The organism is Pseudomonas sp. Marseille-Q0931, from assembly GCF_940789645.1.
GTDB lineage: Bacteria > Pseudomonadota > Gammaproteobacteria > Pseudomonadales > Pseudomonadaceae > Aquipseudomonas.
On the sequence record NZ_CALNWT010000016.1, the window covers coordinates 1 to 115343 of the forward strand.

Annotated in this window: 99 protein-coding genes, 1 tRNA gene and 1 pseudogene (1 of these 101 running past the window's edge); 51 read left to right on the plus strand and 50 right to left on the minus strand. The window is 63.1% G+C overall.

The features are described from left to right. Nucleotides 1–414: 414 nt before the first annotated feature. The 4 genes from gabD to P3C50_RS20745 all read right to left on the minus strand — a co-directional run bounded on the left by gabD (nucleotide 415) and on the right by P3C50_RS20745 (nucleotide 6076). Nucleotides 415–1866, minus strand: a complete 1452-nt coding sequence (gabD, locus tag P3C50_RS20730; RefSeq protein ID WP_275547408.1) for an NADP-dependent succinate-semialdehyde dehydrogenase — start codon at nucleotides 1864–1866, stop codon at nucleotides 415–417. A gap of 53 nt (nucleotides 1867–1919) precedes the next feature. Further along, the gene (locus tag P3C50_RS20735) at nucleotides 1920–3299 is read right to left on the minus strand and encodes a hypothetical protein (protein WP_275547409.1); all 1380 of its coding nucleotides are present in this window, start codon (nucleotides 3297–3299) and stop codon (nucleotides 1920–1922) included. A gap of 78 nt (nucleotides 3300–3377) precedes the next feature. Then, the gene (locus P3C50_RS20740) at nucleotides 3378–4526 is read right to left on the minus strand and encodes an iron-containing alcohol dehydrogenase (protein WP_275547410.1); all 1149 of its coding nucleotides are present in this window, start codon (nucleotides 4524–4526) and stop codon (nucleotides 3378–3380) included. 179 nt (nucleotides 4527–4705) lie between these two features. Further along, complete coding sequence (locus P3C50_RS20745) at nucleotides 4706–6076, minus strand: sigma-54 interaction domain-containing protein (protein ID WP_275547411.1); 1371 nt, start codon at nucleotides 6074–6076, stop codon at nucleotides 4706–4708. A gap of 226 nt (nucleotides 6077–6302) precedes the next feature. On the opposite strand from P3C50_RS20745, the gene P3C50_RS20750 reads away from it, so the two are divergent. Beyond that, complete coding sequence (locus tag P3C50_RS20750) at nucleotides 6303–7292, plus strand: alpha/beta hydrolase family protein (protein ID WP_275547413.1); 990 nt, start codon at nucleotides 6303–6305, stop codon at nucleotides 7290–7292. Here the strand turns inward: P3C50_RS20750 and P3C50_RS20755 are convergent. The 3 genes from P3C50_RS20755 to P3C50_RS20765 are packed head-to-tail and all read right to left on the minus strand — an operon-like array spanning nucleotide 7289 to nucleotide 9741. Further along, nucleotides 7289–8050, minus strand: coding sequence for a DnaJ domain-containing protein (locus P3C50_RS20755; RefSeq protein ID WP_275547414.1), 762 nt, complete (start codon nucleotides 8048–8050; stop codon nucleotides 7289–7291). The genes P3C50_RS20750 and P3C50_RS20755 overlap by 4 nt on opposite strands. Continuing rightward, the gene (gene murU / locus P3C50_RS20760; protein ID WP_275547415.1) at nucleotides 8051–8722 is read right to left on the minus strand and encodes an N-acetylmuramate alpha-1-phosphate uridylyltransferase MurU; all 672 of its coding nucleotides are present in this window, start codon (nucleotides 8720–8722) and stop codon (nucleotides 8051–8053) included. After that, nucleotides 8719–9741 (minus strand): aminoglycoside phosphotransferase family protein, encoded by a 1023-nt coding sequence (locus tag P3C50_RS20765; protein WP_275547416.1) that lies wholly within the window; start codon nucleotides 9739–9741, stop codon nucleotides 8719–8721. The genes murU and P3C50_RS20765 overlap by 4 nt, the downstream gene beginning before the upstream one ends. Nucleotides 9742–9865: 124 nt before the next feature. Here P3C50_RS20765 and P3C50_RS20770 point away from each other — a divergent pair, with 124 nt between their 5' ends. From P3C50_RS20770 to P3C50_RS20820, 11 genes are all read left to right on the plus strand, one after another. Continuing rightward, nucleotides 9866–12628, plus strand: a complete 2763-nt coding sequence (locus tag P3C50_RS20770) for an LPS-assembly protein LptD (RefSeq protein ID WP_275547417.1) — start codon at nucleotides 9866–9868, stop codon at nucleotides 12626–12628. Next, nucleotides 12609–13901, plus strand: a complete 1293-nt coding sequence (locus P3C50_RS20775) for a peptidylprolyl isomerase (RefSeq protein WP_197856919.1) — start codon at nucleotides 12609–12611, stop codon at nucleotides 13899–13901. Before P3C50_RS20770 ends, P3C50_RS20775 begins: the two co-directional genes overlap by 20 nt. A gap of 97 nt (nucleotides 13902–13998) precedes the next feature. After that, entirely contained in the window at nucleotides 13999–15012 is a 1014-nt protein-coding gene (gene pdxA, locus P3C50_RS20780; RefSeq protein WP_275547418.1) for a 4-hydroxythreonine-4-phosphate dehydrogenase PdxA, read from the plus strand. A 145-nt stretch (nucleotides 15013–15157) separates the two neighbouring features. Next, entirely contained in the window at nucleotides 15158–15967 is an 810-nt protein-coding gene (gene rsmA / locus P3C50_RS20785; RefSeq protein WP_275547419.1) for a 16S rRNA (adenine(1518)-N(6)/adenine(1519)-N(6))-dimethyltransferase RsmA, read from the plus strand. A 29-nt stretch (nucleotides 15968–15996) separates the two neighbouring features. Further along, nucleotides 15997–16377 carry a Co2+/Mg2+ efflux protein ApaG gene (apaG, locus tag P3C50_RS20790; RefSeq protein WP_275547420.1) on the plus strand — a complete coding sequence of 127 codons (381 nt, stop codon included), beginning with the start codon at nucleotides 15997–15999 and terminating at the stop codon, nucleotides 16375–16377. Then, entirely contained in the window at nucleotides 16377–17195 is an 819-nt protein-coding gene (locus P3C50_RS20795) for a symmetrical bis(5'-nucleosyl)-tetraphosphatase (RefSeq protein ID WP_275547421.1), read from the plus strand. Before apaG ends, P3C50_RS20795 begins: the two co-directional genes overlap by 1 nt. Nucleotides 17196–17235: 40 nt before the next feature. After that, nucleotides 17236–17565 (plus strand): thiosulfate sulfurtransferase GlpE, encoded by a 330-nt coding sequence (glpE, locus tag P3C50_RS20800; RefSeq protein WP_275547422.1) that lies wholly within the window; start codon nucleotides 17236–17238, stop codon nucleotides 17563–17565. A gap of 283 nt (nucleotides 17566–17848) precedes the next feature. After that, nucleotides 17849–19771: a PrkA family serine protein kinase gene (locus P3C50_RS20805; RefSeq protein ID WP_197856913.1), complete on the plus strand. Its 1923-nt coding sequence runs from the start codon at nucleotides 17849–17851 to the stop codon at nucleotides 19769–19771. Between the two features lie 100 nt (nucleotides 19772–19871). Beyond that, complete coding sequence (locus P3C50_RS20810; protein ID WP_275547423.1) at nucleotides 19872–21143, plus strand: YeaH/YhbH family protein; 1272 nt, start codon at nucleotides 19872–19874, stop codon at nucleotides 21141–21143. Between the two features lie 10 nt (nucleotides 21144–21153). Continuing rightward, on the plus strand, nucleotides 21154–22719 hold the full coding sequence (locus P3C50_RS20815; RefSeq protein WP_275547424.1) for a SpoVR family protein: 1566 nt from the start codon (nucleotides 21154–21156) through the stop codon (nucleotides 22717–22719). Nucleotides 22720–22780: 61 nt separating this feature from the next. Continuing rightward, complete coding sequence (locus P3C50_RS20820; RefSeq protein WP_275547425.1) at nucleotides 22781–24010, plus strand: multifunctional CCA addition/repair protein; 1230 nt, start codon at nucleotides 22781–22783, stop codon at nucleotides 24008–24010. A gap of 155 nt (nucleotides 24011–24165) precedes the next feature. Here the strand turns inward: P3C50_RS20820 and folK are convergent, their stop codons facing one another. Continuing rightward, nucleotides 24166–24699, minus strand: a complete 534-nt coding sequence (gene folK, locus P3C50_RS20825; protein ID WP_275547426.1) for a 2-amino-4-hydroxy-6-hydroxymethyldihydropteridine diphosphokinase — start codon at nucleotides 24697–24699, stop codon at nucleotides 24166–24168. Then, nucleotides 24690–25046, minus strand: a complete 357-nt coding sequence (gene folB, locus P3C50_RS20830) for a dihydroneopterin aldolase (protein ID WP_275547427.1) — start codon at nucleotides 25044–25046, stop codon at nucleotides 24690–24692. The genes folK and folB overlap by 10 nt, the downstream gene beginning before the upstream one ends. 74 nt (nucleotides 25047–25120) lie before the next feature. Between folB and plsY the strand changes: the two genes are divergently transcribed. Next, nucleotides 25121–25690: a glycerol-3-phosphate 1-O-acyltransferase PlsY gene (gene plsY, locus P3C50_RS20835; protein ID WP_275547428.1), complete on the plus strand. Its 570-nt coding sequence runs from the start codon at nucleotides 25121–25123 to the stop codon at nucleotides 25688–25690. 91 nt (nucleotides 25691–25781) lie between these two features. On the opposite strand, the gene tsaD is transcribed toward plsY, so the two are convergent. Next, the gene (tsaD, locus tag P3C50_RS20840; protein WP_275547429.1) at nucleotides 25782–26807 is read right to left on the minus strand and encodes a tRNA (adenosine(37)-N6)-threonylcarbamoyltransferase complex transferase subunit TsaD; all 1026 of its coding nucleotides are present in this window, start codon (nucleotides 26805–26807) and stop codon (nucleotides 25782–25784) included. A gap of 203 nt (nucleotides 26808–27010) precedes the next feature. Here tsaD and rpsU point away from each other — a divergent pair, with 203 nt between their 5' ends. The 10 genes and pseudogenes from rpsU (at nucleotide 27011) to P3C50_RS20885 (ending at nucleotide 36328) form a co-directional block, all read left to right on the plus strand. After that, the gene (gene rpsU / locus P3C50_RS20845) at nucleotides 27011–27226 is read left to right on the plus strand and encodes a 30S ribosomal protein S21 (RefSeq protein WP_003290642.1); all 216 of its coding nucleotides are present in this window, start codon (nucleotides 27011–27013) and stop codon (nucleotides 27224–27226) included. 145 nt (nucleotides 27227–27371) lie between these two features. Further along, nucleotides 27372–29375, plus strand: coding sequence for a DNA primase (gene dnaG / locus P3C50_RS20850; protein WP_275547434.1), 2004 nt, complete (start codon nucleotides 27372–27374; stop codon nucleotides 29373–29375). A 67-nt stretch (nucleotides 29376–29442) separates the two neighbouring features. After that, nucleotides 29443–31290 carry an RNA polymerase sigma factor RpoD gene (rpoD, locus tag P3C50_RS20855; RefSeq protein WP_197856904.1) on the plus strand — a complete coding sequence of 616 codons (1848 nt, stop codon included), beginning with the start codon at nucleotides 29443–29445 and terminating at the stop codon, nucleotides 31288–31290. 127 nt (nucleotides 31291–31417) lie between these two features. Further along, nucleotides 31418–31494: transfer RNA gene (locus P3C50_RS20860), tRNA-Ile, on the plus strand. A 239-nt stretch (nucleotides 31495–31733) separates the two neighbouring features. Then, nucleotides 31734–32855, plus strand: coding sequence for a Fic family protein (locus tag P3C50_RS20865; RefSeq protein WP_275547435.1), 1122 nt, complete (start codon nucleotides 31734–31736; stop codon nucleotides 32853–32855). 161 nt (nucleotides 32856–33016) lie between these two features. Further along, a pseudogene (locus tag P3C50_RS20870) lies at nucleotides 33017–33787 on the plus strand (NERD domain-containing protein). Nucleotides 33788–34263: 476 nt separating this feature from the next. After that, a complete protein-coding gene (locus tag P3C50_RS20875) occupies nucleotides 34264–34845 on the plus strand; it encodes a hypothetical protein (RefSeq protein ID WP_275547436.1) in 582 nt (193 codons plus the stop codon). Then, nucleotides 34842–35078 (plus strand): ABC-three component system middle component 6, encoded by a 237-nt coding sequence (locus tag P3C50_RS24190; RefSeq protein ID WP_343252591.1) that lies wholly within the window; start codon nucleotides 34842–34844, stop codon nucleotides 35076–35078. The genes P3C50_RS20875 and P3C50_RS24190 overlap by 4 nt, the downstream gene beginning before the upstream one ends. Beyond that, nucleotides 35069–35404, plus strand: coding sequence for a hypothetical protein (locus tag P3C50_RS20880; RefSeq protein WP_275547437.1), 336 nt, complete (start codon nucleotides 35069–35071; stop codon nucleotides 35402–35404). Before P3C50_RS24190 ends, P3C50_RS20880 begins: the two co-directional genes overlap by 10 nt. Nucleotides 35405–35560: 156 nt before the next feature. Next, a complete protein-coding gene (locus P3C50_RS20885) occupies nucleotides 35561–36328 on the plus strand; it encodes a hypothetical protein (RefSeq protein ID WP_275547438.1) in 768 nt (255 codons plus the stop codon). 607 nt (nucleotides 36329–36935) lie between these two features. On the opposite strand, the gene P3C50_RS20890 is transcribed toward P3C50_RS20885, so the two are convergent. Together P3C50_RS20890 and P3C50_RS20895 are read right to left on the minus strand one after the other, a co-directional pair. After that, nucleotides 36936–38132: a type II toxin-antitoxin system HipA family toxin gene (locus tag P3C50_RS20890; RefSeq protein WP_275547439.1), complete on the minus strand. Its 1197-nt coding sequence runs from the start codon at nucleotides 38130–38132 to the stop codon at nucleotides 36936–36938. Then, nucleotides 38132–38383 (minus strand): helix-turn-helix transcriptional regulator, encoded by a 252-nt coding sequence (locus tag P3C50_RS20895; RefSeq protein ID WP_275547440.1) that lies wholly within the window; start codon nucleotides 38381–38383, stop codon nucleotides 38132–38134. The genes P3C50_RS20890 and P3C50_RS20895 overlap by 1 nt, the downstream gene beginning before the upstream one ends. 291 nt (nucleotides 38384–38674) lie before the next feature. Between P3C50_RS20895 and egtB the strand changes: the two genes are divergently transcribed. Beyond that, nucleotides 38675–39958 carry an ergothioneine biosynthesis protein EgtB gene (gene egtB / locus P3C50_RS20900; protein WP_275547441.1) on the plus strand — a complete coding sequence of 428 codons (1284 nt, stop codon included), beginning with the start codon at nucleotides 38675–38677 and terminating at the stop codon, nucleotides 39956–39958. A 2-nt stretch (nucleotides 39959–39960) separates the two neighbouring features. Then, nucleotides 39961–40923, plus strand: a complete 963-nt coding sequence (gene egtD / locus P3C50_RS20905; RefSeq protein ID WP_275547442.1) for an L-histidine N(alpha)-methyltransferase — start codon at nucleotides 39961–39963, stop codon at nucleotides 40921–40923. Between the two features lie 351 nt (nucleotides 40924–41274). On the opposite strand, the gene P3C50_RS20910 is transcribed toward egtD, so the two are convergent. Continuing rightward, complete coding sequence (locus P3C50_RS20910) at nucleotides 41275–41433, minus strand: YqaE/Pmp3 family membrane protein (protein WP_003084988.1); 159 nt, start codon at nucleotides 41431–41433, stop codon at nucleotides 41275–41277. 158 nt (nucleotides 41434–41591) lie between these two features. Here P3C50_RS20910 and P3C50_RS20915 point away from each other — a divergent pair, with 158 nt between their 5' ends. Then, the gene (locus tag P3C50_RS20915) at nucleotides 41592–42227 is read left to right on the plus strand and encodes a response regulator transcription factor (protein ID WP_275547443.1); all 636 of its coding nucleotides are present in this window, start codon (nucleotides 41592–41594) and stop codon (nucleotides 42225–42227) included. 3 nt (nucleotides 42228–42230) lie between these two features. Here the strand turns inward: P3C50_RS20915 and P3C50_RS20920 are convergent, their stop codons facing one another. Next, nucleotides 42231–43859, minus strand: a complete 1629-nt coding sequence (locus P3C50_RS20920; protein ID WP_275547444.1) for a hybrid sensor histidine kinase/response regulator — start codon at nucleotides 43857–43859, stop codon at nucleotides 42231–42233. A 195-nt stretch (nucleotides 43860–44054) separates the two neighbouring features. On the opposite strand from P3C50_RS20920, the gene P3C50_RS20925 reads away from it, so the two are divergent. Beyond that, nucleotides 44055–44429, plus strand: a complete 375-nt coding sequence (locus P3C50_RS20925; protein WP_275547445.1) for a hypothetical protein — start codon at nucleotides 44055–44057, stop codon at nucleotides 44427–44429. A 10-nt stretch (nucleotides 44430–44439) separates the two neighbouring features. Here the strand turns inward: P3C50_RS20925 and P3C50_RS20930 are convergent, their stop codons facing one another. From P3C50_RS20930 to P3C50_RS20945, 4 genes are all read right to left on the minus strand, one after another. Continuing rightward, nucleotides 44440–45540, minus strand: coding sequence for a GGDEF domain-containing protein (locus tag P3C50_RS20930; RefSeq protein WP_275547516.1), 1101 nt, complete (start codon nucleotides 45538–45540; stop codon nucleotides 44440–44442). Nucleotides 45541–45621: 81 nt separating this feature from the next. Continuing rightward, complete coding sequence (locus P3C50_RS20935) at nucleotides 45622–46917, minus strand: TRAP transporter large permease (protein ID WP_275547446.1); 1296 nt, start codon at nucleotides 46915–46917, stop codon at nucleotides 45622–45624. Further along, entirely contained in the window at nucleotides 46907–47383 is a 477-nt protein-coding gene (locus tag P3C50_RS20940; RefSeq protein ID WP_275547447.1) for a TRAP transporter small permease, read from the minus strand. The genes P3C50_RS20935 and P3C50_RS20940 overlap by 11 nt, the downstream gene beginning before the upstream one ends. A gap of 153 nt (nucleotides 47384–47536) precedes the next feature. Further along, nucleotides 47537–48538: a DctP family TRAP transporter solute-binding subunit gene (locus P3C50_RS20945; protein ID WP_275547448.1), complete on the minus strand. Its 1002-nt coding sequence runs from the start codon at nucleotides 48536–48538 to the stop codon at nucleotides 47537–47539. Nucleotides 48539–48831: 293 nt separating this feature from the next. On the opposite strand from P3C50_RS20945, the gene P3C50_RS20950 reads away from it, so the two are divergent. The 8 genes from P3C50_RS20950 (at nucleotide 48832) to P3C50_RS20985 (ending at nucleotide 60047) form a co-directional block, all read left to right on the plus strand. Further along, nucleotides 48832–50292, plus strand: coding sequence for a sigma-54 interaction domain-containing protein (locus tag P3C50_RS20950; RefSeq protein ID WP_275547449.1), 1461 nt, complete (start codon nucleotides 48832–48834; stop codon nucleotides 50290–50292). Between the two features lie 876 nt (nucleotides 50293–51168). Continuing rightward, nucleotides 51169–52554: a GntP family permease gene (locus P3C50_RS20955; protein WP_275547450.1), complete on the plus strand. Its 1386-nt coding sequence runs from the start codon at nucleotides 51169–51171 to the stop codon at nucleotides 52552–52554. Between the two features lie 99 nt (nucleotides 52555–52653). Further along, on the plus strand, nucleotides 52654–54213 hold the full coding sequence (locus P3C50_RS20960) for an acyl CoA:acetate/3-ketoacid CoA transferase (protein ID WP_275547451.1): 1560 nt from the start codon (nucleotides 52654–52656) through the stop codon (nucleotides 54211–54213). Nucleotides 54214–54354: 141 nt separating this feature from the next. After that, nucleotides 54355–56670 carry an FdhF/YdeP family oxidoreductase gene (locus tag P3C50_RS20965; protein ID WP_275547452.1) on the plus strand — a complete coding sequence of 772 codons (2316 nt, stop codon included), beginning with the start codon at nucleotides 54355–54357 and terminating at the stop codon, nucleotides 56668–56670. Nucleotides 56671–56743: 73 nt separating this feature from the next. After that, nucleotides 56744–57301, plus strand: a complete 558-nt coding sequence (locus P3C50_RS20970) for an NADPH-dependent FMN reductase (protein WP_275547453.1) — start codon at nucleotides 56744–56746, stop codon at nucleotides 57299–57301. 241 nt (nucleotides 57302–57542) lie between these two features. Beyond that, nucleotides 57543–58124, plus strand: coding sequence for a TetR/AcrR family transcriptional regulator (locus tag P3C50_RS20975; RefSeq protein ID WP_197856885.1), 582 nt, complete (start codon nucleotides 57543–57545; stop codon nucleotides 58122–58124). Further along, the gene (locus P3C50_RS20980; RefSeq protein ID WP_275547454.1) at nucleotides 58121–58999 is read left to right on the plus strand and encodes an alpha/beta fold hydrolase; all 879 of its coding nucleotides are present in this window, start codon (nucleotides 58121–58123) and stop codon (nucleotides 58997–58999) included. Before P3C50_RS20975 ends, P3C50_RS20980 begins: the two co-directional genes overlap by 4 nt. 388 nt (nucleotides 59000–59387) lie before the next feature. Beyond that, complete coding sequence (locus P3C50_RS20985) at nucleotides 59388–60047, plus strand: endonuclease (protein WP_275547455.1); 660 nt, start codon at nucleotides 59388–59390, stop codon at nucleotides 60045–60047. Between the two features lie 83 nt (nucleotides 60048–60130). On the opposite strand, the gene hutC is transcribed toward P3C50_RS20985, so the two are convergent. From hutC to hutI, 6 genes are all read right to left on the minus strand, one after another. After that, nucleotides 60131–60844, minus strand: coding sequence for a histidine utilization repressor (gene hutC, locus P3C50_RS20990; protein ID WP_275547456.1), 714 nt, complete (start codon nucleotides 60842–60844; stop codon nucleotides 60131–60133). Between the two features lie 226 nt (nucleotides 60845–61070). Beyond that, nucleotides 61071–62606 carry a histidine ammonia-lyase gene (gene hutH / locus P3C50_RS20995; protein ID WP_275547457.1) on the minus strand — a complete coding sequence of 512 codons (1536 nt, stop codon included), beginning with the start codon at nucleotides 62604–62606 and terminating at the stop codon, nucleotides 61071–61073. Between the two features lie 117 nt (nucleotides 62607–62723). Further along, the gene (hutU, locus tag P3C50_RS21000) at nucleotides 62724–64385 is read right to left on the minus strand and encodes a urocanate hydratase (RefSeq protein WP_275547458.1); all 1662 of its coding nucleotides are present in this window, start codon (nucleotides 64383–64385) and stop codon (nucleotides 62724–62726) included. 38 nt (nucleotides 64386–64423) lie between these two features. Further along, nucleotides 64424–65749 (minus strand): YjiH family protein, encoded by a 1326-nt coding sequence (locus tag P3C50_RS21005; protein ID WP_275547459.1) that lies wholly within the window; start codon nucleotides 65747–65749, stop codon nucleotides 64424–64426. 80 nt (nucleotides 65750–65829) lie between these two features. Then, a complete protein-coding gene (gene hutG, locus P3C50_RS21010) occupies nucleotides 65830–66765 on the minus strand; it encodes a formimidoylglutamase (protein ID WP_275547460.1) in 936 nt (311 codons plus the stop codon). Beyond that, on the minus strand, nucleotides 66755–67972 hold the full coding sequence (gene hutI, locus P3C50_RS21015) for an imidazolonepropionase (RefSeq protein WP_275547461.1): 1218 nt from the start codon (nucleotides 67970–67972) through the stop codon (nucleotides 66755–66757). The genes hutG and hutI overlap by 11 nt, the downstream gene beginning before the upstream one ends. 226 nt (nucleotides 67973–68198) lie before the next feature. Between hutI and P3C50_RS21020 the strand changes: the two genes are divergently transcribed. From P3C50_RS21020 to P3C50_RS21035, 4 genes are all read left to right on the plus strand, one after another. Further along, the gene (locus tag P3C50_RS21020; RefSeq protein WP_275547462.1) at nucleotides 68199–68801 is read left to right on the plus strand and encodes a HutD family protein; all 603 of its coding nucleotides are present in this window, start codon (nucleotides 68199–68201) and stop codon (nucleotides 68799–68801) included. A 69-nt stretch (nucleotides 68802–68870) separates the two neighbouring features. After that, a complete protein-coding gene (locus P3C50_RS21025) occupies nucleotides 68871–70031 on the plus strand; it encodes a Na/Pi symporter (RefSeq protein WP_275547463.1) in 1161 nt (386 codons plus the stop codon). Between the two features lie 19 nt (nucleotides 70032–70050). Beyond that, nucleotides 70051–70278 carry a hypothetical protein gene (locus P3C50_RS21030; RefSeq protein ID WP_197856875.1) on the plus strand — a complete coding sequence of 76 codons (228 nt, stop codon included), beginning with the start codon at nucleotides 70051–70053 and terminating at the stop codon, nucleotides 70276–70278. Between the two features lie 61 nt (nucleotides 70279–70339). Then, the gene (locus P3C50_RS21035; RefSeq protein WP_343252615.1) at nucleotides 70340–71227 is read left to right on the plus strand and encodes a PstS family phosphate ABC transporter substrate-binding protein; all 888 of its coding nucleotides are present in this window, start codon (nucleotides 70340–70342) and stop codon (nucleotides 71225–71227) included. A gap of 76 nt (nucleotides 71228–71303) precedes the next feature. Here the strand turns inward: P3C50_RS21035 and ppk2 are convergent, their stop codons facing one another. The 11 genes from ppk2 to bioB all read right to left on the minus strand — a co-directional run bounded on the left by ppk2 (nucleotide 71304) and on the right by bioB (nucleotide 83948). Then, complete coding sequence (gene ppk2 / locus P3C50_RS21040; protein WP_275547465.1) at nucleotides 71304–72233, minus strand: polyphosphate kinase 2; 930 nt, start codon at nucleotides 72231–72233, stop codon at nucleotides 71304–71306. Nucleotides 72234–72635: 402 nt separating this feature from the next. Then, the gene (locus P3C50_RS21045) at nucleotides 72636–74414 is read right to left on the minus strand and encodes an acyl-CoA dehydrogenase C-terminal domain-containing protein (RefSeq protein ID WP_275547466.1); all 1779 of its coding nucleotides are present in this window, start codon (nucleotides 74412–74414) and stop codon (nucleotides 72636–72638) included. 172 nt (nucleotides 74415–74586) lie between these two features. Beyond that, nucleotides 74587–75876 carry a sensor domain-containing diguanylate cyclase gene (locus tag P3C50_RS21050; RefSeq protein WP_275547517.1) on the minus strand — a complete coding sequence of 430 codons (1290 nt, stop codon included), beginning with the start codon at nucleotides 75874–75876 and terminating at the stop codon, nucleotides 74587–74589. Nucleotides 75877–76166: 290 nt separating this feature from the next. Continuing rightward, nucleotides 76167–77972 carry a phenylacyl-CoA dehydrogenase gene (locus P3C50_RS21055; RefSeq protein WP_275547467.1) on the minus strand — a complete coding sequence of 602 codons (1806 nt, stop codon included), beginning with the start codon at nucleotides 77970–77972 and terminating at the stop codon, nucleotides 76167–76169. Between the two features lie 169 nt (nucleotides 77973–78141). Continuing rightward, on the minus strand, nucleotides 78142–78876 hold the full coding sequence (locus tag P3C50_RS21060; protein ID WP_275547468.1) for a putative metalloprotease CJM1_0395 family protein: 735 nt from the start codon (nucleotides 78874–78876) through the stop codon (nucleotides 78142–78144). A 52-nt stretch (nucleotides 78877–78928) separates the two neighbouring features. Then, the gene (locus P3C50_RS21065) at nucleotides 78929–79228 is read right to left on the minus strand and encodes a hypothetical protein (RefSeq protein ID WP_275547469.1); all 300 of its coding nucleotides are present in this window, start codon (nucleotides 79226–79228) and stop codon (nucleotides 78929–78931) included. Between the two features lie 98 nt (nucleotides 79229–79326). Continuing rightward, nucleotides 79327–80013 (minus strand): dethiobiotin synthase, encoded by a 687-nt coding sequence (gene bioD, locus P3C50_RS21070; protein ID WP_275547470.1) that lies wholly within the window; start codon nucleotides 80011–80013, stop codon nucleotides 79327–79329. A gap of 71 nt (nucleotides 80014–80084) precedes the next feature. After that, nucleotides 80085–80924 carry a malonyl-ACP O-methyltransferase BioC gene (bioC, locus tag P3C50_RS21075; RefSeq protein WP_275547471.1) on the minus strand — a complete coding sequence of 280 codons (840 nt, stop codon included), beginning with the start codon at nucleotides 80922–80924 and terminating at the stop codon, nucleotides 80085–80087. Beyond that, nucleotides 80917–81639: an alpha/beta fold hydrolase gene (locus P3C50_RS21080; RefSeq protein WP_275547472.1), complete on the minus strand. Its 723-nt coding sequence runs from the start codon at nucleotides 81637–81639 to the stop codon at nucleotides 80917–80919. The genes bioC and P3C50_RS21080 overlap by 8 nt, the downstream gene beginning before the upstream one ends. Further along, on the minus strand, nucleotides 81632–82801 hold the full coding sequence (gene bioF, locus P3C50_RS21085) for an 8-amino-7-oxononanoate synthase (protein ID WP_275547473.1): 1170 nt from the start codon (nucleotides 82799–82801) through the stop codon (nucleotides 81632–81634). Before bioF ends, P3C50_RS21080 begins: the two co-directional genes overlap by 8 nt. Before the next feature lie 88 nt (nucleotides 82802–82889). Further along, nucleotides 82890–83948: a biotin synthase BioB gene (gene bioB, locus P3C50_RS21090; RefSeq protein ID WP_275547474.1), complete on the minus strand. Its 1059-nt coding sequence runs from the start codon at nucleotides 83946–83948 to the stop codon at nucleotides 82890–82892. A gap of 197 nt (nucleotides 83949–84145) precedes the next feature. Here bioB and P3C50_RS21095 point away from each other — a divergent pair, with 197 nt between their 5' ends. The 5 genes from P3C50_RS21095 to rarD all read left to right on the plus strand — a co-directional run bounded on the left by P3C50_RS21095 (nucleotide 84146) and on the right by rarD (nucleotide 88553). Beyond that, nucleotides 84146–84439 (plus strand): hypothetical protein, encoded by a 294-nt coding sequence (locus P3C50_RS21095; protein WP_275547476.1) that lies wholly within the window; start codon nucleotides 84146–84148, stop codon nucleotides 84437–84439. Between the two features lie 43 nt (nucleotides 84440–84482). After that, nucleotides 84483–85223, plus strand: coding sequence for a ComF family protein (locus tag P3C50_RS21100; protein ID WP_275547477.1), 741 nt, complete (start codon nucleotides 84483–84485; stop codon nucleotides 85221–85223). Nucleotides 85224–85281: 58 nt separating this feature from the next. Then, nucleotides 85282–86046, plus strand: a complete 765-nt coding sequence (locus P3C50_RS21105; RefSeq protein WP_275547478.1) for a TOBE domain-containing protein — start codon at nucleotides 85282–85284, stop codon at nucleotides 86044–86046. A gap of 194 nt (nucleotides 86047–86240) precedes the next feature. Continuing rightward, nucleotides 86241–87215: a serine/threonine protein kinase gene (locus P3C50_RS21110; RefSeq protein WP_275547479.1), complete on the plus strand. Its 975-nt coding sequence runs from the start codon at nucleotides 86241–86243 to the stop codon at nucleotides 87213–87215. Nucleotides 87216–87653: 438 nt separating this feature from the next. Beyond that, a complete protein-coding gene (rarD, locus tag P3C50_RS21115; RefSeq protein WP_275547480.1) occupies nucleotides 87654–88553 on the plus strand; it encodes an EamA family transporter RarD in 900 nt (299 codons plus the stop codon). Between the two features lie 270 nt (nucleotides 88554–88823). Here rarD and P3C50_RS21120 read toward each other — a convergent pair whose 3' ends face one another. Together P3C50_RS21120 and P3C50_RS21125 are read right to left on the minus strand one after the other, a co-directional pair. Further along, complete coding sequence (locus tag P3C50_RS21120) at nucleotides 88824–89342, minus strand: glycine cleavage system protein R (protein ID WP_275547481.1); 519 nt, start codon at nucleotides 89340–89342, stop codon at nucleotides 88824–88826. A gap of 33 nt (nucleotides 89343–89375) precedes the next feature. Further along, a complete protein-coding gene (locus P3C50_RS21125) occupies nucleotides 89376–89825 on the minus strand; it encodes a GNAT family N-acetyltransferase (RefSeq protein ID WP_275547482.1) in 450 nt (149 codons plus the stop codon). 360 nt (nucleotides 89826–90185) lie between these two features. On the opposite strand from P3C50_RS21125, the gene P3C50_RS21130 reads away from it, so the two are divergent. The 3 genes from P3C50_RS21130 (at nucleotide 90186) to P3C50_RS21140 (ending at nucleotide 95231) form a co-directional block, all read left to right on the plus strand. Continuing rightward, the gene (locus P3C50_RS21130; RefSeq protein WP_275547483.1) at nucleotides 90186–92363 is read left to right on the plus strand and encodes a malate synthase G; all 2178 of its coding nucleotides are present in this window, start codon (nucleotides 90186–90188) and stop codon (nucleotides 92361–92363) included. A gap of 238 nt (nucleotides 92364–92601) precedes the next feature. After that, nucleotides 92602–94533: a putative nucleotidyltransferase substrate binding domain-containing protein gene (locus P3C50_RS21135; RefSeq protein WP_275547484.1), complete on the plus strand. Its 1932-nt coding sequence runs from the start codon at nucleotides 92602–92604 to the stop codon at nucleotides 94531–94533. After that, nucleotides 94530–95231, plus strand: coding sequence for a PolC-type DNA polymerase III (locus tag P3C50_RS21140; protein ID WP_275547485.1), 702 nt, complete (start codon nucleotides 94530–94532; stop codon nucleotides 95229–95231). The genes P3C50_RS21135 and P3C50_RS21140 overlap by 4 nt, the downstream gene beginning before the upstream one ends. A gap of 93 nt (nucleotides 95232–95324) precedes the next feature. Here P3C50_RS21140 and yegQ read toward each other — a convergent pair whose 3' ends face one another. The 4 genes from yegQ to P3C50_RS21160 all read right to left on the minus strand — a co-directional run bounded on the left by yegQ (nucleotide 95325) and on the right by P3C50_RS21160 (nucleotide 99440). Next, complete coding sequence (yegQ, locus tag P3C50_RS21145; RefSeq protein WP_275547486.1) at nucleotides 95325–96632, minus strand: tRNA 5-hydroxyuridine modification protein YegQ; 1308 nt, start codon at nucleotides 96630–96632, stop codon at nucleotides 95325–95327. A gap of 173 nt (nucleotides 96633–96805) precedes the next feature. Beyond that, complete coding sequence (locus P3C50_RS21150) at nucleotides 96806–97312, minus strand: hypothetical protein (protein ID WP_275547487.1); 507 nt, start codon at nucleotides 97310–97312, stop codon at nucleotides 96806–96808. Between the two features lie 91 nt (nucleotides 97313–97403). Continuing rightward, nucleotides 97404–99173, minus strand: a complete 1770-nt coding sequence (locus tag P3C50_RS21155) for a sodium:solute symporter family protein (RefSeq protein WP_197856852.1) — start codon at nucleotides 99171–99173, stop codon at nucleotides 97404–97406. Between the two features lie 6 nt (nucleotides 99174–99179). Then, the gene (locus P3C50_RS21160; RefSeq protein ID WP_275547488.1) at nucleotides 99180–99440 is read right to left on the minus strand and encodes a DUF4212 domain-containing protein; all 261 of its coding nucleotides are present in this window, start codon (nucleotides 99438–99440) and stop codon (nucleotides 99180–99182) included. Nucleotides 99441–99686: 246 nt separating this feature from the next. Here P3C50_RS21160 and P3C50_RS21165 point away from each other — a divergent pair, with 246 nt between their 5' ends. Continuing rightward, nucleotides 99687–101816 carry a TonB-dependent siderophore receptor gene (locus P3C50_RS21165; protein ID WP_275547489.1) on the plus strand — a complete coding sequence of 710 codons (2130 nt, stop codon included), beginning with the start codon at nucleotides 99687–99689 and terminating at the stop codon, nucleotides 101814–101816. A gap of 257 nt (nucleotides 101817–102073) precedes the next feature. Here the strand turns inward: P3C50_RS21165 and P3C50_RS21170 are convergent, their stop codons facing one another. The 4 genes from P3C50_RS21170 to P3C50_RS21185 form a co-directional block, all read right to left on the minus strand. After that, nucleotides 102074–102850 carry a hypothetical protein gene (locus tag P3C50_RS21170; RefSeq protein ID WP_275547490.1) on the minus strand — a complete coding sequence of 259 codons (777 nt, stop codon included), beginning with the start codon at nucleotides 102848–102850 and terminating at the stop codon, nucleotides 102074–102076. 144 nt (nucleotides 102851–102994) lie between these two features. After that, a complete protein-coding gene (locus P3C50_RS21175; RefSeq protein WP_275547491.1) occupies nucleotides 102995–103297 on the minus strand; it encodes a hypothetical protein in 303 nt (100 codons plus the stop codon). Nucleotides 103298–103349: 52 nt separating this feature from the next. After that, on the minus strand, nucleotides 103350–104693 hold the full coding sequence (gene creD, locus P3C50_RS21180; protein WP_275547492.1) for a cell envelope integrity protein CreD: 1344 nt from the start codon (nucleotides 104691–104693) through the stop codon (nucleotides 103350–103352). 179 nt (nucleotides 104694–104872) lie between these two features. Beyond that, nucleotides 104873–105295, minus strand: coding sequence for a phage infection protein (locus P3C50_RS21185; protein ID WP_275547493.1), 423 nt, complete (start codon nucleotides 105293–105295; stop codon nucleotides 104873–104875). A 248-nt stretch (nucleotides 105296–105543) separates the two neighbouring features. Between P3C50_RS21185 and P3C50_RS21190 the strand changes: the two genes are divergently transcribed. Both P3C50_RS21190 and P3C50_RS21195 read left to right on the plus strand, forming a co-directional pair. Then, nucleotides 105544–107175, plus strand: a complete 1632-nt coding sequence (locus tag P3C50_RS21190) for a VRR-NUC domain-containing protein (protein ID WP_275547494.1) — start codon at nucleotides 105544–105546, stop codon at nucleotides 107173–107175. Beyond that, nucleotides 107172–109472, plus strand: a complete 2301-nt coding sequence (locus P3C50_RS21195) for an ATP-dependent DNA helicase (RefSeq protein ID WP_275547495.1) — start codon at nucleotides 107172–107174, stop codon at nucleotides 109470–109472. The genes P3C50_RS21190 and P3C50_RS21195 overlap by 4 nt, the downstream gene beginning before the upstream one ends. Before the next feature lie 52 nt (nucleotides 109473–109524). On the opposite strand, the gene P3C50_RS21200 is transcribed toward P3C50_RS21195, so the two are convergent. Next, nucleotides 109525–109827 (minus strand): YciI family protein, encoded by a 303-nt coding sequence (locus P3C50_RS21200; protein WP_275547496.1) that lies wholly within the window; start codon nucleotides 109825–109827, stop codon nucleotides 109525–109527. A gap of 112 nt (nucleotides 109828–109939) precedes the next feature. Between P3C50_RS21200 and P3C50_RS21205 the strand changes: the two genes are divergently transcribed. Beyond that, nucleotides 109940–110428: a DUF2569 domain-containing protein gene (locus tag P3C50_RS21205; RefSeq protein WP_197856845.1), complete on the plus strand. Its 489-nt coding sequence runs from the start codon at nucleotides 109940–109942 to the stop codon at nucleotides 110426–110428. Nucleotides 110429–110660: 232 nt separating this feature from the next. Here the strand turns inward: P3C50_RS21205 and creC are convergent, their stop codons facing one another. The 4 genes from creC to P3C50_RS21225 all read right to left on the minus strand — a co-directional run. Further along, the gene (creC, locus tag P3C50_RS21210; RefSeq protein ID WP_275547497.1) at nucleotides 110661–112082 is read right to left on the minus strand and encodes a two-component system sensor histidine kinase CreC; all 1422 of its coding nucleotides are present in this window, start codon (nucleotides 112080–112082) and stop codon (nucleotides 110661–110663) included. Between the two features lie 3 nt (nucleotides 112083–112085). Continuing rightward, nucleotides 112086–112766, minus strand: a complete 681-nt coding sequence (creB, locus tag P3C50_RS21215; RefSeq protein ID WP_275547498.1) for a two-component system response regulator CreB — start codon at nucleotides 112764–112766, stop codon at nucleotides 112086–112088. Nucleotides 112767–112989: 223 nt separating this feature from the next. Continuing rightward, nucleotides 112990–113430, minus strand: a complete 441-nt coding sequence (locus P3C50_RS21220) for a CBS domain-containing protein (RefSeq protein ID WP_275547499.1) — start codon at nucleotides 113428–113430, stop codon at nucleotides 112990–112992. Nucleotides 113431–113488: 58 nt separating this feature from the next. After that, nucleotides 113489–115343, minus strand: the 3' portion of a protein-coding gene (locus P3C50_RS21225; protein ID WP_275547500.1) for a methyl-accepting chemotaxis protein. It continues 176 nt past the right edge of the window; the window shows 1855 of its 2031 coding nt (coding positions 177–2031); its start codon lies beyond the right edge, outside the window — the gene reads right to left on this strand; the stop codon is at nucleotides 113489–113491.

Genomic DNA, 115343 nt, shown 5'->3' on the forward strand with positions numbered 1-115343 from the left:
GACAAGTCGCTCCCACGAATCGTGCTTTTGTGGGAGCGGACTTGTCCGCGAGCTTTCCTGCTGAGAGGAGTCGCTCAGCGAACGTGACTGTCGCGGCTAAAGCCCCTCCCACGGCATTCACCCGTACATCAGATACCACGGCAGCGCCGCCTGACGGTGGCGCGCGCAAATGCCTCAGCCTGGCAGGCTCATCGCAGCCTGAGTCAACACAGGCAGGAGCAAGACAGAGCGCAGGGTGAGAGATGCCAAAGGCCGTCCATTCCTGCGGGGCTGAGGATCATTCGCGGACAAGTCGCTCCCACGAATCGTGCTTTTGTGGGAGCGGACTTGTCCGCGAGCTTTCCTGCTGAGAGGAGTCGCTCAGCGAACGTGACTGTCGCGGCTAAAGCCCCTCCCACGGCATTCACCCGTACTTCAGATACCCAGGCAGAGGTATTTGATCTCCAGGTACTCGTCCAGCCCGTACTTGGAGCCTTCACGACCCAGGCCGGAAGCCTTGATGCCGCCGAACGGCGCCACTTCGTTGGAGATCAGCCCGGTGTTGATGCCGACCATACCGTACTCCAGCGCCTCGCCGACACGGAAGGCGCGGCCCAGGTCGCGGGTGTAGAAGTAGCCGGCCAAACCGAACTCGGTGTCATTGGCCTGGCGGATCACTTCGGCTTCGTCGCTGAAGCGGAACAGCGGCGCCAGCGGGCCGAAGGTTTCCTCGCGGGCTATGCGCATGTCCGGCGTCACGTCGGCCAGCACGGTGGGCGCGAAAAAATTGCCGCCCAGCGCCTGACCACCCTGCAGTACCCTGGCGCCCTTCTCCAGCGCATCGGCCAGATGCGCCTGCACCTTGGCCACGGCATTGGCGTCGATCAGCGGGCCGGTGGTCACACCCGCTTCAGTGCCCTGGCCAACCTTGAGCCCCGCCACCGCCGCCGCCAGCTTCTCGGCGAAGGCGTCGTACACGCCGTCCTGCACGTAGATGCGGTTGGCGCATACGCAGGTCTGCCCGGCGTTGCGGTACTTGGCAACCATGGCGCCCTCGACCGCCGCGTCCAGATCGGCATCGTCGAAGACGATGAACGGCGCATTGCCGCCCAGCTCCAGCGACAGTTTCTTCAGGGTTGGCGCGCATTGCTCCATCAGCTTGATGCCGACGCCGGTGGAGCCGGTAAACGACAGCTTGCGCACGATGGGGTTGGAGCACAACTCACCGCCCACCTCACGAGACCGATCGGCGTCCGCCGGCAGCACGCTGAACAGTCCGGCCGGGATGCCGGCGCGTTCGGCCAGCACAGCCAGGGCCAGGGCGCTGAAAGGCGTCTGCGGCGCAGGCTTGAGCACCATGGCGCAGCCGGCGGCCAGGGCCGGGCCGGCCTTGCGAGTTATCATCGCCGCGGGGAAATTCCACGGGGTGATCGCCGCGGCCACACCGATCGGCTCCTTGGTAACGATCAGGCGCTTGTCGGCCTGGTGGCCGGGAATGGTGTCGCCGTAGACGCGCTTGGCCTCCTCGGCGAACCACTCAATGAACGAGGCGGCGTAGAGCACTTCGCCGCGGGCTTCGGCCAGCGGCTTGCCCTGCTCGGCGGTCATGATCTGCGCCAGGTCTTCCTGGTTGGCGAGCATCAGCTCGTACCAGGTGCGCAGGCGCGCCGCGCGCTCCTTGGCAGTCAGCGCACGCCAAGCCGGTTGCGCGGCCTGGGCGGCCTCGATAGCGCGGCGGGTTTCGGCTGCGCCCAGGTTCGGCACATGGCCCAGGGACTCACCGTTGGCCGGGTTGAAGATTTCCGTGACGGCGCCGTCGGGCGCATCGCACCACTGGCCGTCGATATAGGCCTGGTGGCGCAGCAGATCGGGATCGTTGAGTTTCATGCACTACTCCTGCAGCCGGAGACACAAGGCTCCGGCTGGTCAATTCGAAAAGCTCACTCGCTTGGCGGCAGATCCTTGGTGAAGGTCTGGTCGTTTTCGCCACGGAACATCTGCGCCCCGTAGATCAGCGCGCACAGGCCGACGCCGATGGCGAAGGCCCAGGCGGCACCCTTGATCGCCAGCACCGCGCCGATTACCCCGGCGATGCCCAGATCACGCTGGCTGCGCGCTTCCATGATCCCCAGGCGCACGCTGACGTAGCCCTGGATCAGCAGGGTCAGCGCCAGTGCCACGCCGAGAATCGGCTGCAGCAGGGTGACCACCGGCAGCAGCAACAGGCCGGTGTTGGTGCCCCAGCGGAACGAGCCGACGCCACCGTAGATGGACTTCATCGCCTGGGCGCCGCCCTTGAAACGCTCGGTGATGACCACCTGCATGGCCGACCACTGCGGGCCGCACATGGCCACGTCCGGGCCAAAAATGCTCATAAAGGCGTTGCGCCCGCCAAAGATCATGTGCGAGCGGTTGGGGTTGAAGTCGACCTTCTCGTCACTGCGGATATGGTCGGCCTCGGAGAGGATCGCCCTGGCGCCCAGCACGTCACCGAACACCACGAGGTAGGCAGCGAATACGGTAGGAATGGCGGTGACGAACATCATCAGCGGCGGCATACCGAGACCGAACACAGTGTATTCGTTCCACAGGGTGACGAAGTCAGGCTTGCTGATGCCCCACTCGATGCTTGGCCACGGTGCCTCGCCGAAGATCGGCGCGACGAACACGGCCAGCAGGATGATCGGGAAGATGCCCAGCTTGGCGAAATTCCACCACAAGCGGCTGCGTTTTTTCAATTGCTGGAAGTGCAGGGAAAAAACCAGGTAGAAGGCGATGCCGACGGCGATGGAAATGGTCCAGGGGAAGCTGTCGAAGCGCCCGCCCTCCTTGAACACGGTGACCACCGCACTGAGGCCGGCGCCCATGATGATGCCGGCCTTGAGCGCCGAGGGCACCAGCGACACCACCTTGCGCGCCATGCCCGTCATCCCCAGTCCTATGGAGAACGCCCCCAGCATCAACTGGAAGGCAATCAGCGCATGCACCCGCTCCGGGCCCTCCGGGAACTGGCTGCAGTAGGCCATCAGCAGGGGGATCGCCGGGGTGATCCAGCCCGGCACCACCGGGTCGCCGAGCAGGTGGTGGGTCAGGTACAGCAGGCCGTTGAGCATGACCACCGCCAGTGCCACCTCGAAGGGCATGCCGAGGAATTCGGTCATCAGCGGAATGGCCGCCAGGTCCACCGCGCACATGAGCAGGCCCTGCATGTAGTCGGAGAGCTCAAAGCGGTAGTGAATGAAAGGCAGACGTACCTTGAATGGCCCCAGCGGCCAGTACGGGGCTTCGACGCCCAGGTCTTGTTGATGCAGTTCGGACATTTGAATCACCCAGCTTTATTAGAGTTGTAAGCAGCAAGCCCCGGCATGACCGGGGCTATCGTTCATCGATTGTTGAAATCAGTAGGCGGCGCGGTAGATCTGCTCGATGTCGCCAGCGGTTAGACGCCGCGGGTTGTTGCGCATCAGGCGGTCGATCTTGCTGGCCTCCTCGGCCATCGCTGGGATGGCGTCCTCGGGCACATTGAAGCTGCGCATGCCCTTGGGAATGTCGACACTGGCGCACAGCTCGGCCATGGCCTCGACAGCCAGGTCGGCAGCAGCCTTGTCGCTCAGGCCGTGAGTCTGCACGCCCAAGGCGGCGGCGATCTCGGCCATGCGCTCGACGCAGGCCAGCTTGTTCCAGGCCATCACGTAGGGCAGCAGCAAGGCGTTGCTGACGCCATGGGCGATATTGAAGCGCCCGCCCAGCGGATAGGCCAGGGCGTGCACGGCGCCAACTCCGGCGTTGCCGAAGGCCATGCCCGCCATCAGGCTGGCGGTGGCCATGTCTTCACGCGCCTTCAGGTCGGCCGGATTGGCGTAGGCCTTGGGCAGCGCCTTGGCGATCAGCTTGATGGCGCCGATGGCCAGGGCATCGGTGATCGGCGAGGCATTGACCGACAGGTAGGACTCCACCGCGTGCACCAGGGCATCGACGCCGCTGGCGGCGGTCACGCTGCGCGGGCAGGTCAGGGTCATCACCGGGCTGACCAGGGCCACGTCGGGCAGCAGGTAGTCGCTGACGATGCCCTTTTTCAGTTGCGCCTTCTTGTCCGAGAGGATCGATACGTTGGTCACTTCCGAGCCGGTGCCGGCGGTGGTCGGGATGGCGATCAGCGGCGGGCCCTTGCGCTTGATCTGGTCGACACCGAACAACTCCTCCAGTGCGCCGTCGTGACCGACATAGCCGGCGACTGCCTTGGCGATGTCGATGGCGCTGCCGCCGCCGACGCCGATCAGGCCATCGTGACCGCCGTCGCGGTAAACCTTGGCGCAGGCCTCGACGATGGCGATTTCCGGCTCAGGCTCCACGCCGTCGAAAATGCCGTAGGCACGCTCGCCAAGCTGCTTGAGCACGTGGTCCACGGTGCCGGATTTGATCAGGATGGCGTCGGTGACGATCAGCGGGTTGGCGATGTTCAGGCGGGGCAGTTCGTGCGCCAGTTGCTCAACGGCGCCCTGGCCGGTCAGCAGCTTATTGGCGATCTTGAAGGCAGCAGTACTCATCATCAGGCCCTTTTGTGCATTGTGAAAACTGGACGGGTTCGGGCCCTGCCATAGCGATTCCTGTGCCAGATCGCGCAAACCTGCGTGATAGAAGGCTTGCGTCGTTTTGTCACAGCTCAAACCAGCGCCGTATCGATCAGAAAATCAATCAAAAGACGTCTATCCGATCCATTTTCCAATCAACCCTGTTCCCAGCGTTTCATCTTCTGCACCAGCGTCGCCTGGCTTAGACCAAGGGCCTTGGCCGCCTCGCGGGTGGTCTTGTGTTGCACCAGTGCCTTGCGGATCAAGCGCCGCTCCAGATTCTCCACTTGCTTACGCAGCGGCAGCAGAACGTCGCCAGCACCGTCGTGGCGAACCATGCGCACCTCATCAGGCAGATCGAACAACTCGATGGTCTCACCGATGCAGGTGACCACGAGGCGCTCGACCAGGTTGATCAGCTCACGGATATTGCCCGGCCAGGCGTAGTCGGTGAGCGCATCCAGGGCTTCCAGCTCCCAGGTCAGCGATCGTCCATAGCGCTGGTTGAACTCGGCAAGATAGAACTGAAGCAGCGGCTGTACCTCATCGGCCCGCTCGCGTAATGCGGGTATATGGATGGGCACCACATTGAGCCGATAGTAGAGATCAGCGCGAAAGCGACCATCGGCGACCATCTGGCGCAGGTCGTGGTGGGTGGCGGTGATGATGCGCACGTCTACCTCTTTCAGCTCCAGTCCACCGACTGGGATGAAGCGGCTCTCCTCGATCACCTTGAGCAGCTTGACCTGCAACGCCAGCGGCAGGTCGCCGATCTCGTCGAGAAACACCGTGCCCTGGTTGGCCAGCTCCAGCAGACCGCGCTTGCCCTTGCTGCCGGCGCCGGTGAAGGCGCCCGGCACATAGCCGAACAGCTCGGCCTCGATCAGGTTTTCCGGCAGCGCGCCGCAGTTGAGCGCCAGGAACGGCTGCGCCGCGCGTGGGCTGCTCTTGTGAATGTACTGGGCGATCAGCGTCTTGCCGACACCGGTTTCCCCCTGCAGCAACACCTTCACATCACTGGCCGCGACCTGCCGGGCCTGGGCAAAAACCCGCCCCGAAACCGGACGATCGGCCACCGGCGAGGCATGCAGCAGATCGTCACGCTGACCGGCATGCAGCTTCGCCGTGCTGTTGCGCAGCTGCTTGAGCTGCTGCAGTTCGTCGCGCTCGTGCTTGATACGCAGCAGTTCGGTCATGTCGCGCACGGTGCTGACCACGTAACGCACCTTGCCATCGGCAGCGAAGATCGGCGTGCCACTGACCAGCAGGCGCTTGCCCTGACTGACGCTCTGCATCAGCGACAGCGCCTTGCCCTCCTTGAGCACCCGCAGTGACACCGACTGGGAGATGACGCCCTGCTCCACCAGCGCCTGCATGTGCTGGCCGACCACATCCTCGCTACGCAGCCCGGTCAGACGTTCGTAGGCGCTATTGACCTTGAGGGTGATGCCGTCGGCATCGGTGATGTAGAGGCCATCGTGCAGCGCATCGATCAGCTCGCGAAATCCGGGATCATCGAAGTCCATCTGGCCGCCTTGTTACACGGAATAAAGTTAAGACAGGGTGGCATTCTAAGCCTAGAAACCAAGACCACCTGTTCTGCATCTGCTGCCAACCACCTCGCCAGGCAATAGAAATCGCCAGCGTCAGGGAGCGATATCAACATCGCTGCGTCCAGCCTCTAGCCAATATCGCCTGACAAATACGGAGCTCGACATTAGGCTCTTTAGCAGCCCCCAAGGAGCCTCACCGATGCGCCCTCACTCACTCGCACTGCTCGGTTTCTGCCTGTTCTGCGCCGCCACCAGTTGGGCGCAGGAATCACCCGAGGATGTACAGAACGCGGCGCCCGGCGAAACAGAAACGCCCGCAGCGAACGAACGTCCGCTATTGCCCGAGCGCAGCGTCAGCGACGCGCAGACTCTGGAACGACGCCTGGACAAGCGTGAACAGCAATTGCTGCAGGCCGGCGCCGAGAGCTTCCTCGCCCTGTGGTTGCCCGCCAACGTTGGCGAGCCCAGTGGCGCAGTAATCCTGGTGCCCGACGATGTGGAGAATGCCGATGGTGCGGCAGCGGTCGGTCCGCTGAGGCGCAAACTGCCCGATGCTGGCTGGCACAGCTTGAGCCTGACGCTGCCGGACCCGGACGGCGACCCGCTGCCGCTGCGGAGCACAACCGCTGCGCCCGCAGAAAGCGAAACGCCTAGCACCGAGAGCGCTCCTGCTACCGAGCCGCCGCCCGAAACGCCCGAGGCCGGCGCACAGCACGTAGGCGACAGCGCGATCAGCCCCGAGCAACGGCGCCTGGCGCACGTCGAGCGCGTGATGGCGCGCCTCGATGCCGCCATCGCCTTCGCCGAACAGCAGCAGGCCAGGGAAATCGTGCTGCTGGGCCATGGCAGCGGCGCTTACTGGGCCGCGCGGTACCTGAGCGAACGCAAGCCGGCCAATGTACACAATCTGCTAATGGTGGCGGCCGAGCTGCCTGCCGGCTTCGCTCCGCCGCTGGACGAGCTGGTTGCACAGCTGCCGGTAGCCAGCGGCGACTTCTATTACAAGGATCAAGCCACCGACCGCAGCGCAGCCCTGAAACGCCTGCAGGCGAGCAAACGGGCCAAATTACCTACCTACATCCAGGTGTCGATGAAAGCTCTGCCGGGGAATCTGGACGTGCAGCAGGAGCAGCTCTACCGCCGCCTGCGCGGCTGGCTGCAGCTGCATATTCGCGCCTCGGGCGGCTAGCGAATCGCCCGGCGCTGACGGATCAGCGCATAGGCCTGATGCAACTGGCGAGTGGTTTCGGTCGCTTCACGAATGCGCTCAGGCGAAGCGCCGGAGCCGGCCAGTTTGTCCGGGTGATGACGACTGAGCAGGCGCCGATAGGCGCGCTTTATCTGCTCGGGCTCGCTGCCCTCGTTGACGCCCAGCAGGCGCAGCGCTTCCTGATAACTGCCACCCGTCGGAGCCGGTTGCTGGCTGCGGCGCGGCGCGCATTCCTCGCCCAGGCTATCGAGCCGCGCACTGTCCCAGCCAAGCCACTTGCCCCACAGCAGGATCAACTCGCGTTCACTGGACGATACCCGGCCGTCGACCCAGGCCATGCGCCAGCAGGCCCGGAGCATCGCCTCGGCGCGCTGACGCTGGCGCTGCAGCGGCCTGCGCAGGTTGTCTCGCCCGGTCTTGCCGCGGGCGAAAGCCTCGATGGCGCGGCGCTGTCCGGCCGGGTCCAGTCCCAGTCGCTGCATTTCCGCGCGCGCCTGCTGAATATGGCTTTGCACCACGCGGCCCTCGCTCTTGGCCAGGCGCCCCAACATCAGAAACAGCAGGTCGTCATCCGCCGGCGCCGCCCGACCACCCAGACGTTCGCGCAGGTTATCCCAGTCATGCAGACGCAGGCGGCGATCGAGCACCTGCCCCAGCAGGCCGCCAAGCAAGGCGCCCGGAATGCTGGCCAGGGCCAGCCCGGCCGCTGCTCCTAGCAGAGTCGCTGGCCAGAGCACCTAGCGTGCCTCCTGCAGCAGTCGTTCGACTTCGGCCAGGCGCTCGTGCGTGCCGACATCGATCCAGCAGCCGCCGTAATGCTCACCACTGACCTGCCCTGCCACCATTGCCTCACGCAGCAACGGCGCCAGCTTGAAGGCGCCAGGCGCAGACGCGTCGAACAAACGCGGATGCAGCACGGCGAGACCGCTGTAGGTCAACCGCTCGCCTGCCGCCTCGCCGTCATGAACCAGGCCAGTCGACAAGGTAAAGTCGCCCTGCGGGTGATGCGCCGGGTTATCCACGAGAACCAGATGCGCCAGACCGGTGAGCGGCTGGCGCAACGCGGCAAAGGCGTAGTCGGTGAAGATATCGCCATTGACCACCACGAAGGGCTCGTTGCCCAGCAAGGGCAATGCCTTGAAGATGCCGCCGCCGGTCTCCAGCGGCTCACCTTCGGCTGAATAGGCGATACGTACGCCAAAGCGCGAGCCATCGCCGAGGTAATCCTCGATCTGCTGGCCCAGCCAGGCGTGATTGATCACGAGCTCGGTGAAACCGGCAGCGGCCAGGGCGCGGACGTGATATTCGATCAACGGCACCCCAGCCGCTTTCACCAACGGTTTCGGCGTGTGCAGAGTCAGCGGACGCAGGCGTTCGCCCTTGCCGGCGGCGAGGATCATCGCCTTCATGCACGCGCCCCTTCTATCGCCAGGCTGGCGAACAGTTCTCCCAGCTCGGCCAGCTCCGGCCGACGCGCCAGCACCGCCTGGATATAGGCGAAGAAACGCGGTACGTCGCCCAGATACTTGGGCTTGCCGTCGCGGTGACAGATGCGCGCGAAGATGCCAATGACCTTGAGATGACGCTGCACGCCCATTAGGTCGCTGGCCCGCAGAAAGTCTTCGAAAGAGGCCTGTACCGGGATACCCGCCGCCCTGGCGCGCTGCCAGTAGTCCTGCAGCCAGCCTTGTACACGCGCCTCGGGCCAGCTGAGGAAGGCATCCTTGAACAGGCAGGTGATGTCGTAGGTGACCGGGCCGTTGACTGCATCCTGAAAATCCAGCACGCCGGGATTGGGCGTGCTCTGCATCAGATTGCGCGGCATGAAATCGCGGTGCACCACGACCTTGGGCTGCGCCAGGGCGCTGTCGATCAACAGTTGGCTGACGCGTTGCCAGGCGACTTCCTGCTCGACGGTGAAGGCGCGCCCCAGGTGGCGTTGTACGTACCACTCGGGGAAAAGTTGCACTTCACGACGCAGCAAGGCGTCGTCGTAATGCGGCAGCTTGTCATCGAGCGGCAAACGCTGCTGCTTCAGCAGGGCTTCGATGGCTGCGTCGAACAGCTCATCGGCGTTGTGCTCGTCGATCACGTCCAGGTAGGTCTTGCGCCCCAGATCATCGAGAAGCAGAAAGCCCTGATCCAGATCGGCGGCCAGTACCTGCGGTACATGCACGCCAGCACTGGCCAGCAGGGCAGCGATACGGACGAACGGCTCGCAGTTTTCCTGGGGGGGCGGTGCGTCCATCAGGATCAGGCTGCGTTCACCCGCCTGCCAGCGGAAATAGCGGCGAAAACTGGCGTCGCTGCTGGCGGGAGTGAGTTCGGCGGCAGGCACCGCACCCCAGCCGCGAGCGGCGAACAGAGAGGGCAGTTGCCCGGCGAGCCAGGCTTGCAGCTGTTGCAGACGTACATCGTGTTCAGACATCAAGGGGTCTCCGACGGCGCTAGCCGTTGCGCGGGTCATGCTTTATTATCCAGCATCTTTTTCAGCCCATCGAGAGGCGTGCGGCCCCTGGGCCGGTAGCGCGCAGGAAGCCCGGACTAACAAGATGGCAGTAAAACACCCCGCGTTCCGCAAGAAATTCCCACTGCTGGTTACCGGCAGTTTTCTGGCCTTACAGCCCGTGTTCAGCCTACAGTCCTTTGCCGCCGAGCAATACGATTGCCAGGCGTCGCCAACGGGCGGCTGGGCATGCGCGCCGAAATCAGCCGCCAGCGCCCTGCCACCACGTCCGGTGCACAGCCGCGACGCCGTCAGCAGCGGCGGCACGACCAGCGAGGCCGTAGCCAAGCAGGACGCCGCACCGGTGCTGGTGACCGAGAGCAAGGGCCGCGCCCTCGCTTCGCGCAGCCCTGACTACAGTCACTTGGACTGGGTCCCGCGCGATAAGTTGACCGCAGCGCAACTGGCCGAAGCCGGCCCCTACTGCGCGGGTGCCTACATCGAGCCGCTACGTCCGGGCATGGACGACACCACGCCACTGGACGAGTCGCCGATGTACGTTTCCGCCAAGGCCTCGCGCTTCGAGCAGGAAAAGCAGATCGCCACCCTCGCCGGTGACGTCGTCCTGCGCCAGTCCGGTATGCAGGTCGAAGCCGACGAAGCTAGCCTGCACCAGACGGAAAACCGTGGTGAGCTGGTTGGCAACGTGCGTCTGCGTGACAAGGGCACCCTGGTGGTCGGCGACCGCGCCGAACTGCAGCTGGATAACGGCGAAGCCCGTATCGACAATGCCGAATACGTGATGCATCAGGCCCACGTGCGTGGCAGCGCGCTCTACGCCAAGCGTGAAGAGACCGCGATCATCCGTCTCAAGGACGGCACCTACACGCGTTGCGAGCCGGGCGACAATGCCTGGCACCTGAAGGGCAACAACGTCACGCTGAACCCGGCGACCGGCTTCGGCACCGCGACCAACGTGACGCTGCGGGTCAAGGACATTCCGGTGTTCTACACCCCGTACATCTACTTCCCGATCGACGACCGCCGTCAGTCCGGCTTCCTGCCGCCTAGCTTCGGCACCTCGAGCGATACCGGTTTCTCGCTGCAAACGCCCTACTACTTCAACCTGGCGCCGAATTACGACGCCACCTTGTATCCAACCTACATGGCCAAGCGCGGCCTGTTGATGGAAGGCGAGTTCCGTTACCTGACCGAAAGCAGCGAAGGTCAGGTCGGTGGCGCCTGGCTGAACGACAAGGAAGACGAGCGTGAACTGCAGTCCGAGTACGAAGACCAGCGCTGGATGTACAGCTGGCAGCACAGACAGGGGCTGAACTCGCGCCTGCTGGCTGAAGTCGACTACACCGATATCAGCGATCCTTACTACTTCCAGGATCTCAACACGGATCTGGGCATCGACCGACAAACCTACGTCGATCAGCGCGGTACATTGACCTATCGCGGTGACAGCTATACAGCTCGCCTTAATGCGCATGCCTATGAGCTGGCCAATATCACTGATGTGACGCCTTATGACCGCCTGCCGCAGATCACCCTGGACGGCAAACTGCCTTTCAACCCGGGCGGCCTGGACTTCACCTACGGCACCGAGTACGTACGCTTCGACCGCAACCTGCGCTCGGGCAACTTTATCAATAAAGAGGGTATAGAGGAGCAGAGCTGGTACGACACCCGCATCCAGGGCCTGGAGCGCGCCACCGGTGAGCGCCTGCATCTGGAGCCGGGCGTCAGCCTGCCTCTCGACTGGACGTGGGGCTACATAAAACCGCAGGTCAAGTACCTGCAGACCAACTATGACCTCAGCCTGGATCAACAAGGCAAGAACACCCTGCTCGCCGAGCAGAACTACAAAGGCACTCAAAGCCGTGGCATAGGCTTGTTCAGCCTCGACAGTGGCTTGTACTTCGACCGCAACACCCAACTGTTCGGCAAAGATTTCCGGCAAACCCTGGAACCGCGCGCTTTCTATCTGTACGTACCGGAAGAGGATCAGACGGACATTCCGATCTTCGACACCGGCGAGCCGACCTTCAGCTATGCCTCGTTGTGGCGTGAAAATCGCTTCAGCGGCAAGGACCGTATCGGCGACGAAAACAAATTGTCGCTGGGCGTGACCAGCCGCTGGATCGAGCCGAACGGGTTCGAGCGCCAGCGTTTCAGCATAGGCCAGGCCTTCTACTTCGAAGATCGCCAGGTGCAGTTGCCGGGTATCGATTACCGTAACCGTAAAGAATCCACCTCTGACGTGTCACCGTACGCACTGGAGTACCTGTATCGCTTCAACCGCGACTGGCGCTTCTCCTCGACCTTCAACTGGGACCCGGATCAGCATGCCACCCGTTCGGGCAGCGCGATGTTCCACTACCAACCGGAAGCCAATCCGAACAAGGTCGTCAACCTGGGCTATCGCTATCGTAATGACACCGTTCGTTATGACCGCGATACCGGGCGCTGGAGCACCAGTCCGGACTACGGCGAGCCGGGCAGCCCAAACTACATCAAGGACTACTACAAGATCGACCAGCATGACTTCTCCGTCATCTGGCCGCTGGCTCCGCAGTGGAGCCTGATCTCGCGCTGGCAGTACGACTACGGTCGCAACCGTACCCTCGAAGCCTTCGGTGGCTTCGAGTACGACAGCTGCTGCTGGAAGCTGCGCCTGATCAACCGCTACTGGATCGATTACGACGAGGTCAGCCTCGACCCAGCGCGCAACGACGAGCCGGACCGTGGCATCTTCCTGCAGATCGTCCTCAAGGGCCTCGGCGGCGTTACCGGCAGCAAGGTAGAAACTTTCCTCGACCAAGGCATTCAAGGTTACCGTGAACGTGAAGACCAAGCTTTCTGATCGCCTGCGCCCCCTGCTATTGGGCGCAGCGCTGCTGGCGGCAACGGCTCAGGCCCAAGTCCGCCCCCTGGACCGCGTCGTGGCTATTGTCGATAACGACGTAGTCATGCAGAGCCAGCTCGATGCTCGCCTGCGCGAGGTACAACAGACCATAGACAAGCGCGGCGGCGCCCTGCCACCGGAAGGTGTTCTGGGTCAGCAGGTACTTGAGCGTCTGATCATCGAGAACATTCAGCTGCAGATCGGCGAACGTTCCGGCATTCGCATCACCGACGAAGAGCTGAACCAGGCCATGGGCACCATCGCCCAGCGCAATGGCATGAGCCTGGAGCAATTCCGCGATGCCCTGGCGCGTGATGGCCTTTCCTATGCCGACGCCCGCGACCAGGTGCGCCGCGAGATGATCATCAGCCGCGTGCGTCAGCGCCGCGTGGCCGAGCGTATCCAGGTCACCGACCAGGAAGTGCAGAACTTCCTCGCTTCCGATCTGGGCAAGATGCAGTTGTCGGAAGAATTCCGCCTGGCCAACATCCTGATTCCAGTGTCCGAAGGCGCGTCTTCCAGCGAAATCCAGGCCGCTGACCGTCAGGCACAGGAGCTGTATCAGCAGTTGCAGCAGGGTGCAGATTTTGGCCAGCTGGCCGTCTCTCGTTCGGCCAGCGAGAACGCCCTGGAAGGCGGCGAGATGGGCTGGCGCAAGGCCGGTCAGTTGCCTCCACCGTTCGACAGCATGATCAGTCAGCTGAACCCCGGCGAAGTCACCGAGCCGGTGCGTACGCCGGGCGGTTTCATCATCCTCAAGCTGATCGAGAAGCGTGGTGGCGACACCCAGGTGCGTGACGAGGTGCATGTTCGCCATATCCTGATCAAGCCCAGCGAAATCCGCAGCGAAGAAGAAACCCGCCGCCTGGTCGAGCGCCTCTATCAGCGCATCGTCGATGGTGAGGATTTCGCCGAACTGGCGAAGAGCTTCTCCGAAGATCCGGGCTCGGCACTCAATGGCGGCGATCTGAGCTGGATCGACCCCAATGCGCTGGTGCCCGAGTTCCGCGAGGTGATGAACAACACCGCCAGCGGCGAATTGTCCAAGCCGTTCAAGAGCCCTTACGGCTGGCACGTGCTGCAGGTCATGGGCCGCCGCGCCACTGACAGCAGCGCGCAGTTCCGCGAGCAGCAAGCTGCCAACCTGCTGCGCAACCGCAAGTACGACGAGGAACTGCAGGCCTGGCTGCGCCAGATCCGCGACGAAGCCTACGTCGAGACCAAGCTGTAGCAGCCGTTCCGAACGCAAGAGCCCGGCCCAGTGCCGGGCTTTTTCGTTTCTGGCCCGGCAGCGTAAACTGGCGCCCCACGTCATAGCGAGAGCGACCATGACTGCGCAGCAATGCTTTGCCCTCACCCCAGGCGAGCCCGCCGGCATCGGCCCCGATCTCTGCCTGCTATTGGCCCAACAGGCCCAGCCTGCGCCGCTGGTTGCCATCGCCAGCCGCGAACTGCTGGCCGAGCGCGCCGCGCATCTGGGGCTGGATATCCTGCTACTGGAAGTCGGACCGAAGCACTGGCCACACCGCCCGGCGGCAGCCGGCGCCCTGTATGTCTGGGATACGCCACTGGCAGCCCCCGCCACACCGGGCAAACTGACCTCCGCCAATGCCGCCTACGTGCTGGAAACCCTCACCCGCGCGGGCCAGGGCTGCCTGGACGGGACCTTCGCCGGGATGATCACGGCCCCCGTGCACAAGGGCGTGATCAACGAGGCGGGCATCACCTTCTCTGGCCACACCGAGTTCCTCGCCGAGCTGACCCGCACCGAGCAGGTCGTGATGATGTTGGCGACCCGCGGCTTGCGTGTGGCGCTGGTTACCACCCATCTACCGCTAAAGGATGTCGCGGCCGCCATTACCGCCGAGCGCCTAGAACGTGTCACCCGCATCCTGCACACCGACCTGCAAACCAAGTTCGGCATCGCCGAGCCGCGCATCCTGGTCTGCGGGCTCAATCCGCATGCAGGCGAAGGCGGCCATCTGGGCCGCGAGGAAATCGAAGTCATCGAGCCGACGCTGGCGCGTCTGCGCGGCGAAGGTATGAACCTGATCGGCCCATTGCCGGCCGACACCCTGTTTACCCCGAAGTATCTTGAACGTGCCGATGCCGTACTGGCCATGTATCACGACCAGGGCCTGCCAGTGCTCAAGTTCAAGGGGTTCGGCGCAGCGCTGAACGTCACCCTGGGCCTGCCGATCATCCGTACCTCGGTGGATCATGGCACCGCCCTGGATCTCGCCGGCACGGGCAAGGTGGACATCGGCAGCCTGCAGGTAGCGCTGGAAACCGCCTACGAGATGGCAGCCGCTACAAGCTCAAGAGCACACGCTGTGCGTTGAAGGCGGGCTGTCGGCGCCACAAAATCGGCACTCGCAGCGCGCGCGCCTACAGCCGCAGCCTCTTTCGCTGTTAAACTGCGCGCCTTTGCCTTACCGCTCTCGGCTCCTGCTTGACGCTTGCAGCTCGAGACTTGGAGCTGCCGCTATGTCCGAATACCAACACCGCGCGCGCAAGCGCTTCGGCCAGAACTTCCTGCATGACGCCGGAGTGATCGACCGCATCCTACGCGCCATCCGCGCCAAGGAAGATGAGCGCCTGCTGGAAATCGGTCCGGGCCAGGGTGCCATCACCGAGGGCCTGCTCGGCAGCGGCGCGCAGCTCGATGTGATCGAACTCGACCTCGACCTGATCCCCATCCTGCAAAGCAAGTTCGGCGACAATCCGCGCTTTCGCCTGAACCAGGGCGACGCACTGAAATTCGACTTCGCCCGCCTCGACGCAGCGCCACGCAGTCTGCGTGTGGTCGGCAATCTGCCCTACAACATTTCCACGCCGCTGATTTTCCATCTACTGGACAACGCGCCACTGATTCGCGACATGCACTTCATGCTGCAGAAGGAAGTAGTCGAGCGGATGGCAGCCGGGCCGGGCGGTGGCGACTGGGGCCGCCTGTCGATCATGGTGCAGTACCACTGCCGTGTGGAACATCTGTTCAACGTCGGCCCCGGGGCCTTCAATCCGCCGCCCAAGGTGGACTCCGCCATCGTGCGCCTGGTACCGCATGAGACCTTGCCGCACCCGGCCAAGGATCATCGTCTGCTTGAACGTGTCGTACGTGAAGCATTCAACCAACGCCGCAAGACGCTGCGTAACACGCTCAAGCAGTTGCTGCCGGCCGAAGCCATCGAGGCTGCCGGCGTCGACGGCAGTCTGCGCCCCGAGCAGCTGGACCTGGCTGCCTTCGTCCGTCTGGCCGACCAACTGGCCCTGCAGCCCTCCGCTGCGCAGGACTAAACTGCAATCAAGCTCAACGGATCACGCGCATGTCCGACCCTCGTTATCAGATCGACGTCAGCGTCACTACCCGCTATCTGGCTGCGCAATCGCAGCCGGAGCAGAGCCGCTACGCGTTCTCCTACACCGTGACCATCGTCAATAACGGCGAACTGCCGGCCCAGTTGCTGTCGCGCCACTGGATCATCACCGATGGCGACGGCCGCGTGCAGGAAGTCCGCGGCGCCGGCGTGATCGGCCAGCAACCGCATATCGAACCGGGCGCCAGTCATACCTACAGCAGCGGAACGGTGATGACATCCCAGGTCGGCACCATGCAGGGCAGTTACCAGATGCTCGCCGAGGACGGCAAACGCTTCGACGCCTCCATCGCGCCGTTCCGCCTGGCAGTGCCCGGAGCGCTTCACTGATGGCCGTCTATGCCGTCGGCGACCTGCAGGGCTGCCTGAAACCGTTCCAGTGTCTACTCGAGCAGGTGGCTTTCGATCCCGCACACGACCAGCTGTGGCTGGTGGGTGATCTGGTCAACCGCGGCCCGCAATCGTTGGAAACGCTGCGTTTTCTCTACTCCATCCGCCATGCGCTTATCTGTGTGCTGGGCAACCATGACCTGCATCTGCTGGCGGTGGCACATAACATTGAGCGCCTGAAGAAGGGCGATACGTTGCGCGAGATTCTCGAAGCGCCGGATCGCAACGACCTGCTCGACTGGCTGCGCATGCAGAAGCTTGTGCACCACGATACCGAGCGCAAGGTGACCCTGGTGCATGCCGGCATTCCGCCACAGTGGACGCTGGCCAAGGCGCTGCGCCGCGCCGGCGAGGTCGAAGAGGTACTGCGTGACGACGCCCGCCTGCCGCTGTTCCTCGATGGCATGTACGGCAATGAGCCGGCCAAATGGAACAAGGACCTGCAAGGCGTCACCCGCTTGCGGGTGATCACCAACTATTTCACCCGCATGCGCTTCTGCACGGCGGATGGCACGCTGGACTTGAAAACCAAGGAAGGCATCGACAATGCGCCGCCCGGCTTCGCCCCCTGGTTCAGCCACCCGCAGCGCAAGATGCGTGGCGAGAAGATCATCTTCGGTCACTGGGCAGCGCTGGAAGGCAATTGCAACGAGCCAGGCCTCTACGCCCTGGATACCGGCTGCGTCTGGGGTAATGCAATGACCCTGCTCGATGTCGACAGCGGCACGCTGCACCGCTGTACCTGTCCCAAGCAATGAGCGCCCGAGGCGCCCCAAGGAATCACTGGAAGGCCCGAACATGAGCGAATTCAAGCGTATATCCCCACAACAGGCTCACGAGCTGCGCGCCCAGGGCGCCGTGGTGGTCGACATTCGCGACCCGCACAGCTTTGCCAACGGCCATATCAGCGGCTCGCGTCACCTGGACAACCACTCGCTGCATGACTTCATCACCCGCGCCGACCTCGACGCGCCGCTGATCGTGTCCTGCTACCACGGCAACTCCAGCCAGGGCGCGGCCGCCTATCTGGTGGGCCAGGGTTTCTCCGAAGTCTACAGTCTCGACGGCGGTTTCGAGCTTTGGCGCGCCACCTACCCAAGCGAAACGGCGCAAAGTTCCGAAGAATAAATTTCTTCATGCGGCAGGCCGCGCCCGCTCTGGCCTGCCGCCACTTCCCGATGCACGGTAACCGCCAGTTATCGTTTTCCCACCCTTGACGCTCTGCAGAACGAACTATCCTGTTACTCAGGCCATCCCACTGAAGGTAGAGCCGGCCAACCGGCATCGGGCCATCGGTAACGACTTTTAGGTTTTGGGGGATAGTTCCCGGCTTCTTCGGAGCCGGCGCCACCCAGCACCTGCCTGCACGACCGATCCCGAGCCAGCTTTCAGCATCGAGCGAGGTGAAGTCATGAGCATTTTCAGTCACTTCCAACAACGTTTCGAGGCGACCCGCCAGGAGGAGTACTCGCTGCAGGAGTACCTCGAACTGTGCAAACAGGATCGCAGCGCGTACGCCACTGCGGCCGAGCGCCTGCTGATGGCCATTGGCGAGCCGGAGTTGCTGGACACCTCCAATGATCCACGGCTGTCACGCATCTTTTCCAACAAGGTGATCCGCCGCTATCCAGCCTTCGCCGACTTCCATGGCATGGAAGAATGCATCGACCAGATCGTCTCCTACTTCCGCCATGCTGCGCAGGGCCTGGAGGAGAAGAAGCAGATTCTCTACCTGCTGGGCCCGGTGGGTGGCGGTAAATCCTCGCTGGCCGAGAAACTCAAGCAACTGATGGAAAAAGTGCCCTTCTACGCTATCAAGGGCTCGCCGGTATTTGAATCGCCGCTGGGGCTGTTCAACGCCACCGAGGATGGCGCGATTCTCGAAGAGGACTACGGCATCCCGCGCCGCTACCTCAACTCGATCATGTCGCCCTGGGCCACCAAGCGCCTGCAGGAGTTCGGCGGCGATATCAGCCAATTCCGCGTGGTCAAGCTCTACCCCTCGATCCTTAACCAGATCGCCGTGGCCAAGACCGAGCCGGGCGACGAGAACAACCAGGACATCTCGGCGCTGGTCGGCAAGGTGGACATCCGCAAGCTGGAGGAATACCCGCAGAACGACGCCGATGCCTACAGCTACTCGGGCGCGCTGTGCCGGGCCAACCAGGGCCTGATGGAGTTCGTCGAGATGTTCAAGGCGCCGATCAAGGTGCTGCACCCGCTGCTCACCGCCACGCAGGAAGGCAACTACAACAGCACCGAAGGCCTCGGTGCGATCCCCTACAGCGGCATTCTGCTGGCCCACTCCAACGAATCGGAATGGCACAGCTTCCGCAACAACAAGAACAACGAGGCATTCATCGACCGTATCTACATCGTCAAGGTGCCTTACTGCCTGCGCGTCACCGATGAAATCCGCATCTATGACAAGCTGCTAATCAACAGCTCGCTGGCCAGGGCGCATTGCGCGCCGGACACCCTGAAGATGCTCGCCCAGTTCAGCGTGCTGAGCCGTCTCAAGGAACCGGAAAACTCCAACATCTACTCGAAGATGCGCGTCTACGACGGCGAAAACCTCAAGGATACCGACCCCAAGGCCAAGTCGATTCAGGAGTACCGCGACTCGGCGGGCGTCGACGAAGGCATGAACGGCCTGTCGACCCGCTTCGCCTTCAAGATTCTCTCCAAGGTGTTCAACTTCGACCCGCACGAAGTGGCTGCTAACCCGGTGCATCTGCTCTACGTGCTGGAGCAGCAGATCGAGCAGGAACAGTTTCCCGCCGAGGTGCGCGAACGCTACCTGCGCTACATCAAGGAGTATCTGGCACCGCGCTACATCGAGTTCATCGGCAAGGAAATCCAGACCGCCTACCTGGAGTCCTACAGCGAGTACGGGCAGAACATCTTCGACCGCTACGTGCTGTACGCCGACTTCTGGATTCAGGATCAGGAATACCGCGACCCGGAGACCGGCGAGATCCTCAACCGCGTAGCCCTCAACGAGGAACTGGAGAAAATCGAGAAGCCGGCCGGCATCAGCAACCCGAAGGATTTCCGCAACGAGATCGTCAACTTCGTGCTGCGCGCCCGCGCCAACAACAACGGCAAGAACCCCACCTGGCTCAGCTACGAGAAGCTGCGCGTGGTGATCGAGAAGAAGATGTTCTCCAACACCGAGGACCTGCTCCCGGTCATCAGCTTCAACGCCAAGGGCAGCAAGGAGGATCAGCAGAAGCACAACGACTTCGTCAAACGCATGGTCGAGCGCGGCTACACCGAGAAGCAGGTGCGCCTGCTGTCGGAGTGGTATCTGCGCGTACGTAAATCGCAATAAAGCAGCCGCAAGCTGCAAGCCTCAAGTTGCAAGCGAAAGCGCCTGGCTTTTTCACTTGTAACTTGTAGCTTGCGGCTTGCAGCTGCCCCGGGAGGGGCTTATGAGTTACGTGATCGACCGACGCCTCAACGGCAAGAACAAGAGCACGGTGAATCGCCAGCGCTTTTTGCGGCGTTACCGTGAGCACATCAAGAAGGCGGTGGAAGAAGCGGTCAGCCGGCGCTCCATCACCGACATGGAGCACGGCGAAGAGATCAGCATTCCCGGCCGCGATATCGACGAGCCGGTGCTGCATCACGGCCCCGGCGGCAAGCAGACCATCGTCCACCCCGGCAACAAGGAGTTCACCACCGGCGAACGTATCCCCCGCCCGCAAGGCGGTGGCGGTGGGCGTGGCAGCGGCAAGGCGAGCAACTCCGGTGAAGGCATGGACGAGTTCGTCTTCCAGATCACCCAGGAGGAATTCCTCGACTTCATGTTCGAGGACCTGGAACTGCCCAACCTGGTCAAGCGCCACCTGACTGGCGCAGAGACCTTTAAGACCGTACGTGCCGGCATCAGCAACGAAGGCAACCCGTCGCGCATCAATATCGTGCGCACCCTGCGCTCGGCCCATGCTCGGCGTATCGCCCTGTCCGGCTCCAGCCGCGCCAAGCTGCGCGAAGCCAAGGCCGAACTGGAACGCCTGCGACGGGAAGAGCCGGACAACTTCGGCGACATCCAGGCCATGCAGGAGGAAATCGAACGCCTCAGCGCACGCATCCACCGCGTGCCCTTCCTCGACACCTTCGACCTCAAGTACAACCTGCTGACCAAGCAGCCCAACCCCAGCTCCAAGGCGGTGATGTTCTGCCTGATGGACGTCTCCGGCTCCATGACCCAGGCCACCAAGGACGTCGCCAAGCGCTTTTTCATCCTCCTGTACCTGTTCCTCAAGCGGAACTACGACAAGATCGACGTGGTGTTCATCCGCCACCACACCAGCGCCAAGGAAGTGGACGAGGAGGAATTCTTCTACTCCCGCGAAACCGGCGGCACCATCGTCTCCAGCGCCCTGAAGCTGATGCAGGAAGTGATGGCCGAGCGCTACCCGATCAACGAATGGAATATCTACGCCGCCCAGGCTTCGGACGGCGACAACTGGAACGACGACTCCCCGGTATGCCGGGATATATTGATCAACCAGATCATGCCGTTCGTGCAGTACTTCACCTACGTCGAGATCACCCCACGTGAGCACCAGGCGCTGTGGTTTGAGTACGAACAGGTGGCCGAAGCCTTTGCCGACAGCTTCGCGCAGCAGCAACTGGTGTCCGCCGCGGACATCTACCCGGTGTTCCGCGAACTGTTCCAGCGTCGCCTGGTGAGTTGAGGGCCAAGCCATGAATGCCAGCACGAGAAAGCGCGAGCCGATCTCCACCGGTTCGGAATGGACCTTCGAGCTGATCCGCCAATACGACAAGGAAATCGCGCGCATCGCCGAGCGCTATGCGCTGGATACCTACCCGAACCAGATCGAAGTGATCACCGCCGAGCAGATGATGGATGCCTATGCCTCGGTCGGCATGCCGCTGGGCTATCACCACTGGTCGTATGGCAAGCACTTCCTCGCCACCGAGAAAGGCTACAAGCGCGGCCAGATGGGCCTGGCCTACGAGATCGTGATCAATTCCGATCCTTGTATCGCCTACCTGATGGAAGAAAACACCATCTGCATGCAGGCGCTGGTGATCGCCCACGCCTGCTATGGCCACAACAGCTTCTTCAAGGGCAATTACCTGTTCCGCACCTGGACGGACGCCAGCTCGATCATCGACTACCTGGTGTTCGCCAAGCAGTACATCATGCAGTGCGAGGAGCGCTACGGCATCGATGCAGTGGAGGAGTTGCTCGACTCCTGCCACGCACTGATGAACTACGGCGTCGACCGCTACAAGCGCCCCTACCCCATCTCCGCCGAAGAAGAGCGGCGGCGCCAGAAGGAACGTGAAGAGCACCTGCAGAAGCAGATCAATGATCTGTGGCGCACCATTCCCAGAAGCACGGACAAGGGCGGCGAGAAGGACAACAAGCGCTTCCCCGCCGAGCCGCAGGAAAACATCCTCTACTTCCTGGAGAAACACGCGCCGCTGCTGGAGCCCTGGCAGCGCGAGGTGATCCGCATCGTGCGCAAGATCGCCCAGTACTTCTATCCGCAGCGCCAGACCCAGGTCATGAACGAAGGCTGGGCGACCTTCTGGCATTACACCCTGATGAACGATCTCTACGACGAAGGCCTGGTCACCGACGGCTTCATGATGGAGTTCCTGCAGTCGCACACCAGCGTGGTCTACCAGCCGCCGTTCGACAGCCCCTACTACAGCGGCATCAACCCCTACGCCTTGGGCTTCGCCATGTACCGCGACATTCGCCGTATCTGCGAGGAGCCCACCGATGAAGACAAACGCTGGTTCCCGGACATTGCCGGCAGCGACTGGCTGACCACCCTCAAGTTCGCCATGACCAGCTTCAAGGACGAGAGCTTCATCCTGCAATTCCTCTCGCCCAAGGTGATTCGCGACTTCAAACTGTTCGGCATCCTTGATGACGACCAGAAGGACGAGTTGCTGGTGCCGGCCATCCATGACGAATCCGGCTATCGCACCATCCGCGAGCTGCTCGCCGCGCAGTACAACCTGGGCAACCGCGAGCCCAACGTGCAGATCTGGAACATCGACCGCCGCGGCGATCGCTCGCTGACCCTGCGCCATCAGCAACACGATCGCAAGCCACTGGGCGACTCCACCGGCGAGGTGCTCAAGCACCTGCATCGCCTATGGGGTTTCGATATCCACCTGGAGGTGTGCCAGGGCGACCAGTTGATCACCACTCAGCATGTGCCACCACGCGGTAGCGCGGAGAGCGACAACGAATACCCACGGCTGGACCTGGTCATCCCGCCTATTTGATCGCTTACCGGCCGCCTTCTCTCGATCTTCGGTATCCTCTGCACTCAGTGGAGGAACACCTATGCAGATCTACAAAGTCGGCGGCGCAGTGCGTGATCGCCTGCTCGGCCGTCCCGTCAGCGAAGTGGACTGGGTCGTGGTCGGCGCCAGCGCGGAACAGATGCAGGAGCTCGGTTATCGCCCGGTTGGCGCCGATTTTCCAGTGTTTCTGCATCCGCAGACGGGCGAGGAATATGCCCTGGCACGCACCGAGCGCAAGAGTGGCCGCGGCTATGGCGGTTTCACCTTTCACGCCAGCCCCGACGTCACGCTGGAAGACGACCTGACCCGCCGCGACCTGACCGTCAACGCCATGGCCGAGGACGACCAGGGCAGGCTGATCGATCCTTACGGCGGTCAGCAGGATCTTCAGGCGCGCCTGCTGCGCCACGTGTCCCCGGCCTTCGCCGAAGATCCGCTGCGCGTACTGCGCGTCGCCCGCTTCGCCGCACGCTATGCCCCGCTCGGCTTCAACGTCGCGCCAGAAACACTGCAACTGATGCGCGAACTGGCGGAATCCGGCGAACTGGGCCATCTCACCGCCGAACGTAGCTGGAAGGAAATTTCCCGTGCGCTTATGGAGCCGCGCCCCGACGTGTTCATCCAGGTGCTGCGCGATTGCGGCGCGCTGGCGGCGCTGCTGCCGGAAGTAGATAAGTTGTTCGGCGTGCCGCAACCGCAGGCGCACCATCCCGAAGTCGACACCGGCGTGCATGTGCTGAGCGTGCTGCGCCAGTGTGCGGAGCACGACCAGCCGCTCAATGTGCGCTGGGCCTGCCTGCTGCATGATGTTGGCAAGGGGTTGACGCCGGAGGCCGAATGGCCGCGGCATATCGCTCATGAGCACAAGGGGCTGCGCCTGATCCAGGCGATCAATGAACGCTGCAAGGCGCCACGCGACTGCGCCGAACTGGCAGCGCTGGTGGGCGAGTTTCATACCCACGGCCACCGCGCGCTGGAGCTGCGCCCCTCGACGCTGCTCGAGCTGCTGCAACGCTTCGACGTGTTCCGCCGCCCGCAGCGCTTCGCCGAATTCGTCGCCGCCTGCGAGATGGACGCCCGCGGCCGCCAGGGATTGGAACAGCGGGACTATCCACAAGCCGCTTACCTGCTGGGCGCAGCCGAGGTAGCACGGCAGGTGGCGGTCAAGCCGCTACTGGAGAAGGGCTTCAAGGGCGCAGAGCTGGGCGAGGCGCTCAACCGCGAACGCCTGCAGGCGCTCAAGGCCTACAAACAGCAGCACGCCTCGTAGGAGCGGCTGGGCGGCATTCCGTTTCAGCCGCGATCATCACAGCTCCGCGGCCCGCCTTTTCGCGGATAAATCCGCTCCTACCGATCAACGCCAACCCGTAGCCCGGAAGCAATCCGGGACATTCCCAGCGTCCGTTCTCCCGGATTGCATCCGGGCTACGAAGAGCGCGCCTGCAGCAGTTCGGCCGGCGTCAACTCGGCGCCGCGCCACTGGAAGGCAGTCGGCCATAACTGCTGATCGATCTGCGCCGAGGCCCAGAGTTCGGCGAACGAACGACCATCGACCGGGTGGCACACCTGCGGCGCCAGCAAGGCCAGCGGCCAGAGCACGAAGGCGTTCTTGAGAATTTCCGCCCGCGGCAGGATCAGGCCGTTGAAGTTGCCGACCTGCTCGCCATACAGCAACACGTCGATATCCAGCGGCAGGCCCTTGCGGTCCGGCGCGTAGCGGCCGTTATCGGCCTCGATGAACTTCAGCCGGCGATCCAGCTCCAGCAGCGGCAGCGCGGTTTCGCCGACCACCACCAGGTTGAAGAAATTGCCGCTCTTGATGCCCACCGCATGGCTTTCGAAGACAGGCGAGCAGCGCATGTCACTGAGCAGGCCAGCCAATGCATCGAGCCCGGCAGCAAGGTGAGCCTCACGCTGCACATTACTGCCGAGGCCGAGATAGACGCGAGTCAGAGGCATCCGCGCTCGATCTCCACACCCACGCCGCCACGTGCGGCCGGCACTGCACCGGGCTTGGTCAGTTTCAGGCGAATCCAGGGAATATCGAACTCATCCATCAGGAGCTGCACCAGGCGCTCGGCGAAGGTCTCGACCAGAATGAACTGCGATTCGGCCGCGAAGGCCTGGATGCGCGTGGACACGCTGGCGTAGTCGAGCGCCAGATTGAGGTCATCACCCGCTGCGGCCGGGCGGTTGTCCCAGGCCATCTGCAGGTCCAGACGCAGGCACTGGCGAATGTCGCGCTCCCAATCGTAGGCGCCGATCACCGTGTCGACTTCCAGCCCCTCGATAAATACTCTGTCCACCGTACTCTCCGCGCCACGACAAGGGCGCTGCACCTCGTTAGAATCGGGCCACCCCATGCCCTGGAATGGCCACCATGTTCTGGCTTCTGGCAATCCTTGCCTACCTGCTCGGTTCGTTGTCCTTCGCCATCCTGCTCAGCCGACTCGCTGGCGGGCCTGACCCGCGTGCCAGTGGCTCGGGCAACCCCGGCGCCACCAACATGCTGCGCGTGGCCGGCAAGAAACTCGCCGTCATGACGCTGATCGGCGACCTGTTCAAAGGCCTGCTGCCGATCCTGATCGCCAAGCTGTTCGGCCTCAGCCTGCACCAGCAGGCCTGGATCGGGCTGGCGGCGGTCGTCGGCCATCTTTACCCGCTGTACTTCCGTTTTCGTGGCGGCAAGGGCGTGGCCACTGCCGCCGGCATGTTGCTCGGCCTCTATCCACCGGCCGCCTTGCTTGCCCTGACTGCCTGGGCGCTGGTGTTCCTGCTGACCCGTACCAGCTCGTTGGCATCGCTAATTGCCACGCCGCTGACGCTACCGCTGCTGGCCTGGCAACAACCGGAGGCCTTGTTACCGGCCTGCGTACTCACCGGTTTGATCGTGTGGCGGCACCGCAGCAATCTGCGCGATCTGTTCGCCGGTCGCGAGCGGCGTTTTTGATTCGATAACAAAAACTGTAGGAGCGAGCTCTGCTCGCGAATTTTCCGGTTCGCGAGCAGAGCTCGCTCCTACGCGTAATCCCTTGGGGCGCTCACAGCGCTGGCAGCGACTCCATCGGCCAACGCGCCTTTACCTTGATCGCCAGATCTTCATGCTGCCCGGCCAGCAAACGCTGGCAACCGGCATAGGCAATCATCGCACCGTTGTCGGTGCAGAAACGCGGACGCGCGTAGAACACCTTGCCCTTCATTTCACCCAGCATGCGTTCCAGATGCTCACGCAGCGCCTTGTTGGCGCTCACGCCACCCGCGATGACCAGGCTCTTCAGCCCGCTCTGCTTGAGCGCGCGCTTGCACTTGATGGTGAGAGTCTCAACCACTGCCTGCTGGAAGGCCAGCGCGATGTCGCGACGGGCTTGGTCGAGGTCGTCGTCGCCAGCACGGCATTGCTGCCAGGTATTCAAGGCGAAGGTCTTCAGGCCGCTGAAACTGAAATCCAGGCCCGGACGATCAGTCATCGGCCGCGGGAAGACGAAGCGCCCCGGCGTGCCCTGTTCCGCCAGCTTGGCGATCTCCGGGCCGCCGGGGTAATTCAGCCCCATCAGCTTGGCAGTCTTGTCGAAGGCCTCACCGGCGGCATCGTCCAGCGACTCGCCGAGCAATTGGTACTGACCGATGCCATCGACCCGCACCAGCTGGGTGTGGCCGCCGGACACCAGCAAGGCGACGAACGGAAAGGCCGGCGGCTGTTCTTCCAGCATCGGTGCCAGCAGGTGACCTTCCATATGGTGCACGCCGACGGCCGGAATGCCCCAGGCAAAGGCCAGCGCCTGCGCGCAGGAAGCGCCCACCAGCAGCGCCCCGACAAGGCCGGGGCCCGCCGTGTAGGCCAGTGCATCGATATCGCTGGCCTGCTTGCCCGCTTCATCCAGCACCTGGCGGATCAGCGGCAGCATGCGTTTGACGTGATCACGCGAGGCCAACTCGGGCACCACGCCGCCATACACACGGTGCAGGTCGATCTGGCTGAACAGGGCGTCAGCCAGCAGGCCGCGCTCGCTGTCATAGAGCGCGACGCCGGTTTCATCGCAGGAAGTTTCCAATCCCAGTACGAGCATAGAGCTTGAACCTTGGTTTGCCGCGTGGAACAAAGGCGCGCATGATAAGCGCCGCCCGGCGGAGCGACCAGCGCTTTTCGACCTAAGGGCTTTGCATTCCGCGCGACGAGGCGGTAACATCCGCAACCCTTGAAAACCGACGCATCCCGAGCCATCTGCCGGGCACGCGTTGAAACCGGTAATTAAAGATAGGTACGACCTGGATGCCAGCCGTCAAAGTTAAAGAGAACGAACCCTTCGACGTAGCTCTGCGTCGTTTCAAGCGCTCCTGCGAAAAAGCCGGTGTACTGGCTGAAGTTCGCAGCCGCGAATTCTACGAAAAGCCGACCGCTGAGCGTAAGCGCAAAGCCGCTGCCGCTGTTAAGCGTCACGCCAAGAAAGTGCAGCGCGAGCAGCGCCGCAGCGTTCGCCTGTACTAATAACGTACACGCCACGCTCGAATGCCCGGCTTATGCCGGGCATTGCATTTGAAAACTCCGCCTCGCGCTTAGCGAGTGAGCGGAGTTTTTGCTTTTCTACCCATCCGTTGTCCAGCGCCTGCGCCGGGCAGTATGCTGAGCGTCTATGGCCGGCCTGATCCCGCAATCCTTCATCGATGACCTGCTCAACCGCACCGACATCGTCGATGTGGTGAGTTCGCGCATCCAGCTGAAGAAGACCGGCAAGAACTACAGCGCCTGCTGTCCTTTCCACAAGGAAAAGACCCCCTCCTTCACCGTCAGCCCGGACAAGCAGTTCTACTACTGCTTCGGCTGCGGCGCCGGCGGCAATGCCCTCGGCTTCGTCATGGACCACGATCAACTGGAGTTCCCCCAGGCGATCGAGGAACTGGCCAAGCGCGCCGGCATGGACGTGCCGCGCGAGGAAAGCGGCCGCGGACACAAACCCAGGCAGCCTGTCGACTCGCCACTCTATCCGCTGCTCAATGCCGCCGCCGAGCACTATCGCCAGGCCCTGAAAAGCCATCCACAGCGCAAGTACGCCGTGGACTATCTCAAGGGCCGCGGCCTAACCGGCGAGATCGCCCGTGACTTCGGCATCGGCTTCGCGCCGCCCGGCTGGGACAACCTGCTCAAGCATCTGGGCGCCGACGCCCTACAGCAGAAAGTCATGATCGACGCCGGCCTGCTGATCGAGAACGCCGAAAACGGCAGGCGCTACGACCGCTTCCGCGACCGCATCATGTTCCCCATCCGCGACAGCCGCGGCCGGGTGATCGCCTTTGGCGGCCGCGTGCTGGGCGACGACAAGCCCAAGTACCTGAACTCACCGGAAACCCCGGTATTCCACAAGGGTCAGGAACTCTACGGCCTGTACGAGGCGCGCAAGCACAACCGTGATCTCGACGAGATCATGGTGGTCGAAGGCTACATGGATGTCATCGCCCTTGCCCAACAGGGCCTGCGCAATGCCGTGGCGACCCTGGGCACGGCCACCAGCGAGGAGCACCTCAAGCGCCTGTTCCGCATCGTGCCCAGCGTGCTGTTCTGCTTCGACGGCGACGCCGCCGGGCGCAACGCTGCCTGGCGCGCCCTGGAATCGACACTGTCGAGCCTGCAGGATGGCCGCCGCGCACGCTTTCTGTTTCTGCCCGACGGCGAAGACCCGGACACCCTGGTACGCGCCGAAGGCACCGATGCTTTCCGCGCGCGCATCAACCAGCATGCCCAGCCACTGGCCGACTACTTCTTCCAGCAACTGTGCGAAGAAGCCGACCCGCGCTCGCTGGAAGGCAAGGCGCATCTGGTGACCCTGGCCGCGCCGTTGATCGACAAGATTCCCGGCAACAACCTACGCGCCCTGATGCGCCAGCGTCTGAGCGAGATCACCGGCCTTTCCGGCGAAGCCATGAGCCAGGTCGCCAGCGCCCCACGCAGCCATGCGCCAAGCACACCCAACCATGCGCCCAGCAGCGACTACCCGGATTACGGCGACATTGCCGATAGCGGCTACTACGACAACCTGCCGGATGTCGGCGGCTACGAGCAGCCTGCCCCACCCCAGCAGCAACATTACGAGCGCAACAACGAAGGCGGCAAAGGCAGCTGGAAGAAAGACGGCGGCGGCAAGTGGAACAAGAAGGGAAAGGGCGATTTCGTGCCACGTGGCCCGCGTACTGCGGTGAGCGTCGAATCACCACATCTGATTGCCCTGCGCACCCTGCTGCACCATCCGCAGCTGGCGCAAAAGGTCGAGGATGTCAGCCACTTCGCCGACGAAGAGGACACCTACGCGCAACTTCTCGTAGCGCTGGTCGGCGCTCTGCAGAAGGCGCCCAACCTGCGCTCGCTGCAACTGATCGCCCGCTGGCACGGCACCGAGCAAGGTCGCCTGCTAAGGGCACTGGCAGAAAAGGAATGGCTGATTCAGGGCGACAACCTTGAACAGCAGTTTTTCGACACCATTACTACACTTGCAAATAGTCAATCGCAGAGGCGGCGTGAAAAGGCGCTCCGCAGCATCATTCATAAAAGCCCCAGCGAGCTCACAGACGAGGAAAAGACATTGCTCAGAGAGCACTACAGCCTCACTTCCTCACCGAGCAGCAAGTCCCCAACTGGCGCCTAGAGCCAAAACCGAGGTATAATCCTCGGCTTGTTTTCAGCCCGCCAAGACCTTCAGTGGATAGGGTGTTATGTCCGTAAAAGCGCAACAGCAATCTCGTTTGAAAGAATTGATCAGCCGTGGTCGCGAGCAGGGTTACCTGACGTACGCGGAGGTCAATGACCACCTGCCGGAAGATATTTCCGATCCGGAACAGGTGGAAGACATCATCCGCATGATCAACGACATGGGGATCAACGTATTCGAGAGTGCTCCGGATGCGGACGCCCTGTTGTTGGCCGAAGCCGACACCGACGAGGCTGCAGCAGAAGAAGCCGCTGCCGCCCTCGCCGCCGTTGAGACCGATATTGGCCGCACCACCGACCCGGTGCGCATGTACATGCGCGAAATGGGTACCGTGGAACTGCTGACCCGCGAAGGCGAGATCGAAATCGCCAAGCGCATCGAGGAAGGCATCCGCGAAGTCATGAGCGCCATCGCTCACTTCCCCGGCACTGTCGACGGCATCCTCGCCGAGTACAACCGCGTCACCACCGAAGGCGGCCGCCTGGCCGAAGTCCTCAGTGGCTACATCGACCCGGATGACGGCAGCGTGCCTGACGAAGCTGCCGCCCCCGTTCCCGTCAAGGAAGGCGCCGCCGCTGAAGAAAGCGACGACGAAGAAGAAGACGAGAACGGCGACGACGAGGAAGAAGAAGGCGATGGCGGCCCGGACCCGGAAGAAGCGGCTCGCCGTTTCACCGCCGTGGCCGAGCAGCAGGACAAGGTCCAGAAGGCCCTGAAGAAGCACGGCCGTGGCAGCAAGCAGGCCATCGAAGAGCTGGCCGCCCTCGCCGAGCTGTTCATGCCGATCAAGCTGGTGCCCAAGCAGTACGAAGCCCTGGTCACCCAGGTGCGCGATGCCCTGGACCGCCTGCGTGCGCAAGAGCGCGCCATCATGCAGCTGTGCGTACGTGATGCGCGCATGCCGCGTGCCGACTTCCTGCGCCTGTTCCCGGGCAACGAAATCGACATGGACTGGGCCGGCGACCTGGCCAAAGGCAAGGCCAAGTACGCCGAAGCCCTGGGCAACCTGCAGGGCGACATCCAGCGCTGCCAGCAGAAGCTGGCTGATCTGGAAGCCGAGTGCAGCCTGAGCCTGGCCGAGATCAAGGACATCAACCGTCGCATGTCCATCGGTGAAGCGAAAGCTCGCCGCGCCAAGAAGGAAATGGTCGAGGCCAACCTGCGTCTGGTCATCTCCATCGCCAAGAAGTACACCAACCGCGGCCTGCAATTCCTCGACCTGATCCAGGAAGGCAACATCGGCCTGATGAAGGCGGTGGACAAGTTCGAATACCGTCGCGGCTACAAGTTCTCGACCTACGCCACCTGGTGGATTCGCCAGGCGATCACTCGCTCGATCGCCGACCAGGCGCGCACCATCCGTATCCCGGTGCACATGATCGAGACGATCAACAAGCTCAACCGCATCTCCCGTCAGATGCTGCAGGAAATGGGTCGCGAGCCCACTCCGGAAGAGCTGGGTGAGCGCATGGAAATGCCCGAGGACAAGATCCGCAAGGTATTGAAGATCGCCAAAGAGCCGATCTCCATGGAAACCCCGATTGGCGACGACGAAGATTCGCATCTGGGCGACTTCATCGAGGACAGCACCATGCAGTCCCCGATCGACGTGGCCACCGTCGAAAGCCTCAAGGAAGCCACTCGCGAAGTGCTGGCCGGCCTCACTGCCCGTGAAGCCAAGGTCCTGCGCATGCGCTTCGGTATCGACATGAACACCGACCACACCCTCGAGGAAGTGGGCAAACAGTTCGACGTCACCCGTGAACGTATCCGCCAGATCGAAGCCAAGGCGCTACGCAAGCTGCGTCACCCGACGCGAAGCGAGCATCTGCGCTCCTTCCTCGACGAGTGATACCAGAATCCCCGGCCCAGGCCGGGGGTTTTGCTTTGTGAAGCACATTGCACACGAAACCTTTATCCAGCCAGATCAAGCGGTTGGCGCTGGCGAGAACGCATCGGTATAATCCGCCGACCTCTGAGGGCCTATAGCTCAGTTGGTTAGAGCAGAGGACTCATAATCCTTTGGTCCACGGTTCGAGTCCGTGTGGGCCCACCACCTTCAAAGCCGCGCACTGCGCGGCTTTGGTGTTTCTGCGATGAAAAAAAATCGCTGCAACGCCGTCCCGCCGCCCACAAGCGTCCACCCGCCCCCAAAGGCTATAAAAAGCATCCGGGATGCCAACTCTATAGCCGCGCGGCATGGGAGCGATTAGACAGTGAGCCGAATAGCCGGCATTATCGGCTCACTGAATGAGCCGAATAGGCTCACTAATCGGCTCACAGATGCACGCCCCTATGAATGACCCTCTCTGGATCTGGCAGCAGCCCGACTGGCCGCATTTCAGTTGGCAAGGCGAAGCGCTTGCTCCGCTGCTGCGCGCTTGCGGTCAGGCTCAGGGGCGTTTGTTAGGAATGCTCGGTGCGGTGGGCAATGACACCGAAGTGCAGAGCAGCCTGGATGCCATGCTGCAGAACATCGTCACTTCTTCAGCCATCGAGGGTGAGCAGCTGAATGTCGGCTCGGTGCGCTCATCACTGGCACGGCGCTTGGGGCTGAACGAAGAGGGTCGCACCACCTCACGTTCCGAAGGCCTGGCGGAACTGCTGCTCGATGCCACCCATGCGCATCAACAACCGCTGAACGAACAGCGACTCTTTACCTGGCACCGTTGGCTATTCCCCAGCGATGACCAACTGCTGGCTCGACCGTTACACATCGGCACACTGCGCGGCGAAGAGCCGATGCAGGTGGTTTCCGGACGCATCGACCGCCCGACAGTCCATTTCGAAGCCCCTCCCCGCGCGGGGCTGGAAGCGCAATTGGCGGACTTTCTCGCCTGGTTCGATAGCAGCCGCAGCGATGCCAGCCTTGACCCCTTTCTGCGCGCCGGCATCGCCCACTTCTGGTTCGTGACCCTGCACCCGTTGGATGACGGCAACGGCCGCCTTACGCGCGCCATCACCGATCTGGCATTGGCTCAGGGCGAGCAACAAGCCATCCGCTTCTACGCCATGTCGGCGAGCATCCTCGACGACCGCGCCGGTTACTACCGCATCCTCGAAGCCAGCCAGAAAGGCGGGCTGGATATCACCGCCTGGCTGCAGTGGTTTCTCGCCACCTTACTCAACAGCCTGGAGCAGGCCCTTGCTCGTATCGACCGCGTGCTGGTCAAGGCGCGCTTCTGGCAGGCACACCGCAGCCAAACGCTATCGGCGGAGCAGATCAAAGTGCTTAACCGCCTGCTCGATGGCGGCGAACGGGGTTTTGAGGACGGTATCAGCGCAGCCCAGTACCAAGCCTTGGCCAAGGTATCCAAAGCCACCGCCACACGTCACCTGGGCGATTTACTCGAAAAGGGCTGCATCGAACGACTGCCCGGCGGCGGGCGTAGTACCCGTTACCAGATAGCACGCTGAGCTGAGTCCTTCGCCCCTGGTGCGTCATCGCGCCATAGGACAATGGTCGCGATCCCCTTGAGCACTCGAAAGCAATTGGCCATTATCGGCTCAGTACCAGGCATCTGGATTTCGGCACACCTGCTCGCCTCTCCATCAAGCAGCTCGGCTCAAGGAAGAAAATGGATTACAGCCCGATAGTCGCTCAGGTCTGGGGCATGCTGACCTGGTTTATCCCCGCAGCTCTGCTGATCGGCCTGCTCAAATCGCCCTGGGCCAAGGGGCAGATCGGCGAACTGCTGGTGCGCCTGTTCGCCCACTGGCAGCTGGACAAGCAGACCTACCGCCGCCTGCACAACGTCACCCTGAACACGCCAGACGGCACCACGCAGATCGACCACGTATTCCTCTCGCCCTACGGCATCTTCGTGCTGGAAACGAAGAACATGAGCGGCTGGATCTTCGGCAGCGAGAAGCAGGCGCAGTGGACGCAGAAGCTCTACAAACGCACCTTCAAGTTCCAGAACCCGCTGCCGCAGAACTACAAGCATCTCAAAGCGCTAGAAGCCACCCTTGGCGTCAACCCCGAACACCTGCATTCGGTCATCACCTTCGTCGGCGGCAGCACCTTCAAGACCGAAGTGCCGGCCAACGTCACTCAGGGCATTGGCTTTATCCGCTATATCTAGTCATTCCAGCAGCCAGTCTTCAGCGCGGCTGAAGTCGACGCCATGCTGCACGCCCTGCAAACCGGCCGCCGTGCACCTACCCTCGCCACCCACCGCGAGCATGTGCAAAACCTGAAGCGCCGGAGCGATCCGACAGCCGAGCGGCAATGCCCGAAATGCGGCAGCGCACTGCTGATTCGTACCGTGAAGACAGGACCTAAGGCTGGGCAGCAGTTTTGGGGATGCTCGGGGTTTCCCAAGTGCCGAACGATGCAGAGCTTATAGATGCAAAGGAAAGCAGAGAATCATGGTCTGTCCCCAAATACTGGCATTCTTTAATGGTAGGTCTTCAGCGTCCCGTCGCTGCGCTGTAGGTGCTGGCAGTGTAAGATCAGACGACTAGGGTCATAGATAGCCTCTTTGACCGACCATAATGGCTACGGAGGGCGAAGAATGCTCAGTTTCTTGAAAGCATCACTTGGCGTTGGATGTGGTTTGGGGGCGCTAGCAACCGGTCTGCTCTATTCTTTCTATCGCGAATGGATTAAGTCAGATCTTTTAAATCACCTACCCCCTGAGCTGCTGTTGCAAGTCGTACATCTATAGTCTAGGGGCTACCGTATTCTGTTTCATAGTGCTGATTGTGGCGCATGTAGGATCGAAGTCTAGTGGCGTCACTGCAACTGCTGACAATGGCGGCACCGCTGTCAACTCGACAGGCAAAGGAAGTGTTAACGTAACCGTTAATAGGCCCAAATGAGATGACTAAATCTCAGACAGCCGAAGCAAATAACGGCGGAATAGCAGTAAACAACAATGGCGGCGAAGTGAGCGTCACCATAACCGCCCTCTCAAAAGTAACCTCCATATTAAATCCGCTGTTAATTAAAATTATCGAAGCATACAAGCCTGAAGAATCAATCGATGGCGAAATCGTCGACTATCTTGGAGTAGACGAGAAGCTTGAGTATAACGCTGTAGCTGCGTATGCGGAAGACATTCGAGAATACAGTGGTCACATGGGCCTGATAGAGGCCTTAATTGAGAGCATTGATAACGAAGACCCAGGTGCGAAGAGCCGGTTTCTCTGGGCCATTCAACAAAAGTACAAGCAAGCAAAGAAAGAACTGCTTATAGAAGGCAGTATTCGCACAACAAACAAAAGCGAAATTTTTGAATTTATTAAAAACAATTCCGACCGAATTCTACTCAAAGTCTCGAAACTTATTGATGAAACTTTCGAAGGCTTTGACGGCGCCACCATTGAGATCGTGCACTCAGCCAAAGAGCTCATAGTTTGCTACGGCTTTATAAATTGCAAAATTTTAGAGCCACCGAAATGATTTTAAGCAATGCACAATCCCCCGCCAAAAGCCCATATATAATAGGCGGACAAATTCTCTCCACCCTTAAAAACAACAACTTTAGCGAGATGAGCCCACTGCTTTTGCATCGTGAGTTCAATCTAGCCTATGACGAAGTCTCTTTTGCATACTTCATGTATGCTCTAGATTGGCTTTTCATTGCTGGATGCATTGAGCTAACTAAATCCGGCGATATTAGTCTATGCAACTGAAGCTACTATCTGTATTCGATGGCGAGAAGGAAATTCGGCGCATTGAATTCAAAGACGGAATAAACATCATCACCAACTCAGGTGCAAATGGAAATCAGGTCGGTAAAAGTAGCTCTCTTAGAGCCATAAATTTTTGCCTCGGCGGATCCCACGACAGCTTTTGGGTCGACCCCGACAATGGCAAAATAAATGAGCAAATAAAAGACTTCCTTACCAAGGGAACAGTTCGATTTGAGCTTACACTTAAGCTTGCCTCCGGCCTACATAAGCTCAGCAGAACTCTTTTCGCACAAGCTCAAAAGAATCGCGACGTAATAAAGAGCTAAAATTTTATCAATGGTGCTCCTTTCCACGGTAGCGAAAAATACAAAAATGAGGTCGCAAAATTATTTGGCTACCACCGAAGCCAACCGACTTACGGTGCTATTAAGAATAAATTCTTCAGAATTAATCGCCAGACGTGCAACAGCTCAATCAAATATTTGACCGCCTACACAAGCGACAATGAATACTCATTGATATATTCATACCTGTATGGATTTGACGGAATCAATAGTATTCAGGATCTAAACCTTATTGATGACGAAATAATATCCGAGAAAGAGCGCATTAAGGCGCTGCTTGGCGGCCATAAAATCGAAGCTTTAGAATCCACCCTTAAAGAAATTGACTCCCAAATTTCAGACTTAGAATCCCGCGAGGATGACTACGACATTGTTGACAGCCAAAACCATGCAATTTCGAACCTTAAGCAATCCAGGCAGGATGTGGCACTAATTTCTACAAAAATTGCCAACTTAGAAACAAAGTTATTTCACAATCAAAAAACAATCGAAAGATATAAGCACAACATTGTTGAAGCTGACATTAATGCGATCTCTGCACTTTATAACGAAGCAAAAGCAGTAATCCCCAACCTAACTAAAACCCTTGAGCAGACTATTGAATTCCATAACTCGATAATGTTTAGAAAAGCGAAATACGTTGAAGAACTGAGCAAAGCGGTTAGAGATGAAATTTATGACTTAAAAACTGAGCTCGGGAATAAACTTGATACCGAAAAGAAGGTTGTCAAAGATATTTCAAGGGATAGCCAGTTTAGCGGATTCATCCTAATCGAGAAGGAAATTCAAAATAAGCGCGAGGAGCGAGGAAGAATAACCTTCATTATTGACGAAGTAAGAAACTCAGAAAAAATAATAAAAGAAAAGTCAAAAAACAAGAAGATATTCGTAAAGATATTGCATTAAGTCATACGGACTTCGATACCAAACTAGCAGCATTCAATAAAAGCTACCGTTTCATAACCAAGAAAATATTCGGCTCACATTATAATGAGCTGTTAGCATGTGACGACGGCTCCGGAAAACTACGATTCTCCATCAAGTATGAAGAGCTAAACACTGGTGACGGCGCACCAAGAGCTGCCGCGATGGCGTTTGATATGGCTTACGTTGATTTTGGCAATAAAAGAAGCTCAAGATTTATCTCGTTTACAGTCCAAGATTATCTAGAGTCGGCAGACGAGGAGAAATTAAAAGCGCTCTTCATGATTGCAAATTCGAGAAAGATCCAAACAGTCGTCTCGATCCTGAGTGATAAATTATATGGCTTGAGCAAAATTTTCCTGAAAGAGAATGTAGTGCTCACGCTTTCTGCTGATGACAAATTTTTCAAGATCAAATAATTTAAATGGATCTCTTTACCATATATCGTACCTAGCAAACATTAAACCGTCCTCAATATCCATGCCTTTATATCTAGCGCAGAACAACCAGGGACAGACCACGATTTACCGCTGAAAAGCTTGGTCTGTCCATCGTTCCTCCCTGCACTGCGACCTCAAATCTGCCTCCACTAACCAAAGCTCTGCATAAAAGGCCTGGCACACTGCCTGATTGCCGCGACCACATGCGGTGCTTGTTCGCTCAGCTCGGTTGAGCGCGCCAGCACTCGTTCCAGTGCTTGCAACTGCTCGCGGATCAATTCTTCTGGCCGCGCCACATCACAGACTTGAGCAAAATCCAGCAGCCCTTGGCGCGACGCGAAGAGCGACTTGTTGCCTACGAGATCCAGCGCCAAAACGTCCTCTGAGATATAGGCAGTGGTATTGACGATATCGTAGGCCGGTGCCAACCGCGCATCGCGCTGGGTCGGGTTGGAATACAGCAGCCCGAAGTTTTTCAGATGGGCATCGCCGTTACCGACGATGCAGCTCAGGGTGACGATGGCGAATAGCTGTGCCAGCGAGCCTTGCACCTGCTCGGGCGCACAGAACAGGCGGATGGCCTTGGCGATGGCTGAATAGCTCTTGCTGTACTTTTGCTGCGCAGCCAGCCCCATCAAGGCCGCCATGTCCTCGAAGCCGATGGGGTTGAGTTGTTTATCCCGGTCGAAACGGCGCATGACGAACAACTTGGCGTTGTCGGAAAGGTAGAATTCCGGCACCGCGATGCCCGCCTCTTTGGCGATGGACATGCAAAGGAACTCGTTGATCGCCAGCCCTGGAAACTCGTCTCGACCGCTCTTGATGATCAGCTCGGAGGTTTTCGAGGTGAAGCGTTGCGGCATCGCGCCCTGGTGCTCCGGCACCAGCACCTTGGGCTGAACGCCCGAAATCCCGGCGCGCAGGATGTAGCGATCCACCAGGCTGGCAAAAATATCTTCTGCTCCATCCCAGGCGAGGATTTCTTCCAGTTTTTCGCCGGGGAATTGCTGTCTGCGCAGCAACGCATCCACGTCAGGCGAACTGACCGTCACCCGCCCGATAGGCGAACTGCTGCCAGACAGCGCCAACAGCAACATCGGGTCAAGGTTGGCCACCTTGGCCAGGCGGTTGCGTAGCTGTTCAAGGACGTAGCCTTCCGGCAGGTTCATCTGGAAAATGGGGTGCAGTTCCCGATGGCGGTATTCGTCCAGGCGTACCGGCATGAGCAAGCTGATCGCTGCCTGCGCCTTGGCATTCTCGTGGTAGCGGAACAGATAGTCAGTGCCACTGGCAAGCACCTTGCCGCTATCGCCCTCAGGCGTTGCAACCTGCAGCACGGCTGTCATCAATCGAACACTCCCTGTATTTCGTCCAGCGTGGGCATGGCTGCTGGAACCACCTCGAGTTCGGCATCGAGGGCTGCCAGGGCGCGTGCATAGGCCGTCATCCCCACCGTGAGATCGCCCTTCTCGATGGCAATGACCTTTTGCCGCGTGATACCCGCCAGCGAAGCGAGCGCAGCCTGCGTCAGCCCGCGATTAAGACGGCGCTGCCGAAGCTGATCGCCAAGTCGTAGCGTGATGAGGGCATAGTCCATGTTCTTTATACGTAACAAATCATATTAAATGTAACGTATACCGAACTATCCGAGAAAGCAAAGCGAATCAGGTTGCTCGTACAGGCCACTGAAAACCCTAGGCGAGGCAGCCGATGCCATACAGATGGCAGCCTCGCCCAGTTTTTTGGAGACCCAACGCCCCTACGGTTAACTGCCCCCGTTTGCACCCCTGCCATATTAACGCCACATTTTTCCCTGAACCTTTGCCCCTCTCGCCCAGTCGGCTTAAAGAACCGTCGCGCTTTGCGACGCCAGCAAAGGATGCGCGATATGCCGAACCGCGCCAGCAGAATCGACGTTTCACAACTGCAACTCGAACAGCTATGGCAGCGTTATCAGCGGGTACGCGCTGCCACGGAAGGCCTCTGCGAGCCGCTGGAAGCCGAGGATTACGTGATCCAGAGCATGCCGGACGTCAGCCCGCCGAAATGGCATCTGGCGCATGTGACTTGGTTCTTCGAGGCCTTCGTGCTGCAGCCCTTCCTGCGCGGCTATCGCCCGCTGGATGAGCGCTACGACCATCTGTTCAATTCCTACTACAAGACCCACGGCACGCCCTTCGAGCGGGCGCGGCGTGGTTTGTTGTCGCGGCCGGCGGTAAGCGAGGTGTACGCCTATCGCAGCCATGTCGATCTGGCGATGGAGCAGTTGCTCAACAGCATGGGAGCCGACCTCAATGACGAGGTGCTGCAGCGGGTCGAGCTGGGGCTGGAGCATGAGCAGCAGCATCAGGAGCTGCTGCTGATGGATATCAAGCACATCCTGGCGCAGAACCCGTTGCGCCCGGTCTATCGCCACGACCTCATGCCGGGCGGCGCCGAGGCGAGCGAGCTGCGCTGGGTTAACTTTCCCGCCGGCTTGCGCCATGTCGGCCATGCCGGCGACGACTTCGCCTTCGACTGCGAGCGGCCGCGCCATCGGGTGTTCGTCGAGGCCTTTCAGCTCGCCAGCCGGCCGGTGAGCAATGGCGAATACCTGGAGTTCATCCGCGACGGCGGTTATCGCAGCACGGCGCTGTGGCTGGCGGATGGCTGGGACCATATCCAGCGCGCCGGCTGGCAGGCGCCGCTGTACTGGCAACGCGAGGGCGACGACTGGCTGGAGCTGACCCTGGGCGGCCCGCGCGAGCTGGATTTGGATGCACCGGTCTGTCACCTGAGCTACTTCGAGGCCGAGGCCTTCGCCACCTGGGCGCAGGCGCGCCTGCCGCGCGAAGAAGAATGGGAAGTTGCCGCGCAGGACGAACCGCTGTGGGGCAACTTCGTCGAGAACGATCATCTGCAGCCGGTAGCCGCGGGCGCCGGCAATGGCCTGCAGCAGCTCTATGGCGATGTGTGGGAATGGACCGCCAGCGCTTACCGGCCCTATCCCGGCTTTCGTCCGCTGGGCGGCAGCCTGGGTGAATACAACGGCAAGTTCATGTCCGGGCAGATGGTTTTGCGCGGCGGCAGCTGCGCCACCCCCGAGGATCACGTTCGCCCCACCTATCGCAACTTCTTCTACCCCACCATGCGCTGGCAGTTCTCCGGCCTGCGCCTGGCCAAGGAGCTCTGAGCATGGCATTGGCAATCCGCACCAACGAACAGTCCATCAGCCCGGAACAGGAAAGCCTGCGCGAAGAGGTGTTGCGCGGCTTCGCGGCCAGTCCGAAGGCGATGTCGCCGAAGTTCTTCTACGATCACCGCGGCTCGCAGCTGTTCGAGCTGATCTGCCAGCAACCGGAGTACTACCCGACGCGCACCGAGGAGACCATCCTGCGCCTGGCGGCGAACGATATCGCCGAGCTGGCCGGGCGCAACGCCAGCTTGGTGGAGCTAGGCAGCGGCGCCAGCCGCAAGATTCGTCTGCTGCTCGAAGCCCTGCGCCCAACGCGTTACCTGGGCGTCGATATTTCCCGCGAGTTTCTGGATATCTGCACCCGTCGCCTGGCCGCCGATTATCGCTGGCTCGACGTGCACGCGCTGTGCGCGGACTTCAGCCAGCCGCTGAAATTGCCTGCCGAGGCGCTGGGGCAACGGCCGCTGGCGTTCTTCCCCGGTTCCAGCATCGGCAATTTTGACCCGGATGAAGCCCGTGCCTTTTTGCGTAATTTGCATCGGGCGCTGCCGGCCGGCAGCGGCTTGCTGATCGGCGTGGACCTGCTGAAGGACCGGCAGGTGTTGGAGCGCGCCTACAATGATGCGGCCGGGGTGACCGCGCTGTTCAACCTCAACCTGCTCGAGCGCATCCGCAACGAGCTGGACAGTGATATCGACCCGCGGCGCTTCGAGCATCGGGCCTTTTTCAACGAGGCCGAGTCGCGTATCGAAATGCACCTGATCAGCAAACAAGCGCAACAGGTACGCATCGAGGATCGCGTGTTCGACTTCGCCGCCGGCGAAACCCTGCACACGGAGAACTCCTACAAATACACGCCGAGCGGCTTTTGTGGATTGGCGGGTGAATGCGGCTTCGCCTCGGTCGCCATGTGGCGCGACCCGGCCCAGTTGTTCAGCGTGCATTTTTTGCGGCGGGAATAATGGCCGTGTAGGAGCGAATTTATTCGCGATCTAGTTTGGGCACCGAGTCGGGCCTATCGCGAATAAATTCGCTCCTACAGAAAGAGGATGCCTTGGCTTCGTTGCATGTGGGTCTCGGCGTTTGGCGATGAGGACGATGCCTGGGACGCAACCTAACGGTGAATGTGGCCTCGCCTCGGGCGCCATGTGGCGCGACCTGGCGCAGTTGTTCAGCGTGCATTTTTTGCAGCGGGAGTGATCGCCGTGTAGGAGCGAATTTATTCGCGATCATGTTTGGGCACCGAGTCGGGCCTATCGCGAATAAATTCGCTCCTACAAGAGAGGGTGCCTTGGCTTGGCGGCTTATGGACCTCAGCGCTTGGCGATGATGTACACCGCGTGGACGATGCCGGGGATGTAACCGAGCAGGGTGAGCAGGATGTTCAGCCAGAACGCGCCGCCGAAACCCACCTGGAGGAACACGCCCAGCGGTGGCAGCAGAATGGCGATGAGGATGCGGATTAGGTCCATGTGGTACTCCTTTACGTTCCATAAGGGGTACTGAAACAGACCCAAGGCAGCGCCTTGCAGTTCATTCGCGATGACGACGCCTGCTGCAGTACTGAGAACCAGCCACTGGCACCAGCGGGGATATGACTTTAGTCTGGCGCCAGGATGGAATCGCCCATATGCCTGAACAATTACAACAAGAACGCATCATCGTCGCCGATGATCATCCGGTTTTCCGCGATGGTCTGTGCCGCATCGCCCAGCGCGTCTTTCCCCAGGCGTGCCTCCTCGAAGCCGGAGACATGGACGACGTGCTGCACCTGGCGCACGCCGGCACGGCGCCGAGCCTGTTCATGCTCGACCTGCTCTTCCCCGGTCAATCACCGCAGGCCATCAGCGCATTGCGGGAGGCGTTTGCGCGCAGTTCGATCGTCGTCGTGTCGATGATCGACAACCGCGAGCTGATCGATGAAGTGATGGCCGCAGGCGCCGATGGCTTCATCGGCAAGGCGACGCCACCTGATGAAATCGCCGCTGCGCTACTGGCCGTGCGCGAAGGTGAGTTCGTCCTGACCCTGGGCCCCGCCGGCGTGCCGGCCTTCGCCGAAGACCGCCACCTGCTGGAACAGCTGACGCCGCGGCAGCAGGAGGTTCTGCGACTGGTGGTGCGCGGCCTGTCGAACAAGGAAATTGCCCGCGAGCTGGCGATCTCTCCCTTCACCGCGCGCATCCATGTTTCCTCGCTGCTGCGCACGCTGGACGTCAGCACGCGCGCCGCAGCCGCGGCCAAGGGTGCCAAGGCCGGGCTGGTGTGACCCTCACGCGGCCTTGAGCTTGAGTTTCAGCGCCACCAGCAGCGAGCGCAGCTCGGCGGGCTGCACCGGCTTCGACAGAATCGGGATATCGCTGTCACCCACCTGTTCCTGCACACGACGCACGTCGTGGCCGGTCATGATGATCGCCGGCACCTTGCGCCCGCTGCTGCGACGCAGGTGCTGAATACAGTCGGCGCCCGAGGCCTCGGTGCCGAGGTCGAAGTCCGTCACCACCAGATCGAAATGCCTCGACGCATCGGGCAGCGTGTTGAAGGTGGCAACCTCGCAGCCCCATTTCTGTAGCAAGGTCGCGGTGGCCAGCAGCACGTTGTGGTCATCCTCGATCAGGCACACGCGCAAACCATCGAGCATACGCGGCATTTGCGGATCACTACGCCAGGTAGCCGGTTTCGCACTGGGCGCTTCGACCCGCTGCAGGCCGTCGATCAGCGCCCGCGTGCCGCGCGCCTCCACCGAATGAATATTCACGCGCATGTCCATCAGCGCGCCCAGCCGTCTGACGATCGCCAGGCCCAGGCCCATGCCCTCGACGTCGCTGTCTCGCTCCTGGCGCACGCGGTAGAACTCTTCGAAGACACTGTCCAGATGGTCGGCGGCAATACCGCGCCCCTTGTCGTAGACCTCGATGGCAACGCCTGGCCCGCGGCGCCGGCAGGCGATCAGCAGCGGCTTGCCGGGAGCGTATTTCAGGGCATTGGAAAGCAGGTTCTGCAGCATGGTGGTGAGCAGCACCGGATCGGCCCGCACGTGAATCGGCGGGCAGCGCAGGCGTACTTCGACGCCGGCCCAACGCGCCGCCTCGGCATTCTGCTGGATCAGTTGCTCAAGCAGAGGGCGCAACGCCAGCGGCTCCAGTTGCGGTACCACCTTGCCGCTATCGAGCGAGTACATGTCGAGAATGGTGCGGAACAGGCGCGCGACGCTGTGCAGCGACTTGTCGATGTTCTCCACCAGGCGCCGCTGCTCGGCGCCCAGACTGCTGTCACGCAGGCAGGCGGTGAACAGGCTGATGGAATGAATGGGTTGGCGCAGATCGTGGCTGGCCTGGGCGAGAAACTGCGATTTGGCGCGGATAGCCGCCTGCTCGGCCTCGGCCGCCTGACGCGAGCGCCTGAGCAGGGCGTGCATGTAGGCCGGCGCCATGATGGTGGTGAGCAGCAGCGTGACGATCAGGTAGGGCTGCGACTGCCAGTAAGGCGAGGTGCTGGCGGTCACCGTGAGCGACAGCAGCGCCATGACCGTGGCCAGCAGCAGGTAACCGGAGCCGTAGCGCAGGCCGTAGCCGATGGTGACCCAGATCAGGATCGCGTAGACCGGCAGCATGGCCGCGCCGCCGTTTGCCAGTGCCACGGTGATACCGGCGTAGTCGGTGAGCATGGTGAACAGCCGCCGCCCGCGATAGTGCCCCGGACGACGCAGGATATCGGACCAGATCAGCGTGGCCACGACGCAGAACAGGCCTTTGAGCAGGAAGATCTTCCACACCAGCGCCGGGTCGATCAGGGAAAAATGATACAGCGCTGCGGTGTAGCAGCCGGCAACGGCCACGAAGATCATGCGCACCCCGGCCTGGGCGCGCTCTGTGTCATAGGCGGAAACCTTCCTGGTCATGGCAACCCCCTGCTGACCGCTCTCATCTTGTCTGCCGGCACCTTAGGCCGGAGTCTGCCACCGGTGCAAGGAACTGGTTGGCAGGCGATTCGCCATCAGTACACCCGTACTATTTCGTGCCTGCCGCCGTCGTTCCTAGAATCCGGGCAACGCCTCGGCACCGGGTTGGGGCACGGTCATTGAAGGGAATGTCTGATGAACATCAAGGAACGAAGCCTGGCGATCGTCCTGAGTACCGTTGCACAGGCCTCGCTGAGCGGATGCCTGGCGCAGAACACGCAAACCCAGGGGCTGCAGAACACCCAGCTGGCCAGCGACCCATGCGCCCCGACCGCGACCAGCAGCCTGATCGCCACCGGGCGCAGCCTGCTGGACATGGCCAATACCGTGCTCGAGACCCAGCACAGCCTCAACGGCAACTCCGCCACTTACGCCCAGCGCATGCAGGTCGCGGAGAACGCACAGAAGGTCAACCAGGGCCATAACGTGCTGAGCAACGTCGAGACCCTTGCCGGTGCCGGCCAGCAGCCTTGCGTGCCCGCCGCGGCGCCAGCCAGCGCGTCGCGCTGACAAACGCCATTCAAAGCCGAACGTCGAGCTTGTCCAGTAGTAGCTCAGGCGGCAGGTCGGCGCTGACCAGTTGATTACGCCCGCGCTGCTTGCCGCTGTACAGGCGGCGATCGGCGGTGCGGTACAGCTCGGCAGCGCTGCGGCCATCCCTCGGCCAGGCGGCCAAACCGAAGGTGGCGGACAGTGCGATCTGAGCACCGTCGTACTCCAGCGGTTGATTGGCGATCTGCTTGCGCAGCTTTTCCACCAGCGGTTCGGCGCCCGCGCTGTCGGTATGGCGCAGCAGCAGGCCGAATTCCTCCCCGCCCAGGCGCCCGAGAAAGTCGGTCACGCGCAGACGCTGCTGCAGTAGCTGGCAGATGTGCTGCAGCGCCATGTCGCCGGCATCGTGCCCCCACTGATCATTGACCTGCTTGAAGTGGTCGACGTCGAGTAGCACCAGCACCAGATGCCCGCTGCTGCGCTCGGCCTCCTGGATGCTGCGCTGCAGCGCGTGCTGGAAGCTGCCGCGGCTGGCCACGCCAGTCAGCGAGTCGGTCTGCGCCAGGCGCTCCAGCTCCTCGTAGGCCTGCATGCGCAGGCCGTCGTAGATATGCACGAAGACCAGGATCAATACGCCACACAGAGCGGCGTTGCCGACGTCGATCAGGCCATGAGTGTCCAGGTTCAGGTGGTTGTCGGCGAAGTACAGCAGCAGGCCGGCGAGCATGAACGGCGCAGTGAGCAGGAAGGCGCGACGCTTGCCCAGCAGCAGGTAGGCCAGCAGCGGAATCATGTACAGCCAGACGAACGCCGCCGAGGACGCATCCGGCATGACGATGATGTAGAGGATGAAGCAGAAGGTCGGGATCAGGTACAGGTAGATCCACAAGTACAGATGCCTGGCGCGTTCGATGCGCCAGGCACCGAGCAGCAGCAAGGCCGTGAACAACACTTCAACGATGGCGAACGGATAGTTGCCGGCCAGCGCCTGCAGGATCGAAAAGCCACCGAGGGTCAGGCCGGTGGCGAGCAGGATGGTACGCACCAGTGCGCGCTTGCCAGCCTCCAGAAGGCCGTCGCTGTGCCCTGCACCTACATCCCTGTGATCGTTATAGTTGCCATCGCCCATTTTATTGCCCAGCACCACCTGCGACGGTGCGCAGCCCCCGCGCTGCACACCTTCAGGCAACTATAGACGGCCTTGCCTGTTTTACACCGCGTAACCCATTACGCGCGGCAGCCACAGGGCGATTTCAGGGAAGATCGCCACCAGAAGCAGGGCGCTGGACATCACCACGACGAACAGCGCCGCCCAGCCGACGGTCTGCTCCAGACGTATCTTGGCGACTTCCGCCGTAACCATCAGGTTGATCGCCACCGGTGGGGTGAACTGACCGATGGCGATGTTCATCGCCAGCAGGATGCCGAACCACACCGGATTCCAGCCGAAATGCTGCATGACCGGAATCAGGATCGGCATCAGGATCAGGTAGATCGAGATGGCATCGAGCAGCATGCCGGCCAGCAGTACGGCGAGCATCACCAGCGCCAGCAGCACCCAGCCGTTGTCCGACAGCGAGATCAGCCATTCGGCCAGGTGGCGGAAGGTGCCGAGCATGGTGCCGGCCCAGGCGAAGATACCGGCCAGGGCGATGATCAGCATGACCACGCCAGAGATCACCCCGGCCTCGCCACACAGGCGCCAGAGGCTGCGCCAGTTCAGTTCGCGGGTGAGGAACAGGCCGACCAGCACGCCGTAGGTCACGCCGACCACAGCCGCTTCAGTGGGCGTGAACAGCCCGCTGCGCAGGCCCCCGAGGATCAGCACCGGAGCGAACAACGCCGGCAGCGCCTGCTTGAAGCTTTCACCCAGCGGCGGACGCTCGCTCGCCTCCGGCGACTCCCAGCCATAATGACGCGACAGCAGCCAGGCCGGCACCAGCAGCACCAGACCGACCAGAATGCCGGGAAACAGGCCGGCAGCGAACAGCGCGCGCAGGTCCACGCCTGGCACCACGATGGAGTACAGAATCAGCGCGATCGACGGCGGAATCAGGATCGCCGTCGAAGCCGACGCGGCGATCAGCGTGGCCGAGAACGGCTTGGGATAACCAGCCTTGGTCATGCTCGGCAGCATCACCATTGCCACGGCTGCGGCGTCGGCCGGCCCGGAGCCGCTCATGCCGCCCATGATCAGGCACACCAGCACCGCGACCATGGCCAGGCCGCCATGACGCGGGCCGATCAAGGCCTGGGCGAAGCGCACCAACCTGAGCGCTACGCCGGCCTTCTCGAACACCAGGCCGGTGAGGATGAACAGCGGAATGGCGATCAGCGGGTACTTGGCCACGCCGTTGTAGGTGTTGGTGCCGAGAGTGGCGAGCATGTCCGGCGACAGGCCGGCGATGATGCCGATGGCCCCGGACAGGCCGAGGGCGAAGGCCACCGGTACGCCGAGCGCCAGCAGTACGGCGAAACTGAGGATCAACCAGAGATCAGGGCTCATCGCTGATCCTCCCGCGCAGGCGATCGAGGGTCATCTGGGTCAGGCGCACGAACACCAGCAGCGCCAGGATCGGCAGCCAGACCACGTACCACCAGTTGGGCAGTCCCAGACCGGGCGATTCGGAATCCCACTGGAACTCCTCCCAGGCGAACTGCCCGCCGTACCAGCACACCAACCCCAGCACCAGCACGCCGGCCAGCCACTGCAGCAGGATCAACGGCGTGCGCAGGCGCGGGAACAGGCGCTCGAGCAGGCCGATACGAATGTGTCGGTTGCTGCGCATGGCCACCGAAGCACCGGCGAAGGTGAGGATGACCAGTAGGAACACCGAGATTTCCTCGGTGAAGGCAAAGGATGCATCGGTGAAATAACGCACCACGACATTGGCCAGGCTGATCAGACTGATGATCACCAGGGCCAGGGTGGCCAGAACGCGCTCCAACGGCGCGTCGAGTTGCTTACTCATAAGAACCTCGAATGACCGGATCGAGGCGCTCGTGCAGTGGCGCTCCCTGCCCTCTCCCCGACCCCTCCCGCAAGCGGGAGAGGGGAGCAGAGCAGGCTAAGGGACATCCACCACTACGCCCCGTAGTGTGGGCTTCCGGTCAGATAAAACGAATCAGGGCTGGGCCACGGCCTTGCGCGCGGCTTCCATCAGCGCGTCGCCGATGCGCGGTGCCCATTTCTCCTGCACGCTGGCAGTGGCCTCGACGAACGCGGCGCGCTCGGCGTCGGTCAGTTCGATCACTTGCACGCCGCGCTCACGCACGTCGGCCAGGCGCTGGGCCTGAGCGCCACGCGACAGCTCGATCTCCCACTTGCCGGCGTCGATGGCGGCCTGGCTGAGCAGTTCGCGATCTTCCTCGGGCAGGGATTTCCATACGCGCTGGTTGACGGCGAACACCAGTGGGTCGGCCATGTAGTCCCACAGGGTCAGGTACTTCTGGCCGACCTGGTCGACACGCGCCACGTCGAAGACCGACAGCGGGTTTTCCTGGCCGTCCACCGCGCCGGTGGTCAGCGCCGGCTTGGCATCGGCCCAGCTCATTTGCGTGGGGTTGGCGCCGAGAGCAGTGAAGGTGTCCTGGAACAGCGGCGAGCCGACCACGCGGATCTTCAGGCCCGCCAGATCGGCCGGGCTGCGCACCGGCTTGGCCGAGTTGGAGATCTGCCGGAAGCCGTTCTCGCCCCAGGCCAGCGGCACGATGCCGCGCTGCTCGATGGCGGCGAAGGCCAGTTTGCCGGCTTCGCCCTGGGTGATGGCGTCGAGGTCGGCATCGTTCTTCATCAAAAACGGCAGGGAGAATAGGTTGAGTTCCGGCACCTGCGGCGACCAGTTGATGGTCGAGCCCACGGCCATGTCGATCAGCCCCGAGCGCATGGCGGAAAATTCCTTGGTCTGGTCGCCGGCGACCAGTTGCGCGTTGGGGTAGACGCGCAGGGTGATGCGCCCTTCGGAGCGCTCGTTGACCAGATCGGCCCACTTCTGCGCGGCCTGGCCCCAAGGGAAGGCATCGGAAAGTACGGTGGAGACGGAGTATTCACGCGCCTGCGCGGTGGCGCACAGGGCGGTCAGCGCAGCGCCGGCGGCGAGCGCGGAGAAGAGTCGCTTGAGTTTCATCGGGGCGTCCTTGTGGATCTTGGTGTTGTCGTTGTGGCACCGGCAAAGCGGTGCGGATCCAGCGGCGGGCGTATGGCTCGCCTGGCGCGCCAGGTCAGCGCGAAAGGGACACGGCAGGTGTCAGGGCTGCCGGGCAGGCCTTGTGAGCGATCGGCAGGTGCCGGCGGGTTACGCGCAGCCGCTCAACTATTCCAGAAGCGCGCGGCGAAAGCCATTGTCCGATGACTGTTGACGTTGCCCGTGCGCAGCAGCGCCAACCATAATCAGCGGCTTCTGACTTCGGACATTCGCCCATGGCCATCTCCCACGACGACCTCGACCAGCACGGCCTGATCATCGGCGTGTCGCCGGAGCGCTTCCGCGCGGTGGCCATGCCGCTGCTGTTCGATCACCTCGATGCGCAGTGCGAGGGCACCATCGCGGTCAACCGCCAGGCGCGCATCGTCTGGATCAACGACAAGTACGCGCAGAAGGTCGGCATCGCCGATGCACGCACGGCGCTGGGCAAGGAGATCGAGGAAGTGCTGCCTGCCAGCCGCCTGCGCGAGGTGGTGGAAAGCGGCCAGCCGAGCATGCTCGACCTGATGGCCTTCGGCGGCGAGCACTTCGTGGTCACTCGCATTCCGTTGCGCGACGAGGACGGCACCCTGGTCGGCGCGCTGGGTTTCGTGCTGTTCGACCGCGCCCGTCACCTCAAGCCGCTGATGGCCAAGTACGCCAACCTGCAGACGCAGTTGCTCGCCACTCAGCACGAGCTGGCCAAGGCGCGCCGTGCGCGCTACACCATCGCCGGGTTCATCGGCGCCAGCAGCGCTGCCAGCGAGGTGAAGCGCAAGGCCCGTCGCGCCGCACAACTCGATGCCACGGTGCTGATCCGTGGCGAAACCGGCACCGGCAAGGAGCTGCTGGCGCAGGGCATTCACAACCTGTCGCCACGCGCCAACGGGCCATTCGTCGCGGTCAACGTCGCGGCGATTCCGGAAACCCTGGTCGAGGCCGAACTGTTCGGCACCGCGCCGGGTGCCTTTACCGGCGCCGACCGCAAGGCGCGTATCGGCAAGTTCGAAGTGGCCAACGGCGGCACGCTGTTTCTCGACGAGATCGGCGACCTGCCGCTGCCGCTGCAAGCCAAGCTGCTGCGCGTGTTGCAGGAGCAGGAGGTGGAGCCGCTCGGCTCCAACCAGGTCAAACCGCTCAATGTGCGGGTGATCGCCGCCACCCATATCGACCTCGAAGCCAAGGTGGCGGCCGGGCAGTTTCGCGATGACCTGTACTATCGCCTCAACGTGCTGGCCCTGCGCGTGCCGCCGCTGCGAGAACGTGCGGGCGACATTCCCGCGCTGATCGAGCATTTGCTCGATGACCTGGCCAACCGCTCCGGCCTGGCGCCCATGGAGCTGAGCGACGATGCCCTCGCCCTGCTCTGCGCGCAACCGTGGAAGGGTAACGTGCGCGAGCTACGCAACCTGCTGGAGCGGGCGCAACTGGCGGTCGATGGTCGGCTGGATGGCGAAGTTCTGCGTGGATTGCTGGTCGACCCGGTTGCGCCGAGTGCGCCGACACCCGTTGTGCCAGTGATGGCGAGTACAGCGCAGACGCTGGCCGAACAGTTGGCGCAGGCCGAAAGGCAGGCGCTGCTGGCAGCGCTGCAGGCTACCGACGGCAATCGCCAATTGGCTGCCGAACGCCTGGGAATTTCCCGCGCCGGGTTCTACGCCAAGCTGGCGCAGCATGGGCTGGGACGAAGGGGTTAAGCGCTGGCGGCTGGTGGCTGGTCGTAGGAGCGGCTTCAGCCGCGATTGCCACCGGATCGGAAATCGCTTCGCGGCTAAAGCCGCTCCTACAGATTCCGTTGCCATCCGCAATTGCGTAGCCCGGATGAAATCCGGGGCAAAGGTTCGCAAAGCTCCCGGATTGCATCCGGGCTACGGCATTGGTTGTGGGAACGGCTGGGCGGCATTCCGCTTCAGCCGCGATTGTCACCGGGCCGGAAATCGCTTTGCGGCTAAAGCCGCTCCTACAGATAACGTTGCTGGCCGCAATTTCGTAGCCCGGATGAAATCCGGGGCAAAGGTTCGCAAAGCTCCCGGATTGCATCCGGGCTACGGCATTGGTTGTGGGAGCGGCTGGACGGCATTCCGCTTCAGCCGCAATTGTCACCGAACCGGAAATCGCTTCGCGGCTAAAGCCGCTCCTACAGATAACGTTGCTGGCCGCAATTGTGTAGCCCAGATGAAATCCGGGGCGGGCACGACGCCACGGCAGTTGGCGGGTTTCACCCGCCCTACGGGTGACTTGTATTGTAGGGCGGGGTGAAACCCGCCGGATGTATCGGCTGGAGGAAATCCGAGGATCGCCAGCGTCCAGAATTCTGGACACAAGGCAAATAGGAAATCCATAAAATTGGAAAAATCCATAAAAATGGACACTCACCTCATTCGACCTACTTGCCCCACGCTCGGCGTTGACGCCTGCAATCCCCGGCCCATCAACCTTTTCGCCACCTTGACCAAAGTCTCATCCCACCCTGGCACGACTCTGGCTCTATACCCGGCAAAGGCGCGCTGCCTTACCCGCGCCTTCTCGATAAACGGCTTCAGCCGCTAGAACAACAACAAAAGGAACCACCCATGGGTACCCTCGGTATTCTGATTTCCCTCGCATTGTTGATGTACCTCGCCTACCGCGGCATCAACGTTCTGATTCTCGCCCCGCTGCTGGCCCTGCTGGCGCTGCTGTTCGCTGGTGACATTGCCCTGCTACTGCCCACCTACACCCAGGTGTTCATGAAAGCCATGGGCGGCTACGTGATCCAGTTCTTCCCGCTGTTCTTGCTCGGCGCCCTGTTCGGCAAGTTGATGGACGACTCGGGGTCGGCGCGCGCCATTGCCCATGGCATCGTTGCCAAGGTCGGCAGCGAGCGTGCCATCCTGGCCATCGTGCTGGCCTGCGGCATCCTCACCTACGGCGGCGTGTCGCTGTTCGTGGTGGCCTTCGCCGTGTACCCGATCGGCGCTGCGCTGTTTCGCGAAGCGGGCATCCCCAAGCGCCTGATCCCCGGGGCCATCGCCCTCGGCTCGTTCACCTTCACCATGACCGCGCTACCCGGCACGCCGGCGATCCAGAACGCTATTCCCAACCCCTTCTTCGGCACCGACGCCTTCGCCGCGCCGGGCCTGGGGGTAATCGCTGGCCTGATCATGTTCGGCCTCGGCACCTGGTGGCTCACCGCGCAGTCGCGCAAGCTGATGGCCGCCGGCGAAGGTTACGGCGAGCACCGCGAGGATCCGGTCAGCGAAGAGCGCCGCGACATCCCCGGCTTCTGGCTGGCGCTGCTGCCGATCTTCGTGGTGATCGCGCTGAACTTCCTGATGGCCAAACAGATTCTGCCGGCCGTCGACACCAGCTACCTGGCCAAGCCGGAATTCGGCGGCCTGCAGGATGCCAAGTCGCTGATCGGTATCTGGTCGATCATCGTTGCTCTGGGCGCCGCCATCGTGCTGCTGATCGCCATGCACTGGAAACGCTGGATGGATCTGAAGAAGAGCGTCAACGACGGCGCCTTCGGCTCCATGCTGCCGATCCTCAACACCGCCGCCGAGGTGGGTTACGGCACGGTGATCGCCTCCCTGGCCGGCTTCGTGGTCATCCGCGACCTGGTGCTGGGCGTCTCCAGCAACCCGCTGATTTCCGAAGCGGTGGCGGTGAACATCCTCGCCGGCATCACCGGCTCGGCCTCCGGCGGCATGTCCATCGCGCTGAAGACCCTCGGCGAGCAGTACCTGACCATGGCCACCGCCGCCGGCATCAGCCCCGAGCTGCTGCACCGCGTCGCCGCCATGGCCTCGGGCTGCATGGACACCCTGCCGCACAACGGCGCGGTGATCTCGCTGCTGGCGATCTGCAAGCTCACCCATCGCGAGTCGTACAAGTTCATCTTCGTCAACACCGTGGCCTTCCCACTGGTGGCGCTCGCTGTCGTCATCACCCTGGGCACGCTGTTTGGAAGCTTCTGATGACCGCTGTAGGAGCGGATTTATCCGCGAAATTTCGCGGCTGAAGCGGAGCGCCGCCCGGCCGCTCCTACAGTCCTCTGCAATGCACGAGTACCCGCAATGAGCAAGATCATCACCGCCGCCGAAGCCGTGGCGCGCATTCCCGATAACGCCAACCTGGCCACTGGCGGCTTCGTCGGCATCGGTTTCGCCGAGCAGATCGCCATCGCCCTGGAGCAGCGATTCGTCGCCGAACAGGCGCCGCAGGGCCTGACTTTGGTGTACGCAGCCGGCCAGGGCGACGGAAGGGGCCGCGGCCTCAACCACCTGGCCCATGAAGGCCTGGTGCGCCGGGTGATCGGCGGTCACTGGGGCTTGGTGCCGGGGCTGCAGAAGCTGGCCGTGGACAACCGCATCGAGGCCTACAACCTGCCGCAGGGGGTGATCTCCCAGCTGTTTCGCGACATCGCCGCCGGCAAACCGGGGCAGCTGTCGCGTGTCGGCCTGGGCACTTACGTCGACCCGCGCCATGGCGGCGGCAAGCTCAATGCGCGCACCACCGCCGACCTGGTGCGGCTGATGCCCATCGATGACGAGGACTATCTGTTCTACCCGACCTTCCCGATCAACGTCGGCATCGTCCGCGCCACCAGCGCCGACCCTGACGGCAACCTCAGCTTCGAGCGCGAGGCGCTGACCATCGAGAGCCTGGCCATCGCCATGGCCGCGCGCAATTCCGGCGGGCTGGTGATCGCTCAGGTCGAGCGCATCGTCGAACGCGGCTCGCTCAACCCACGCCAGGTGAAGATCCCTGGAATTCTGGTGGATTGCGTGGTGCAGGCCGAGCCGGCCAATCACCAGCAGACCTTCGCCACCGCCTACAACCCGGCCTTCGCCGCCGAAACCCGCGTGCCGGTAGACAGCCTGACGCCAATGCCGCTGGACGTGCGCAAGCTGATCGCCCGCCGCGCGGCGCTGGAGCTGAAAGCTGGCGCGGTGGTCAACCTCGGTATAGGCATGCCCGAGGGCGTGGCGGCGGTGGCCGCCGAAGAGGGCGTGATCGAGCGCCTGACGCTGACCGCCGAGCCCGGCGTGATCGGCGGCGTGCCGGCCTCTGGCCTGGATTTCGGCGCGGCGAGCAACCACAGCGCATTGCTCGATCAACCCTACCAGTTCGACTTCTACGATGGCGGCGGCCTGGACATCGCCTTTCTCGGCCTGGCCCAGGCCGATGCGGCGGGCAACCTCAACGTGTCGAAATTCGGCTCGCGCCTGGCCGGCGCGGGCGGTTTCATCAACATCAGCCAGAACGCCAAGCAGGTGGTGTTCGTCGGCACCTTCAGCGCCGGTGCGCAGGATATTCGCATCGAAGGCGGCCAGCTGCGCATCGTCCAGGACGGCGAGCTGCGCAAGTTCGTCGCCGAGGTGGAGCACCGCACCTTCGCCGGTCGCCTGGCCGCCGAACGCGGCCAGCCGGTGCTCTACGTCACCGAGCGCTGCGTGTTCCGGCTGACTGGCGAAGGCCTGGAGCTGATCGAAGTGGCGCCGGGCGTGGACATCGAACGCGACATTCTCGCGCGCATGGACTTCGCGCCTATCGTGCGCCAGCCGAAACTGATGGACGATCGACTGTTGCGCCCCGAACCGATAGGCCTGGCGCAGTGCCTGGCAAGCCTTTGAGCGTGAACTTGCGGGCCTGAACGGGCCCGTTTTTTTAAACCGGCACGATGCGCCCGCTTGCGCCATGCACGGGCAAACAACCTGAACCATCTCCCGCCCCCTCCGTCGTAACTGCAAGACGACGAGCCAGGGAGACGGAGCATGAAACCCCGATTCAAACCCTATCGTGGACCTTCCGGTGGCTGGGGTTCGGCCAATGCCGTGGGCACCATCCTGCTGCGCGAACGGGCGCCATTGACCGGCGCTGCGGCGCTGCTCAAGCAGAACCGCCCGATCGACGGCTTCGCCTGCGTCAGTTGCGCTTGGGCCAAGCCCCACCCGTCCAAACCCCTGGCCTTTTGCGAGAACGGTGCCAAAGCCACGGCCTGGGAAACCACCAGCCTGCGCTGCACGCCCGAATTCTTCGCCGGCCACACCCTCAGCGAGCTGCGCAACTGGAGCGACTACCAGCTGGAGCAACAGGGTCGCCTGACCGAGCCGATGCGCTGGGATGCGACGACTGATCGCTACCTTCCGGTGAGCTGGGACGAGGCGATCGCTGAGATCGGCGCCGAGCTCAAGGCACTGGAAGACCCCGATCAGGCCGTGTTCTACGCGTCCGGCCGTGCCTCGCTGGAAGCCTCGTATATGTGGCAGTTGCTCGCGCGCCGCTTCGGCACCAACAACCTGCCGGACAGTTCCAACATGTGTCACGAGAGCACCTCGGTGGCCTTGCCGGAAAGCATCGGCGTGCCGGTCGGCACCGTCACCCTAGAGGACTTCGGCAAGACCGACGGCCTGATGATCTTCGGCCACAATACCAGCAGCAACAGCCCGCGCATGCTGCATGACCTGGACGCCGCCCGACAGCGCGGCGCGCCCATCCTCACCTTCAATCCACTGCGCGAACGCGGCCTGGAGCGCTTCACCAATCCGCAATCGCCGCGGCAGATGCTCACCGGTGAGTCGGAGGTGGTCACCACGCACTATCACCAGCTCATCATTGGCGGCGATGCCGCGGCCATCGCCGGCATCTGCAAGGCCTTGCTGACGATGGACGACGCGGCGCGCGAGAACGGCCAGGATCGTGTGCTGGACATCGCCTTCATCGAGCAGCACACCCAGGGCTTCGAGGCTTTCGAGCGGACCATTCGCGGCTATGCCTGGGAGATGCTGGAGCGCCGCAGCGGCCTGACCCGTGGCGCGATGGAAGGCGCCGCCAAGGTGTATGCCGGTTGCCAACGGGTCATCGCCATCTACGGCATGGGCCTGACCCAGCATCGCCATGGCGTGACCAGCATCCAGATGCTGGTCAACCTGCTGCTGATGCGCGGCAACCTGGGCAAGGAAGGTGCGGGCATCTGCCCGGTGCGCGGCCACTCCAACGTGCAGGGTCAGCGCACCGTCGGCATCACCGAGAAGGTGGCGCAGGTGCCGGTCGACCGCCTGTACGAACAGTTCGGCTTCAACGTACCGGAGCAGGACGGCACCACCACGGTGGACGCCTGCGAAGGTGTGCTCAACGGCAGGATCAAGGCATTTCTCTCCCTCGGCGGCAATTTCGTCCGCGCCACGCCGGACAGCCAGCGCCTGGAGCCGGCCTGGAGCAAGCTGCGCCTGACCGTGCAGATCGTCACCAAGCTCAACCGCAGCGCCCTGGTGCACGGCGAGAAGGCCTACATCCTGCCCTGCCTGGGGCGCACCGAGATGGACATTCAGGCCAGCGGCGCGCAGTACCACACCACCGAGGACAGCACCGCCTGCATCCGTGCCTGGCAGGGTGTGGTCAAGCCGGCCGGTGAGCAGCTGCGTTCTGAACCGGCGATCATCGCCGCCCTGGCCAAGGCAACGCTGCCCGCCAACCCACGCATGGACTGGGATGCCTGGGTGGCCGACTACGGGCTGATCCGCGAGGCCATCGCCACCAGCTATCCGGACATTTTCCACGACTTCAACACGCGCATGCTCGAACCGGGCGGCTTCCACCGCCCCCTGCCGGCCACCTGGCGCGAATGGAACACCGACAGCGGCAAGGCCAACTTCACCCGGCCGGACACCCTGGCGCTCAACGACGACGTCGAACAGAACCGGGAACGTCGTGACGTGCTCAACCTGATGACGATCCGCAGCAACGATCAGTTCAACACCACGGTGTACGGCTACGATGACCGCTTCCGCGGCGTGCACGGCACTCGCTCGGTGCTCTTCATGCACCGCAACGACATGGCCAGACTGGGGCTCAGCGAAGGCGATCAGGTGCAGGCGAGTACCGCCGTCGACGATGGCGTGCAGCGCTCGGTCGGGCCGCTGCGTGTCACCCCGCACGACATTCCCGAAGGCTGCTGCGCTGCCTACTATCCCGAGTGCAATGTGCTGGTGCCGCTCTGGCACCATGAGAAGAAGGCCAAGGTGCCGGCGGCCAAGTCCATCCCGATCACCTTGCGGCCCTTCATCGCCACGGCACGAGCATTGGAGTGAGACAAGACGGAACCCGATTCCTCTGACCGGTCTATAGTTGCTGCCTGTTTATTCATTCGCCAGAGGAACAACCATGAGCAAGACCTACAACGTCGCCGTATTGGTCGGCAGCCTGCGCAAGGCCTCCATCAACCGCAAGCTGGCGTTGGCGCTGGCCGACCTGGCGCCCGCCTCGCTGAACCTGGAAATCCTCGAGATCGGCGACCTGCCGCTGTACAACGAAGACGCCGACGGCGATAGCGCTCCGGCGTCCTATGCGCCGTTCCGCAGCAAGCTCAATGCGGCCGACGCCGTGCTGTTCGTCACCCCCGAGTACAACCGCTCGATTCCCGGCGCGATGAAGAACGCCATCGACGTCGGCTCGCGCCCGTACGGCCAGAGCGGCTTCAGCGGCAAGCCCGGTGCCGTACTCAGCGCCTCGCCCGGTGCTATCGGCGGCTTCGGCGCCAACCACCACCTGCGCCAGTGCCTGGTGTTCCTCGACGTGCATGTGCTGCAGCAGCCGGAGGCTTATCTGGGCGGTGCCGGCAATTTCTTCGATGAAAACGGCGCGCTCAGCGACGGCATCAAGCCTTTCCTGCAGAAATTCATCGACGCCCACGCTGCCTGGGTAGCCAAGCAGGTCGGTTGAACCAATAAATGACCGCTCGGGCCGTCAGGGAAACCTGGCCCCGAGCGGCATCGCGGCCAGGAAGCGCAAACGCATCCTGGCTTGCTCATCTCGCACGAAATCCTTTTAAGTCCCTCCCGCAGACCTTCTGAAGCTGCTCGACCCAACCGGCGCCGCGCACAGGAACTGACTGCAGATATGCCCTGACCCACGGCCTGAATGACACTGGCCACTAGACCGATCGGTCTAGATAATCCAGGGCATGACCAAGACCACTCGCGACAATCTGATCGACGCCATGATCGATGCCCTGCAGCGCAAGGGCTTGCACGGCGTCGGCCTGAGCGAACTGCTGGCGGCCGCCGGTGCGCCCAAGGGCAGCCTTTACCATCACTTCCCGGGCGGTAAGACCGAGCTTGCGGTGGCGGCCATCGAACGCGTCGGCCAGCGCGCCGAGCAGGCTTTCGCCGCGCTCTTCGAGCGCCAGCCCGACCCGCTCGATGCGCTGAGCGCCTGGCTACAGAGCGCACTTGGCCAGTTGCAGAACAGCGCGTTCGAACGCGGCTGTCCGCTGGCTGCCGTCGCCCTGGAAAGCGGCCCGGACGATCAGCAGATTCGTGCCGCCCTGGCCAACGCCTTTATGGTCATTCGCCAGGCGCTGCAGCAGCAATTGCAACGCCATGGTTATCCACAGCCGCAAGGCCTCGCTGCCCTGTTCGTCGCGCTCTACGAAGGCGGCCTGCTGCAGGCGCGCGTCGCCGGTAGCAGCGAACCGCTGAAGCAGGCCGTGACCACCCTGCTCCATCTGACCCGCCAGCATCGCCCGGAGTCCCTGTCGCCATGACCACGTCCATTCGCCGCGAAACCCAGCCCCTGCTGGCCCTCGATGATTACCCGTTGGCTGCCACACGCTATTACGCCGAGCGCCCCCACGCGCAGTTGTTGATCGCCGGCGCGACCGGGGTGCCGCAAGGTTTCTACCGACGCTTCGCCGAACACGCCGCCAGCCGGGGCTTCAACACCCTGACCCTGGACTACCGCGGCATCGGCCAATCCAGGCCGGACAGCCTGCGCGGCTTCGAGATGGAATATCTGGACTGGGCCAATCTCGACCTGGCCGCGGCGGTGGATCAGCACCGGCACGCCGAGCGCCCGCTGTTCGTGGTCGGCCATTCCTTCGGCGGCCACGCCTTCGGCCTGCTGCCCAACCACGACCAGGTCGCCGGCTTCTATACCTTCGGCACTGGCGCTGGCTGGCACGGCTGGATGCCAAAGGGCGAACAACTGCGCGTGTTGGCCATGTGGCGGGTGGTCGGCCCGCTGATCACGCGCTACAAGGGTTATCTGGCGTGGAGCACGCTGGGCATGGGCGAAGATCTGCCACTGGGCGTCTATCGCCAATGGAAGCGCTGGTGCCGCTTCCCGCGCTACTTCTTCGACGACCCGCAGATGCCGGGGCTGGCAGAGCGCTTCGCCCAGGTACGCACGCCCATCGTGGCGCTCAACACGCTGGACGACCTGTGGGCACCGCCCGCCTCGCGCGATGCCTTCATGGCCGCCTACACCAACGCGCCCTTCCAGGCGCGCACGCTTGACTCACAAGCCGAAGGCCTGGGCGATATCGGTCATATGGGGTATTTCCGCCCTGCGGCGCAGCGCCTGTGGGACGAGACTCTGGACTGGTTTGAACGGCTGCGCAGCGAACAACGAGCGGCTTGAAAGCTAGAATACGGCGGGAAACTGCCAGGCAGAAAAAAGAAAACCCCGCGATTGCGGGGTTTTGCAGACTGTTGTCCTGACATCCTTGATCTGCTCACCATCCTGGCGGCTGTCCAGCGTGTCCTTGTTTGTCTGGGCGCTTCCTGCGCTGAATCCATGTGCGGCAGAGTACGCTCGTACCTGATGGCTCGACAGTGGCGATTATCGCCACATCTTGTAAGCCATGGCTTACAAAATTCGCCAGCCATTGATGCCGCCTCGTATTTGCCCGAAGCCCTTCCAATTTGGGTGAAAACGGCTGTCGATGTTTTTTGCGACGTACGTCTTGCTAGACTTCGTTTTGTCCTACAAAAAACAACAAAAGATGCCGTCAGTCGGGGGCTTGAGTATGCGCACCGTCACGCTGTTTCTCGGTTGCCTGGCAACCTGCATGAGCTCCTTCTCCTTGGCCAGCGGCCAGACCCAACTGGGCGACGTCAAACAGGCCATCGCACAGGCGTTCTGGCAGAACCTCTACGGCAATGGCGGCAGCACCTTGTACTGCGGCCAGACCTTCGCCCGCGAAAGCGGCACGCTGACGGCCAGCCCGATCTACAGCGGCAAGCAGCTCAAGAGCGCGATGCGCTGCGTCACTGATCGCCAGTGCACCATCATGAACCCGCGCTACCCGTACATCGTCGCCGACCTGCACAACTACTACCCGGCACTGGCGCGCGTGGAGCTGGTCCGACGTAACGCCCAGTTCGCCGACCTGGCCGACGATGTGCCGAGCAAGTTCGCCGATATCGGCTGCGACATGAAGGCCAGCTATCAGTTGGTGGAACCGCGTGACGAAGCCAAGGGCAATATCGCCCGGGCGATCTTCCATATGCACGTCGAGTACGACCTGCCCATCGTCGGCCTGATACCGATGTACAAGGCCTGGCACCGCATGGACCCGCCCGATGCGGACGAGAAGGCACGCAACGACAAGATCGAAGCGCTGCAGGGCACGCGTAACCGTTTCATCGACGATCCGTCATTGGTGGATCAGCTGATCAGCGACTGATTTCGATCACTGAGGGAGGGCTTTAGCCGCGACGAAACCACCGCGGATCGCCGGCAAGCCGGCTCCTACGGTTTGTGTACAGCCTACCCTCTGCGTTTGTGCAGCGAACGCAGCTTGTAGCGATCACCTGGATGAATCAGCCGCGCGTAGCTCACCAGGTGATCGTCCGACCAGGTACGGCGGATCACGCTCAGGCAGGGCATGGCCGGGTCGATCTGCAGCAGCTCGGCGGTGCGCGCATCCACCAGTACCGCCTCGACCACATGCTCGACATCCGAGATCGGGCAGCTGGCGACCAGCACCTCGTTGGGCGTTACCTGGGTGAAGTCGCTCTGCAGGTAATGCGGCACCCAGCGCGGGTTGACGAAGCGGTCCTCGAGCTGGATCGGCAGGCCGTCCTGCAGGTGCACGAGGATGCTATGGAAAACCTCGCCGCCCAGACGCAGCCCCAGACGCAGCGCCACCTCGTCATCGGCGGCGATGGCTTCGCAACGCACCACTTCGTTGCCGTATTCGTGACCGCGACCGCGCACTTCACTGGCGATATTCATCACCTCGTGCAGCGGCGACTCGGCCTTGCGGTCGGTGACGAAGGTGCCGAGCCCGGCCTGACGCACCAGATAACCCTTTTGCACAAGGTTCTGGATCGCCTTGTTGGCGGTCATGCGGCTGACGGAGAAATCCCGCGCCAGTTGCTCCTCGGGCGGGATCTGGTGATTGATCGGATAGGCGCCGCCGTGAATGCGCTCGAGGAGAAAATCCTCGATGGCCTTGTAGCGCGGGGTGGGACTGGTCACGTCGGCTCCTTGGAAATGCCCGGTGCGCGGATGATACATCAGCCATACGACTGAACTCGTAGGAGCCCCGCCTCGGGGCGAAAGCGGTCGCGGCCATTCGACAAGACCTGCGACGTGCCCCCATTCGCCGCGGGGCGCGACTCCTACACGAAGACCGTAGCCCGGATGAAATCCGGGGCTTCATATCAAAGCCCCGGATTGCATCCGGGCTACGCTACCGCCGTTCTCAGCCTACCGAGGGCAGCATGCCGGCTGGCAGCAACGGCGTCAGCACGCGCTCGGCCAGCAGCGCGTCAGCGGCGGCGATATCCGGGGCGAAGAAGCGATCCTCGACGTAGTACGGCACCTTGGCGCGCAGGGCCTGGCGCGCCTGCTCCAGCGCCGGCGTGCTCTTCAGGCCTTCGCGGAAGTCCAGGCCCTGGCAAGCACCCAGCCATTCCACGGCCAGCACGCCACGGGTGTTGGCAGCCATGTCCCACAGGCGCTTGCCGGCAGCCGGCGCCATGGACACATGGTCTTCCTGGTTGGCCGAAGTCGGCAGGCTGTCGACGCTGTGCGGATGGGCCAGCGCCTTGTTCTCGCTGGCCAATGCCGCAGCAGTTACCTGGGCGATCATAAAGCCGGAGTTCACCCCGCCATTGGCCACCAGGAACGGCGGCAGTTGCGACATGTGCTTGTCCATCATCAGCGAGATGCGCCGTTCGGACAGCGAGCCGATCTCGGCGATGGCCAGGGCGATATTATCGGCGGCCATGGCCACGGGTTCTGCGTGGAAGTTGCCACCGGAAATCACCTCGCCTTCGGCGGCGAACACCAGCGGGTTGTCGGATACCGCGTTGGCCTCGATGCCGAGCACCTCGGCAGCCTGGCGCAGCTGGGTCAGGCAGGCGCCCATGACCTGGGGCTGGCAGCGTAGCGAGTACGGGTCCTGCACCTTGTCGCAGGCGGCGTGGGAGCGACCGATCTCGCTGCTGTCGCTGAGCAGGTGGCGGAAGGCAGCCGCTGCGTCGATCTGCCCGCGCTGACCGCGAGCGGCATGGATGCGCGCATCGAAGGGCGAGCGCGAACCGAGCAGCGCCTCGACACTGAGCGCGCCACAAACGCTGGCGGCGGCGTACAGGTCTTCGGCCTCGAACAGCCCGCGCAGGGCGTAGGCGGTGGACACCTGGGTACCGTTGAGCAGGGCCAGGCCCTCCTTGGCGGCCAGGGTCATCGGCTCCAGGCCGGCGACGGCCAGCGCCTCGGTGGCCGGCAGCCATTCACCCTTGTAGCGCGCCTGGCTTTCACCGAGCAGCACCAGGGACATATGGGCCAGCGGCGCCAGGTCGCCGGAGGCGCCGACCGAACCTTTGAGCGGGATATGCGGGTAGACCCCGGCGTTGACCAGGGCGATCAGCGCGTCGATCACCTTGCGGCGGATGCCGGAGAAGCCGCGCGCCAGGCTGTTGATCTTCAGCAGCATGATCAGCCGGACCATGGCATCGCTCAGCGGCTCGCCGATGCCGGCGGCATGCGACAGCACCAGGGAGCGCTGCAGCTTTTCCAGATCGGCATTGGCGATGCGGGTCGAGGCCAGCAGACCAAAACCGGTGTTGATGCCGTAGGCGGTGCGGCCCTCGGCGATGATCTGGTTGACGCAGGCGACGCTGGCGTCGATGGCCGTATGGGCGCTGGCGTCCAGGGTCAGGTGCACGGGCGCCTGGTAGGCGGCGCGCAGGTCGGCCAGGGTCAGTTGGCCGGGTTTCAGGTTCAGGGTGGTCATGTTCTGTTCTTCCACGAGGTGAGTCCGCGCCTGGCGAAGCAGAGCCTAATAATGGCTGAAGTCGCGATACGTGCAGTGATTGATGCGCCGGCCCAGCGGGCCGGCGGCGAACGTGCCTTAACCGATCATCGGCAGGTTCAGACCTTGCTCCTTGGCACAGTCGATGGCGATCTGGTAACCGGCATCGGCATGACGCATCACGCCGGTGCCCGGGTCGTTGGTCAGCACGCGGGCAATGCGTGCGGCAGCTTCGTCGGTGCCATCGCAGACGATGACCATACCCGAATGCTGGGAGAAACCCATGCCTACGCCGCCGCCATGGTGCAGCGACACCCAGGTCGCGCCGCTGGCGGTATTGAGCAGGGCGTTGAGCAGCGGCCAGTCGGACACGGCATCGGAGCCGTCCTGCATGGCCTCGGTCTCGCGATTGGGGCTGGAGACCGAGCCGCTGTCCAGGTGGTCGCGGCCGATCACCACCGGCGCGCTCAGCTCACCCGAACGCACCATTTCGTTGAAGGCCAGGCCGAGCTTGGCGCGCTGGCCCAGGCCAACCCAGCAAATACGCGCCGGCAGGCCCTGGAAGGCGATGCGCTCGCGGGCCATGTCCAGCCAGCGGTGCAGGTGGGCGTCGTCGGGGATCAGTTCCTTGACCTTGGCGTCGGTCTTATAGATATCCTCGGGATTGCCGGACAGCGCCGCCCAGCGGAACGGGCCGATGCCGCGGCAGAACAAGGGGCGGATGTAGGCTGGGACGAAACCGGGGAAGTCGAAGGCGTTGGCCACGCCCTCCTCTTTCGCCATCTGGCGGATGTTGTTGCCGTAGTCGAAGGTCGGCACGCCCATCTTCTGGAAGTCGAGCATGGCCTGCACGTGCACGGCCATGGACTGCTTGGCGGCCTTGACCACGCCAGCCGGGTCGGTGGCTGCGCGATCCTTGTACTCGGACCAGCTCCAGCCGATCGGCAGGTAGCCGTTGAGCGGATCGTGGGCGCTGGTCTGGTCGGTGACCATATCCGGGCGAACCCCGCGCTTGACCAGTTCCGGCAGGATTTCGGCGGCATTGCCCAGCAGGGCGACCGAGATGGCCTTGCCTTCAGCGCAGTACTTGGCGATGCGCGCCAGGGCGTCGTCCAGATCGCTGGCCTGCTCGTCGACGTAACGGCTGCGCAGGCGGAAGTCGATGCTGCTCTGCTGGCATTCGATGTTCAGCGAGCAGGCGCCGGCCAGGGTCGCGGCCAGCGGCTGGGCGCCGCCCATGCCACCCAGGCCAGCGGTGAGTACCCAGCGGCCCTTGAGGTTGCCGGCGTAGTGCTGGCGACCGGCTTCGACGAAGGTCTCGTAGGTGCCCTGAACGATGCCCTGGCTGCCGATGTAGATCCAGCTGCCGGCGGTCATCTGGCCGTACATGGCCAGGCCCTTGGCATCGAGCTCGTTGAAGTGTTCCCAGCTCGCCCAGTGCGGCACCAGGTTGGAGTTGGCGATCAGCACGCGCGGGGCGTTGCTATGGGTCTTGAACACGCCGACCGGCTTGCCGGACTGCACCAGCAGGGTCTCGTCGTCGTTCAGGTTGGTCAGGCTCTCAACGATCTTGTCATAGCACTCCCAGTTGCGCGCGGCGCGGCCGATACCACCGTATACCACCAGCTCCTTGGGGTTCTCGGCCACGTCCGGGTCGAGGTTGTTCATCAGCATGCGCAGCGGCGCTTCGGTCAGCCAGCTCTTGGCGGTGAGCGTGTTGCCGCGCGGGGCGCGGATTTCGGTGTCGCGGAACTTGGTCATGTTGCGGGCTCCTGTGGGAACGGGTCAGTGGTGGGCGGTCAGAGCCAACCCAGAAATTGGGCGAGGTAGGCCAGGGGGATGGCCAGCAGCAGGCTGAGCAGGGTGCGCTGCAGCCAGATCAGCAGCAGGTGGCCCAGGCTCAGGGGAATTCGCGTGGCCAGCACGCAGGGAATCGAGGCGGAGAGAAACAGCACGCTGCTGACCGAGACGATGGCGGTGACGAACTTCACCAGCACATCAGCGTCCTTGAGCAGCATCGCCGGCAGGAACATCTCCGCCAGGCCGGCGGACATGGCGCGGGCTACCTGCATGGGCTCGTCCAGGCCGAACAGCCAGGTCAGCGGGTAGAGCAGCACGCCGAGGGCGTCGAACAGCGGGGTGTACTTGGCGGCAAGCAGCCCGAGCAGGCCGACGGCGAGAATGCTCGGCAGGATGGCGGCGGTCATGCGCAGGCCATCGACGAAGGTTTCGCGCAGCGCAGAGCCCAGCGACGGCGCCATGCTGGCCTGCTGCATGCCGGCGCGCCAGGCACTGCCCAGGCGGCTTTCACCGGGTTGCAGCTGCGCCTCGGGCTTGGACTCGGACGGCAGCCGCGACAGCGGATAGATGCGCGCGCTGATCGCGGTGACGCTGAAGGTCACCGCCATGGCGCTCCAGAAATACAGGTTCCACTGGCCCATCAGGCCCAGAGTCTTGGCGATGATCACCATGAACGGCGCCGACACGGTGGAGAAGCCGGTGGCGATGATCGCCGCCTCGCGCAGGCTGTAGTGGCCCTGGCGGTACATGCGGTCGGTGATCAGCAGGCCCACCGAGTAGCTGCCGACGAAGGAGGCCACGGCATCGATGGCCGACTTGCCCGGCGTGCGCCAGATCGGCCGCATCACCGGCTGCATCAGCACGCCGATCAGCTCCAGCAGGCCGAAGCCGATCAGGAACACCAGGGCCAGCGAACCCAGCGGCACGATCAGCGCCAGGCTGAGCACCAGCTTCTCGAACAGGAACGGCAGCATGTCCGGCTGGTACAGCGCCCGCGGGCCGAGCTGCAGCAGATAGGCGACGCCGATCAGCAGGCCGAACACCTTGAGCACACTGAATACCCTGTGGGTCAGGCTGCGCCGCCAGCTGCCGTCGAGCCAGGGCGCCAGCGCACCGTAGAGCATGAACAGCAGCGCTACGCTGATCACCAGTGGTCGCGCGTGCAGTTGCAGGGCGCTGGCGGCGTGGTCGAGGAGGATGGTCGAACGCCCGCCGATCTCGAACGGCACGAAGAACAGCAACAGGCCGATCAGGCTGTAACCCAGCAGACGCGCCAGCGCGCGCGGGCGCGACACGCCGGCGCTCAGCAGCAGGGACTCAGACATAGCGCGGCTCCTGGCCGCTGCGGGCGGTGGTGAACATCGGGGTTTCCTCGTAATTGTTTTTGTGCGGGAAAGCGTCGGGCTCAGAGGCTGAGCAGATGGATCAGCCGCGCCGCCACCTTGGCGGTGCGGTTGTCGATGTCGTATTCCGGGTTGAGCTCGGCCAGATCGGCCAGGCGCAGCTTGCCGCTGGCCTTGAGCCGTTCGAGCAGCGGTTCCAGCAGCTCCAGGCGCACGCCACGGGCGGCTGGCGCGCTGACGCCCGGCGCTTCGCAGGCCGGCAGCACGTCGATGTCGAGGGTCAGGTAAAGCGCATCGCACTCGGCGGCGAAGGCGTCCAGCTCGGCGCCGATGGCATCGAGGGTCGACTCGCGAATCTCGTGATCCTCGTGCACCAGCACGTTCAGCTCGGCGGCGCGGGCGAACAGCGCGCGGGTGTTGCTGGCGCGGCTCACGCCCAGGCAGGCGTAGCGGAACGGCCAGCCACGTGCGGCGCATTGCTCGGCGATCTGCGCAAAGGGTGTGCCCGAGGAATGCACATGGGCTGGGTCGCGCAGGTCGAAGTGGGCGTCGAAATTGACGATGCCGATCTTCGGGGCATGATTGCCGGATAGATGCTCGGCCAGGCCCGACCAGCTACCGAAGGCCACCTCATGCCCACCACCGATCACCAGCGGCAGATGGCCGGCGTCCAGCAGCGCGCAGACGTTATGACCCAAGCGCGCCTGCGCCGCTTCCAGGTCGCCATCCTCACAGATGACGTCACCCGCATCATAGGCCGGCGCCTGACGATGCCAGGCCAGGTTGGCCAGTGCCTTGCGCACGCTTTGCGGCGCAGCGGCGGCGCCGACGCGGCCATGGTTGCGGCGTACGCCTTCGTCGCAGGCGAAACCGAGCAGGGCCAGGCCTGGCTCGCTACCGGCGGAAAGGGAGCGGATGCGTTGGTGCCAGCGCGCGCTGTCGGTTTCCGGGTCGGTACGGCCGCTCCAGGCGGCCATCGAGTGACGATCAGCGAGCATGAACTATGGCTCCATTGAACACGCGCTGGCGCAGACGCCCGGCCTGCACCGCGTAGGCCAGTTCGGCCGGTTGCTGGATATCCCACAGGCACAGATCCGCCGGCGCGCCGACGGCGATACGGCCCAAGTCGGGCAGGCCAAGGGCACAGGCGCCGTGGGCGGTCATGCCGGCCAGGGCTTCGCGCGGGGTGAGGCGAAACAGGGTGCAGGCCAGGTTGGCCATCAGCGTGGGCATGCAGATCGGCGAGGTGCCGGGGTTGGCGTCGCTGGCCACCGCCATCGGTACGCCGTACTGGCGCAGCAGCTCGATGGGCGGCAGCTGGGTTTCGCGCAGCACGTGGAAGGCGCCGGGCAGCAGCACGGCAACGGTGCCGGCTTCGGCCATGGCGCGCACGCCAGCTTCATCGAGGTATTCGATATGGTCGGCGGACAGCGCGCCATAACGTGCGGCCAGGGCACTGCCACCGAGATTGGAGAGTTGCTCGGCATGGGCCTTGATCGCCAGGCCGTGAGCCTGAGCCGCCTGATAGATGCGCTCGCACTGCGCCGGGGAAAAGCCGATGCCCTCGCAGAACACGTCCACCGCATCGGCCAGCCGTTCACGGGCAGCGGCCGGGATCATCTCGTCGCAGACCAGGCTCACGTAATCATCGGCGCGCCCGGCATATTCCGACGGTAGAGCATGGGCGCCGAGCAGCGTGGTGATCACCCGCACCGGGCGCAGTTCGCCGAGGCGGCGGGCCACCCGCAGCATCTTCAGTTCGTCTTCGACGGTCAGGCCATAGCCGGACTTGATCTCCAGCGTGGTCACGCCATCGGCCAGCAGCGCATCGAGGCGCGGCAGGCTGGTGGCGATCAGTTCGTCCTCGCTGGCCGCGCGGGTGGCGCGCACGCTGCTGAGAATGCCGCCACCAGCGCGGGCGATCTCTTCGTAGCTCGCCCCTTCCAGACGCTGCTCGAACTCGCCGGCGCGGTTGCCGGCATAGACCAGGTGGGTGTGGCAGTCGACCAGACCGGGCGTCAGCACCCCGCCGCTACCGGCGCAAACCGCGCCCTCAGCCTGTGCTTCATCGAAATCGCGCGCCGGCCATAGCCCGGCGATACGCCCGCCTTCGACCAACACGTTCATCGCCTCGTCCAGCTGCGTCAGGCCATCGAAGACCTGCACATCGCGCCAAAGCTGTTTCGAAGTTGATTGCGTCGGCATGGGGTTCCCCTTGCTTGTTTTGTATATACAATATGAGCGAGTCGACTGGCCGTCAAGCCATGAAGCATTTCGCGGATCTAGGCTATTGACGGAGTTCATGAGCCTGTTTGCTGGTTCAGGCGTTCTATTGCAGGCAGGCATCCCATGAAATGGGGACCATGCGGAGAAGCTGCCGATGGCTTCCCATTCGTCGCCCAACGCTTATGTATATACATTTGGAGCACCCATGCCCTGTGTTCGACTCGATCTCGCCACCGCCCGCGCCATGCCCTGGAAGAACGGCGGCGGTGAAACTTTGGAATTGGCCATCGCGCCACCGGGTGCCGGGCTGGAGGATTTTCAGTGGCGTATCAGCAGTGCGCGGGTCGCTATGGCGGGTCCGTTTTCCGCCTTCGTTGGCATCGATCGCAGCCTGGCACTGCTGAGTGGCGCAGGGCTGCGCCTGCAGGGCGGTGACGGGCGCATCGAGAACCTGCACGCCGGCGCTGCGGTGGCGAGCTTCGCCGGTGAGGAGGCGATAAGCGCGACGCTGAGCGACGGCCCGGTCACCGATCTCAATCTGATGACCCGCCGCGGCGCCTGGCGCCATCGCCTCGCCCCGCTGAGCCTGCATGGGCGGCAGGAGGTGGAAAACGATGCCGAGCTGATGCTGCTCTGGTGCCAGAACAGCGCGGGCATCGACTGCCAACTACCCGACGGCGAAAGGCACGTGCTGAAAGGCGGCCAGGGCTTGCTGCTGGAGCGCATGCCCGGCGCGCTGGTGCTGCAGGCCGCGCAGCCGGCGCTGCTGTACCTGGGCTGGCTGCAACACGAGACCGGCGGTAGCTGAGCGGTCATCAAATCTTAACCCTGCGCTGCCAGCATCGCGCCATTCGCTGCCCTCAGGGAGATAAGGCTTATGACCACCAATGCTGATGCACTGCCAGCACAGCCCTCGCTACCGGCCACGCGCCAGTGGCTTTCATGGTTGCTGGTAGTAGCGCTTATCTACCTGCTGCTGGCCGGTGTCGGGGCCATTGGCGACGGCTTCAAGGCCGCCACTGGCAACAACGCCCGCGAATTGTTCGCCTTCGCCACCAACCCGCTGGTCGGCCTGATGATCGGCCTGGTGGCCACCGCGCTGATCCAGAGTTCGAGCACGGTGACCTCGATTATCGTCGGCATGGTCGCCGGCGGCCTGCCGATCCCCATCGCCATCCCGCTGATCATGGGCGCCAATATCGGCACCTCGCTGACCAGCACCATCGTCAGCCTCGGCCACATCCGCAGTGGCGAAGAGTTTCGTCGCGCTTTCTCCGCTGCCACCGTGCACGACGCCTTCAACATCACCGCGGTGACCATCCTGCTACCGCTGGAGCTGCTCTTTCAGCCGCTGCAGCGCATGTCCGAATCGCTCGCCGGCCTGCTGGTAAGCGACGCCAGCGTTGACATGAAGAGCGTCAATTTCATGAAGACCCTGCTCTCGCCCGCCTCGGATGTGCTGGGCGCCAGCGTCAGCTGGTTGCCCGGCGCGATGTGGAGCGGCGTCGCGCTGATCCTGATCGGCGTGGCGATGATCCTGTTCGTGGTCACGGCCATCGGCAAGGTGCTGCGCAAGGTGATGGTCGGCCGCGCCAAGGACATCATGCACGCCAGCGTCGGTCGCGGCCCGCTCTCCGGGATCGCCTCGGGCACCGTGATCACCGTGCTGGTGCAGTCGTCCTCGACCACCACGGCGTTGATCGTGCCGCTGGCCGGCAGCGGCGTGTTCAGCCTCAAGCAAGTCTACCCCTTCACCCTCGGAACCAACATCGGCACGTGCGTAACCGCTCTGCTGGCGGCCACCGCGATCACCGGTCCGACGGCGGAAGTCGCCATGCAGATCGCCCTGGTGCACCTGCTGTTCAACCTGATGGGCATTTTGATCATCTACGCCCTGCCCTTCCTGCGCGGCGTGCCGCCGATGATCGCCGAGGGCCTGGCCACGCTGGCGCAGCGCAGCAAACTCTACGTGGTCGCCTACATCGCCGGCCTGTTTTTCGCCCTACCCCTCCTGCTGATCGGTATCACCCAGCTCTGAGCCCTGCCAAGGAGTCGTCATGAAACATCAACGCAATCGCCAGGAAACTCAACAGCGTATCCATGAACTGCGTGAGACCCTCAACGACCTCGAAGCGCAATTGGCCGGGATGGAAGTGGAGGAAAAGGCTCAGCACGAGCAGATCGAGCAACTCGACGACTACATCGATGCCGTCGACACCAAACTCAGCAGCCTGCAGCTGTTCTGGATCTCGCTGAAACAGGAATGGCGCAAGCCCAAGGGGTGATTCCGTGACGATCCAACTTTCCCTCGGCAAGGGCCTGGCTACCGGCGTCGCTTTTGCCTCCCTGCTGGCCGCCTGTGGGCAGGCGCTCTCGGCGAGTTCAGACGCAACCGAGCTGCGCGTCGACGGCTCCAGCACGGTCTTTCCACTAACCCGCGAGGCCGTTCGGCGCTTCGAGCGCAGCGCGCAGGCCGCTCAGATCGAAGTGAAGTTCTCCGGCACGGCGGCAGGCTTTCGCCGCTTCTGCGCGGGCGAGACCGATATCAGCAACGCCTCGCGGGAAATCAACGCCGAGGAACAGGCCCAGTGCAAGGCCAACGGCGTCGACTTTCGTGTCGTGCCGTTGGCGATGGATTCGATCGCCGTGGTGGTCAACCCTGCCAACACCTGGGTCGGTGACCTCAGCGTCGATGAGCTGAAAAAGCTCTGGTCGCCGTCGGCCGAGAACAAGCTCAACAGCTGGCGCGACCTTCGCCCGGAGTGGCCGGATAGGCCGATCGTGCTGTTCGGCCGCGGCCAGGATTCCGGTACCTACGATGTTTTTACACAGGCCATCGTCGGCACCACCCACAGCAGTCGCCAGGACTATAAGGCCAGCGAGGACGAAGAGTTTCTCGCCAACGCCATCGCCGCCGAGCCGAACGCCCTCGGTTTCTTCGGCATCGGCGCCTACCACCGGCACTGGGACACGTTGAAACTGGTCGCGGTGGATGCCGGCAACGGCGCGGTCTTCCCGACCCTGGAGACGGTCGCGCAGAACCAGTACCAGCCGCTGACACGCCCGCTATTCCTCTATGTCAGCCAACGCAGCCTGGCGGATAAACCGCTGCTGGGGCGCTTTCTGGCCCACTTCCTCGAAGGCCTGCCTGGCTGGATTCATTTCACCGGCTATATGCCGCTGGCGCGCGACAGTTATCGCCACAGCATGGAAGCCCTGAGCAAGGCACCCTGACTCTCCTCCACCGGGGGCTGCCAACGCAGCGCCCCGGTAATCTCATGCTGCGCGCCAGGCGCGCAGCATCGCAGCCTCAGTAGAGCGATGGCACCAGCATGCTGTCCGGCACCGGCATCCGCAGATAGTCCGGGTTGTAAACTCGCGTCGGCAGCTCCACCTGGGTGCGCGGCACCGTCTGGTAGGGGATCTGGCTGAGCAGGTGGGCGATGCAGTTGAGGCGCGCACGCTTCTTGTCGTCCGCTTCCACGACCCACCAAGGCGCCTCTTCGATATGGGTGCGCTCAAGCATCACTTCCTTGGCCTGGGTGTAGGCCTCCCAGCGCCGCCGCGACTCAAGGTCCATCGGGCTCAGCTTCCACTGCTTGAGCGGGTCGTGAATACGCGCCAGGAAACGGCGGTTCTGCTCATTGTCGGTGATGGAGAACCAGTACTTGATCAGCAGAATGCCCGAGCGCACCAGCATGCGCTCGAACTCCGGCACCGAGCGGAAGAACTCCTCGTACTCGGCATCGGTGCAAAAGCCCATGACCTTCTCCACGCCGGCGCGGTTGTACCAGCTGCGGTCGAACAGCACCATTTCGCCGGCGGCCGGCAGGTGCGACACGTAACGCTGGAAGTACCACTGGGTGCGCTCACGATCATTTGGTGCCGGCAGTGCCGCGACCCGGCAGACACGGGGGTTGAGACGCTGGGTGACACGCTTGATGACCCCGCCCTTGCCGGCGGCGTCGCGCCCCTCGAACAGCACCACGACCTTGAGCTGGTTGTGCACCACCCAGTCCTGCAGCTTGACCAGTTCGCCCTGCAGGCGCAGCAGCTCGGAAAAATACTCGCGACGCGACAGATCGCTGGTCATCGGCCCGCCGTGATCGGCCCGGGCGACGAGGTCATCCATGCACGCATCGTCCAGCTCCATCTCCAGCTCTTCGTCGAGGCTGTCCTGAAATTCGGCCTGTAGAAGTTGCTCGTAGGCCTGTAACGAGCTGTGCATCTGGTCGGTCATGACGGCTCCTGCTGAGTGATTGCCTCTGGTCGTGCAAGGCTAGCGGGCGGCAATGACAGCGAAATGACCGGCGAGCCTGTACTCCTTCGACCGCAGTACCGTAAGCCCTTTGGGAAGAAAGTTAGGACGGGCCGCATTCGGAGAGGGGAAGCTGTCAGATTGACGGGGTTATCAGCCCTCTCCCCCAACCCCTCTCCCATAAATGGGAGAGGGGAGCCAAGCGCGTGAGCCTTGAGTGGACAGTACCGTAGCCTGGATAAAATCCGGGGCCGATCCCGGCCTTACTCCCGGCTTGCATCCGGGCTACAAGCGTCACGACCACGCGGCTCCGCTGCACGCACTGGAGGTCCAGATGCAAAAGCCCCGGCACGGGGCCGGGGCTTTCGGTACAGCCAAACGCGCTTAGAACTGCGCGGCATCCAGCAGGTACAACGACCCGCTACCGGCCTTGACCGACGCGCTCAGCGAGTGAATACGCGGCAGCAGGCGGGCGAAGTAGAAGCGCGCGGTGCCCAGCTTGCTGGCATAGAACTCGTCCTGCGTTTCCTTGCCCAGCGCGGCGCGTGCCATCAGGGCCCACATATAGGCATAGGCGGTGTAGCCGAAGGCCTGCAGGTACTCGACCGAAGCGGCGCCGATCTCGTTGGGGTTGCTCTGCGATCGATCCAGTACCCAGGCAGTCAACTCGTCGAGATTCTGCACGGCGGCGGCCAGCGGCTTGGTGAACTCATCGAGATTGGCATCGGCCGAGGCGACGAAGCCCTTGATCTCGTCGGCGAAGTGCTTGTAGTAGCTACCGCCGCTGCCGACGATCTTGCGCCCGACCAGATCCAGCGACTGGATGCCGTTGGTGCCTTCGTAGATCTGGGTGATGCGGCAGTCTCGCACCAACTGCTCCTGACCCCACTCGCGAATGAAGCCGTGGCCGCCGAAGATCTGCTGGCCATGCACGGTGGTTTCCAGCGCCATGTCGGTGAGGAAGGCCTTGGCCACCGGCGTCAGCAGGGCGACAAGCTCGTCAGCGCGCTTGGCAGTGTCCTTGTCCTCGCTGTACTTGGCGGTGTCGAGCTGCATGGCGACGTAGCTGGAGAAGGCGCGACCGCCCTCGTTCAGCGCCTTCATGGTCAGCAGCATACGGCGCACGTCCGGGTGCACGATGATCGGGTCGGCGGCCTTGTCCTTAGCGACCGGGCCGGTCGGTGCGCGGCTCTGGATACGCTCGCGGGCGTACTCAATGGCGCTCTGGTAGCTGCGCTCGCCCAGCGACAGGCCCTGGATGCCGACGCCCAGGCGCTCGTAGTTCATCATGGTGAACATGGCGTTGAGGCCCTTGTTCACTTCACCGACCAGATAGCCGGTGGCGCCGTCGAAGTTCATCACGCAGGTGGCCGAGGCCTTGATACCCATCTTGTGCTCGATCGAGCCGCAGCCCAGGGCGTTCTTCTCGCCCAGCGAGCCGTCGGCATTGACCATGACTTTCGGCACGATGAACAGCGAGATGCCCTTCGGCCCGGCCGGTGCGTCCGGCAGCTTGGCCAGCACCAGGTGAATGATGTTCTCGGTCAGGTCGTGCTCGCCGCCGGTGATGAAGATCTTGGTGCCGCTGATCTTGTAGCTGCCGTCGGCCTGTGGCTCGGCCTTGGTGCGGATGATGCCAAGGTCGGTGCCGGCGTGCGGCTCGGTCAGGCACATGGAGCCGGCCCAGACGCCGGCATACATGTTCGGCAGGTACTGCGCCTTCAGTTCTTCGCTGGCGTGGTTGAGGATCGACAGGCAGGCGCCGGAGGTCAGCATCGGGTACAGACCGAAGGACAGGCTGGCCGAGTTGACCATCTCCTCGACCTGGGCACCGATCACCTTGGGCATACCCATGCCGCCGAACTCCGGCGAACCGCCAACGCCGACCCAGCCGCCCTCGGCGTAGGTGCGATAAGCCTCGGGGAAGCCGGCCGGGGTTTTCACCGCGCCGTTATCCCAGGAGCAGCCTTCTTCGTCGCCGCTGCGGTTCAGCGGGGCGATGCTGCCAGCGGTGACCTTGCCGGCTTCTTCGAGAATGGCGTTGGCGGTGTCTTCGTCCACCAGTTCGGCCAGGGCTGGCAGCTCGGCCCAGAGCTTGGAGACTTCGAATACTTCATTGAGCACGAAGCGCATGTCGCGCAGGGGGGCTTTGTAATCGGCCATGACACATCCTCAAAAACGGACTTACGTGAGAGGGCCGAGTTTACTTGAACAACTTTACGGACACATAGGGTCGTGTTGTGACCATTGATTCACGAAAAGTCAGCAACTAGCTGATTGGAAAGCCGCCCTGCCGGACGCCCGAAAATGGCCGTAACCGCTGGTCTGCCGAGGCCTACTCGCGCCCCGGTGCGAGCTTCACGGCGCCGCGCCGCTGCCCGGCGCTACGGATGCAATTGCGCCCGGCCGCCTTGGCGCTGTACAGGGCCTTGTCCGCTTCCTTGATCACTTCCTGCGGGTTGCGCTGCTCGCTCTGACGCTCGGCCACGCCCATGCTCACGGTCACCGATACCTCGCCAGCGGCCTTGCCGGCGCGGCGCTGCTTGCCCTCGCGGTCATCGCGCGGCCGGCTTTGCTTGTCGCGCAACTGCATGCGGTACTGCTCGATGGCCAGACGCACCGCCTCCATGTGCGGCAGACATTGCTCCACGCTCTTGCCGGGAAACAGCAGGGTGAATTCCTCGCCACCGTAGCGATAGGCCTTGCCGCCACCACCGACCTTGCGCAACTGGCTGGCGACCAGGCGCAACACCTGGTCGCCGACGTCGTGGCCGTGGGTGTCGTTGAATTTCTTGAAGTGGTCGACGTCGACCATGGCGATCACATAATCGCGTCCCAGGCGCTGCAGGCGCTCATTGAGCGCACGCCGTCCCGGCAGCCCGGTCAGCTCGTCACGGAAGGCCATCTGGTAGGCCTCGTGGGCAACGGCAGCCACCAGCATGAGCATCACCAGGCTGATCATCACCTGCAGCGCGTTGGCCAGGATGAATACCTGCGGCAGCATCCACAGCAGGCCGAACAGCCCCACCAGTTGTGCCGCATGCAGCGGACGTGGGCGGCGCAGGTACTGCGTCAGCAATGCGATGAAGGCCAGCAGGAAGGCCAGGTAGGACAGCTGGGCCAGATTCATCCAGGCGCCATGCAGCGAAGGCCAGTGAATCTGCGCCAGCCAGTCGGCGATGCCCTGCGGATAACGGCGCGCCAGCCCAACGGCCACCGCGCTGACTGCCAGCAACACGAGGGCGCGGGCGAACAAGTCCTGGGCCAAGTGCGAACGCTCCTCCCAACAGCCGTAGAGGGCGTAAAGAAGGGGCAACAGAAGGCAGATCAGATGAAAGACCAAGGCCGCATCGTCACGCACCTGGCCATTGTCGCGAAAGTGATCGATCTGGGTATCGAGCAGGAAATAACCGACATACAGCGCCAGCAGCAGGAACACCTCGCGCTGACGGCCATAGACCAGGCAGAAGGCGCCACCGAGCAGCAAAAGCAAGGTCGGCAGCACGTTGAACAGCGAGATGAAGAACTCGCTCAACACCGGCAAGCGTGCAGCCACCAACGCACCGACCAGCAAGGGCAGCGAGGAGAAGAAGTGACTGAGGCGCAGATTGGCCAAGCGGATCACACTGACATCCTTGGCGAAAGATGAAGGCATTTTGCCTGCTTCAATCACTGAAAACAGCGACAGGATGCGACATTCCCTTTAATACGGCGCAAAAACACAAACGCCGCCCCTGAGGGCGGCGTTCGTGTTCAACCGAAGAAGATGGCTATAGAGCCTGTTTACGATCTCGCGAGCTAGAGCCATGCAAGGCAAAAACAGGCGAGGACGCGGAGTTTACGAGCTGTAAATGAGCAGTCCGAGCCTGTTTTTAACGCAGCAGGGCCGACGCGCAGCAGATCATAAACAGGGTCTTAGAAGCCCAGAGCGAAATGCTCTTCGTCCATCTCCATCAGATTGTTGGCGCCGGACAGCATGGCTTCGACGTGCGCGCGGGTACGCGGCAGGATACGTGCGAAGTAGAAGCGCGCGGTCTGCAGCTTGGCCTTGTAGAAAGCCTCGTCGCCGGTGCCGGCAGCCAGCTTCTCGGCAGCCAGGCGTGCCATGTCGGCCCAGAAGTAGGCCAGGCAGGCGTAGCCGGAGTACATCAGGTAGTCCACCGAAGCGGCACCGACTTCCTCGCGATCTTTCATCGCCGCCATGCCGATCTTCATGGTGACGTCGCCCCACTCCTTGTTCAGCTTGGCCAGCGGCTCGACGAATTCCTTGACGGAATCGTTGCCTTCGTTGGCCTGGCAGAACTTGTGCACGATCTTGGTGAAGTTCTTCAGGGCACCGCCCTGAGTCATCAGCACCTTGCGGCCCAGCAGGTCCAGCGCCTGAACGCCGGTGGTGCCTTCGTACATCATGGAGATGCGGCAGTCGCGCAGGTTCTGCTCCATGCCCCACTCGCTGATGAAGCCGTGGCCACCGTAGATCTGCATGCCATGGGAAGCGGCTTCGAAGCCCACTTCGGTCATGAAGGCCTTGGCGATCGGAGTCAGGAAAGCCAGCAGCTCGTCGGCGGCTTTCTTCTCTTCTTCGTCCTGGCTGTGCTGAACGATATCCACTTGCTTGGCGGTGAAGTAGACCATGGCGCGGTTGCCTTCGGCGAACGCCTTCATGGTCAGCAGCATGCGGCGAACGTCCGGGTGCACGATGATCGGGTCAGCGGCTTTTTCCGGCGCTTTCGGGCCAGTCAGCGAACGCATCTGCAGACGCTCGCGAGCGTACCTGATACCACCCTGGAAACCGACTTCGGCGTGGGCCAGGCCTTGCAGCGCGGTACCCAGACGAGCGGTGTTCATGAAGGTGAACATGCAGTTCAGGCCCTTGTTGGCCGGGCCGATCAGGAAACCGGTAGCGCCGTCGAAGTTCATCACGCAGGTGGCGTTACCGTGGATGCCCATCTTGTGCTCGATGGAGCCACAGGAAACGGCGTTACGCTCGCCTACGCCGCCTTCGGCATTGGGCAGAAACTTCGGCACGATGAACAGCGAGATACCCTTGGTACCGGCCGGGGCATCGGGCAGGCGGGCCAGCACGATATGGACGATGTTGTCGGCCATGTCGTGCTCACCAGCGGAAATGAAGATCTTGGTGCCGGTGACCTTGTAGCTGCCGTCGGCCTGCGGTTCGGCCTTGGTGCGCAGCATGCCCAGGTCGGTGCCGCAATGCGGCTCGGTCAGGCACATGGTGCCGGTCCACTCGCCGGAAACCAGCTTGGTCAGGTAGGTGTGTTTCTGCTCGTCGGTGCCGTGAGCGCCGATGGTGTTCATCGCGCCGTGGGAGAGGCCGGGGTACATGCCCCAGGACCAGTTGGCCGAACCGACCATTTCGCTGACGGCCAGGCCGAGGGATTCCGGCAGGCCCTGGCCGCCGTGCTCGACGTCATGGGCCAGGCTCGGCCAGCCGCCTTCGACGAACTGCTGATAAGCCTCTTTGAAGCCGGTCGGAGTCTTCACGCCGGATTCGCTCCAGGTGCAGCCCTCGGTATCACCCACACGGTTCAGCGGTGCCAGAACCTGCTCGCAGAACTTGGCGCCTTCTTCGAGGATGGCGTCGACCATGTCCGGAGTGGCGTCCTGGCAACCTGGCAGGCTCTGGTAGTGAGCTTCATAGCCCAGCAGCTCGTCACGAACGAAACGAATGTCACGCAAGGGGGCCTTGTAGTCAGGCATAACGGTAAACCTCTGCGGTGGATTCCTAGTAGTTGGGGTGACCGTCTTGGCGGTCGCTCTCGGGATCAGTCCCGGCTGCCTGGCCACTGAGGCTGCGGCCAACGCAATCAAACAGGCGTTTGAAACATACGTTTACGCCAACCCCTTGTCAAGCGCTGCCAATCGGCCGCTATGCGACCAGATCGATGCGTGGCTCCGGCGCGGGCAATTCACCCAGACGCCGATAGAGATCAAGATTAGGCGCTGGCGGCAGAGCCTGCTGCAAAGGCTCGGCTGTCGACTCATCAGCCTGCCTGGCTTCGGCACGCGCCTTGCGCTGCTCGACGGCGTCGCTGGCCTCTTCGCTCCGCAGTTCGGCCAGTTCGACGCGCGCCTGCGCCGCCTGTGCCTGGGCCAGCGCGGCGACGCGCAGGTCCTGCGGAGAAGGCTCGATGGGAGCGAGCGCCGCGCGCAGAACGACCTCCATCTTGCGCAGCGTCGCTTCGGGATCGTTGGGAACGGGGGCGGTGTCGATGCTGACTTCACCGGATACGGCATAGCGCTGTCCGTCAGGGCCGCGCTTGAAGCTGTAGGTGGGCGATCCGGCGTACTGTCCGCCAACGGCTGCATGCGCCTGCTCGTGAGTGCGAACCTCACGGTCGCGCTGCACCAGCTCGGTGACTTCCAGCTGCTGCTGACGTTGTTCCTCGGGGCTTAATTCGGGCTTGCCGGCAGGCGATGCAGCGGGCTCGCGATCAGCCTCTTCCCGTTCCGAGGCAGCGGAGTCGGCCTGCTGCTCCTGTGGCGCAGCCACCGGCGCCTGATCGGCACGAGCGATATCAGGTGATACATCGGAAGTAAGCGGCCTGGCCGAACTGACGGAGGGCGCTGGGGTAAAAGCTGGCAGGCTGTTGCCGATCTGCATGAGCGCCCTCCTACCCCGCTACCGGCCGCATCCGCAGCCGGGGTGAAACTAACTATGCGCGGGTGTCGATCAAGGTACCCAGCACCTCGTCGGCGGTGTCGACGACGCGTGCGTTGGCACGCACTTCGTTTTCACCGACGCGCAACGCCACGAGACTTTCGGTCAGGTCGGGACGGCTTCGCTCGGAGGCCTGCGTACTGGGGTTGACCTGATTCTGCGGCGGCGTCTGTGTAGCCTGCTGCGGCGGGTTGACGGTGTTGCTGGCGATATCACCGGCAGCCTGCTCGACGCGGCGTTGCCCGGCCTGGATACCGTTCAAACCCGAGTTGAATGCGTTGGCGGAGATTTGCATCGGCAGCCCCCTGAGGATGTAGAACCTAATGGCCAGTATTGAAGCAGAAATCGGCTAAAAAACGTACAGACAAAAAGCTATGATCGCGTTGCTGTTTATTACCAGCCAGGAAGCCGCTGCAGATCGAGGTACGCCGAGACCGCATCGGCACTGGCGTCCTCCAGCCGCGGCACATGACCCAGGCATGGGACAGACAAGCGCCCGGCGAGGGTCGCCAGGTTGTCCTCCAGTCGCGCTGTTTGCGGCTCGACGATATTGGCCACCCAGCCCGCCAGTTGCAGACCATCGCGGGCAATGGCTTCGGCGCTCAGCACGGCGTGGTTGATACAGCCCAGACGCACGCCGACTACCAGGATCACCGGCAACCCCAGCGCGATGGCCAGATCCGAGAGCGTCTGCTCGCCAGCCAGCGGCACGCGCCAGCCCCCCGCCCCCTCGACCAGGGAAAAATCGGCGCCCTTGTCCAGAATGTCGCGTACGGGCTGATAGAGGCTGGCGACATCCAGTTCGACGCCAACTTCGCGTGCCGCCAGGTGCGGTGCGATGGCCGGTTCGAAGGCCAGCGGGTTGACCTCTTCATAGCGCAGCGGCAGCGAGCACTGCGCCAGCAACGCCAGCGCGTCGTCATTGCGCAGCCCTTGCGCCGTCCTCACGCAACCGGAAGCCACCGGCTTGGCCGCAGCCGTGCTCAGACCCTGAAGACGCGCCGCATGCAGCAGGCCGGCAGCGATGGTGGTCTTGCCGACCTCCGTATCGGTGCCGGTGATGAAATAAGCCTGGGCCATCTGATCCCCCGTAGCAGCGAGCCCTGCTCGCGAAGCTTGTCTGTTACCTGGTTGTCACGCGAGGTTCGCGTCTATGAAGGCTTCCGCAGCACGCCGTATACGACCTGATAGGTCGTCGGCAGCCCATGCGGCTGGCGAAAGCGCTCGTATGCCTCGATCAGCGCGCGTATGCGCGAACGCCCGGTCAAGCCACCCGGCCGCCCCGGATTGAGATTGTGCGCGCCGAGCTCCCTGAGCGAGCCGGTCAGGCTGCGCAGATCGGGGAAATGCAGCACCTCGGCCTGTCGTTGCAGGGTCAGCGACCGCAAACCACTGGCGGCGCACATCTGCTGGTAATCCTCGAAGCGCCGAAAGCGATTGACGTGGACGAAGCCATCGACCGCCAGCCAACTGTCGCGCAACTCCTGGAGGGTACCCACGCACAGGCTGGAAAAACCCAGCACACCGCCCGGACGCAACACGCGCTGCGCCTCGCTTAGCACCCGCGGGAAATCGCCGCACCATTGCAGTGCCAGACTGGAGAACAGCAGATCGACACTGGCGTCCTGCAGCGGCAGCGCCTCGGCATCGCCGGCAACGAAATAGGCAGCGCCGCCCTGTGGCCTGGCATGACGCAACATGCCTTCGGCAATATCCAGGGCCAGGCCTTCGCCCTGCGCATAACGCTCGGCCAGGGCGCGAGTGAAGTGGCCCGTGCCGCAGCCCAGGTCCAGCCAGCGACGCGGTTGCAACGCTGCCGGTAGTTGCGCCAGCAGCTGCGTGCCGACCGTACGCTGCAACTCGGCCACCGAGTCGTAGCTTTCTGCCGCCCGGGAAAAGGATGCAGCCACCTGACGCTTGTCCGGTAGAGCGCAAGTGCCGCTGTGCGCGCCGGGTGACTCGCGCAGTGGGCGCACGCAATGTTCAGACATCACAGGCCTCGCGGATGAAATCAAGCATCAAGGTCGCCAGCGCATCCGCCTGTTCGAGCACGAAGGCATGGCCGCACTCTTCCAGCACATCCACCTCGCCGCCAGGCAAAAGCGCCAGCAGGTCATCGGCAACGGCGGCCGGCACCAACGCGTCCTGCTCGGCCAGCAGATGCAGTTGCGGGCCAGCGAACCCGGCCAGCGCCGCGCGGTTGTCCAGACTGGCCAGCAGGCGCAGCCCGGCCAGCAGAGCGGACTGGTCGCTAGTCGCCAGATGGCCTTGCAGCTGGCGTGAAAGCCGTCGCGTGTCGGCGCCCCCCTGCGCGCAAAGCATGGCGAAACGCTTGAGGGCAGCGCCGGCGTCATCCTGACAACCCTGATAGAAGGCGGCGTAGGTTGGCGCCGGCATCGCCGCGTGCCAGGTGTCGCCGGCGACGAAACAGGCATTGCTGGCCAGGGTGATAAGGCCGCGGCAGCGCTCGCCGCGCCGTGCCGCCAGGGCCGTGGCGAGCATGCCGCCGAGCGACCAGCCGACCAGCCAGCAATCTTGTGGCAGGCGCGTGTCCAACTCGTCGAGCCAGTCGGCGGTGGCTGCACTGGCTAACCGCGGCAGGGCCGACAGCTGCACGTTCAGGTCATATCCCAGCGCGTCCACCAATGGTTGCAGCACGGTGCCATCCAGGCCCCAGCCCGGCAACAGAATCAGTGTCTCACGCATCGCTTTGCACCTGCGGCCAGCATTCGGCTAGCGCTTCAAGCAACAGATCGAGCTGCGCCTCGCTGTGCGCGGCGGACAGGGTCACGCGCAAGCGCGCGCTGCCCGCCGGTACGGTCGGCGGGCGGATGGCGCCGACCAGCAGGCCGCGTTTTCTGAGCAGGGCGGAGAGTTTCAGCGCGCGGGCGCTGTCGCCGACCAGGATCGGCTGAATCGGCGTCGGGCTGTCCATCAGGCTCAGGCCGATCTCGGCGGCGCCCTGACGAAAACGCCCGTTCAACCGCTGCAAATGCTCGCGGCGCCAGTGCTCACTGCGCAGCAGCTCCAGGCTTTTCAGCGTGGCACAGGCCACCGCCGGCGGCTGGCTGGTGGTGTAGATGTAGGGGCGGGCGAACTGGATCAGGGTCTCGATCAGCCCCTCGCTGCCGGCAACGAAGGCACCGGCGGTACCGAAGGCCTTGCCCAGGGTGCCGACCAGCACCTGCACATCATCCTGGCCCAGGCCGAAGTGCTCGACGATGCCGCCGCCGGTGGCGCCCAGCGGGCCGAAGCCATGGGCATCGTCGACCATTACCCAGGCGTCCCGGGCGCGCGCTTCGGCGCACAGTGCAGGCAGATCGGCCAGGTCGCCGTCCATGCTGAACACACCGTCAGTGACCACCAGGCAATTGCCGCTAGCCTTGTGCAGACGACTGGCCAGGCTTGCCGCATCGTTGTGCAGGTAGCGGGAGAATCGCGCGCCCGAGAGCAGGCCGGCGTCGAGCAGCGAGGCATGATTGAGGCGATCTTCCAGCACGCTATCGCCCTGCCCCACCAGTGCGGTGACCACAGCCAGGTTGGCCATGTAGCCGGTGGAGAACAGCAGCGCCCGGGGCCGGCCGGTGAACGCGGCCAGTGCCTCTTCCAGTTCGTGGTGCGGCGTGCTGTGGCCGATCACCAGATGCGAAGCGCCGCCGCCAACGCCCCACTTTTCCGCCCCCTGCTGCAGCGCGCGAATGATCTCGGGATGATTGGCCAGGCCAAGGTAATCGTTGGAGCAGAAGGCCAACAGTTGCTCACCGTCCACCTCGACCTGCGGCCCCTGCGGGCTCTGCAGCAACGGGCGCTGACGCAACAGGTCGGCGGCCTGGCGCTCGGCCAGGCGCTTAGCAAGATCGAAACTCATGCACGTTTCCCGTAGGAGCGAGCGTCGCGAGCGAAAAGCCAGGACAAGGTGTCATTCGCGAGCAGAGCTCGCTCCTACATAAAAGGAATCAGGCCGAAGCGGCGTTGTAGAACAGCCTGGAGTCGCGCTGCTCGACCAGCGCCTGCTCGATGGCGGCCTGATGCACCTCGTCGGCGTGCTCTTCACGCTCTTCCGGCTTGATACCGAGGCGTTTGAACAGAGCCATGTCCTTGTCCGCCTGCGGGTTGGCGGTGGTCAGCAGCTTCTCGCCGTAGAAGATCGAGTTGGCGCCAGCCATGAAGGCCAGGGCCTGCATCTGCTCGTTCATCGCCTCGCGCCCGGCGGACAGGCGCACGTGGGATTTCGGCATCATGATGCGCGCCACGGCCAGGGTGCGGATGAAGTCGAAGGGGTCGACATCCTTCTCCTCGGCCAATGGCGTGCCCTTGACCTTGACCAGCATGTTGATCGGCACACTCTCCGGATGCTCCGGCAGGTTGGCCAACTGGATCAGCAACCCGGCGCGATCATCCACCGACTCGCCCATGCCGAGGATGCCGCCGGAGCAGATCTTCATCCCCGCCTCGCGCACGTAGGCCAGGGTCTGCAGGCGCTCACCATAGGTGCGGGTGGTGATGATGTTGCCGTAGAACTCCGGCGAGGTGTCGAGGTTGTGGTTGTAGTAATCCAGCCCGGCTTCGGCCAATGCCTGAGTCTGCTCCTGGTCGAGGCGGCCGAGGGTCATGCAGGTTTCCAGACCGAGCTTCTTCACGCCTTTGACCATTTCCAGCACGTAGGGCATGTCCTTGGCCGACGGATGCTTCCAGGCCGCGCCCATGCAGAAACGGGTGGAGCCGATGGCCTTGGCCTCGGCGGCGGCCTCCAGCACCTTCTGCACTTCCATCAGCTTTTCCTTGTCCAGGCCGGTGTTGTAGTGGCCGGACTGCGGGCAGTACTTGCAGTCTTCCGGGCAGGCGCCGGTCTTGATCGACAGCAACGTCGAGACCTGCACGCGGTTGGGGTCGAAGTGCTGGCGGTGCACGCTCTGCGCTTGGAACAGCAGGTCGTTGAAAGGCTGCTCGAACAGGGCGCGAACCTCGGCGAGGCTCCAGTCGTGACGGGTGGAAGTTTCAGCGGTTGCGCTCATCAGAGAAGTCCTTCGACGCTTGGCGGCATCTGTTGTAGGGCCCACAGCGGGGCATTCAGGCTTTGGCCATCATAAGTAGCGATTGGATGCTGTCAACCACGATAAAGACACAGGCTTACATCTGATCATTTATCGATCAATAGAACTTATGTTATGGCACAAGGCCAAATACTTACCCCTACCACAGGATGTTCTGCATGCAGGTTGAAGGTTTTTTTGAAGGACTCGGCGAAGCGCTGGGTCGCGCCATCCGTTTCATCGTCGACATGCTGTCCGGCGTGCTGGGCGCCATGGCCGATGCCATCGACGATTTCCTCCATGGCCTGGCTAGGGCCATTGGCATGGACGTGTCGATCTTCAGCGTCATTCTGCTGATCATCGGTCTGCTGTTTCTCTTCAGCGGCGTGCGCTCGTTCCTGCGCGGCTCGATCATCGGCGGGGTGATCTGGCTGTTTCTGGGGTTGATCGTCATGGGCTGGCTGATCCGCTAGCACTGACTAAACTTTCGGCACCACCGCTCACGGACGAGCCGCCATGCCACCGCTCGATCTCACTTTTCTGCAACGCCTGCCCTGGCTGCAATCACGCCGCCATTGCCAGCTCTGCGACGAAGCCACCGATCACCTCACGCACAGCATCTGCACCGCCTGCGAAGCCGAGCTGCCCTGGCTCGGCGCGCACTGCCGGATCTGCGCGGTGCCGTTGCCAGCCCATGACATGATCTGCGGCTCCTGCCAGAAAAAGCCCCCGTATTTCAGTCGAGTAGAAGCGCCCTGGCGCTATGCCTTCCCGGTCGACAACCTGATCACCCGCTTCAAGCATCAGAAGCAATGGCCTCACGGCCGCCTGCTCGCTGAACTGCTGGCCGAGCATCTCGGCCACGCCTACGACGAAGGCCTGCCACGGCCGCAAGCCCTGCTGCCGGTGCCGCTGGCAGGCAGGCGACAACGGCAGCGCGGCTTCAACCAGGCGCAGATGCTCGCCGACTGGCTGGGCGCCAGCCTGGGTTTGCCGGTGCAACATAACTGGCTGCAGCGCCGTGTCGATACGCCCGCTCAGCAGGGTCTGGATGCCGCCACGCGCAAGCGCAACCTGCGCCAGGCATTCAGCCTCGGTCCTCATGCGCAGGTTGTTGGTGCTCATCTGGCGCTGGTCGACGACGTGCTCACCACCGGCGCCACCGCAGGCATGCTCGCCCAGCTGCTGCGCCGCGCCGGTGTTCTGCGCGTCGACGTCTATTGCCTGGCTCGCACGCCGCGGCCGGGCGATGGCTGACTTGACGCGCCCAGCACAGTCGCGCACCGTGCCGGCATCTCTCTGGCCACGCCGAACCATGTCTCAGCTCGATCCCCTCGCCCAATTGCTCAGCCGCCGACCGAAACGCCTGGCGCTGCTCGAACAGATCGCCGAACAAGGCTCCATCACCCGCGCCGCCAAGGCTGCGGGGCTGAGCTACAAGGCCGCCTGGGATGCCATCGATGAGCTGAACAACCTGTCCGAACAGCCTTTGGTCAGCCGCAGTGTCGGCGGCAAGGGCGGCGGCGGCGCGAGCCTGACGCCTGCCGGCGAACGTCTGCTGGCCCTGCAGCACCGCCTGCAGGCGCTGCAGGCGCAATTGCTGCAGGCAGCCGGTGATGATGCCGACCTGGAGCTGCTTGGCCGCCTGATGCTGCGCACCAGCGCACGTAATCAGTTGACCGGCCGCGTGCAGGCGATTCATGCGCACGGACATAACGACCTGATCGATATCGAGCTGCCCGGTGGCGGCTACCTGCAGGCGCTGATCACCCATGACAGCACGGAAAACCTGCAACTGAGCGAAGGCAGCAGCGTGGTCGCCCTGATCAAGGCCGGCTGGCTGGAGCTACAACCGCTGAAGCAGCCGGTAGATCCCGAGCGCAATGCGCTCGAAGGCCATATCGAGCGCATTCTGCCGGGCAGCGATGGCCCGAGCGAAGTGCGCGTGAGCTTGGCCAATGGCCAGACGCTGTGCGCCTCGGTCGGGCCGGAACAACTGGCCAGGCTGGGCGTCGTCGCCGGCGACCCGGTGCGCGCGCAATTCGCTGCCAGCCAGGTGTTGCTGGGTACGCAACTGTAGGGTGGGTGCGAGCCGCCAGAACCGTAGCCCGGATGAAATCCGGGAAATTTCGCAAAGGCTTGCCCCGGATTTCATCCGGGCTACAAGGAGGTAGAGCGAGTGCAACCGCCAGCGATGTTGGCGGCGGGTTGCACCCGCCCTACGGCAAGACCATCCGCCAGGTACACTGTGCATCCACCTTTGCGGAGCCGCACATGAGCCATCCCTTTTCCACCCTTACCCCGGATCTGGTGCTCGATGCCGTGGAGAGCCTTGGCTACCTCAGCGACGCCCGGGTATTGGCGCTCAACAGCTACGAGAACCGTGTCTATCAGGTGGGTATCGAGGGCGAGACGCCGCTGATCGCCAAGTTCTATCGCCCGGACCGCTGGAGCGATGCGGCGATTCGCGAGGAACATGGCTTCAGCTTCGAACTGGCCGAGCATGAGGTGCCGGTGGTAGCGCCATTGGCACGCGATGGCGAGACGCTGTTCGAGCACGGTGGTTTCCGTTTCGCCCTGTTCCCGCGGCGCGGCGGGCGCGCGCCGGAGCCGGGCAATCTCGACCAGCTGTATCGCCTCGGCCAATTGCTCGGGCGCATGCACGCGATCGGCGCAAGCCGCCCCTTCGTCCACCGTGAAACCCTGGCCGTGGACAACTTCGGCCACGCCGCCCTGGCCTCGCTGCTCGACGGTGGCTTCGTGCCGCGCAGCCTGCTGCCGGCTTACGAGTCGGTGGCGCGCGATCTGCTCGCCCGCCTCGACGAACTGTTCGCCCGCGTGCGCTATTCACCGATACGCCTGCATGGCGACTGTCACCCCGGCAACCTGCTGCACCGCGACGACGCCTTCCATATAGTCGACCTCGACGACTGCCGCATGGGCCCGGCCGTGCAGGACCTGTGGATGATGCTGGCCGGCGAGCGTCACGAACGCCTCGGCCAGCTTGCCGAGCTGGTCGATGGTTATCAGGAATTCCATGATTTCGCGGCGCGCGAGCTGCCGCTGATCGAAGGCCTGCGCGCCCTGCGCCTGATGCATCACAGCGCCTGGATCGCGCGGCGCTGGGACGACCCGGCCTTTCCTCTGGCCTTTCCCTGGTTCGCTGGCGAACAATATTGGGGCGACCAGATTCTCGCCCTGCGCGAGCAAATGGCGGCGCTGGATGAGGAGCCGCTGCGATTGTTCTGAAGCGCAGCCTGGATAAGGTCCGGCGCCGTATACCCCCGAATTTCATCCGGGCTACGCGACTGTTCTGAGGCGTAGCCCGGATGCAATCCGGGGTCGAAATTCGCCGATTGCACTCGGGCCGCGCGACCCTGAAACGAGGGCTGGAGCTTTCGCGGCTGAAGCCGCTCCTACCGGGCAGGTGGACATCTGTAGGAACGGCTGGGCGGCATTCCGCTTCAGCCGCGATGCTTTTTGTCCGATTCCAGGGTCTTGGATTGCATCTCACCAATGTCCGCGTGCCAAGCCCGCACACCGATACAGTTGCGCACGCCGCGTAAAGTTTGCCTTACGACTTTGCCGGCGCTTCGGTATACAGAAAAAGCTGAACGAACAGACAGCCCTGTGGCCAGAGCGCTAGAATTTCGCGGCAACCGTTAGCTGCCTAACCAAGGATTCTCGATGGCCACCGCCAACCCGCAACGCGGGTACATTCTGGGCCTTACCGCCTACATCATCTGGGGCTTGTTCCCGCTCTACTTCAAGGCCCTGCAAAGCGTACCGGCGATGGAGATCATCGTGCACCGCGTGCTGTGGTCGGCGCTGTTCGGCGGCTTGCTGCTGTTGGTGTGGAAACACCTGGGCTGGTGGCGCGAGCTGCGTGACAACCCCAAGCGCTTGGCGGTGCTGGCCGGCTGCGGCCTGCTGATCGCGACCAACTGGCTGGTGTACGTGTGGGCGGTGAACAACGAGCGCATGATCGAGGCCAGCCTGGGCTATTACATCAACCCGCTGATCAACGTGCTGCTCGGTCTGCTGATTCTCGGCGAGCGCCTGCGCCGTCTGCAGTGGTTGGCGGTCGGCCTGGCTGCGCTGGGCGTGCTGCAGCAGCTTTGGCAGGTCGGCAGCCTGCCCTGGGTGTCGCTGGTACTGGCGCTGACCTTCGGTTTCTACGGGCTGATTCGCAAGCAGGCGCCGGTGGCCGCCCTGCCCGGCCTGGTAGTGGAAACCTGGTTGCTGGTCCCCGTGGCGCTGGCCTGGCTGGTGCTGCATCCTGCTGCGATGAGCAGCCAGGCGAGCTTCTGGACCAGCAGCGAAGCACTCTGGCTGGCAGCCGCCGGGCCGATCACCCTGGTGCCGCTAGTGTGCTTCAACGCCGCAGCCCGGCACCTGCCCTACACCACGCTGGGCTTTTTGCAGTACCTGGCGCCGACGCTGGTGCTGCTGCAGGCCATCCTGCTGTTCGATGAACATTTCGCGCCTAGCACCCTGCTGGCCTTCGCCTGCATCTGGGCCGGCCTGTTTGTATACAGCCTGGATATCTGGCTCAACCTGCGCAAACGCTCTTCTGCGAGAACCTGACGCCGTAACCGGCTAGCGTCCACCGCTGGTGTCGGCGCCGCCCGGGCCGTGGTGCACATGCGCAGAAAACAACCAACTCTGCCCAAACCGCGCCAACTCTGGCGCGCCCCGTTTCGTCCCCGGCTTATCCACAGCTCCATCCCCGGCGTTTGTGCACAAGCCTTTGATCCTGCTGGATTTTTAGCCAGCCAACGAAAAGCCCCGGGACACTAGGCAGTGCGCCGGGGCTCCCCAGTTTATCCACAGGCTGATCCACGACTGCCGTGGATATCACTCCTCGGTGCGCAGATTCAGCTCCACCATCAAATCGTCGGCCAGGGTCTCCAGGCGCGCCTGCAATTGCTCCAGGGCCAGGGTCTCCGGAACGGCGAGCAGCGCCTCGGCGGTGAATAGCAGCTCGCCGCTCATCGGTGCTGGTGCCACCTCGGTGAGCAGGCTCTCAAGATTGACACCCTGCTCGGCCAACACGCGGGTGATGTCGCGCACAATACCGGGCCGGTCGTTGCCGACCAGCTCCAGGCGAATGGCGGCGAAACGCCCGCCTGGTTCGCTACCGCTAGCCGCCAACTGCACGCGAATACCCTGCGCACCTAGCGCTTCGAGTTCCTTGATCAAACCGCCGTGGGCCTCGGCCGGTACATCCACCCGGACGATCCCGGCGAACTGCCCAGCCATGCGCGCCATGCGGCTCTCCAGCCAGTTGCCGCCATGTTTCGCCACACAGCCGGCGAGGCGCTCGACCAAGCCTGGTTGGTCCTCGGCAATCACCGTCAGTACCAGATGATCCATGTACTACCTCACTCGTTCACAGGATGGGAAAAGTCAGCCGCGCAGCGACAGCCAGTAAGTGAAGAACTGCTCGTCACGCGCATAACCGAGCCGCTCATAAAGGCGCTGACCAGCCAGGTTGGTCTTCGCCGTCTCCAGCTGCAGACCGCAAGCACCAGTTGCCTCGGCATGGGCGCGAGCAGCATTCATCAACGCCTCGCCAACCCCGCAACGGCGCGCGCTTTCGTCGACATACAGATCGCTGAGCAACCAGGCCGGTTCCAGAGCCAATGAGGAAAGAAAGGGATAAAGCTGGACGAAACCCTGGGCAGCGCCCTGCCCGTCACGGGCGATGAACAACTGCGAATCACCGCGCTCGAGGCGCATACGAAGGAAGGTGGCGATATCCGAATCAGCCCGCGGCACCTGATAAAAGCGCAGATAACCAGCGAACAGACGGGTGAGGTCGACAAGATCGGCGGTGGTGGCAGCGGAAACCGTCATGGCAGGCTCCAGAAGGCGTGTGGGGCAGTATAGGTGACGAGGTGCGTAGGCCATATTGACGCCGTTGTCAGTAGCCAGACTAATTAATCGTGTACGTTTTTACATATTTTATGGAACAATAGCGCAGATTTTTGAACACACAGCGCACTCAACGTGACTCAAAATAGTCTTTTGGTCGCAGTCTGACGCGCACCCACTGCATTTCCCCGAAATCTTGATGTAGTATGCCGCGCCACGGACTACAAGACGGCCAGACCGTCTCCGGCGAGCCTCTCTGAAAGCGCAGGCGTTGATTACGCAGGTCGTTTTCAGAGGAGCCCGAAGCGGCTATTGAGTAAAGCTCAGAGAGTGAGGCAAGTGATGACTGAACGCGTTCAAGTCGGTGGCCTGCAGGTCGCCAAAGCCCTGTACGACTTCGTGAACAACGAAGCCATCCCCGGTACCGGCATCGCTGCCGACCAGTTCTGGGCCGGTGCCGCTGCGGTCATCAAGGACCTGGCGCCGAAGAACCGTGCCCTGCTGGCCAAGCGTGACGAGCTGCAGGCGCAGATCGATGCCTGGCATCAGACGCGCAAGGGTCAGGCTCATGACGCGGCCGCCTACAAAGCCTTCCTCCAGGAAATCGGCTATCTGCTGCCGGAGCCGGAAGATTTCCAGGCCACCACCACCAACGTCGACGAAGAAATCGCCCGCCTGGCAGGCCCGCAGCTGGTCGTGCCGGTGATGAACGCGCGCTTCGCCCTGAACGCTTCCAACGCCCGCTGGGGCTCGCTATACGATGCGCTGTACGGCACCGACGTGATCAGTGAGGAAGGCGGCGCCGAGAAGGGCAAGGGCTACAACAAGGTACGTGGCGACAAGGTCATCGCCTTCGCTCGCGCCTTCCTCGACGAGGCCGCACCGCTGGCTGCCGGCTCGCACGTTGACTCCACCGGTTATGCCATCGTCGACGGCAAGCTGGTCGTCGCCCTCAAGGGTGGCAGCAACAGCGGCCTGCGTGACGACGCACAGCTGGTTGGCTTCCAGGGCGAGGCCAGCGCGCCGATCGCCGTGCTGCTCAAGCACAACGGCCTGCACTTCGAAATTCAGATCGACGCTTCCAGCCCCATCGGCAGCACCGACGCCGCCGGCGTCAAAGACGTGCTGATGGAAGCCGCGCTGACCACCATCATGGACTGCGAAGACTCCGTCGCTGCCGTCGATGCCGACGACAAGGTGGTGGTCTACAAGAACTGGCTGGGCCTGATGAAGGGCGACCTGGCCGAGGAAGTGTCCAAGGGCGGCAGCACCTTCACCCGCACCATGAACCCGGATCGCGTCTACACCAAGCCGGACGGCTCGGAGCTGACCCTGCATGGCCGCTCGCTGCTGTTCGTGCGCAACGTCGGTCACCTGATGACCAACCCGGCCATCCTCGACGCCGAAGGCAACGAGATTCCGGAAGGCATCCAGGACGCGCTGTTCACCAGCCTGATTGCGGTGCACAACCTCAACGGCAACACCACGCGCAAGAACACCCGTACCGGCAGCGTGTACATCGTCAAACCGAAAATGCACGGCCCGGAAGAAGTCGCCTTCACCAGCGAAATCTTCGCCCGCGTCGAGGAAGTGCTGGGCCTGGCCCGCAACACCCTGAAAGTCGGCATCATGGACGAAGAGCGCCGCACCACCGTCAACCTCAAGGCCTGCATCAAGGCGGCCAGCGAGCGCGTGGTGTTCATCAACACCGGCTTCCTCGACCGTACCGGTGACGAGATCCACACTTCCATGGAAGCCGGCGCCGTGGTGCGCAAGGCTGCCATGAAGAGCGAGACCTGGATCGGCGCCTACGAGAACAACAACGTCGACGTCGGCCTGGCCACCGGCCTGCAGGGCCGCGCGCAGATCGGCAAGGGCATGTGGGCCATGCCGGACCTGATGGCCGCCATGCTCGAGCAGAAAGTCGCGCACCCGCTGTCCGGCGCCAACACCGCCTGGGTCCCGTCGCCGACCGCTGCCACCCTGCACGCCCTGCACTACCACAAGGTCGACGTTTTCGCCCGTCAGGCCGAACTGGCCAAGCGCACCCCGGCTTCGGTAGACGACATCCTGACCATCCCACTGGCCAAGGACACCAACTGGTCAGCAGAAGAAATCCGCAACGAGCTGGACAACAACTCGCAAGGCATTCTCGGCTACGTGGTGCGCTGGATCGACCAGGGCGTCGGCTGCTCCAAGGTGCCGGACATCAACGATGTCGGCCTGATGGAAGACCGCGCCACCCTGCGCATCTCCAGCCAGTTGCTGGCCAACTGGCTGCGCCACGGCATCGTTACCGAAGCGCAAGTGGTCGAAAGCCTCAAGCGCATGGCGCCGGTGGTCGATCGTCAGAACGCGGCTGACGCGCTGTATCGCCCGATGGCCCCGGACTTCGACAACAACGTCGCCTTCCAGGCTGCGCTGGAGCTGGTGGTCGAAGGCACCAAGCAGCCCAACGGCTACACCGAGCCGGTGCTGCATCGCCGTCGTCGCGAGTTCAAGGCCAAGAACGGCCTCTGATCGCTGCGCAGTGAACGAGCCGCCTTCGGGCGGCTTTTTCGTATCCGCCTGGCCGGGAACGGGCTTGTGTGGGAGCGGACTCGTCCGCGAACGATATCTGCACAAAAGCTTCGCGGCCAAGGCCGCTCCCACAGGGCTGCCTTCTCGGCGGGAGCTGCGCCCCCTACTTAGGTGCAATGGGCAAAGCGCCGAGACCGCACCACACTGACAACATCCCGAAACTGCGAGGCGCAAGCCCATGAGCAAGGCCGACGCGATGGCCGATGCGGGCAAGACTGCGGTGCTGCAGAACATCCACGGCACCATGGAGTTCCTGCAGAAGTTCCCGCCTTTCAACCAGATGGACACCGCTCACCTGGCGTTTCTGGTCGAGCACTGTCAGCTGCGTTTCTATGCCGAGGGCGACTCGATCATCAAGCCCAGCGACGGCCCGGTCGAACACTTCTACATCGTCAAGCAAGGCCGCGTGCACGGTGAGCGCCCACACAGTGCCCGTCGCGGCACCGAGACCACCTTCGAAATCACCGCCGGCGAGTGCTTCCCTCTGGCCGCGCTGATCGGCGAGCGTGCCACCCGCACCGAGCATCTGGCCGCCGAAGACACCTTCTGCCTGCTGCTGGCCAAGGTCGCCTTCGTCAAACTATTCGCCGTCTCCAACCCGCTGCGCGACTTCGCCCTGCGCGGGGTCAGCAGCCTGCTCGATCAGGTCAACCAGCAGGTGCAGCTGCGCGCGGTGGAAACCCTCGGCGCGCAATATTCGCTGGATACCCGCCTGGGCGAACTGGCCATGCGCCAACCCATCGGCTGCGCGCCCGACACGCCGCTGCGCGATGCCGTGCGACTGATGCACGAGCAGCACGTGGGCAGCATCGTGGTGCTCGACCCGGCCGACAAGCCGCTGGGCATCTTTACCCTGCGCGACCTGCGCCGGGTGGTCGCCGACGGCGTCGACCTGGCCCAGCCGATCGACAAGCTGATGACGCCCAACCCCTTCCATCTGGCGCCGGATGCCAGCGCCTTCGATGCCGCCATCGCCATGACCGAGCGGCATATCGCCCACGTCTGCCTGGTGGAGCACGAGAAACTCCGCGGGGTGATTTCCGAGCGCGATCTGTTCAGCCTGCAGCGGGTCGACCTGGTGCATCTGGCACGCACCATTCGCCACGCCGGCAAGGTCGAGACGCTGGCCGGGCTGCGCAGCGACATCCGCCTGCTGGTCGACCGCATGCTCGCCCACGGCGCCAGCTCGACGCAGATCACCCATATCGTCACCCTGCTCAACGACCACACCGTGTGTCGGGTTATCGAGCTGACCCTCGAGGAAATGGGCGACCCGGGCATCCCCTTCACCTGGCTGTGCTTCGGCAGCGAAGGCCGCCGCGAACAGACCCTGCACACCGACCAGGACAACGGTATCCTCTTCGAGGCCAGCGATGCCGCCCACGCCGCGGCCATTCGCGAGCGCCTGCTGCCGATCGCGCGCGAGATCAACCAGCGCCTGGCACAGTGCGGTTTCACCCTGTGCAAGGGCAACATCATGGCCGGCAATCCCGAACTGTGCCTGTCGCGCCAGGAATGGTCACGGCGCTTCGCCGGCTTCGTCCTCGAAGCCACGCCGGAGAACCTGCTGGGCTCGTCGATCTACTTCGACCTGCGCACCATCTGGGGCCCGGATGAAGGCTGCGAACAACTGCGCAGCGAGCTGCTCGGCCGCGTCGCCAGCAACAGCCTGTTCCAGAAGATGCTGGCCGAGAACGCCCTGCGCCAGCGCCCGCCGGTCGGGCGCTTCCGTGATTTCGTGGTGGCACGTTCCGGTGCCGACAAGGACACCCTCGACCTCAAGGTACAGGGCCTGACACCTTTCGTCGACGGCGCCCGACTGCTGGCGCTGGCCAATGGCATCGGCGCGGTCGGCACCCTGGAACGCCTGCGCGCGCTGATCACCAAGGGGGTGATCGATGCGCTGGACGGTGCTGCCTATGAGGAGGCCTACCATTTCATTCAGCAGACTCGCATGCAGCAGCACCAATTGCAGGCGCGCGACGAGCTGCCCTATTCCAATCGGGTCGATCCCGACCACCTCAACCACCTGGACCGGCGTATTCTGCGCGAGTCGTTCCGCCAGGCGCAGCGCCTGCAGAGCAGCCTGGCCATGAGGTATCAGCTATGAGCAGGTTCACCTGGTTCACCGGCCGCGGCCCGGCCCTGACCCAGCAGCAATTGCAACGCCGCCAGACCTTGAGCGCACCGGCAGCATTCGACGAACGCCCCCTGCATGAGCAGCGTTTCGTCGTGCTCGATCTGGAAACCACCGGTTTGAACATGCGCCGTGATCAGGTGCTGGCCATCGGCGCGGTGGTGATCGACAACGGCGCCATCGACTTCGCCGAACAGTTCGAATGCACCCTGCACCAGCCCGATCATCAGGCCAGCGCCAGCACCCTGATCCACGGTATCGCCCCCAGTGAAGTGGCCCGCGGCGTCGACCCCGCCGAGGCGCTGCTAGACTTCATGGAGTTCGTCGGCAGCAGCCCGCTGCTGGCCTTCCACGCGGGCTTCGACCAGCGCATGCTGGCCCGGGCACTGCGCCAGAGCCTGGGTTATCGCCTGCAGCACAATTTCTTCGATGTTGCCGAAATTGCCCCGCTGCTGTGTCCGCAGGCACGCATCCGCCAGGGCGGGCTGGACGAGTGGGTTGCCGAATTTGGTCTGCAGGTGCACCAACGCCACAACGCCAGCGCCGATGCGCTGGTCACCGCCGAACTGGCGCTGATGCTGTTCAGCAAGGCGCGCCGCCAGGGCATCGACAGCCTCTGCGAATTGGAGCGTCAACTGGCCAGCCGGCGCCGCCGCCAGCACGCGATGTAATAGGTGCTATGTAGGGTGGATGACGCTTCACCCATCCACCAAGGTTGTTGCCCTCATGGTGGGTGAAAGGAGCGTCATCCACCCTACGAAAACCTAGAGATCGCGCATCAGCAGCCCGTATTCCAGCTGCACATCCGCCGGCAGCGGCAGATACAGGACGTGGCCATCGCCAGGCGCCACCGGCTGCGCCTGCCCTTGAGCATTCTGCAGGTGCTCCAGGCCGAAACGCAGGTTGCCCTGCGGCGTCATCAGCTCCAGGCCGTCGCCGACGGCGAAGCGATTCTTCACCCGCACTTCGGCCAGCTCGCCACGGCGTTCGCCGGTCAGTTCGCCGACGAACTGCTGATGCTCCGACACCGAGCTGCCGCGCTGGTAGTTCTGGTATTCGTCATGTACGTGGCGACGCAGAAAACCCTCGGTGTAACCCCGATGCGCCAGTGACTCCAGGCTGCCCAGCAGGCTCGGGTCGAACGGCTTGCCGGCCAGCGCATCGTCGATGGCGCGGCGGTAGACCTGCGCGGTGCGCGCCACGTAGAAATGGCTCTTGGTGCGCCCCTCGATCTTCAGCGAATGCACGCCCATGCGCACCAGGCGCTCGACGTGCTGCACCGCGCGCAGGTCCTTGGAGTTCATGATGTAGGTGCCGTGCTCGTCTTCGAAGGCGGTCATTTCATCGTCCGGCCGCCCCGCCTCCTGCAGCACAAATGCCTGGGTGGTCGGCGCGCCCTGGCCCAGTGTCGGCTCGACCACGCGGACGATTTCGCCCAGCTCGTTCTCGCTCGCCGGCGTGGCCTGGTACTGCCAGCGGCAGGCATTGGTGCAAGTTCCCTGGTTGGGGTCGCGGCGATTGATGTAGCCCGACAGCAGGCAGCGCCCGGAATAGGCCATGCACAGTGCGCCGTGGACGAACACCTCCAGCTCCATGCCCGGCACCTCGCTGCGGATCTCCTCGATCTCCTCCAGCGACAGCTCGCGCGAGAGGATCACCCGCGTCAGCCCCTGCTGGCGCCAGAACTCGACGCTGGCCCAGTTCACCGCATTGGCCTGCACCGAGAGGTGAATCGGCATCTGCGGATAGTGCTGACGCACCAGCATGATCAGGCCGGGGTCGGACATGATCAGCGCATCGGGGCGCATCTCGATCACCGGCGCCAGGTCCTTGAGGAAGGTCCTGAGCTTGGCGTTGTGCGGGGCGATGTTGACTACCACGTAGAACTGCTTGCCCTGCGCGTGCGCCTCATCAATGCCGACGGCGAGGTTGGCATGGTCGAACTCGTTGTTGCGCACGCGCAGGCTGTAGCGCGGCTGCCCGGCATACACCGCATCGGCGCCGTAGGCGAAGGCGTAGCGCATGTTCTTCAGGGTGCCGGCCGGCGACAGCAGTTCGGGGAAAAACGACATGAAACACCTGCATGCAAGGCAAAGCAGGCGATTCTAGGCAGGCTGCGCAGACGAACATTGATCTGCATCTATGAAAGGCCGGGCGTTGCGCCCGGCCTTTGCCGATTAGGGTGGGAGCCAATCATTCGCGACCATGGCCTTCACCGAGGCAAATCATCGCGAATGAATTCGCTCTACATGCAGACGCGCTGGTACAGCACCTCGTCCTTGTCGACACGCTTGAGTTGAGCGACCTGAGGCTGTTGCTTCTCGTCCAGCGGCAACAGTTCGGCTGTCGTGCAGTTGAGCAGATGCGCCTGGTGCGACACGTGATCGATGTGCTGCTTCTCGAAACGATAGAGCATGAACTCGGCCACCTGCGCATCCGCCACCTGCTCGCGCACCACGCTCTTGCTGTCGAGCACGGTGAAGGCGGTGACCATCGGCACGAAGTAGCTCCACGGGCGCCAGAACACGTGACCCGCTTCGGTCGCAACGACGACCGACTCCGCGGGCTGACGCGCCTGCTGGTGCTCGAACCAGGAGTACTCGTAGAACACCTGATAACTCAGCATCCCCAGACCACCGAACAGTGGCACGATCCACCTCGGCAGCTTGTTGCGCGTCAGTTTGCGCAGCAGCAGAGCGATACCGGCAGCGCCGAGCCCCGCGACCACGATGGCAAGCAAAGTCCACAACATATGACTGTTCCCGAAAAAAGACGGGCCTCCAGTGGAGGCCCGTCTGTCAGACCCTGGACCATCGACAGATGGTGTCAGGCCAGGATTATGCTCAGTGGTTCAGAGCGGCACCAGCACCTTTGGGGGTACGCACGCTTTCCACCAGATCCTGGATTTCCTGCGGCGGCTCGGCGGTGACCATCGATACGCCGTAGGCAACGGCGAAGTTGATCAGGGCGCCGACGGAACCGAAGGAAGCCGGGGAGATACCCATGAACCACTGGTCCGGGGTATTGGGCAGCATGTTGGTTTCCGGAATGAAGAACCAACCCAGGTAGGTGAAGATGTACAGCAGCGTCACGACCAGGCCGGCGACCATACCGCAGATCGCGCCCTTGTCGTTCATGCGCTTGGAGAAGATCCCCATCATCAGTACCGGGAACAGGGTTGCCGCAGCGATACCGAAGGCCAGCGCCACCACCTGCGCGGCGAACCCGGGTGGATTCAAGCCCAGATAGGTCGCCAGCAAGATTGCGCAGGCCATCGATATCCGCGCCGCCATCATCTCGTTCTTCTCGCTGATCTTCGGATTGATCAGCGTCTTGATCAGGTCATGACTGATCGCCGAAGAAATCGCCAGCAACAAGCCAGCCGCCGTCGACAATGCCGCGGCAATGGCGCCCGCCGCGATCAGACCGACTACCCAGCCAGGCAGGTTGGCGATCTCCGGGTTGGCCAGAACCAGGATGTCGTTGTTCACGGTCAGCTCGTTACCGTTCCAGCCACGCTCCTGAGCGGTCGCGGTGAAGGCCGGTGCAGCATCGTTGTACATCTGGATGCGGCCGTCGCCGTTCTTGTCTTCCCACTTGATCAGGCCGGTGGTTTCCCAGGTCTTGACCCACTCAGGACGCTCTTCGTAGGACAGGGCCGGGGCAGAAGTGCCTTCCGGATAGATGGTGGTCACCAGGTTCAGACGCGCCATGGAGGCAACGGCCGGAGCGGTGAGGTACAGCAGGGCGATGAAGATCAGGGTCCAGCCGGCGGACCAACGGGCATCGGCCACGCGCGGTACGGTGAAGAAGCGGATGATCACGTGCGGCAGACCGGCGGTACCGATCATCAGCGACATGGTGAACAGCACCATGTTCAGCTTGTTGTCGACATCGGCGGTGTAGGCAGCGAAGCCCAGCTCACGTACCACTTCATCGAGCTTCTGCAGCAGCGGCACGCCGGACTCGACGTGGTCACCGAACAGGCCCAGCGGCGGGATCGGGTTACCGGTCAGCTGCAGGGAGATGAAGATCGCCGGGATGGTGTAGGCCACGATCAGTACCACGTACTGAGCGACCTGGGTGTAGGTGATGCCCTTCATGCCACCGAATACGGCGTAGGCGAATACCACGGCCGCGGCGATCCAGATACCGGTGGAGTTGCTCACTTCGAGGAAGCGCGAGAAGGCAACACCGGCACCGGCCATCTGGCCGATCACGTAGGTCACGGAGATGATCACCAGGCAGATCACCGCAGTCAGGCGCGCGCCACGACTGTAGAAGCGATCACCGATGAAATCCGGCACGGTGAACTTGCCGAACTTGCGCAGGTAGGGCGCCAGCAGCATCGCCAGCAGCACGTAGCCGCCGGTCCAGCCCATGAGGAAGGTGGAGTTGGCATAACCGCCGGCGGCAATCAGGCCCGCCATGGAGATGAAGGATGCAGCGGACATCCAGTCAGCGGCAGTCGCCATGCCGTTGGTGACCGGATGCACACCACCGCCGGCGACGTAGAACTCTTTGGTGGAGCCGGCACGCGCCCAGATGGCGATGCCGATGTAGAGCGCGAAGGACGCGCCTACGAACAACATGTTGATTACGAATTGGCTCATGACCGCTTACTCCTCGACGCCAAATTCTTTATCGAGTTTGTTCAGTCTCCACGCATAGTGAAAAATGAGCCCGATGAAGAAGAGGATGGAGCCTTGCTGCGCGAACCAGAATCCGAGGTCGGAACCGCCAACGGAGATTCCCGAGACCATCGGGCGCAGGATCATGGCGAATCCGTAGGAAACCAGTGCCCAGACGATCAGGCTCCAGGTGATGAGCCGCACGTTGGCCTTCCAGTAGGCCGCGGCATTTGCTTGTTCAGAAGTCATAGACGCCTCCGGTTATTGTTATTCTGATGCAGCTTCAAGCTAGCAGCAGGCCAGCACCGTCCGACAGATAGACATTGGTAGTAGCCGCATCACGACGTTTCCAACACTCATCGCGAACAGCGAAACCGTGGAAGAGAAATGGCGGCCGAAAAGTTTACGAATAAGATAAAAACTCATTTGATAGCCATTCTCTAAAACACTAGAATCCTGGGCCCTCACCTACCCGACGCCCCAAGGATTCACATCATGCGACGCCTGGTCGTACCGCTTCTCGCCCTACCCGCTCTCGCCGGTCACACCGCCTTCGCCAGCACGGAAAACGACACACCGCTGGCACTGGAAGAAATGCAGATCACCGCCCCCAGCGAGCGGGCCGACGGCCCGGTGGATGGCTACCGGGCCAGCCGCTCGGCCAGTGCCACCCGTACCGATACGCCGATTCACGAGATTCCGCAGTCGATCAGCGTGGTGCCGGCGCAGGTGGTGCAGGACATCGGCGCGGTGCGCCTGGAAGATGCGCTGGATTACGCCGGCGGCGTGGAGCGCGGCAACAACTTCGGTGGCCAGGGTCTGACCGAATTTCTGATTCGCGGCTTCAACAGCCAGGAGTTCTACCGCAACGGTTTCGCCGTCAACCGCGGCTACCCGAACATGCCCGACGCCAGCACCATCGAGCGCATCGAAGTGCTGCGCGGGCCGGCGGCCATGCTCTACGGCCGCAGCGATCCAGGCGGCACCTTCAACATCGTCAGCAAGCAGCCGCAGGCCGAACGCCGCACCGTGCTGGGCAGCCAGGTCAACAGCGAAGGCCTGCGCCGCGGCACGCTGGACACCACCGGCGCGCTGGACGAACAAGCAGCCTTCACCTACCGCCTGAACCTGGTGGCCGAAGGCGGCGACAGCTTCCGCGATGACGTCGAGAGCGAGCGCTACAACGTCGCCCCGGTGCTGCGTTGGCAACTCAACGAGACCACCGCCGTCACCCTCGAAGGCGACTACCTGCACAACCGCCACCCGCTCGACCGTGGCGTCACCCGCTACTCCAACCAGAACGGCAAGCTGCCGCGCGATCGCTTCCTCGGCGAGGAAGCCGCCGGCAAGCTGACCAACGCCAATGCCACCACCCAGCTGCGCATCGAACACCTGCTCAACGACTGGACGCTGCGCGGCGGTGTGCAGTACCTGGATGGCGACCTGTCCGGCGGCGCCGTGGAGAACAACAGCAACGCCTACCGCGGCCTGGCCGCTGGCAGCAGCGTGGTCGGGCGTAACTACAACGAGCGCTGGCTGAACTGGAACGACGTCAATGCCCAGGCCAACGCCGAAGGCAACTTCGACCTTGGCGGCTTCGCCCACACCCTGCTGGTGGGTGTGGAGTACGACAAGTTCAACTACAACTCGCTGATCATCCGCTCGCCAGGCGGCAACGCTTACCCCATCGACCTGTACAACCCGGTACACGGCCAGCCGCTGCCAGCGTTGACCCGCACCACCACCCACGACGCCGAGACGCTGAAATCCTACGCCTTCTATCTGCAGGACCAGATCGCCCTGACCGAACGCCTCAAGGCGCAGGTAGGCGCGCGCATCGAGCGCTTCGAGCAGAGCTATGACGACAAGCTCAACCGCAGCGGCAGCTGGGATCAGGCGCACAATGCAGTCTCGCCGCGCTTCGGCCTGATCTACGACCTCACCGACGAACTGGCGGTATTCGCCAACACCTCGCGCTCGTTCAAACCCAACCGTGGCGCAGACCGCCTGGGCAATGCCTTCGATCCGGAAGAAGGCGTCGCTCATGAAGTCGGCATCAAGTACGACATGGCCGACCGCGACCTGAGCCTGACCGCGGCGGCGTTCCATATCGTCAAGGAAAACGTGCTGACCAGCGACCCGCTGGATACAACACGCAGCATCGCCGCTGGCGAAGTGCGCAGCCGTGGCTTCGATATCAACCTGGCCGGCAACATCACCCCGCAATGGCGGGTGATCGGCGGCTATGCCTATGTCGACGCCGAAGTCACCGAAAGCACCAGCGCCACCATGCCGGCAGGAACGCGCCTGGGCAACGTGCCACGACACAGCTTCAACCTGCTCGACACCTACGAGTTCGACGGCGGCCCGCTGGCCGGCCTGGGCCTGGGCATCGGCCTGAAGTACGTCAGCGAGCGCCAGGGCCAGACCAGCAACGACACCTTCGACATGGACGGCTACGGCCTGGTTGACCTGCTGGCCTACTACCCGCTGACCGAGAACGTGCGCCTGAACCTCAATCTGAACAATGTGTTCGACAAGCACTATGAAGAGCGCGCCTGGAACGTCTGGTCCTACCCGGGCGAACCGCGCACGCTGCAGGCGGGGATTTCGGTCAGTCTGTAAAGCCGAGCGCCAGGGAACGCGGTTCACCCTGGCTTGTCACCTCGTAGCGCGGATGCAACCAGGGGATGGCCCGGCACCCTATTCCCGAATCAAATCCGGGCTACATATCGTCACCTACGACGCTATCTGCCCTCAGGCGCAGGCCAAGCGGATATGGCTTTTGCCGTTGTAGGAGCGAATTCATTCGCGAACACCCCAATTCTTATCGCGAATGAATTCGCTCCTACAGGGTTGGCAAGAGCGGCGAATACGTGCCTTTAGAGCGGATCGGAGACCAACTCGATCGGTAGCAGATAGCGGTCCTCAGCAAACTCGATGGGCAACTGATAGCGATGGGAGTTTTCCTCGACGGTCTGGCATTCGCCGTCGATCAGCGCCATACGCCGCTCGACACGCGCGTTCTTCAACAGCAGATCGCGATACCCGCCGTGCCCAGCCCGGTCGGTGATGATGACCACGCCCTTGGTTTCGCTGAACGCTCCGCTGCAGTTGGTATCCCACTCGCCTCCAGCCGTTCTCACCGGTAACTCGCTCAACAATGGGCGCAGGCTATCGGTGTCCAGCTGGTAAAGATCGAGCCGGGTTTCATAGAACGGATTGGGCCGCGAACTGCCGCTCCGCGATATCCGCACACCGAATGCAATATCGTCTGCGCGCAGGCGATAAGGCGCGGTATCAAACCTCAAATCCTCGATAAAAACCGCATCCCAATCCAGTCGATTGGGCTCGACCAAGCGCGCCAGGAAACGCTGCCTGGCGCTATCGAACACCAGCAATTCCAGGTCCGTTTCCCCGTAGCCATCGTGTTCGGCGCGCACCAGCGGCATCGCAAGCAGGGTCAGTTGAGGCCGCGCCGGCCAGACCTTGCAGATGCTGCGCTCGGCGTCCACACGATAGCGCCCGCGCTCGTCTTCCAGCGCATGGCCCGGATGGGCCATCTCGATCCAGGCCGGCAGGCGCTGGCGGCAATCTTCAGCCAGTATGGCGCCGCTCAGCAGCATGCAGCCCAGGGCTGCGGCAAATAAAGTTTTCATCCTTGAGAGCCTCCGGTTCATCCCGGCGCGAGTCTACGCTGCTAACCGCCCACTGCCCATGATGGGCATCGCGAAACAGCCAGGCGATACGCCGCGCTAGCAGTTGCCCGACACGCGTATCCTCGCGCAAACCGATATGCCCGCTCATGCCCGATACCACAGGCGCATAAAGCCCAGCGCCAGCAGCAGGCCGACCTGGCCCAACGCCGCGCACAGCGACAGGAAGGAGCGCAGCGTGCCGTTGCTCGCCGCGTCCTGGATACCGGTCAGGGCACTCCAGAAACTCTCTGGCAGCACCATCAGGCTCAGGCTTGCGAGCGGCTTGCCGGTCAGCAACAGGCCGTCGATCAGATTGAACCAGCCACAGAACATCAGACCGATGAGGATCATCACTGCCACCACCAGACCGAGCCCAAGGCAGGCGGAAAATTGCATGAGAAGACGCATGGGGATCACCTCCGACAAGAGGCGCGGCTTGTAGTGACCGCGCCATTCAGATTCAGGCCTGCGCAGCGCTGCGGCCGACGCCGTACCAGTCCAGTTTGCGGGTCAGCACCATCACGCTGCCGAGCACGCCGAACACCAGCAGCGAGCCCATCAGCAGGGCGTAGTCCTCGGCGTTGAGCAGGCCGTAGAGCATCGCGTACAGCGCGGCCAGCAGGCTGCCGAAGCCCAACCCGCGTCGCCAGCTGTGCAGCACGAAGCTGACGTAGAAACCAATCAGGCCGACGCAGGCGCAGGCAGACAGCAGATAGGCCAGGGCGAAATCCAGATGTTCGGAGAGCGACAACAGCAGCAGGTAGAACAGCGCCAGCGACAGGCCGACCAGGGCGTACTGCACCGGGTGTACGGCCAGGCGCTTGAGGACCTCGAAGAGGAAGAAGGTGGCGAAGGTCAGAGCGATGAACAGCAGCGCATATTTGATCGCGCGATCGGTCTTCAGGTACTGGTCGACCGGGTCGACGAAGCTCACTCCGAAGTTGCGGCCAAACAGCCCCTGACAACGCTCGCTGCCCACGCAGTCACGCAAAGCCTCCTCCAGATTGGTGGCGAAGAAGCTGGTCTGCCACTCGGCAGTGAAACCCGCAGCGCTGATCTCACGGCTGCTCGGCAGGTATTCGCCGACGAAGCTCGGGTGCGGCCAGTCGGAGTTCAGCTTGACCCGGCTGTCACGCCCGACCGGCACTATCGAGAGCTGCTCGGTGCCCTGCAGTTTCAGATCAAAGGAGAACTCGAGCGTCTGCCCACCCTGCGCATCCAGAGCGGGGAGCGGTGCATGCACGCCGGCGCCGAAGTTATCGTCGCCGCTGCCCGGTGCGAAACTCAGGGTCTGGCCGTTCAGGCGCAATTGCAGGTCGTTGCTGATACCTCGGATATCGCTGATGCCGACCGAGAGGAAGGGTTTCTCGAAGCGGTAGAAACCCAGGTCGTCGCCCAGCCCGAGGCGTGCCGGCAGACGAAATTGACCGCTGACCTGGCTGTCGCTGCGGTACAGGCGCGCTTCGTAAATGCCGCGCGCTCGCAGCTCGGTGCCAACCTGCCCTTCGAGCACGAAGCGCTCCGGCAGGAAATACAGGCGGCCGCGGCGCTGACGCTCTTCGCTATAGCGCTCGCCGGTCTTCTCGTTGGTTTTCCACTCGTGCGTGGTCTTGATGTAGGGCAGCACCAGGATCGGCCCGGTGATCTGCTGGCGGTAGCTGGAACTGCGGGCAATGTCCTGCAGCACCTCATGGCGTAGGCCCTGACGCTCGTCGACCAGGCCATCGATCATCAGCAGGGGAATCATCAGTAGCAAAATCAGCAGGGCGATGGCGCCCAGCTTGAAGCCCAGGGAACGGTTCATGGTACGGCTCTCCGTAGCGAGTGAAGGTACGGCAGAGTCTGGGCAGGGGCGGTGGGTGGCGTATGGGGCGAGCGTGGAGATTGTGTGGAGAATGGGTGAAAAAGAAAGGGCGCCGATTCGGGGCGCCCTTCCTAACTGCTATGCGGCATACGACTGCTCCCGCGTGATGGATGACCGGATCAGCCGATACGGCTGGCACCTACGCGGTCGGCGCCATCTGCGGCAACGCGGTTCAGACCAACGCGGTCAGCGCCATCTGCGGCTACGCGGTTCAGGCCAACGCGATCAGCACCGTCTGCGGCTACGCGGTTAAGACCCACGCGGTCAGCACCACCTTCGGCTACGCGGTTCGGACCAACACGATCTGCGCCACCTTCGGCGATACGGTTCAGACCAACGCGATCTGCGCCATCTTCGGCTACGCGAAAACGCTCTAGAGTAAGCTCGGCACCGCCTTCGGCGACACGATTGATGCCTACGCGATCAGCACCATCTTCGGCCACGACCGGAGCAGCGGACTGTTGCGCGGAGATCTGTGGCAGAGCGAATACGCTGGCCGACAGGGCGGCGATAACGAGGCTGGCGAAGATCTGCTTTTTCATGGTCGTTCTCCTGAAGAGGGGTGAGTAACTGGCTACGGTTGTCATGTTACGCACGCCTCAGAATGGCAAAAGGCACATCTCGGGATAGTGACCATCGACGCCGTCGATACCCGAAAAAAGCGTTTATCGATCAGCCAGATAGCCATCAGAAAAGACCAGGCGGCATCACCCTCGCCTTCCGTCTGCTCGGCAGCTGCGCGGGCGAAAGGCACTGGCATCTGTATAAAAAACCAGTAAAACTTCGCAGCATGCTCGCCCTCGACGCCCCCGAACTCTATTACCTGGCCAACTTCCGCAAGGCCCTCGACTGGCTCGGCGCCCATCACCGCGATTTGATGGACGATGCCGAGCGCGCCTTCATCGTGGATTTTCTCCAGCTGCCATTACCCGCCCAGGCGCTGCTGGTGCGCCTGGTGATGCGCAAGGGCGTGCACTTTCGTGTCAGCAAGCTGCGCTATGCGGAGATAGGCGAAATCCAGAGTGCGGCTGCACCGCTGCTGGTGCTGGGCTGGCTGATCGACTGCGCGGCTCTGAGTCTCGACGAGCTGGGCGCCCTGCTGCTCAAGGAAGAACTGGCCACGCATTTCGCCGCCAACCTGCCACGCGGAGCGTTGAAGAAAAGCGAGGTGCTCGACCACCTGCGCGAGCTGCATGTCGAACCACGCAGCCTGGCCGACTGGTGCCCGCAACTGGACGAGCGCCTGCTGAGCCTGGCCATCGGCCCGCTGTGCGACCGCCTGCGGCTGATGTTCTTTGGCAACCTGGCGCAGAACTGGTCGGAGTTCGTGCTCGCCGACTTGGGCATCTTCCGCTACGAACAGGTGCCGATCACGCCGGGCTCGCGCGGCTTCCGCAACCGCAAGGATGTGGACGACTACCTGCATCTGCGCGCCTGCCGCGAGGCCTTCGAAGCCGGCCTGCCTGTAGCCGAGGTGCTGCAGCAGCTCGGGGATTTTGCCAGCGACAACCCGCATATCGGCGAGCGCTACCAACGCCTGCTGCTGAAAATGGCGCAGCAGCTGGAACGCGCTGGCGAGCTGGAATCAGCACTCGCGCTGTACCGCGATACTCACGCGGTTGGCACGCGGCAGCGGCAGATTCGCGTGCTCGAGCGCCTGGGCAGCGATGCCGAGGCGCTGACCCTAGCCGAGCAGGTGATCGAGGCGCCACACAACGCCGAAGAAGCGCAACTGGCCGAACGCGCGCGCACCCGCCTGCGCAAACGCCTCGGCCTGGCGCCAGCGGCCAGGGCGGCGAAGCTCAGCGAGAATCGTCTCGACCTGCGCCTGCCGCGCGCCGCCAGCGTCGAACTGGCCGTGGCCATGCACCTGGCCAAGCCGGACGCGCCCGTGCATTACGTGGAGAACACACTGATCTGCGGGCTGTTCGGCCTGCTCTGCTGGGAGGCGATCTTCGCCCCGCTGCCTGGCGCCTTCTTCCACCCCTTCCACGCCGGCCCGGTGGATCTGCACCGCGCCGACTTCCATGCCCGTCGCAGCGAGCTGTTCGCCGCCTGCCTGGCGCGCCTGGACGACGGCAGCTATATCGAGGCCATACGCCGTACCCACGCCGAGAAATTCGGCATCCAGTCACCCTTCGTGTTCTGGGAGCTGCTCGACGCCGAACGCCTGGAGCAGGCCCTGATCTGCCTGCCGCCCGCGCACCTTGCCGCCTGGTTTCGCCGCCTGCTGGCCGACATCCGCGAGAACCGCGCCGGCATGCCCGACCTGATCCAGTTCTGGCCCAGTGAGGGCCGCTACCGGATGATCGAGGTAAAAGGCCCCGGCGACCGTCTGCAGGACAACCAGAAACGCTGGCTGGCGTTCTGCGCCGAGCATGGCATGCCAGTCAGCGTCTGCTACGTGGAGTGGAGCGATTGAGCCTGCGCATCGCCGTGCGCGAGCTATGCGAGTTCACCGCGAAGGAGGGTGACCTCGACCTGCGCTTCACCCCCTCGCCCACCGCCGCCGAAGGTATGGCCGGACACGCCACCGTGGTCGCGCGGCGCGGCCCGGATTACGTCTCCGAGCTTCCCCTGATCGGCGAGTTCGAAGGGCTGACGGTCAGTGGCCGCGCCGATGGTTTCGACCCCGAGTTTCGCCTGCTGGAAGAGATCAAGACCCACCGTGGCGACATCTCGCGCATCCCCGCCAACCACCGCCTGCTGCACTGGGCGCAGGTGAAGATCTACGGCTGGCTGCTGTGTCAGGAGCTGGGCTTCGAGGAACTGGATCTGGCGGTGGTCTACTTCAACGTCATCACCCAGCAGGAAACGGTATTCCGCGAGCGCCACAGCGCGGCGTCCCTGGGCGAGTTCTTCGCCCTGCACTGCCGCCGCTACATCCATTGGGCGCGCCAGGAGCAGGCACATCAGCACGCACGCAACCAGGCGCTGGAGAAACTGAGCTTCCCCTACGGCGAATTCCGCCATGGCCAACGGCAACTGGCCGAGGCCGTGTACCGCGCCGCGCGTGACGGCCATTACCTGCTCGCGCAGGCCACCACCGGCATCGGCAAGACCCTCGGCACCCTGTTTCCGCAGCTCAAGGCCATGCCCGGCCAGCAGCTCGACCGCCTGTTCTTCCTCAGCGCCAAGACGCCGGGCCGGCGCCTGGCACTGGATGCCCTGCAACGCCTGCGCGAACCGGAGACGCCGTTGCGCGTGCTGGAACACGTCGCCCGCGACAAGGCCTGCGAGCACCCGAGCAAAGCCTGCCATGGCGACTCCTGCCCACTGGCCAAGGGTTTCTACGACCGCCTGCCGGCAGCGCGCAGCGCGGCACTCAAAGAACGCTGGCTGGATCAGCAGGCGGTGCGCAATATCGCCATCGCCCATGGTGTATGCCCCTACTACCTGAGCCAGGAGCTGTGCCGCTGGAGCGACGTGGTGGTGGGCGACTACAACTACTACTTCGACCTCGGCGCGCTGCTGCACAGCCTCACCCTGATCAACCAGTGGCGCATTTGCCTGCTGGTGGACGAAGCGCACAATCTGGTAGAGCGCGGGCGCGGCATGTACAGCGCCGAGCTGGATCAGGCGCGCTTCAAGGCCATGTGCCGTGGCGCGCCGAAGCGGCTGAAGAGCGTGCTGGACCGGGTCGACCGCCACTGGGATCAGCTGCACCGCGAGCAAGAGGTGCCCTATCAGGTCTACCCGCTGGCGCCGGACCTGCTGCTGGCCGCGCTGGGCAAGGCGGTCAGCGCCATCACCGACCTGCTGACCGATCAACCCGAAGGCAATGGCGGCGAGCTGCTAAGTTTTTATCTGGACGCCATGCTGTTCTGCCGCCTAGCGGAAAGCTTCGGCCCGCACTCGCTGTTCGATATCAGCCGCGTCGAGGCTGGCAACGGGCGTAGCTACTCGACCCTATGCATCCGCAATATCCTCCCGGCGCCCTTCCTCGGCCCGCGCTTCGAGGACGCCCACAGCGCCACGCTGTTCTCCGCCACCCTCAGCCCCAGTCACTACTACCTCGACCTGCTCGGCCTGCCGGAAGAGACGCAGTGCCTGGATGTCGCCTCGCCGTTCAGCGCCGAACAACTGCATGTGCAGGTGGTGCGCAACCTGTCGACCCGCTACCAGCACCGCGACGCCTCGCTGGCGCCGATCTGCCAGTTGATGGCGCGCCAATACGCCGAACGCCCCGGCAACTACCTGGCCTTTTTCAGCAGCTATCAGTATCTGGAACAGGTGCTGCAGGAGCTGCGCCGCGATCACCCGCACATCCCAGTGTGGACGCAATCGCGACAGATGGACGAAGCGGCGCGCCAGGGCTTTATCGAACGCTTCCAGATCGGCGGCCGCGGCATAGGCTTCGCCGTGCTCGGCGGCGTCTTCGGCGAAGGTGTCGACCTGCCCGGCGAACGTCTGATCGGCGCCTTCGTCGCCACCCTCGGCCTGGCCCAGCTCAACCCGATCAACGAAGAAATCCGCCAACGCATGGACGCCCTGTTCGGCAATGGCTACGACTACACCTACCTCTACCCCGGCCTGCAAAAGGTCGTGCAAGCCGCCGGCCGGGTGATCCGCACGCCGGAAGACCAGGGCGTGCTCTATCTGATCGACGACCGCTTCGCCCGCCCCGAAGTCCGCCGCCTGCTGCCAACCTGGTGGCAGGTGGAACTGCTGCGCTTGCCGCTCAAAGCCCCCACACCCGAACCACAACCTCTCCTGTAGGAGCGGATTTATCCGCGATCAGTGCATAAGTCCTAGCGTTGGTGATGCTGAGCTAGCGGGCAAACTGCGCGACAGGAAAGAGCTTGATCTCCCGCACCTCTACTTTTTCCCAGACTTTCCCCAGCGTATAGGGATCATGATCAAGCCAATGCTCAAGTGCATCTCTGCTGCCAAACTCGACATGGGCAGAAGAGCCCACCATACGGCCCTCTGCATCAAGAATCGCCCCACCGCTGAGAAACGTACCGGCTGCCGTCATTTTCTTTAACCCGTCCAGGTGAGCTTCTCGGTGCTCCAGACGACGAGACAATGCATCCGGGTCGGTAAAATCGAATGCCGTCACTACATATTGCATGCGTTCTCCTTGGTTTACGTCAGCAGGTATCCTAGGTCGCGCACAGCGAAACCCAGGCACCAGCAGAGCGGGTGTCCATTCATAGTCAGACATGCATCACAAGGATGTAAACATGAGCGATAACGCAAAATTAAAGGGATTGGGTGGCTGGTTGATTCTGGTCGGGCTCGGTCTGATCATCACGCCCCTGCGCATATCCATCACCTACGGGCCGATGTTCTATTCAGTATTCACTGACGGAACCTTCGAAACGCTGACCACTCCCGGCACCGAGTACTATCACTGGCTGTGGGCGCCCCTGCTGGTCTTCGAAGCCATCTTCAATTCATGCATGCTGATTGCGTGCGCACTTCTGCTTTACCTGTTCTTCACAAAACACTATCTCTTCCCAAAGGTCTTTATTGCCACGATCCTGATTTCCCTGGTCTTCATTCCCTTTGATGCCTGGTTAGGCTCGCTCATCTTTACCGACGAACCTGTATTCGATCCGGACACGACCAAGGAATTTGCACGCACCTTGTTCAGCGCCGTTATCTGGGTGCCTTACATGCTCGTATCGAGACGAGTCGAAGCCACGTTCGTGAAGGACATTCCCGAATAGATCGCTCTCACGGCTGGGTGGGAACGAAGACCTCGACGCTACAGCACTGACCAGCAGGCAGCTGCATCTCCGAACGAGTGAGCGATGCAGAGAGTCGTGAGACGGCTCTCACGCTGGAGCGTGGGCGCTATCTAATTTCTGCGCTGGGCAGCCCTCGTGGGAGGCGCTTTAGCAGCGACAGGTTTATGCATCGGTCGCGGCAAAGCCTACCCCACAGCAGCGCCAGCGTGCCCTAGATGGGCAGCGTCAGGCTCACTTCAACGCCACCTTCGACATTGCCGATATGCAATTCACCTCCATGCAGCTCGGCCACTTCCTGCACGAAGTTCAGGCCCAGGCCAGTGCTCTTGCGCCCGCCATTGGGGCGCGGCAGGGAGTAGAAGCGTTCGGTCAGGCGGGCCAGGGCGTAGTCGGGGATGGCTTCACCCTGGTTGAACAGACGCAACACGATGCGCTCGCCCTGGCGTTCGGCGGCGATGCGCATGTGTCCGCCGGGTGGGGTGAAGTCGAGGGCGTTGTCCAGCAGATTGGCCAGCGCCTGGCGTAGCAGAAAGCGTTCGCCACGCAGACTGAGGCCGGCTGGCAGCGCGTGTTCGATCTGCAAATTGGTAGCTGTGATGCGCGCCTGCTGCGCCTGCAACAGTTCCTCCACCAGCGGCGCCAGCGGTACCGCTACGCGCTCTTCCAGACCCTGGCGTTGCTCCACCTGGGCCAGGTGCAGCAGGCGTTCGATCAGGTTCTGCAGGCGCGCACTTTCCTGCTGGATATTGGCCACGAAGCGCTGGCGCTGCTCCGCCGGCATATCGCCATCGAGCAGTTCGGCGGCGCCGCGTATGGCGGCCAACGGACTCTTCAGTTCGTGGGTCAGGGTGTGTACGTAGCGTTCGACGTAGGCCTTGCCTTCCAGCTCGGTGCGCATACGCTCGACCGCCTGGGCCAGTTGCGCGAGTTCGCCACCGCGCACCTTCGGCGCCTCGGCGCGCTGGCCTTCGCTGACCGCCCGGGCGTAGCGGGTGAGTTTGCCCAGCGCGGCGCTGAGCCACCAGGACAGCGCCGCGCCGATCAGCAGGCCAAGGCCGATCAGCCCGACGCCGAGCCAGCTCAGACGGTTTTGCGAGCGTTCGATATAGGGCAGCAGGGTGCGGTTGGGTTTGGCCACCGAAACCACGCCGATGATGCGCTCGCCATCCCTGATCGGCGCCGCCACGTACATCACCGAGGAATCCGGGTCGTCCGGATCTTCACGGGTCGAGCGCGCGCCGTACTGGCCACGTAGGGTCAGCAGCACGTCGTTCCAGCGCGAGTAGTCCTGACCCACCGCCAGACCAGTCGAGTCGAGCAGGACGATGCCCCGGGCGTCGGTAACGTAGATGCGGTGGTTGACCTCGGCCTTGGTCACGCCCCAGATGCTCGCCTGCGGCTGACGCCGGCCATAGGCTTCAAGCGCCTCGTGCAGGCGGCCCTGGCCGAGGGTGCCGGACTTGAGGTCGTCGCGCAGGATCTCGGCCAGCAGGTTGGCGGTGTCGACCAGGGTTTCCTCGGTGCTCTGGCGCACGCCGGGGCGAATCTCGTCCATCACTGTGCTCAGCACGAACCAGCCGGCCAGGCCGACGAAGAGGAAGTAGACGAGAAAGATGCGTACGCCCAATGGCATGATTCAGAGCTCCGGCTCGTAGCTGTAGCCCAGGCCGCGATGGGTCTGGATCGGCTCCTCGGCTGGGGCGATGGCGCGCAGCTTGGCGCGCAGGCTCTTGATATGGCTGTCGATGTTGCGCTCGTAGCCGGCTTCGCTGGCGACGCCGAGGGCATCGAGCAGTTGCTCGCGTGAATAGACCCGGCGCGGCTGGCCAAGCAGCGTGCGCAGCAGGCGAAATTCATGGCGCGTCAGGCTCAGGGGCTGGCCGTGGTAATGAATGCGAAAGGCGGCATCGTCGATCTGAAAGACGCTGGGCGCGCTGGCTGTCGGCATCTCACGCGGCGCCACGCGCTTGAGGATGGCCTTGACCCGCGCCGCCACTTCACGCGGGCTGAAGGGTTTGACCACGTAATCGTCGGCGCCGATTTCCAGACCCACCACACGGTCGATTTCCTCGCTGCGCGCGGTCAGGAAGATCACCGGCACCTCGGAGAAACGGCGCAGGCGTTTGCACACTTCGAAGCCACTGATATCGGGCAGACCAACGTCAAGAATGGCCAGGTCGAAGGTGCCGTTCTCCAGCAGCGTCAGCGCCTCGCCGCCGAGACTCGACCAATGGGTGACGAAGCCTTCGGCCTGCAGGGCATAGACCAGCGTGTCGGCAATCGCGGCTTCGTCTTCGACTATAAGTATCTGCGGCATCGGGCGTCCTGCACCTGTGGGGCGACGGCGGCAGACTGCCGGCGGCTGGTTCATGCGTCAAGCGGGCGATAGCGTAGAACGGGAGCAAGCTGCCAGGGGAGATTGGCGGGTTGCCTATGCGACATTCGCCGCTGCGACTGCATGGATGCAGGAGGTAGAACGAAGCAGGATGCCAGAGTCGAAAGCGCCTCCCGCAAGGTTTTCCCTCATCCGGGCTACGCGCTTATGGAATCTCGCCGCGGATGTATTGCTCCAGCTGACGGATCAGGTCGGCCTGTTCGGCGATGGTTTCCTTGACCAGGTCACCAATCGACAACAGGCCGATCAGCTCGCCCTCAGCCAGTACCGGCAGGTGACGCAGGCGGCGTTCGGTCATCAGCTCCATGCAGTACTGCACGCTGTCACGCGGGCCGACGCTGATCACATCGCGGGTCATGATTTCGCTGATCCTGGTGTTGAGCAGCGAGCGTTCGGCCAGCGCCACCTTTCTCACGTAGTCGCGCTCGCTGACGATGCCGACCAGACGCCCGCCGGAAAGCACCAGCAGTGCACCGATCTTTTGCTCGGCGAGGATACGCAGCCCGTCCAGCAGCGAATCCTCACTGTCGACGCTGTAGACGTAGGCGTTGGCTTTATTGCGAATGACCTCTGCGACGGTTTTCATGCGGGCGGCTCCTTTCGTTGTTATCCGTTTTTAGCAGAGTTGGCCGCCGCGGTCAGCCTCACCCGAGGCTGAATCGTCCGGTATTATGCGCCAGCCCTTCGCTGCCTCGGCGCAGTTGCTCGGCGGCACGGCTCACGGCCTGGGCGCCATCGAGCAGTTGCCCGGCGGCCTGATCGACCTGCTGGATATTGCCACTGACTTCATCGGCGGTGGCCGCCTGCTGCTCGGCGGCGGTGGCGATCTGCGCCAGGCGGTCGCTGACGCGCTGCACCGAGTCGACGATGTTCTGCAGTTCATCACTCATGGCCAGCACGCTGCCGATATCGCCGTCGGCCTGGCTACAAGCTTCTCCCATCAGGGTGACCGACTGACCAACCACCCGCTGCAGGTTGTCCACGGTCTGGGCAATTTCCTGGGTCGAGTCCTGGGTGCGCTTGGACAGCGAGCGCACCTCGTCGGCGACCACGGCAAAGCCGCGCCCGGCCTCCCCTGCGCGCGCGGCCTCGATGGCGGCGTTGAGCGCCAACAGGTTAGTCTGCTCGGCGATGCCCTTGATCACCTCGACCACGCGGTTGATCTGCTGGGTCTGATCACGCAGTTGCTGCAACGCTGCGGCGCTGTCGCCGAGACGGCTGCTGAGCTGGCGCATGCTGGCGCTGGTGCGCTCGCTGCGCTGGTTACTGCTCAGCGCCACCTCGCGGGTCTGCTGCGCCTCCATGGCGGCCTGCTCGCAACTTTGCGCGACACTCTGCGCAGTAGCCGCCATCTGCGTGGCTGCGGTGGCAATCTGGCTCATCTGCGCCTGTTGCTGCTCGACGGCGTCCAGCGTGTCACGCGCCTGGCCACCCAGCAGTTGCACCGTGCTTTCCAGTTGCTGGCTTTCGCGGTTGACCCCCTGCAGCGAGTCACGCAGCTGCTCGACCGCAGTATTCAGCGCCTGGGCGATGGCGGCTAGATCATCACGACCGTTGACCTGCATGTGCACGCGTAAGTCACCGTCGCGCAGACCACGTGCAGCCTCGATGATGTTGCTGGTGCTGATGCGGATCGACGCGTTCAGACACATCAGCACGTACATCGCCAGTAGGGTCAGAACGCTGAAAGCACCGATCACCTCGATCATCGATTGCAGCGCCTGCTGCCGATAGTCGCCGAGACTGGCGATGAACTGCTGGTAAACCGCCTGCTGCAGAGCCAGCAACTGGCCCTCCAGCGCTTCGACTTGTTGCACGAACTGCTCGGGGGTTAGCGCCATTGGGCTGGCCTCGAACATGTCACGATCGATCTGCGTGAGGAAGTCGTCGAACGCCTTGAGCGAGGCGTCGAAAGGTGCGCTCAACTGGCGCATCGCCTGCGGTGCTTCGCGCGACAGGGTGATTTGCGCCTTGACCAGCTGCGCACGCTGTTCGTCCAGGCTGCGGCGCAGATCGCGGATCAGCACGCGGCTCTGCAGGGTGAAATGCTGCGAGACCACCGCGCCATGGCCCTGCGCTGCGAAAGTGCCGAGCTGCTCGAGCAGCCGCGGCATGATGTAGGTGATCTGCTCCATCATCAGGTAGGTGTCGAGGCGCGGATCGAGAATCAGGGTACTGTCCGTGGCCACCTGCTCGCGCAGGGCGATCAGGTAAAGCAGCGCCTTTTGGTAACGCTCCAACGCATCGGGCAGTGCCACCTTGGCCAGACCAGCCGTGCGCAGACCATCACGCTCGCCCTGCAGGGCCTGAAAGTGCTGCCGCGCCTGATCACTGATCAGGCTGCTCTGCAGCGGCTCCGCGGCCTGCTGCAACGCTTCGTCGAGCTGCGCCTCACGCTGCTGCAATTGTCCCTGGGCAGCGCCCTCGGTGCCTTTCCAGCGTGCCAGCAGTGTGCGCTGGGCGATCAGCTCCTGTTGCGCACGCGCCATGCGCTCAAGC

Bases quoted from the DNA above. Each gene is read 5' to 3' on its own strand.
- P3C50_RS20735 (WP_275547409.1), bottom strand. From the start codon at position 3,299: ATGTCCGAACTGCATCAACAAGACCTGGGCGTCGAAGCCCCGTACTGG.
- P3C50_RS20920 (WP_275547444.1), bottom strand. From the start codon at position 43,859: ATGACCAGGAAGGTTTCCGCCTATGACACAGAGCGCGCCCAGGCCGGG.
- folK (WP_275547426.1), bottom strand. From the start codon at position 24,699: ATGCCTCTGACTCGCGTCTATCTCGGCCTCGGCAGTAATGTGCAGCGT.
- P3C50_RS20815 (WP_275547424.1), top strand. From the start codon at position 21,154: ATGAATGCCAGCACGAGAAAGCGCGAGCCGATCTCCACCGGTTCGGAA.
- apaG (WP_275547420.1), top strand. From the start codon at position 15,997: ATGTCCGACCCTCGTTATCAGATCGACGTCAGCGTCACTACCCGCTAT.
- bioD (WP_275547470.1), bottom strand. From the start codon at position 80,013: ATGGCCCAGGCTTATTTCATCACCGGCACCGATACGGAGGTCGGCAAG.
- P3C50_RS21150 (WP_275547487.1), bottom strand. From the start codon at position 97,312: ATGTTGTGGACTTTGCTTGCCATCGTGGTCGCGGGGCTCGGCGCTGCC.
- murU (WP_275547415.1), bottom strand. From the start codon at position 8,722: ATGAAGGCGATGATCCTCGCCGCCGGCAAGGGCGAACGCCTGCGTCCG.
- P3C50_RS20875 (WP_275547436.1), top strand. From the start codon at position 34,264: ATGACTAAATCTCAGACAGCCGAAGCAAATAACGGCGGAATAGCAGTA.
- P3C50_RS21120 (WP_275547481.1), bottom strand. From the start codon at position 89,342: ATGGATCATCTGGTACTGACGGTGATTGCCGAGGACCAACCAGGCTTG.
- tsaD (WP_275547429.1), bottom strand. From the start codon at position 26,807: ATGCTCGTACTGGGATTGGAAACTTCCTGCGATGAAACCGGCGTCGCG.
- glpE (WP_275547422.1), top strand. From the start codon at position 17,236: ATGAGCGAATTCAAGCGTATATCCCCACAACAGGCTCACGAGCTGCGC.
- P3C50_RS20795 (WP_275547421.1), top strand. From the start codon at position 16,377: ATGGCCGTCTATGCCGTCGGCGACCTGCAGGGCTGCCTGAAACCGTTC.
- P3C50_RS20865 (WP_275547435.1), top strand. From the start codon at position 31,734: ATGAATGACCCTCTCTGGATCTGGCAGCAGCCCGACTGGCCGCATTTC.
- P3C50_RS21190 (WP_275547494.1), top strand. From the start codon at position 105,544: ATGCTCGCCCTCGACGCCCCCGAACTCTATTACCTGGCCAACTTCCGC.
- P3C50_RS20970 (WP_275547453.1), top strand. From the start codon at position 56,744: ATGAGCAAGACCTACAACGTCGCCGTATTGGTCGGCAGCCTGCGCAAG.
- P3C50_RS20810 (WP_275547423.1), top strand. From the start codon at position 19,872: ATGAGTTACGTGATCGACCGACGCCTCAACGGCAAGAACAAGAGCACG.
- ppk2 (WP_275547465.1), bottom strand. From the start codon at position 72,233: ATGACCGACCAGATGCACAGCTCGTTACAGGCCTACGAGCAACTTCTA.
- P3C50_RS21105 (WP_275547478.1), top strand. From the start codon at position 85,282: ATGTCTCAGCTCGATCCCCTCGCCCAATTGCTCAGCCGCCGACCGAAA.
- P3C50_RS20950 (WP_275547449.1), top strand. From the start codon at position 48,832: ATGGCCATCTCCCACGACGACCTCGACCAGCACGGCCTGATCATCGGC.
- P3C50_RS20745 (WP_275547411.1), bottom strand. From the start codon at position 6,076: ATGGACTTCGATGATCCCGGATTTCGCGAGCTGATCGATGCGCTGCAC.
- P3C50_RS21080 (WP_275547472.1), bottom strand. From the start codon at position 81,639: ATGCGTGAGACACTGATTCTGTTGCCGGGCTGGGGCCTGGATGGCACC.
- P3C50_RS21200 (WP_275547496.1), bottom strand. From the start codon at position 109,827: ATGCAATATGTAGTGACGGCATTCGATTTTACCGACCCGGATGCATTG.
- hutG (WP_275547460.1), bottom strand. From the start codon at position 66,765: ATGCTCGCTGATCGTCACTCGATGGCCGCCTGGAGCGGCCGTACCGAC.
- P3C50_RS20925 (WP_275547445.1), top strand. From the start codon at position 44,055: ATGAACATCAAGGAACGAAGCCTGGCGATCGTCCTGAGTACCGTTGCA.
- plsY (WP_275547428.1), top strand. From the start codon at position 25,121: ATGTTCTGGCTTCTGGCAATCCTTGCCTACCTGCTCGGTTCGTTGTCC.
- hutH (WP_275547457.1), bottom strand. From the start codon at position 62,606: ATGACCACCCTGAACCTGAAACCCGGCCAACTGACCCTGGCCGACCTG.
- P3C50_RS20820 (WP_275547425.1), top strand. From the start codon at position 22,781: ATGCAGATCTACAAAGTCGGCGGCGCAGTGCGTGATCGCCTGCTCGGC.
- P3C50_RS21005 (WP_275547459.1), bottom strand. From the start codon at position 65,749: ATGTCTGAGTCCCTGCTGCTGAGCGCCGGCGTGTCGCGCCCGCGCGCG.
- egtB (WP_275547441.1), top strand. From the start codon at position 38,675: ATGCCGAACCGCGCCAGCAGAATCGACGTTTCACAACTGCAACTCGAA.
- P3C50_RS20975 (WP_197856885.1), top strand. From the start codon at position 57,543: ATGACCAAGACCACTCGCGACAATCTGATCGACGCCATGATCGATGCC.
- P3C50_RS20750 (WP_275547413.1), top strand. From the start codon at position 6,303: ATGCGCCCTCACTCACTCGCACTGCTCGGTTTCTGCCTGTTCTGCGCC.
- P3C50_RS21020 (WP_275547462.1), top strand. From the start codon at position 68,199: ATGCCCTGTGTTCGACTCGATCTCGCCACCGCCCGCGCCATGCCCTGG.
- P3C50_RS20955 (WP_275547450.1), top strand. From the start codon at position 51,169: ATGGGTACCCTCGGTATTCTGATTTCCCTCGCATTGTTGATGTACCTC.
- P3C50_RS21125 (WP_275547482.1), bottom strand. From the start codon at position 89,825: ATGACGGTTTCCGCTGCCACCACCGCCGATCTTGTCGACCTCACCCGT.
- P3C50_RS20965 (WP_275547452.1), top strand. From the start codon at position 54,355: ATGAAACCCCGATTCAAACCCTATCGTGGACCTTCCGGTGGCTGGGGT.
- dnaG (WP_275547434.1), top strand. From the start codon at position 27,372: ATGGCCGGCCTGATCCCGCAATCCTTCATCGATGACCTGCTCAACCGC.
- creC (WP_275547497.1), bottom strand. From the start codon at position 112,082: ATGCCATTGGGCGTACGCATCTTTCTCGTCTACTTCCTCTTCGTCGGC.
- P3C50_RS20805 (WP_197856913.1), top strand. From the start codon at position 17,849: ATGAGCATTTTCAGTCACTTCCAACAACGTTTCGAGGCGACCCGCCAG.
- P3C50_RS21045 (WP_275547466.1), bottom strand. From the start codon at position 74,414: ATGGCCGATTACAAAGCCCCCCTGCGCGACATGCGCTTCGTGCTCAAT.
- bioF (WP_275547473.1), bottom strand. From the start codon at position 82,801: ATGAGTTTCGATCTTGCTAAGCGCCTGGCCGAGCGCCAGGCCGCCGAC.
- P3C50_RS21155 (WP_197856852.1), bottom strand. From the start codon at position 99,173: ATGAGCCAATTCGTAATCAACATGTTGTTCGTAGGCGCGTCCTTCGCG.
- hutU (WP_275547458.1), bottom strand. From the start codon at position 64,385: ATGACCAAGTTCCGCGACACCGAAATCCGCGCCCCGCGCGGCAACACG.
- P3C50_RS20945 (WP_275547448.1), bottom strand. From the start codon at position 48,538: ATGAAACTCAAGCGACTCTTCTCCGCGCTCGCCGCCGGCGCTGCGCTG.
- P3C50_RS21160 (WP_275547488.1), bottom strand. From the start codon at position 99,440: ATGACTTCTGAACAAGCAAATGCCGCGGCCTACTGGAAGGCCAACGTG.
- P3C50_RS21095 (WP_275547476.1), top strand. From the start codon at position 84,146: ATGCAGGTTGAAGGTTTTTTTGAAGGACTCGGCGAAGCGCTGGGTCGC.
- P3C50_RS21185 (WP_275547493.1), bottom strand. From the start codon at position 105,295: ATGAAAAAGCAGATCTTCGCCAGCCTCGTTATCGCCGCCCTGTCGGCC.
- P3C50_RS21205 (WP_197856845.1), top strand. From the start codon at position 109,940: ATGAGCGATAACGCAAAATTAAAGGGATTGGGTGGCTGGTTGATTCTG.
- rpoD (WP_197856904.1), top strand. From the start codon at position 29,443: ATGTCCGTAAAAGCGCAACAGCAATCTCGTTTGAAAGAATTGATCAGC.
- creB (WP_275547498.1), bottom strand. From the start codon at position 112,766: ATGCCGCAGATACTTATAGTCGAAGACGAAGCCGCGATTGCCGACACG.
- P3C50_RS20930 (WP_275547516.1), bottom strand. From the start codon at position 45,540: ATGGGCGATGGCAACTATAACGATCACAGGGATGTAGGTGCAGGGCAC.
- P3C50_RS21170 (WP_275547490.1), bottom strand. From the start codon at position 102,850: ATGAAAACTTTATTTGCCGCAGCCCTGGGCTGCATGCTGCTGAGCGGC.
- P3C50_RS20985 (WP_275547455.1), top strand. From the start codon at position 59,388: ATGCGCACCGTCACGCTGTTTCTCGGTTGCCTGGCAACCTGCATGAGC.
- P3C50_RS21060 (WP_275547468.1), bottom strand. From the start codon at position 78,876: ATGCAGATCGGCAACAGCCTGCCAGCTTTTACCCCAGCGCCCTCCGTC.
- P3C50_RS20910 (WP_003084988.1), bottom strand. From the start codon at position 41,433: ATGGACCTAATCCGCATCCTCATCGCCATTCTGCTGCCACCGCTGGGC.
- rsmA (WP_275547419.1), top strand. From the start codon at position 15,158: ATGTCCGAATACCAACACCGCGCGCGCAAGCGCTTCGGCCAGAACTTC.
- P3C50_RS21065 (WP_275547469.1), bottom strand. From the start codon at position 79,228: ATGCAAATCTCCGCCAACGCATTCAACTCGGGTTTGAACGGTATCCAG.
- P3C50_RS21055 (WP_275547467.1), bottom strand. From the start codon at position 77,972: ATGCCTGACTACAAGGCCCCCTTGCGTGACATTCGTTTCGTTCGTGAC.
- P3C50_RS20765 (WP_275547416.1), bottom strand. From the start codon at position 9,741: ATGTCTGAACACGATGTACGTCTGCAACAGCTGCAAGCCTGGCTCGCC.
- P3C50_RS21110 (WP_275547479.1), top strand. From the start codon at position 86,241: ATGAGCCATCCCTTTTCCACCCTTACCCCGGATCTGGTGCTCGATGCC.
- bioB (WP_275547474.1), bottom strand. From the start codon at position 83,948: ATGAGCGCAACCGCTGAAACTTCCACCCGTCACGACTGGAGCCTCGCC.
- P3C50_RS21130 (WP_275547483.1), top strand. From the start codon at position 90,186: ATGACTGAACGCGTTCAAGTCGGTGGCCTGCAGGTCGCCAAAGCCCTG.
- P3C50_RS21100 (WP_275547477.1), top strand. From the start codon at position 84,483: ATGCCACCGCTCGATCTCACTTTTCTGCAACGCCTGCCCTGGCTGCAA.
- rpsU (WP_003290642.1), top strand. From the start codon at position 27,011: ATGCCAGCCGTCAAAGTTAAAGAGAACGAACCCTTCGACGTAGCTCTG.
- P3C50_RS21165 (WP_275547489.1), top strand. From the start codon at position 99,687: ATGCGACGCCTGGTCGTACCGCTTCTCGCCCTACCCGCTCTCGCCGGT.
- gabD (WP_275547408.1), bottom strand. From the start codon at position 1,866: ATGAAACTCAACGATCCCGATCTGCTGCGCCACCAGGCCTATATCGAC.
- P3C50_RS20940 (WP_275547447.1), bottom strand. From the start codon at position 47,383: ATGAGTAAGCAACTCGACGCGCCGTTGGAGCGCGTTCTGGCCACCCTG.
- P3C50_RS24190 (WP_343252591.1), top strand. From the start codon at position 34,842: ATGATTTTAAGCAATGCACAATCCCCCGCCAAAAGCCCATATATAATA.
- P3C50_RS20880 (WP_275547437.1), top strand. From the start codon at position 35,069: ATGCAACTGAAGCTACTATCTGTATTCGATGGCGAGAAGGAAATTCGG.
- P3C50_RS20935 (WP_275547446.1), bottom strand. From the start codon at position 46,917: ATGAGCCCTGATCTCTGGTTGATCCTCAGTTTCGCCGTACTGCTGGCG.
- P3C50_RS20895 (WP_275547440.1), bottom strand. From the start codon at position 38,383: ATGGACTATGCCCTCATCACGCTACGACTTGGCGATCAGCTTCGGCAG.
- P3C50_RS20770 (WP_275547417.1), top strand. From the start codon at position 9,866: ATGGCAGTAAAACACCCCGCGTTCCGCAAGAAATTCCCACTGCTGGTT.
- P3C50_RS21220 (WP_275547499.1), bottom strand. From the start codon at position 113,430: ATGAAAACCGTCGCAGAGGTCATTCGCAATAAAGCCAACGCCTACGTC.
- rarD (WP_275547480.1), top strand. From the start codon at position 87,654: ATGGCCACCGCCAACCCGCAACGCGGGTACATTCTGGGCCTTACCGCC.
- P3C50_RS21025 (WP_275547463.1), top strand. From the start codon at position 68,871: ATGACCACCAATGCTGATGCACTGCCAGCACAGCCCTCGCTACCGGCC.
- yegQ (WP_275547486.1), bottom strand. From the start codon at position 96,632: ATGTCGTTTTTCCCCGAACTGCTGTCGCCGGCCGGCACCCTGAAGAAC.
- P3C50_RS21030 (WP_197856875.1), top strand. From the start codon at position 70,051: ATGAAACATCAACGCAATCGCCAGGAAACTCAACAGCGTATCCATGAA.
- bioC (WP_275547471.1), bottom strand. From the start codon at position 80,924: ATGTCTGAACATTGCGTGCGCCCACTGCGCGAGTCACCCGGCGCGCAC.
- P3C50_RS21135 (WP_275547484.1), top strand. From the start codon at position 92,602: ATGAGCAAGGCCGACGCGATGGCCGATGCGGGCAAGACTGCGGTGCTG.
- P3C50_RS20740 (WP_275547410.1), bottom strand. From the start codon at position 4,526: ATGAGTACTGCTGCCTTCAAGATCGCCAATAAGCTGCTGACCGGCCAG.
- pdxA (WP_275547418.1), top strand. From the start codon at position 13,999: ATGACTGCGCAGCAATGCTTTGCCCTCACCCCAGGCGAGCCCGCCGGC.
- P3C50_RS21175 (WP_275547491.1), bottom strand. From the start codon at position 103,297: ATGCGTCTTCTCATGCAATTTTCCGCCTGCCTTGGGCTCGGTCTGGTG.
- egtD (WP_275547442.1), top strand. From the start codon at position 39,961: ATGGCATTGGCAATCCGCACCAACGAACAGTCCATCAGCCCGGAACAG.
- hutI (WP_275547461.1), bottom strand. From the start codon at position 67,972: ATGCCGACGCAATCAACTTCGAAACAGCTTTGGCGCGATGTGCAGGTC.
- P3C50_RS20890 (WP_275547439.1), bottom strand. From the start codon at position 38,132: ATGACAGCCGTGCTGCAGGTTGCAACGCCTGAGGGCGATAGCGGCAAG.
- creD (WP_275547492.1), bottom strand. From the start codon at position 104,693: ATGAACCGTTCCCTGGGCTTCAAGCTGGGCGCCATCGCCCTGCTGATT.
- P3C50_RS20960 (WP_275547451.1), top strand. From the start codon at position 52,654: ATGAGCAAGATCATCACCGCCGCCGAAGCCGTGGCGCGCATTCCCGAT.
- P3C50_RS20915 (WP_275547443.1), top strand. From the start codon at position 41,592: ATGCCTGAACAATTACAACAAGAACGCATCATCGTCGCCGATGATCAT.
- P3C50_RS20980 (WP_275547454.1), top strand. From the start codon at position 58,121: ATGACCACGTCCATTCGCCGCGAAACCCAGCCCCTGCTGGCCCTCGAT.
- P3C50_RS21140 (WP_275547485.1), top strand. From the start codon at position 94,530: ATGAGCAGGTTCACCTGGTTCACCGGCCGCGGCCCGGCCCTGACCCAG.